The organism is Pseudomonas psychrophila (assembly GCF_001043005.1).
GTDB classification, from domain to species: domain Bacteria; phylum Pseudomonadota; class Gammaproteobacteria; order Pseudomonadales; family Pseudomonadaceae; genus Aquipseudomonas; species Aquipseudomonas psychrophila.
The window spans coordinates 341,863-431,228 of record NZ_JYKZ01000004.1 but is presented as its reverse complement, the minus strand read 5'-3'; the positions used below and the strand labels follow the sequence as shown (position 1 = coordinate 431,228).

Genomic DNA, 89,366 nt, shown 5'->3' with positions numbered 1-89,366 from the left:
TCGTCAGCGGCTTGTATGTTGGCGCTAAACCGTTTTTCGTAGGGTTCTGTGACGTCTGCGATGCATTTTGCTTTTGCTGGAGCCACACGAATGTCCAGACGACGCGAATGCCCATCACAGAAGGCCGAACGCAGGTGCTGTTATGGGGGTGGCGCGGCAGGACGCCGCGCCAGCCGCGATGGGCCATGGATGGCCCGTCGCGGCGTGCCCCCATGACAGTGCCGGAGTGAGGGAACCACCGAGCCTGGGCGAGGCGGCCGAATGGTAGGGCAAGCCTTTTTGGTTACTTTTTCGGCGTTTGGAAAAAGTGACCCGCCGTAAGGGCGGAACCCGTAGAAAGTCGTGACACATCGAATGGATATGGACTCGGCATCGCTGCGGGCGCATCGCAAAACAACGGGCACACGGGGTACATATCCGGCATTCGCGGTTAACTGAAATGATGGTTTCGCTTTTACAGCGAGGCACTTTTGTCAAACAGCCACAAAAGTACCCAAAAAGGCCTTGCCCCAGCGTACGGCCCTCGCTGCGCTCAGGTGTCCCTCACTCCGGTCCCGCTCCGTGGGCACGCCGTGACGGGCCATCCATGGCCCAACACGGCTCTCCCGGCATCCATGCCGGTCGACCCACTACGCAGAACCTGCGCTCGGCCTCCCGAAGGGCAGGCAGATCAAAAACCAGTGCAAAAACAAGATCAACGGCCCGCCGAGGCGGCCTACAGGCCGACCTGTTTAGCGAAGCACATTTCTCTAAACAGGCCGGTTGGCAACAGAGTATCTACAGGGTTTTGCGCAAGGTTCTGTGACGTCTGCGATGCATTTTGCTTTTGCTGTCGCCACGCGATTACCTGAACGCCACGAATGCCCATAACAGTGCCGGAGTGAGGGCGGAACCTTTATTCCAGTTACACAGGGCAGCTCAGACCATCGCCCCCAGTGGATCTGTTTGCGCCACTGGCGCTGTCACCACCCGCCGTATGGCCTCCTGGGCCCTGAACGCCAGCACGGCGCGCTCCTGCGCCTGGCTGGCAATGGGCTCAAGCAGGTGTATCTCGACCTCGGCCTGTTCATGGCTAAACAGGCGCAGTAGATGTGACAGCAAGTCATCGTCGCCAATAAACGGTGCGATCGTGTCGATCTCTCCATTGCGTAAATAGCGAATGGCCACAGGCTGCAGAGGTACATGGCTGTCTATTGCCGCCGATAACAGCCGACCATGAAAGGTACGTACCGAACGCCCGTCAGTGGTGGTGCCCTCGGGAAACATCAGAAGAGAGAGGGGGTGCTGCAAGTGGTGGGCCATTTGCTCACGAATCAACTGGCTGTCACCCGCGCCCCGGCGAATAAACAGGCTACCTGCCTTGGCCGCCAGCCAGCCGGCAACCGGCCAGCCGCGTACTTCGGATTTGGACAGGAATGAAAGCGGGGTGAGTTGCCCCAGCAGAGCAATGTCGGTCCATGACACGTGATTGCTGACCCACAGCATGGGCGTTGCAGGCAACTGGCCGACGACGGTGATGCGAAAGGGCAGGGCGTTGCTCAGGCGAGACATAAAAAATTGCGACCAGCGTTGGCGACGGTCCATCGCGTTGCTCAGGCGCAAGCGCTCAAGCACCCCGAACACTGCGGCCATGCCCAATCCCAGGCTGACTACCACCAACACACGAGCCACTCGGCCATATTGGCGCAAGCGGCTCATTACATGGCCGCCTTGAAGTGACGTGCATAACGCGGGCACAGTTCGTCGCGCTTGAGCAAAATAAACACGTCAGCCACCTGAAAGTCTTCATCCCAGCAAGGTTCACCGCAAATCTTGGCGCCCAGGCGCATGTAAGCCTTGAGCAACGGCGGCATTTCGGCGATGACGTTGGCAGGTACTTCTTGAGCCGGTAATGGCTTTTTTGGTTCGGCGCGCAAATGCTCGGTACACAAATAGCGTTCGCGCAGGCGCTGCATGATTGCCCGAGCCTGGATGCCTCCGTCCTGCATGGGGATGCTCGCGCAACCCATCAGGTAGCGGTAATTACCGTGGTTGAGCACTTCCGCCAGTTCGCCCCAGAGCACGGCGATGGTGCCGCCATTACGGTACGCAGGGTCGACACAGGTTCGTCCGATTTCCAGTACCGGCCCTTGAAGGTTGACCAGGCCGTGGAGGTTGAACTCTTCTTCGCTGTAAAAGTGGCCGATGCGTTGAGCGGCGCTGTGATCCAGCAAGCGAGTGGTGGCTACCAGTTGGCCGTTATTGAGGTCGCGCACCCCGATATGTTCGCAATACGCGTCGTAACCGTCCTCGTCCAGCCCGTGTTCGGCGCCTTTGAGTTTGGCCTTCATTTCGCCGCTGAACACACGAAAACGCAGGGCTTGAGCCTCGCGCAAAGCGCCGGATCCGATCAGGCGTTCTGCCTGCAGGCGGCGTTCTGGAGCGGTGTCGCGGATACGGGCGATCTGGGACATTGCGAATCTCCGTGCAGGCACTGTGCCCGCCTTGGGTTTCTGCCAATCGACTGAGGTGTGCAACTTCAGGCTAGGCAGGTGCAATGTCACCCCTGTGACGTTTGGGTGATGCTTGTATGACAGCCGCCCCGGAGGAACTGTCGGTCTCGGGAGGCGTCCTAACACTGTGTAAAAAAGTCCAGCCAAAACCGCTCGCCAGGTTTAATGTTCACCCACGTTTATTTGTCGATGAGTTTTTATGCTTAAAGCGTTGTTTTCTTCTGCCTGCGCCTTGTTGTTGACCGTTGGTGTGAGCCTGCCTGCCCAGGCCAACTGGTACCTGGACGGTGAGTCGTCACGGCTTTCATTTATCACCACGCAAAATGCCAATATCGCGAACGTGCATCGCTTTTTGGTCCTGCACGGCAAGGTCGACCGTAAAGGTCAGGCGCAATTGCGCATTGAAATGGACTCGGTCAACAGCGACGTACCATTGCGTGATGAGCGCATGCGCGACGTGCTGTTTGATTTCAAGCATTTCCCCGAAGCGCAGATCACTGCGCAGATAGACTTGCAGCCCATCAATGATCTTGCCCCCGGTGCGCAACTGGAGTTGCACTTACCCGTTACGGTCAGCTTGCGCGGTAAGCAACACACCTATGAGGCCGAGCTGTTGGCCACTCGCCTTGATGAGCGGCGCTTTCAGGTCGTGACCCTGGAACCGCTGATGCTGCAAGCCGAAGATTTTGGCCTGCAGCCGGAGCTCGAAACCTTGCGTAAATTGGCCGGGCTTTCGACCATCAGTTTTTCAGTGCCGGTGGGTGCGGTACTGATTTTCACGGCTCGCTAAGATGGCCGGCGCGGTGTTTGGCTGGCGCAGCGACAATCAGTTCGAGTTGCTGATCGATGGCTCCCGGTTTTTCCCACGAATTCTGGCTGCCATTGAGCAGGCTCAAGAGCAGATTGATCTGGAGTTATATCTGGTTGAGGCTGGAGGCTGCGCTGAAGCCATCGTGCAAGCCCTGGAGCAAGCGGCTTGGCGCGAGGTGCGAGTGCGCTGCCTGTTTGACGGTTATGGCAGTCTGGGCCTGGGTTTGGGCTTGCGTCGCAGGCTCACGGATGCCGGGGTTGAACTCAGGTTTTATAACCCGCTTAGCTGGCGGCGAGGCCTGAACAACCTGTATCGCGATCATCGCAAACTGTTGTTGGTGGATCAGCAACTGGCCGTGGTCGGGGGCACTGGCGTAACGGATGAGTTTTGGCGCCCCAGTGACGACATCTGCGAATGGCATGAAGTCATGGTCAACATTCAAGGCCCTTTGGTGATGGACTGGCAGATGCTGTTTGATCGTCAATGGCGCGCCAATATCAGCCGCAAGGCGTGGAAACCCGCGACTCACTTCGGTTTGGCACGCTTGCCGGGTCTACCCGAGAAGGGTGAAGGCATGGGCCGTGTCGCCTACGCAGACGCTCATCAACATCGCGATATCCTGCAATCGCTGGTGCGGGTGATCAACAGCTCCAAGCAGCGTATCTGGCTGGCCACGCCTTATTTCTTGCCCACCTGGAGTGTGCGCCGTTCTCTGCGCCGCGCGGCGGCCAGGGGCGTAGACGTGCGGTTGCTGCTGACTGGCCCCCGTACTGACCATCCTTCCGTGCGTTACGCCGGTCATCGTTATTACCCGCGCTTGCTGAAATCCGGTGTACAGATACTGGAATACCAGCCCTGCTTTCTGCACTTGAAAATGGTGCTGGCCGACGATTGGGTCAGCATTGGCTCGTGCAATTTCGACCACTGGAACCTGCGTTTCAACCTTGAAGCCAACCTTGAAGCGCTCGACCCGGCGCTGACTCAAGCGGTGGTTGCAAGTTTTATCACGGACTTCGCCCAAAGCCAGCCTGTCAGCTTGCAAGACTGGCAGTCACGACCACTCTGGAAACGGGTAAAACAACGTATTTGGGGTTGGGTCGATCGGCTGGTGGTCAATGTGCTGGGGCGTCGACACTAGATTCTGCCTGGCACGCGGTTACAGAATCGTTGAGAACGTGCAAAATCGAGCCACCTCACGGTAACGCAAGAGCGTGGGGCATGATTTCCTGGAGCTTTATTGCATGACACCTTCGTTGTTACTGGCCGTTCTGGCTTCTGGCTTTATCTATGGCATCACCCCGGGGCCAGGTGTGCTCGCTGTTTTCGGTATTGGCGCAGCCCGTGGCCGGCGCGCCGGAGCCGGGTTCCTGTGCGGGCACTTGCTGGGTGATGTGATCTGGTGCAGCACGGCGCTGATTGCCATTGTGGGCGCACGTGAGTTTGGCAGCACGGCGTTTAATGTGTTGGGCTTGATCAGCGGGCTTTACCTGTTTTGGCTGGGATTGCGCGCCGTTCGCGCTCAGCGTAGCAGCGTGGCCCAGCAAGGGCCGGCGCGACAGCCATTTGCTCATGGAATTTTCTTCGGCCTGACCAATCCCAAGGCGTACCCCGTAGCCGTCGCGACGTTCACGGCGCTGCTGTCCAGCCGTGCAGAACTGCTGACCTGGGAGATGCTGCCCTGGTTGATCGCTTTGAGCTTTGTGGGCGGGGCGCTGGCCTACGCGATTTTGGTGGGTATTGTCGGAGCCGGGCATGTCAGGGCACTCTATCAGCGTCATGAGCTGCTGATTACCCGGCTGTGCGGGGTCATGTTTATCGGTTTTGCCATCAGTGCTTTGATGCATGCACTGCCCGGGCTGTTACGAACTATCGTTTGAAGTAGGTGGCAGGGAATGCAGTGCGGTGGGCGAGTCAGGGATGAATGTTGACATTTAACCCTGAGGCATCGAGTTGCCCTATGGACATCAAGAACTACCTGCTTCAGGCAGGTTTTATTGACCTGTTGCTAGACGCAGTCTGTGTCGTGGACCGCAATGGTCGCTTTGTTTACGTCAGTGCAGCCTGCAAGCGAATTCTGGGCTATGAGCCCCACGAGCTTAAAGGCCAGTCGATGATCGATCTGGTGTTTCCCGCTGACCGTGAGCGAACCCTGCTCGCGGCCAATGAGATCATGGCGGGTGAACCCACGCTCAATTTCGAGAACCGCTATGTGCACAAGGCCGGGCATGTGGTGCATATCCAATGGTCTGCGTGCTGGTCTGAAACCCATGAAATGCGCGTTGCCGTGGCCCGTGATATCACCGAGCGCAAACTGGCGGAGTCACGGCAAGCGGCCCTGTTTGCGATTTCGGAGGCCGCCCATGGGGCCGAAGATTTGCTGGCGCTGTTCAGGTGTGTTCACCAGCTCATCGGGCAGTGGCTGCCTGCCGTGAGTTTTTCGGTCGCACTTCGGGAACAAGGTGCGCTGACTTTCCCCTACCACGTCGACGATCATCCGCTAGAGCAGCATTCCCCCGTTCGCCATCTGAGTGAGGAGGTCATTCTCAGTGGCCAGTGCGTGATGCGTGTTGCTGACCATGCGCCGTCATGGCTGGGTGTTCCGCTGACCACCCAGAACGGCAACATTGGTGCGCTGGTGGTCAAGAGCCTGCTGGGCGAAGAGCGCTACACCGAACAGCACAAAGACCTGCTGCAGTACGTGTCGACCCAAGTGGCAACGGCCATTGAACGCAAGCAGTTGCATGCCCGCTTGCAGTATCTGGCGCAGTACGACGCCTTGACTCATTTGCCCAATCGAGACCTGCTCTACGATCGCCTGCACCGCGCCCTGGCCTCTGCGAAGCGCGACAATGAATGCCTGGCCGTGCTGTATGTCGATCTGGACCACTTCAAACTCGTCAACGACAACTATGGGCATGCTGTCGGTGATGACCTGTTGCAGCAGACTGCGCGGCGCCTGACGCTGTGCGTGCGTGAAAGCGATACGGTCTCCAGGATGAGCGGGGATGAGTTTGTGCTGGTGCTGGAGAGGCTCAAGCTGCCAGAGCATGCGCTGATCGTGGCCGAAAAAATTCGCCTCAATCTCAGCCAGCCTGTCTTCGTTGGTAATCACACGCTCAACATCATCCCCAGCATTGGCATTGCGGTTTATCCCGAGCACGGCGAACAGGCCCAGCAATTGCTGCACCATGCGGATACGGCGATGTATCGAGTCAAAAAGAGGGGGCGTGGCTAAACAGCGTGTGCAAGCAGTAAAACGGGAAGGGGATTTTGTTGCTGTACAGGCCAGGCTTTCAGTGGGGTGAAAGCCTTAAAGAAGTGGAGCGGGTGGCGGGAATCGAACCCGCGTGATCAGCTTGGGAAGCTGGAGTAATACCATTATACGACACCCGCTCAGAGCGGCTGACTTTGTACCAGAAGTCGGCCTTGATGAGAAGTTTTATTCTTCAAATACGTCATTTCGCAGCGTTTTTTCAATGAGCTGTCAGCCTCCTGCGTCTCACCGAGAGTGTTGCCGGTGTTCTGTGTGTGCCGGTTGTAAAAAATTGAGCAGCGCAGTTTTACTGATGTGGCTGGCAGATTTGTGTTCCATGTCCAGAAAATGCCCGGTGTTTTCCAGGCTGATGAACTGGCTGTGTGCAATGGGTTGCGCAAAGTGCCTGGCGTCGCTGGCCACGGTGTACTCGTCCCATGCGCCATTGATAAACAGCACTGGAATCTCGATACCCCGGGTTGCACTGAGAAAGCACGGCTTGTCGCTGTTGAGGACGTGGTTTATGTGAAAGTGCATTTGTGCGTATTCGTGGTCGGCCAGGCTGCTGACATGGCGAAAATTGAAGCGCTTGAACAGGGGCGGCAAGTGTTTGCCTAGCGTGTCGTTGACCAGATTACCCACCTGGGTGCGATTGCAGGCTGCCAGGCAGCTGCGGCCACGTTCCAGGTAATCGCGCATGGCTTCGTTGATCAGCGGTGAAAACGAACTGATCACCGCTTTCTCGATACGCCGGGGTGTGCACGCCAGCGCGGTGAGTGCCGCAGTGCCGCCCCATGAGAATGACAGCAGATAATTGGCGTTAAAGTGTTCTATCAGCTCAAGAAGAACCTGTGCTTCCAGTTCTCTTGTCAGCATCTTTTGATGCGGGTTATGGGGTTTTGACTGACCCGCATACGGCTGGTCGTAAAGAACTACGTTCAGATGCGGGTGCAGGTTTTTCAGGGTTTGGCCAAACGATGCGGTCGTGGCCATCGAGCCATTGACCAGAATAATGGTGTTTTCTGCGGTGTCGCAGCGATAGAACTCGGTGTGAATTCGATAGTGACCTTGAATATCGAGCACAGCGATTTCGGGCTTTATCATGGCGTCAGACTCCAGTGAATCGAGCGTCGGTCTGACTGATGCTGCACCGCGATTGTTACAGGCAGGTGGCCTTGTGCCCAGCCGTGGCCTGGAACAGGTTGATTTCAAGGTCGAGCAAAGCCCGGTATTCCCCGGGAGCCAGTTGGGTGTCGAGCATCAGAGACCCGATGCTTTCGCGGTGCAGGCGTATGACCTTGTTGTTGAAGAAGCCAAACATGCGCTTTACCTGATGATAACGACCTTCAACGATGCTCAAGCGGGCAGAGCAAGGGCCGAGCAGTTCCAGTTCGGCGGGCAGTGTTGTCAGATCTTCGTAGGCGAAATAGACGCCTTCCTTGAATTTACTGACATATGCGGCGGTTATTTCCTGCTCGGTCTCGACGTAATACACCTTGGGCATTTTGGTCTGTGGCTGAGTGACATGGCGCGACCAGTGCCCATCGTTGGTGATCAGCATCAGCCCGCTGGTATTGAAGTCCAGCCGGCCCGCGATGTGCAGTTCGTCCATGTCCGGCTCATCGAGCAGGTCGAGCACCGTCGGGTGTTCCGGGTCCTGGGTGGCGCTGACACAGCCAGGCGGCTTGTGCAGCATGAAGTACCGCGCCGGTTTACCGGCCTGCAAGATTTTCCCGTCAAGTTCGATACGACTGAATGCGCGAACTTCGTGGTGTGGATCGCTGATGACCTGCCCATCAACCTGGATACGCTTCTCTATCAGGAGCAAGCGCACGTGTTGGCGGCTGAATTGGGGCAGGTTGCTTAGAAAACGGTCTACGCGCATAAGCGATCAATCACAAGGAAACAGCCGAGTATCTTACGTGAGGGATTCTGATTGCGCTGATTGCAATTGGTTTTGCACCTTCGCGCAGCGAGGGCAAAGGCAGGTCAGATCGCGCTGAGTAAGGGGCAGGGCCCGGATGATTTCGGGATCAATGGTGACGCCATAGCACCAGCAGGGTTGCTCCACCGTGTCAGGGTTTGCCATGGAGCAGTCGTTGCGGGCGCCGCAAGCGGGGCAAATGTCGGAGGTGGTCATGTCGATGCGTCCGTGGTGGGGCTGGTGTTCAATCGTTCTATGGTAACGCTGTTGGTGGCTCAGGTTTTTTTAGGTTGAGCGCGTCGATCTCTTGTATGCCAGCGAGGATTATCTATCTGCTGATCCGTCGGTCTGAAGCTTTGTGTCTACGGCACCGAATATCCTTTTTGTGGTCTTAACAGGTGTCGGGCAGCATTAGCTGTTTGTCGCCACCCAGCGTCGCTGGGTGTGCTCTTTCGCGGTCCAGGAGGCCGCCATGTATCGTCGCCTACTCTCTATCATTGCAATAGGCTTGTCCGTATCTGCTTGTGTGCCTTATTACTCGGGCAGCTCAGGCTATTACCGCTCCGAGGTCTATTCCGCGCCAGCGCCTGAGTACTATGGCGGTGGCTACCGTCCTTATTATGTCTACCCGCGGGCAGTCTATGCCCCGCCCCCTCGTTATTATCACGGCCCGCGCTACTACCCGTCTCAGCAGGCTTATCAGGGGCCGCGCTACTATCAGCCCCCACGAGGCTATCACCGGGATCGAGGTTACCGTCCCGATCACAGGCCCGGTTATGGTCCCGGTCCCGGAAACGGTTGGCGTGGCCGATAGGGAAGTTGACAACAGGGGCGGGCTTTCCTAGTGTCCGCCCCATTGTTTTTCAGGATGTAGCCATGACACCCGATGACCGTATAAAACTTGAACCTGTCTGGAAGCAGGCCTTGCGTGAGGAGTTCGATAAACCTTACATGGACTCCCTGCGCGAGTTCTTGCGCCAGGAGCATGCGGCCGGGAAAGAGATTTACCCGCCAGGCCCGCTTATCTTCAACGCGTTGAACCTGACTCCGCTGGACAAGATCAAGGTGGTGATTCTTGGCCAGGACCCTTATCACGGACCGGGGCAGGCCCATGGCTTGTGCTTCTCGGTACAGCCCGGCATCCCGACACCACCCTCGCTGGTCAATATTTACAAAGAGCTCAAGCGCGACCTGAATATCGACATTGCGCCCCACGGTTGCTTGCAACATTGGGCCGAGCAGGGCGTTTTGCTGCTCAATACGACGATGACGGTTGAGCGTGCGAATGCGGCATCCCATGCCAAAAAAGGCTGGGAACACTTTACCGACCGGATTATCGAGGTGGTGAGTGAGCAGCAACCCAAGCTCGTTTTCCTGCTGTGGGGCGCCCATGCACAGAGCAAGCAAAAACTGATCGATGCGACCAAGCATCTGGTGCTGACGTCGGTACACCCCTCACCGTTATCGGCCTATCGCGGGTTCATCGGTAACGGCCACTTCAGTCGAACCAACAAGTTTCTCGAGCAAAACGGTTTAACTCCGATCGACTGGAAACTGCCACCGGTTTAAGCGATTGATCAGGCACGCCGGGCAACGTTACTGGTGTGCCGGTCCCTATAAAGACGCGTCGGTTCGGTCCTGGCGAACCCAGTAACGAAACAGGGGCTCGGCCAAAAACAGCACGAAGATCAGGCGCATGACCTGCAAGGCCGTGACTAACGGTACGGAGAGTTGCAGCGTTTCTGCCGTGAGGCTCATTTCTGCAATGCCCCCTGGCATCATCCCCAGTGTCATGGAGCGCAAATCAAGTTGAGTGAGGGCGCTCAAGCCCAATGCGCACAGGCTGGCGATCAGCATGGTCAGGGCGGTACCCAGCAGTGTTTTGCCGATGAACGAAGGTGCCCGGCGAAAGAACGCACGATTGAAGTGACAACCCAGCCCGCTACCAATCAGCCACTGCCCCGTCTGGCTACTGCCGTCGGGCAGGCCAATGTGCAGATCCCAAACAATACTGACGCTGGCACTCACCAGCAGTGGCCCGAACAGCCATGGATTGGGCTGACGCAAGCGTTGCCAGATCCAGGCCAGCAAAGCGCCTGCCGGAAACAGCACCGCCAGCCAGTAAATGTTTATGGCGGCGGGGGGCAAGGCGGGTGTGCCTTCGCCCAGCAGGTACTTGAACGCTGCCGGAACGCATAACACAACCGTCAGTACCCGAAGGCTTTGACCTGCAGCGACGCGGCTCAACACGGCACCATTGCGTGCGCCGAGGTTAACCATCTCACCCGAGCCACCGGGCATGCTGGAGAAAAACGCAGTGGCGCGATCTTCCCCACTGCGGCGCATAAGCCACACGCCGATCACGCTCGACACACTGGTGAGCAGGGCGCCGGCCAGGATCAGCCAGAAGTGCGCCAGCACTTGCTCCATGACCACGGGCGTGAAGTGCAGGCCGATACCGATGCCCACAATCCACTGACCGCATTTACGTCCGCCAGGAATCTCGGCCAACTGCCAGGGTGTCAGGCAACGCACCAGGATGATGGCCAGCAATGAGCCGACCATCCACGGCAACGGCCAGCCGATCAGGCTGGCGAGGTAGCCACCGGCCAGACCGACCAGTGGCGTGCCCCACCATTGCCTGAGTCCTGAATCAAGCATCGGCCAAGGCGCGACGTTGAGCGCTACGCTTGCGCCAGATGCGCAGCACAGGCATCAGCAACATGATTGCCGTCAGTACCCAGACACCCAGGGTGATCGGGCTTGCCCACAGGATGTCCAGCGCGCCGTTGGAGATCGACAGTGCGCGGCGCAAGTTTTGCTCCATCAGCCCGCCCAGAATGAAGCCCAGGAGGACTGGCGAAAGCGGGAAGTCGAGCTTGCGCAGGATGTAGCCGAAGATGCCGATACCGATCATCAGGAACAGATCGAAAGTAGTGGCGTGCACGGCATAGACACCGATTGCGGTAATGATTGCGATCACCGGCACCAGCGCCCAGTTGGGTACCGACAGAATGCGGGTGAAGATGCGGATCATCGGGATATTGAGGATCACCAGCATGATGTTGGCGATAAACAGCGACGCAATCAGGCCCCAGACGATATCGGGTTGCTGTTGAAACAGCAGAGGACCTGGGGTGATGTTGTACAGCGACAGCGCGCCGATCATCACCGCTGTGGTGCCTGAGCCAGGTACGCCCAGTGTCAGCATGGGGACCAGTGCGCCGCAGGCCGATGCGCCGATGGCCGTTTCAGGTGCAGCCAGACCGCGCATGTCTCCCTGACCGAATTTGCCGGTCGTGCCTGCCAGACGTTTTTCCGTCATGTAGGCCACGGCGCTGGCCAATGTTGCGCCGGCACCCGGAAGTACGCCCATGATGAAACCGAGCAAGCCGCAACGGATGTTTACTACAAACACCGCAGACGCTTCCTTGAAGTTGAACATCATGCGGCCCGTGGCCTTCACGGCTTCCTGACCGCGGTGGGTTTTTTCCAGCAGCAGCAATATTTCGCTGATGGAGAACAGCCCAAGCACCAGCACGACGAACTGAATGCCGTCAGTCAGGTGGATGTTGTCCCCGGTGAATCGATAAACACCGCTGTTGGCATCAATCCCCACGCTGGAGAGAAACAGGCCGATAAGTGCTGCGATAAAGGTCTTGAGCGGACGATCCCCGGCCATGCCGCCCAGGCAAACGATGGCGAACACCATCAATACAAAATATTCCGCGGGGCCGAAGGCAATTGCCCACTTGGCCAGCAGCGGGGCGAACAGCACCATGCCGCAGGTGGCAATAAAGGCACCGATGAACGAACTCCAGGCGGACAGCGACAGCGCGACGCCTGCTAGGCCCTTGCGCGCCATAGGGTAGCCGTCGAGGGTGGTCATCACGGTCGAAGCTTCGCCCGGAATGTTCAGCAGGATAGAGCTGATACGGCCGCCGTATTCACAGCCCAGGTACACCGCCGCCAGCAGAATCAACGCAGACTCCGGTGGCAGGCCCAGGGCAAAGGCGATCGGAATCAGCAGTGCGACCCCGTTGATCGGGCCAAGCCCCGGCAGCAGGCCGACCACGGTGCCGATCAGTGTTCCGCACAAAGCAGTGATCAGGTTGTACGGGCTGAGCGCGACGCCGAAGCCCTGACCCAAATAGCCAAAAGTATCCATGTCAGTTCTCCAGAACTTCAAGCAAGCCAAGCGGCAGTGGAACGTCCATCGCTTTATCGAACAACAGATAAAGGCCGACGCTCATCAGGCTGACGATCACGCAACTGGGTAGCCAGCGTCCGCCATACAGACGTGCCATCGGGATACCGATCAGGATGCTGCTAAGGATGAAACCCAGGGGCTCGAACGTACCGGCGAAGATCAGCAGCAACACGATGCACAGCGCGATCTTGGTCAGGGTTTCGCGGTCCAGTTGTGGGTCTTCTTCACTGTGGACGACGGGCGTGGGACGAAAAATCATGTAGATCAGCCCCAGTCCCATCAGGCCGAGCATCAGCAGCGGGAAAGCTCGCGGGCCAACGGGTTCGTAGGAAAACTGTGCCTGATAGGGCCAGGCCATCAGCGCCAGTGCGGCGCACGCGAGCAGCAGCACTGAGGCAAAAATGCGTTGTAAGAGCATGGTTCACTCCTGAACCGGGCCTGCGAAGGTTCGTGGCCCGGTTGCCGGTCAGCAAGGATTACTGAATGAGGCCAAATTCCTGGGCCAGAATTTTGTAATCAGCCACCTGTTTTTTGACGTAGGTGTCCAGCTCCGGACCGGTCATGGCAAACGGGAAGAGCTCACGCTGGTCGCGCAATGTGTTGAACTCCTCGGAAATCAGCAGCTTGTCGAACGCCTCTTTCCACCATGCGTAATCTTCGTCGCTGACTTTCGGCCCCAGGTAGAAACCGCGCACCACTGGCCAGACAATGTCATAGCCCTGCTCTTTGGCGGTTGGAATGTCCTTCATCTCAGGCTCGTCCAGACGTTCGTTGGCGAACACCGCCAGGAGGCGCATGTCGCCACTCTGGATATGCGGCATGGAGTCGGAAATGTCTGTGCTGCCGACCTGAATATGACCACCCAGCAACGCCGTGGCGATCTCACCACCACCCTCAAGTGCTACGTAGCGCAGGTCACGGGGGTTGATGCCGGCGGCCTTGGCGATCAGTGCGGTTTGCATCCAGTCCTGGCTGCCCACAGTGCCGCCTGAGCCAATCACTACTTTGCTGGGGTCTTTTTTCAGCGCCTGAACCAGATCATCGAGGTTTTTGTAGGGCGAATCGCTCTTCACCGCAATGGCGCCATAGCTGGTGCCGACTGCAGCCAGCCAGCGCACGGCGCTTTCATCGAAACGACCGAACTTGCCTTGCGCCAGGTTTAGCAATGAACCACTGGACCAGGCTACCAGGGTGCCGCCATCGGCCGGGCGCTGGGCGACCACAGCGTTATAGGCAACGGCGCCAACGCCACCGGGCATGTAGGTCACTCGCATGGGTTTGCTGAGCAGCTTTTCGTTCACCAGCGCGCTTTGCACCAGTTTGCAGGTCAGGTCAAAACCACCGCCTGGGGAAGCTGGGGCAATACATTCCGGACGTTTTGGCTCAGCCATGAGTTGGCCAGTGAACAGCAGGCAGCCAGCAGCGAGTGCCAGGGTGCGCAGGGGAAGTTTCATGTCGTCTCCTCAGGAGTTTTTGTTTTTATAGGGCAGTTTTTGTTGCTCAAAATCGCTGGTGCGCAGCCGTGCTCAATCCGTATTACGTGCAACGTGCGCACAGCACATGGCTACTCGCAGGCGGCGCGAGGGAGTCATTGGACACGTAAGAAATACAGGGGCGAGGGGTCTTGGACTGATAAGTCAGCATGGGGGTGCTCCATTATTGTTCTTATTGGCGAAAACGCTTCAAGGCGTTTTTCGGGCCGTCGTGCTGTGCATAACGGCAACAGAGATTCCTGTCAGTCTCGCGATGCTAGCCCGCCAACCTTTCGCTAACCTTTCAATAGACGTTCCCTGTTTTTGGGCTTCACAGCACTTCTGTCGTCTGTACACTCCGGGCACAAAAGGCTGCGGCCCGGACAAAAAATATCGAGGTAAACACGATGCGTGTGCTTTTGGTCGAAGATCAGCTTCAGCTGGCCGAGAGTGTTGCCCAGGCCTTGAAAGGCACAGGCCTGACCGTGGATGTATTGCACGATGGCGTGGCCGCTGACCTGGCCTTGAGTTCTGAGGAGTATGCAGTGGCGATCCTGGATGTGGGATTGCCGCGCATGAATGGTTTTGAAGTGCTGGCGCGTTTGCGTGCCCGTGGCAAAACCTTGCCGGTGTTGATGCTGACGGCGCGCAGCGACGTAAAGGACCGGGTTCATGGGCTCAATCTTGGGGCCGATGATTACCTGGCCAAGCCCTTCGAGCTGACTGAGCTGGAGGCACGTGTCAAAGCACTGTTGCGCCGTAGCGTGTTGGGGGGTGAGCGCCAGCAGCAATGCGGATCCCTGGTGTACGACCTTGGCACCCGGCGCTTTACCCTGGGGGATGATTTGCTCACCTTGACCTCTCGCGAGCAGGCAGTGCTCGAAGCGCTGATTGCGCGGCCGGGCCGGGTCATGAGCAAGGAACAGTTGGCGGCTCAGGTGTTTGGCCTGGACGAAGAAGCGAGCCCTGACGCCATCGAAATTTATATTCACCGATTACGCAAAAAACTCGACGGCCAGGCGGTAGCGATTGTCACCTTCAGAGGCTTGGGGTACCTGCTGGAAGGCCGCGATGTTTAAGCTCGACAGCTTGCGCTGGAGCCTGCTCTGGCACCTGACGCTGTTAATGGTTGTCTTGATGCTGGCCAGCGGGCTGAGCGCCTATTTCAATGGTCGTGAGGCGGCCGACACGGCCTACGACCGTACCTTGCTGGCCTCGGCACGAACCATTTCCGCAGGCCTCTCTCAGCGTGATGGCAGTTTAAGTGCCGATGTGCCCTACGTTGCGCTTGATACGTTTGCCTACGACAGCGCCGGACGTATTTACTATCAGGTCAACGATATCCATCAGAAGCTGATTTCCGGCTATGAGAACTTGCCTGCACCGCCACCAGGCACGCCGCGGACCGATGATTACCCGGCGTTGGCGCGTTTCTATAACGGCACGTATCTGGGGCAGAACGTGCGGGTCGTGAGCTTGCTCAAAGCCGTGACCGAGCCCAGCATGAATGGCATGGCGGAAATCCGTGTGGCTGAAACCGATGAGGCGCGCGTAGCCATGGCCCGCAGCTTGATGGCTGACACGCTGTTGCGCCTGGGAATGTTGGGGCTGGGGGCATTGTTGGTCGTATGGTTTGCTGTCAGTGCCGCCTTGCGCCCGCTGGAGCGTTTGCGCACTGCTGTGGAGGAGCGTGAGCCGGATGACTTGCGACCCTTGCCACTGGTCTCCGTGCAGCGAGAGTTGCGGCCATTGGTTCAGGCGCTCAATCACTTCACCGAGCGCTTGCGTGGCCAGTTCAAGCGTCAGGCGCAGTTTATTGCAGATGCCGCCCATGAGCTGCGTACACCCTTGGCAGTACTCAAGGCCCAGCTTGAATTGGGTTTGCGCGCCAATGATCCGCAGATCTGGCGCAATACGCTTGAGCAGGCTACACAGGGCACTGACCGCTTGACCCACATGGCCAATCAGCTGCTATCGCTGGCGCGCATCGAAAATGGTGCGCGAGCGATCGCCGAAGGGGGCGCGCAGTTGCTCGACCTCAGTCAGTTGGCTCGCGAGCTGGGTATGGCCATGGCTCCATTGGCCCATGCCCGGGGTTTTGCGCTGGCGCTTGAGGCCGACCAACCTGTGTGGCTGTACGGTGAGCCGACGTTGCTGCATGAGTTGCTGAGCAATCTGGTGGACAACGCCATGGCTCACTCGCCAGCCGGTGGCAATATTATTTTGCGTGTCAATTGGCCCGCGATACTGGAAGTCGAAGACGATGGGCCGGGTATTCCCCATGAAGACCGTGAGCGGGTATTCGAGCGTTTCTATCGACGCAATTCACACGTAGCCGGGTCGGGGTTGGGCCTGGCGATCGTCGGTGACATCTGCCGCGCTCACCTTGCCCATATCAGCTTGCACGACGGTGCTCAAGGCGGGTTGAAAGTGCGGGTCAGCTTTGTGCCAGCCAATGGCGGGCGGGTGCAGTAGCTGTCTTGATGTCGGGCCGATTTTTGTGAGAGCGAGCCTGCTCGCGAAGATATCAGGAAGTGAAATTGCGTCGGCCCGACATCGCGACCTGGCTCGCTCCCACTAGGAATTCAGGGCCTTAGATAAACATCCCGCGTGCGTCATTGAGTTGCTGTTCGAATTTTGCATCGTCTGCATCCAGCCCCAGGTACCTGAAAGCGGGCAGGGCGTTCAGCTTCTCGATGTCCTGTTGCATGAACACGGTCGCGATTTGCACGAAGTCGATGTAGTCGATTTTTTTGGACTGACGAGAAAAGTCCTGATATTGCCCTGGGATCTTCAACAGCTTTTCCGGGAACTCCCATCCAGCCAGCAGTTTGTCGCCAATCAACGGATGAATGCTTTCAATGACGTGATTGAGTGAAACGGGATCGGAGAGCAGTTCATTGTTCTCTTCGGCGTAGGTCAGGATGGGCAGCACGCCAATCTGATGCACCAGACCGCCCAAAGCTGCCTGGTCGGGTTTGAGTGAAGTATGGCGGCGGCACAGGGTGTAGCAAATACCGGCCACTTCCAGGCTTTGACGCCATACATCGCGCATTTTCTGCTCAACGACTTCCGAGCGGGCATGGAAGATTTGCTCCATGACCAGCCCGATCGCCAGGTTACTGCTGTAGTTGACACCCAGGCGCGTGATAGCGGTATGCAGGTCGGTGACCTCCCGGGTGGCGCGCAGCATCGGGCTGTTGACCACTTTGATCAGGCGTGCAGACAGCGCGGTATCGCGACCGATGACCTTGCTCAAGTGACTGACGCTGATTTCAGGGTTTTCTGCTGCCTTGCGGATGTTTAACGCCACTTCAGGCAGCGTTGGTAAAACCAGATCATCTCTATCAATGGCCTTAATCAAGTCCATTTGGACTCTGTGCGCCAGCATGCTCATTTCTCTAGGGGGCGTTTCGATGTGTGGCAATCAACGCTGGATTTCGCGATCACGGTCCAGTTGATACGGCAGCTCAAGCAGCGAAAGGCTGGGGCCTTGCAAGTCGCCCACGTGAATATCGCCCGCTTGCGCGGCATCAGAGGTCAGGACGGCCAGCAACTCGATACCGTTCTCTGCTTTTGCGCCAAGCACGACTTCGCCTACGGAGCTGTTGTGGGTAGGGGAAAAAAGAGGGGTGCCGGGAGCCGGTACGTCATGACCCGCCTCCAGCGACAAACGGTAAAGATGGCGTTTGAGTTTGCCAAGGTATTGCATGCGGGCGACGATTTCCTGGCCGGTGTAGCAACCTTTTTTGAAGCTGACACCGCCCACGGCTTGCAGGTTGATCATCTGCGGGATGAACAGCTCGCGGGTCTGGGGCATGACCTGACCGATGCCTGCGCGTACCTGGCCCAGCAACCATTGATTGAGGTCGGCCTCAACCAATTGCGCTTTCAAATGCTGGACAAGGCTTTCGGTCTGCTCCACAGGAGCCCACAGTTCTGCACGGCCTTCAGAGGCGCGAACGGCGATCAAACCGCTGGCACGTGCAACGCTGTCGGTTTCGGCGGGCAGGTTCAGGCCCAGGCTTTGCAACACCGCGTCTGCCTGGTTCAGACCAAAGCGAACCCAGTTGGCGCTATCGTCTGTGAGGGTTGACTTGGAAAACACTGCGTATTTTTTCAGGTCTGCCAACTGTGGCTCAACCAGCTCGCGAGCCATCGCCAGCAGGCAGCCGTTGTCCTGCAGCACGATGCGAAAACTGGACTGCATGCGGCCTTTTTGCGTGCAGCGGGCACCCAGGCTCGAGCGGGTTTCACTCAGGTAGTTGAGGTTGCAGGTCAACTGGCCTTGCAGAAACTTGCTGGCGTCGTTGCCGATCACAGCAAGAATGCCTTCGTGTTTCAGGGTGCAGAAAAAAGCAGAGTCGGCCATGGGTCATCGCAGGTAAAAAATGTCTGGGACACATCATAGAGGTGCGCCCTGCAAATGGGTAGTTCCAGGGGCCGACCAAAGCCGACTGTTCTATGACGGATCGGCCTGTATACTTGCGCTCTATTTGAGGAGCGCTCCATGGTCGAAGATGTTGAACTCAATCGTCTCTACTGGCACAGCCGTCGCGGCATGCTTGAACTGGACGTGCTGCTGGTGCCGTTCGTCAAGGAGGTGTACGCCACCCTGAATGACGTGGACCGCGAATGCTATCGCAAGCTGCTGGAATGTGAAGACCAGGACATGTTTGGCTGGTTCATGGAGCGCGCCGAGTCTGAAGACCCTGAGCTGCAGCGCATGGTTCGCATGATTCTGGATCGTGTCCAGCCCAAGTAATTGCTTTGAATGCCGCTGGCATGCCTGCGGGCAATTGCTGGCGGCTTATCTTGCAGCCCAGGCTCTGGCGCTGATCTCAATCTGCTTTCTTTCAATTCCTGCCTGGGCACGTGTGCTTGGCGCTTTGTGGTGCCTGGCCCATGGGGCTTGGGCGCTGCCCCGTCATATTCGACTGACCCACGCCAGTGCGCTTACACGATTGCGCCATGATGCCGATGGCTGGCAGTTGTGGAGTCGTGACAAGGGTTGGCAGGCCGTGCAGCTGCGCCGTGACAGCCTGGCGCTGCCCTGGGTGGTGATCGTGCGTTTCAGTTTGCGCGGCGAATGGCGGGTGCGGGCGGTGTGCATCCTCGCAGGCGCGCTGGCGCCGGATCAGCACCGACGCTTGCGCGTGCGACTGAAGTTCAGTCGGCGTAGGTGGCTGGCACCCGAATAGTGTCCAGGGCCTAGAACAGTGAATCAATATCAAAGGTATAGGGCGCACCCACGGCGTGCCCGTTGATCGAGGCCAACAAATCATCATCAACGTCTGGGGCTGGGGTCATGGCCAGTTGTTCGGGCACCTTGTTTTCCGGATGAGCATCCCAGCGCAGCAGGCACTCAGATAGCAGGTCGGGTTGTGTTGAAAACGAGCCGTAAACACGGTTCTCGTTGATTGTGCTTTGCCGCAGGCGTTTCAAGCGCTCGAAGGTCATGTGTACCTTGTCGACCTCGCGATTGAGCGCATTGATGGTCAATTCGTGGGCCCGGCTGTAGGGGGTAGGGGAGTCGCCGAGCATGCGGCGCTTGAAGCGTAGTTGTTCAATGATTGTTGCCAGAGCACGGCTGATGTGCTCGAACTCCTCGTCGGTCACCAGAGAGTGTTTGAGTGTCAGCGCTTCTTGCCAACGCCGCAGGGCAGCCCAGCAACCGGGGATATAGCCACCGGTCATTGAATGGTTGTCCGCGTCAAAAATCTGGGCAATAAACCCCGCCCTTTCAGGTAGCCCATTGTTCTGATGAATGGCCAGGGTACAGGCCGCATGCTCGGTAATGGTGTCGCAGCCGGGTTCCCACATAATCGAGGACTTTTTGATTGCGCCGAACGCTACCGGCATAAAGTGTTGCAAGGTGCCGTGATGCTCGTAAGGCTCGCCGGTCAAGTTGGTAATGCCCGCAACAAACCCGGCGATGCCCAGGGGCGCGTTAAAGAAAGTGAGTGCCGCTCCCGGGAGGTACACCCTGGGCTTGGTGTTCATCCAGGTTGCCGGTACGCTGGGTACCGGGTCGTTATGGTTGACCATGCGGTAATGCACCAGGTCGGCAGCGCCTTTTACAAAAGTGCTGTCTGCTGCTCTTGGGGCGCCGTAGGTGTACAGCACGATCTTGTATTCGTAGCCAGTTCGACGACGCAGCATTTCCGATAGAAGCAAGGTGATCGCACCACCCAAGCTATGGCCACAAATAATCAGTTTCTGGCCGGTGTAGAATTTTTCGAGATAGTTGATCGAAAGCTCATAGACTTTCAGTGCAGCGTCATAGAACCCACGGTGGACCTTGCCCAGGCCTTCTTTTCCAAAAGGGGTTTGGAAAGCATCGGCGTCTCGAAGCGCATCTGCGAGTAATTCACTGGTGCCACGCACAGAAATCAGCACCAACTCGTCGTTATGGGTGATAAAAGCCTGGGTGTCGGTATCATTTTTCTGGCCGCGGTCATCCAGAAAATGAACCTTGGCAGGGGTTTCTTGCTCCTCACCTAAATCCGGGCTATTAGCCGGGTACAGGTCGGGATCGAAGGGTGCGATTTCCAGGCGCTTTGAATAGGGAACGTCTTCGTATAAGGGGTAGTAGGCACCGGTTTGTCCAGGGTCTACTTTCCAGATTTCATCAAACCTGGCCAGAGCGTCTCCAAACCAATTACCCATGCTCGGCTGTACAGGGAAACTTACAGTCTTCTCCCAGATTGGCGGCTTCTTAGGCTCCTGGCCAAACGGGTTGTAGCTCAAGGTGGCCATAAGGGCGAGCTGATACAGGTTCAGCGCACAGAACTGCGAGTCGGTGGAGAGCATCGGGCGCAGGGCCCGTAAAGGGCGCACTTCCAGTACGTTATGTTTATTTGGAAGTAGGCAGACGCCTTGTTTGCCATGCTCGCGCATCAGCTTGGCCCAGTGTTTGTTGGGCGGATAGTGAGCTTCGACCTCGGGCGGTAAGTGCGCGACATGTTTGACCAAATGACGAACTTCAACTTGGCAGAAATAATCGGCACAAGCTTGTGCTGGGTTGCTTTGAGTGCGTGAGCCATCGTTATGAACATAACGGGTTTGTTCGGCGCGAACTTGCAGCTCTGTTATGGGGAGAGGGTAGTGGTCCCGTTGTATTAAGTCCTTATAGGGTAGGGCCTTGCCGGTATATTTCTGTACAAGAATTATGGAGATTGGGCCGGAAAAATGGTTGTCTACTTTTCCTATACCTGAGCGGTCTAGCGTGCCTTTATATACTTGGCCTTCTGAATCAATAACGCTGTAGTTCAGCCCCGCATAAGACAGTCCCTCACCTAGTTCATCAACAAACTTGAAGCTGGTCCAATTTCCTTGGGCAGGGCAGGCGAACATACGACTGTTCAGCGGGTGTTTAACCTCTTCATCAAAAGTGGTCATTTTTTTAGTTTCCTTATTCAGTGCAGCCAGGATAAATAGAGCAGCTACGCCCGTCAGGCATCAAAAAACTGCTGAAGTCCGTATAATTTCCATGACAGTAACCGCGCTGATCTTCTAGGCCTTCCCCCATAAAGCGTTTCCAACCATTGGGAAACTTGACCCATGTATCTCCCCAGCCGGGTCTTTCCTCATCGGCCAGCTTGATCTTCAATATCACGGTTTTACCCGGCAGCTGATCCAAGGTGTAAGCCCCGACGGGACGTCCTTTAGTCACCGCCCCTTGATCGTCAATTTTTTTGCAGTCGAGCCCCTTGGATAATCGACGTTTTGGCCCTTGGGTGCGAAACAACCATTGGCATTGACCCTTTATGGCGCTTTCGCCATTAGTATCAAAAGTTCCTTTGTATTGAGTTTTTAGTTCCTCCCTGATAATAACTGCGGTTGTGTCTCCGCTGAAGTCTCCATAGTCAGTTCCATAAATGGCATTGATTTCCAGATCGATTTTATAGATGGCCAGTCGGCAGCCTTTGACGGTGCGGTAAATTGGTATTTCGGATTCTGGTTTGTATGCTGTTCGCCACTCTCTGTTGAAACCGAGGTATGGATTGTCATCAAGGGTGACCGTACAAGTTTCTCCCTTGGCGGGCGCATACTTGGCCACTGCGTAATAAGCAAAATTTGCAGGCAGATCAGCCGTAAAAATAAAACTGTCTGACTCGCCAGTAAAACACCCAGTCGTCGACAGTGCGCAGGCCCCCAGGAGCAGCGTTTTAACTATGACTTTCATAAAAGGCCATCGCCTTGCCAAAACTGCATTTCCTGAAAAACCCGCTGGAAATGAGCATCAGGACTTTCACCAGGGCGCGCCTGCCAGCGCTGTGCAAGTGGGTCAGTGGTAGCCTTTAAGCGTTGAACGAGCAAAAACTCCAACTGCTCAGCCGCCTGCCAACCCCAGGTGTTGGCTTGGGCTAATAGAGTGCTGAGCCATAGTTCCGGGTCTTGTTGTTCGGCCATTCGGGCATAGGCTTCAAGATGCCTGGCCAGCAGGTAGCGGTGGGCATTGGCCTCGCGCGTGCTAGCGCGCTGATCGGCCTCCATGGGAAAGTCATTCCAGATAGGGCTTTCAGGAACTGGATGGTTACCCGGTGCCGGGTTGCCGAGTGTTTCCCAGTGCTCCCCTTGCCAATAGCAGACGCTGATCGCGGGCCCTAAATACCCTGCAACCGTTACAGTGGTTAAGTGCTGCAGTGCGCGGGCCAGCACCCGGTTGTCATGGAAACGATAAATCCCGCGATGGGGCCGGACGCCGAAAATCATGCGGTCGCGCCAATGTTTGACCAGCGCCTGTAGCCCTGCCTCAGGTGCAACACTGGCAAGCCAGCCCCAGTTCCTTTCAGGCGCTTTGAGCAGCTCGCTCAAGTGCTCGTCTTCAGGGTTGTCGATAAGGAACAGAAAAGGCCCCTTGTCTGCCATATCGGCTGCCGGCGTTTCGCGGTAAATGCTGCAATACAGCTCAGGTGCCCTGTTGTTTAACAGGCCGTTACGGGCGGTGAGTTCGTCCAGTGAGTCCAGAATCAAACATACAGAGCACCCGAGGTGGCGTTGTTCGGCCATCCATTGTTGAGCCGCAACCAGGGTCATGCTGCGGTCCCTTCAATCAGGCAAACACCTTTTTTGCTGGCGAGGTCCTTTTCAAGAACCTGAGGTCGCGGGCTTTCGATAGTCAGATCAGGACGTCCGCTGACCTGTTCCAGATCAAAACAAGAGGGTGCGCTAAAGGATTTTTGGTGGGTGAAGGAAGGGGGCTTGAAGACACTTTCGGTCAGGTTGAAACGGGTTTGAGGGCGTGGGTTGAACATCCAGTGTTCCTTTTTCAGTTTTAGGGCGCGGACCACAGGCACTGAGCAGGCGAACGATTAGCCCGTAGTGCGCGTGGAAAGCTAAAACCGAAAAAGCTAGCAAGGTTTAGATGTTAAATATGTAGGACTTATCCTAGTTCTTGCCTGAATCGTCGCTGATTCAGGGAGCTGCTTGAGAGGGCGTTGCCAGACTGCTTGCGCTCTGGCGCGCTTGTGTTGCCTGCAGGTGGGACTGTTATTCACCGTGAAAAAAAACGCGGCAACGCTGTCTCAAGCGGTGCCGGGTTCTCGTACCTGACGTGCCTCACCGGGTTGGGGTCAGAATCGTATCCTTCGCCTCTGGCAGCATCTCTGGATAGTCCAGCGTGTAGTGCAGGCCGCGAGATTCCTTGCGTTCCATGGCAGACCTGATCATCAGTTCGGCAACTTGTGCCAGGTTGCGCAGTTCGATCAGGTCGCGGCTGACTTTATAGTTGCTATAAAACTCGTCAATTTCGTCCAGCAGCAGGCGCACGCGGTGTTGCGCGCGTTGCAGGCGCTTGTTGGTGCGCACGATTCCGACGTAGTCCCACATAAAACGCCGTAGCTCATCCCAGTTGTGAGCGATGATCACATCTTCATCGGAGTCGGTAACCTGGCTTGCATCCCAGCTCGGCAGGGCAGCAGGGGCGGCGATTTCGGGCAGTTGGGCGAGAATGTCGGCCGCAGCCGACTTGGCGTACACAAAGCACTCCAGCAATGAGTTGCTGGCCATGCGGTTGGCGCCGTGCAGGCCGGTGAAGCTGGTTTCGCCAATGGCGTACAGGCCTGGCACGTCAGTGTGGCCATGTTCGTCGACCATGACTCCGCCACAGGTGTAATGCGCTGCAGGCACCACCGGGATAGCCTGCTTGGTGATGTCGATGCCGAATGTCAGGCAGCGTTCATAAACCGTCGGGAAGTGAGCCTTGATAAAGGTTTCGGGCTCATGGCTGATATCCAGGTACACGCAATCGATACCCAGGCGCTTCATTTCATGGTCGATAGCGCGAGCCACGATATCTCGAGGGGCCAGTTCTCCCCGGGCGTCGAAGCGCTGCATGAAACGCTCACCGTTGGGCAGTTTCAAGTGAGCACCTTCACCGCGCAGCGCTTCAGTGATCAGAAAGCTTTTGGCCTGCGGGTGATACAGGCAGGTAGGGTGGAACTGATTGAACTCCAGGTTTGCCACGCGGCACCCTGAACGCCAGGCCATGGCGATGCCGTCACCGCAGGCGCCGTCCGGGTTGCTGGTGTAGAGATACACCTTGGCCGCGCCACCCGTGGCCAGAATCGTGAAGCGCGAGCCAAAGGTGTCGACTTCGCCCGTTGCGCGGTTCAGCACATAGGCGCCCAGGCAGCGATCGCCTTCCAGTCCCAATCGGCGCTCGGTAATCAGATCAACGGCAACGCGCTGTTCGAGCAGTTCGATATTGGGTCGCTGGCGCGCCTGTTCGAGCAACGTCTTGAAGATGGCGGCGCCGGTGGCATCTGCCGCATGGATGATGCGTCGGTGGCTGTGGCCGCCTTCACGGGTGAGGTGAAATTCAAAACCGGGCTGCTCAGGGTCAACGGCGTCATCGCGGGTGAAGGGAACGCCTTGATCGATTAACCACTGAATGGCTTCGCGGCTGTGCTCGACGGTAAAGCGCACGGCGTCTTCATGACATAGCCCGCCGCCAGCATTGAGGGTGTCTTCGACGTGAGACTGCACCGTGTCGGTATCATCCAGCACTGCGGCTACACCGCCTTGTGCCCAGAATGTCGAGCCATTGGCCAGGTCGCCTTTACTGAGGACCGCAATACGCATATGGCTGGGTAACGTGAGCGCAAGGCTCAAACCGGCAGCGCCGCTGCCAATCACCAGCACATCATGTTGAAAATGTTGGCTCATTCTTCTGACATCCGCAAAAAAGCGCCCACTAGTATATAGAGGGGGGGATCGGCACAATGGCCGGGCCTTTATGGCATTGTGAAATTACAGCGGGCGCAAAGTGTGCCTCAGACTTGAAGGGTCTGCATGTTGATTTGCACAATAAATCTGCAAAGGGGATCAGGGCTGGGGGCTTGCTCCAGGGCTGATGCGCTTGTGTGGTGCTATCGGTGGCGTACGAAGTTATTGAACTTTTCGTACGGTCCGGGGTTCCATAGAGGGCTGCCCTTGATGCAGGGGAACGGCGTCCAAATTGATGCGGGGTCTGTGTTTCGACCTGACAGCGGAATTTGACGACAAGATTATTGACGCAGCCGGCCAGGCCCGAGCTGCGTTTTCGTGTGTGCCAAATCCGAGCACGCAGGAAACTTGCCAGGGGGGAGAGAACTTTTGTGTAAAGCCCGAGTCTATGTTTGCAAGCCTGATCAATTAGCACAGCAATCTTCCTCCCGGTCTTATGAGGAGTATTCATGCTAGCCCAGGAAGAGGATCAGCAGCTGGTCGAGCGCGTACAGCGTGGCGATAAGCGCGCATTCGATCTGCTCGTGTTGAAGTATCAACACAAAATTCTCGGGTTGATCGTGCGTTTTGTGCACGACACCCATGAAGCCCAGGACGTCGCTCAGGAAGCCTTTATCAAGGCTTACCGGGCACTCGGTAATTTTCGCGGAGACAGCGCCTTTTACACATGGCTGTATCGCATCGCCATCAATACGGCGAAAAACTACCTGGTGTCACGCGGTCGACGTCCGCCTGATAGTGACGTGAGCTCGGAAGATGCCGAGTTTTACGATGGTGATCATGGTCTGAAGGATCTCGAGTCGCCGGAGCGTGCTTTGCTCCGCGACGAGATCGAAACCACCGTTCATCGCACTATTCAGTTACTGCCAGAAGATTTGCGTACGGCGTTAACTTTACGTGAATTTGATGGTCTGAGTTATGAGGACATTGCGAGCGTCATGCAGTGTCCAGTGGGTACCGTGCGCTCCCGGATTTTCCGCGCTCGGGAAGCCATTGATAAAGCCCTGCAGCCGTTGTTGCAGGAAAACTGAGACAGCGGCGACAGCCAAGAGAGGAACCGCCATGAGTCGTGAAGCCCTGCAGGAATCGCTGTCCGCGGTGATGGATAACGAAGCGGACGAACTGGAACTACGTCGGGTATTGAATGCCTTTGACGACACACATACACGTGACACCTGGTCCCGTTATCAGGTGGCCCGTGCTGTGATGCACAAGGACCTGTTGATTCCGCGCCTGGACATCGCATCTGCCGTTTCGGCCGCGCTGGCCGAAGAGCAAACCCCGGTCAAGGTCGTACGTGGCCCATGGCGCAGCATCGGCCGTCTGGCCGTTGCTGCATCGGTGACCGTTGCTGTTCTGGCGGGTGTCAGAATGTACAACCAGGATGACATCGTCGGTAATCAGCTTGCCCAGCAGAACGCTGCGCAGAGCCTGAGTGCACCGATGGCTAAAGGCCCGGCGGTACTGGCTAACTACAGCGAAAGCTCCGACAAGGCGACTGGTCCTATGGCCAACGGTGTTCTGCAAGGCCAGCCAGGCTGGCAGGATCAGCGTTTGCCAGGCTACCTGCGTCAGCATGCACAGCAAGCAGCGTTGAAAGGGGCAGAAAGCCCTCTGCCATACGCTCGTGCCGCGAGCCTTGAAAACCGTTAAGGACCACCATGCGCGTCCTACCTTTGCTACCTCTTCTGCTGAGTGGCTGGTTTGCAGTACCGGCCCACGCCGATGAAGCCCAGGACTGGCTAAAACGTCTTGGGCAGGCTGAGCAACAGCACAGCTATCAGGGCACATTCGTTTATGAGCGTAACGGTAGTTTTTCTACCCATAGCATCTGGCACCGCGTGCAAGATGGGAAAGTTCGTGAGCGTTTGATGCAATTGGATGGCTCTGCTCAAGAGGTCATTCGTACGGATGGGCGCACTGAATGCGTTACTGGAAAGTTGGCTTCGGGGTTAGGTGATGTCACCGCCGTTTCGGCAAGACAGTTCGATGCCCAGAAGCTCAATGACTGGTACTCGGTAACCAAGCAAGGTGACTCCAGGGTTGCAGGTCGACCGGTGGTGGTGATCTCACTTGCCCCTCGCGACCAGCACCGTTATGGGTTTGAACTGTATCTGGATCGTGAAACCGGATTGCCCCTCAAGTCATTGTTGCTCAATGACAAGGGTCAGTTGCTTGAGCGTTACCAGTTTACAAGCCTGGTCACCACGCCCCCTGATGAAAACCAGCTGACGCCTGCAGGCACATGCCGCCCGGTTACGGTGGCTGATACTGCAGCACCTGTCGCTGACACGGCTCATGCCTGGCACTCCGACTGGCTGCCGCCCGGTTTCGAGCAAGTCAGCAGCACCGTGCACCGTGATCCCCGGACCAAGTCTGAAGTCACCAGTCTCTTATATGACGATGGCCTGACGCGTTTCTCAGTGTTTCTCGAACCGTTGCAGGGGGCCGCAGTTCCTGATGCACGCGTTCAACTGGGGCCTACAGCTGCGGTTACACGGCACCTGAGTACCCCTCAGGGAGACATGATGGCCACTGTGGTGGGTGAAATCCCGTTGGGTACCGCAGAGCGTATAGCGCTCTCGATGCGTGTCGGTAAAGATGATGCGCAGGCCAAACCATAGGGTTGCTCCGACATGGCGGGTGACACATTTCGATTTGCCATTTTCTTGTCTTTTTATGAAGGTCAGGGCCCTAGCGGGCTCTGGCCTTGTTTGTTTTCCGGGGCCTAAAAAACGGTCTATGCTTTGGTCTTGTTTTTTGGTGCCTGTCGCTTAACTCTGCAGTTATTAACGGGAGCTGTATGTCGATGCCTCGATTGAAATCTTATCTACCCATTTTTGCAGCCGTGCTGATGCTCGGGCAGGCAGTGCCGGTCATGGCTGAAGCGCAGTTACCTGACTTCACGCAATTGGTTGAGCAGGCTTCGCCAGCTGTAGTGAATATCAGCACCACGCAAAAGCTCCCTGAGCGCCGCGCCTCAAGCTTGGGCCAAATGCCCGATCTGGAAGGTTTGCCACCTGGCCTGCGTGACTTTTTTGAGCGCAGCATTCCGCCCAGTGGCAAAGGCGGTCGTCAGCGCGAGGCCCAGTCACTGGGTTCGGGTTTCATCATCTCGCCCGATGGCTTCATCCTGACCAATAACCACGTGGTAGCAGACGCCGATGAAATCATCGTGCGCTTGTCTGATCGCAGTGAAATGAAAGCCAAGCTCGTAGGCACGGATCCACGTTCCGACGTTGCGTTGCTGAAAATCGAAGGCAAGAACCTGCCTGTCCTTAAGCTGGGCAAGTCCCAGGACCTCAAGGCCGGTCAGTGGGTAGTTGCCATAGGGTCACCGTTTGGGTTTGACCACACCGTAACCCAAGGCATTATCAGCGCCATCGGTCGCAGCCTTCCAAATGAAAGCTACGTGCCTTTTATCCAGACTGACGTACCGATCAACCCGGGCAACTCGGGTGGTCCGCTGTTCAACCTGGCGGGCGAAGTGGTGGGTATCAACTCGCAAATCTACACCCGCTCGGGCGGTTTCATGGGCGTGTCTTTCGCAATCCCTATCGATGTGGCGATGGACGTTGCCAATCAGCTCAAGGCTGGCGGCAAAGTCAGCCGTGGCTGGTTGGGTGTGGTGATTCAAGAGGTCAACAAAGACCTGGCCGAATCCTTTGGTCTGGAAAAACCGGCAGGTGCGCTGGTGGCCCAGGTACTTGATAACGGCCCGGCTGCCAAAGGCGGTCTGCAAGTCGGCGACGTGATTCTGAGCATGAATGGTCAGCCGATCGTCATGTCGGCAGATTTGCCGCATCTGGTTGGCGCACTCAAGGCTGGCAGCAAGGCAACGCTTGAAGTGATTCGTGACGGCAAGCGCAAAAATCTGGACCTGACGGTCGGTGCCATCCCTGATGACGCAAAAGACATTGCTTCTGGCGCAGGTGCTGAGCAAAGCAGCAACCGTCTTGGCGTGTCCGTGGCGGACCTGAGTGAAGAGCAGAAGAAAGCCAATGACATCAAGGGTGGCGTGATCATCACTGACGTTCAGGACGGTCCTGCTGCCCTGATCGGCCTGCAACCTGGTGACGTGATCACTCACCTGAACAATCAGGCCATTAACAACGGCAAGGAATTCACTGAAATTGCCAAGGCATTGCCGAAGAATCGTTCGGTGTCGATGCGGGTTTTGCGTCAAGGTCGCGCCAGCTTCATTACCTTCAAACTGGCCGAGTAAGCAGGTTGACCTGGGTGGGAGCGAGCCTGCTCGCTCCCACAAAGAGCTAACCGTCATCACCAAGCCCGTATCGTGAGATACGGGTTTTTTTTATTTTTTTGGTTTGGGGATGCGCACCAGTTGAGTATTGGAATACAGGTCATGCCAGGTACGTTTGTGTTTGTCGAATACAGACCAAATGAATCCCAGTCCCAGGCACAGCCATGAAGCGATGGAGACGATAAAGCGCAGCAACGCCTGCCACAGGCTGATTGCGGTGCCATCAGCGTTCTGTACGCGTATGCCCCAGACCTGCATGCCCAGGGTTTGCCCGGAGTGAGTCCAGAACTTGGCAAAAAAACCGAACAGGACAAAAAACAGAAGGGTGGAGAGCAGCGGATCACCATCCAGAGCGCCTGCCTCTGAAAGCGCCCTCATTTTGGCTTCACCGATAAAACTCATCATGATCAGCTTGTAGATAAAGGTCGTGACGATCAGCAGGGCGGTACACAGCAGAAAGTCATAGAACATGGCTGCCAGGCGGCGCCCCAGGCCAACGGCGGGAAAATCGCCTTGAGGTCTAAGTGGTTGTTTCGACATGGCAGGGTCTCGTGAAGGAAAAACGCCATCTTACGGAATAACAGCCATAAAAAAGCCTCTGATGTCACCATCAGAGGCTTTTGTGTACGAGATCAGCCTTCTGCTTGAACTTCGTCAGCCTGCAAGCCTTTTTGGCCTTGAACCGAGATGAAGGTCACTTTCTGGCCTTCTTTCAGGCTTTTAAAGCCGTTGCCTTGAATGGCACGGAAGTGCACAAACAGGTCAGGGCCACTTTCCGGGGTGATAAAGCCAAACCCTTTCTCGTCGTTGAACCACTTAACGGTACCGCTCTGACGTTGGGACATTTCTTAATTCCTTGACGCTAACAATTAATGACAGCCTCTTTCAAAGGAAAGAGTTCGGGTGCTGGGTTGCAGGAAAGTAAGAGACGCAGAACGGGTGTAGCAAACTTAGAGCTACTGCCCAGGTCACGATTCCAGCGACCCATGCAAACACAGTGGGCAAACTCTACGAAACTGGAATTGAAAAAACAAGCCCCTCGAATAAGCCCGTAAGGCCGGGTTATTAGCAGCGCTGAAGAAGTTATAAGTGCAGGTGTTTGATAGGTGTGTTCAATTGTTTTCGTGCTTAAAACAGTGTTTTCACTATCGAAAGTTAGAGGCTGTTGCAGCAGTTGCATGCCCTGTAAGTATCAGGAACATGCAACTGTCTTACGTGAGGGTTTAACCTCTGTAATAACGCTGCGCGACAAAAGGCATCTTCGACACTTTCATCGGTACACGCTTGCCTCGAACGATCGCCCAGACTTCAGTATCCACAGGCGTGAACGCGATATTCAGGTAACCCATTGCCAGAGGCGAGCCCAGGGTCGGACCGAAACCGCCGCTGCAAACGGTGCCGATTACTGTGCCGTCAGCATCGACAATTTCAGCACCTTCACGCACCGGTGTGCGCTCTTGAGGCAACAAGCCCACGCGTTTGCGCGCGACACCATTTTGCTGCTGGGCGAAGACAGTTTCGGCGCCGGGGAAGCCACCGGCACGCGGTCCGTCTGCACGACGGGCCTTGGAAATGGCCCAGAGCAGGCTGGCTTCAATCGGCGTGGTGGTGTCGTTCATGTCATGGCCGTACAGGCACAACCCGGCTTCAAGGCGCAGCGAATCTCGTGCGCCCAGGCCGATTGCCTGCACTTCGGGCTCAGCCAGCAGGCGACGTGCCAGCTCTTCGGCACGATCTGCGGGTACTGAAATCTCAAAGCCGTCTTCGCCGGTATATCCCGAGCGGCTGACGTAGCACTCCGCGCCCAGCAACGTCAGCGGGGCAAATTGCATAAAGGTCATTTTTGCCACTTCCGGTGCCAAGCGTTGCAACACGTTGACGGCGGCCGGGCCTTGCAGTGCGAGCAGGGCACGTTCTTCAAACAGCGGCTGGATCTGGCAGTGGGCGCTCAAGTGCTTGCGCAGATGGGCCAGGTCCTGATCCTTGCAGGCGGCGTTAACCACCAGAAACAGCTCGTCATTACCCAGATTGGCAACCATCAGGTCATCGAGGATGCCGCCCTGTTCATTGGTGAACATGGCATAGCGCTGCATGCCCACTGGCAGGTCGATGATATCGACCGGCACCAGGGCTTCCAGCGCCTTGGCCGCGTCAGCGCCGATCAGCCGAATCTGGCCCATGTGGGATACATCAAACAACCCGGCCTGTTCACGGGTGTGCTGGTGTTCTTTCATGACTCCCAGCGGGTACTGCACGGGCATGTCATAGCCGGCAAATGGCACCATGCGGGCACCGAGCTCAAGGTGCAGTGCGTGCAGCGGGGTGTGAAGCAGTTGTTCGGTGGACATTCGAGACTCCTTGAAAATCAGCACTCAATAATGTTGAAAGCCAGACCGCCGCGAGCGGTCTCCTTGTATTTGCTTTTCATGTCGGCGCCGGTCTGGCGCATGGTGCGGATCACCTTGTCCAGAGACACAAAGTGCTGCCCGTCGCCGCGCAGGGCCATACGTACGGCGTTGATCGCCTTGACCGAGCCCATCGCGTTGCGTTCGATGCAGGGCACTTGCACCAGGCCGCCAATCGGGTCACAGGTCAGGCCCAGGTTGTGTTCCATGCCGATTTCGGCGGCGTTCTCGACTTGTTGCACGGTGCCGCCCAGCACTTCACACAACGCGCCCGCTGCCATTGAGCAAGCCACGCCCACCTCTCCCTGACAGCCAACTTCGGCGCCGGAAATCGAGGCGTTTTCCTTGTACAAGATGCCAATGGCGGCGGCGGTCAGCAGAAAGCGCACCACGCCGTCTTCATTGGCCCCGCCGATAAAGCGCATGTAGTAATGCAAAACGGCTGGAATGATCCCGGCCGCGCCGTTGGTAGGGGCAGTGACCACGCGTCCGCCGTTGGCGTTTTCTTCATTGACGGCCAGTGCGTACAGATTGACCCAGTCGAGCACAGACAGCGCATCGCGCAAGGCGGCCTCAGGGTTGCTGCACAGTTGACGGTGCAGCGCAGCCGCCCGCCGCTTGACCTTCAAGCCGCCGGGTAAAATGCCTTCATTGCGACAGCCCGCACTCACGCAGTCCTGCATCACTTGCCAGATATTCAGCAAACCGGAACGGGTCTCTGCCTCGGGGCGCCATGCGCTTTCGTTGGCCATCATCACTTCACTGATCGAAAGAGTGTGAGTGACGCAATGGCGCAGCAAGTCCTTGGCGGTTTTGAACGGGTATTTCAGCGCGGTGCTGTCTTCGACGATACGGTCAGCGCCAGCGGCGCCTTCATCCACCACAAAGCCGCCGCCGACCGAGTAATACTCGCGGCTGCGGATCTGAATACCAGCGGCATCCAGAGCCCTGAAAATCATGCCGTTGGGGTGGTAGGGCAGGGGTTTGCGAATCATCGCCAAGTGCGATTTTTCGTTGAAATCGATGGGGTGTTCGCCCAGCAGGTTCAAGCGCCCGCTGCTGCGAATCGCGGCCAGACGTTCGGCCACGGTATCGGTGTTGACGGTGTCCGGGTGCTCGCCTTCAAGCCCCAGCAATACGGCTTTGTCGCTGCCGTGTCCTTTGCCGGTGGCACCGAGGGAGCCGTAGAGTTCAACTTTTACGCAGGCGGTATTTTGCAGCAGTTCATCACGGCGCAAACCTTCGACAAAACGCGCAGCCGCACGCATGGGGCCGACGGTATGGGAACTGGAGGGGCCGATGCCAATCTTGAACAGGTCGAACACGCTTAACGACATAGGGTTCTCCGGTTTCTTGTTGTGTGGCGAAACTAGCCATCCCTGTGGGAGCGGGCTCGCTCGCGATGGTATCAACCCGGTCTTGCATGAAAACCGCGCCGTTAGCATCGCGAGCAAGCCCGCTCCCACATTAAATCTCCATGATCTGGATGCTTACGCCTCCTGATAGCTCTCGATCGACGGGCACGCGCACACCAGGTTACGGTCGCCGAACACGTTGTCGACACGACCGACCGGTGGCCAGTACTTGCCTTCGATCAAGGATGCAACCGGGTACACCGCTTGCTCGCGGCTGTAAGGATGGGTCCATTCACCCACCATTTCAGCAGCCGTGTGCGGCGCGTTTTTCAGCGGGTTGTCTTCCTTGTCCAGACCGCCGCTTTCGACTTCGCGAATTTCTTCGCGAATGCAGATCATGGCGTTGCAGAAGCGGTCCAGTTCTTCCTTGGATTCGCTTTCGGTCGGCTCGATCATCAACGTGCCCGCAACCGGGAACGACATGGTCGGGGCGTGGAAGCCGAAATCGATCAGGCGCTTGGCCACGTCGTCGACGCTGATCCCGCTGGTTTCCTTGAGCGGGCGCAGGTCGAGGATGCATTCGTGAGCCACCAGGCCGTTGCTGCCCGAGTACAGCACCGGGTAATGCTCTTCGAGACGGCGGGCGATGTAGTTGGCGTTCAGGATCGCTAGCTGCGAAGCACGCTTGAGGCCTTCGCCGCCCATCATGCGGATGTACATCCAGGTGATGGGCAGAATGCTTGCGCTGCCAAATGGAGCCGCGCATACCGCGCCTTCCTTGCGCTCCATTGCCGCGTGACCCGGCAGAAACGGCGTAAGGTGCGATTTGACTCCAATCGGACCAACGCCTGGACCGCCACCGCCGTGGGGAATGCAGAAAGTCTTGTGCAGGTTGAGGTGGGACACGTCGCCGCCGAACTTGCCCGGTGCACACAGGCCCACCATCGCGTTCATGTTGGCGCCGTCGATGTACACCTGACCGCCGTTGTCATGAATGATGCCGCAGATTTCGCGAATGCCTTCTTCGAACACGCCGTGGGTCGACGGGTAGGTGATCATCAGCGCGGCGAGATGGTCGCGGTGCTCCAGGGCCTTGGCGCGCAGGTCTTCAATGTCGACGTTGCCTCGTGCGTCACAGGCGGTCACCACAACGCGCATGCCGGCCATGTTGGCGGTTGCCGGGTTGGTGCCGTGGGCCGAGGACGGGATCAGGCAGATATCGCGGCGCTCTTCGCCACGGCTCTGGTGGTAGGCACGAATGGCCAGCAACCCGGCGTACTCACCTTGGGAACCGGCGTTCGGTTGCAAGGAGATGGCGTCGTAACCGGTTGCCGCGCAGAGCATGGCTTCCAGTTCAGTGGTCAATTGCTGATAACCCTCGCTCTGCTCGGCAGGTGCAAACGGATGCAGGCTGCCGAACTCGGCCCAGGTGACCGGGATCATTTCGCTGGCAGCGTTGAGTTTCATGGTGCACGAGCCCAGCGGAATCATGGTGCGGTCCAGCGCCAGATCCTTGTCTGCCAACTTGCGCAGGTAACGCATCAGCTCTGTTTCGGAGTGGTAACGGTTGAACACCGGGTGGCTGAGGATTGGCGACTGGCGCAGCAGTGCAACTGGCAGGGTGCCCGTTACACTCGCGGCCAGAGCGTCGAAGTCAGGCAGGGTCTGGCCATCGGCGGCGAGCAGGGTCCAGAGAGCAATCACGTCGCACTGGCTGCTGGTTTCATCCAGCGACAGGCCCAGACGCTGGCCGTCGATCACGCGCAGGTTAATGCGCTGTGCGTGGGCTTTGGCGTGCAGGGCTGCGGTGGTGTTGCCGGTGTTGAGGGTCAGGGTGTCGAAGAACTGTTCTTGCTCGACAGTCAGCCCCAGCGCGCTCAGGCCCTGGGCCAGAATCGCGGTCAGTTGGTGAATGCGCTGAGCGATCTGAATCAGGCCTTTTGGGCCGTGGTACACGGCGTACATACTGGCAATGTTGGCCAGCAGTACTTGGGCGGTGCAGATGTTGCTCGTGGCCTTCTCGCGGCGGATGTGTTGCTCGCGGGTTTGCATGGCCAGACGCAATGCCGGTTTGCCGTGACGGTCAACCGAAACACCGACCAGACGACCCGGCATGTCGCGCTTGTAGGCGTCACGGGTGGCGAAGTAGGCAGCATGCGGGCCACCGAAGCCCAGTGGTACGCCAAAGCGTTGTGCGCTGCCGATGGCCACATCCGCGCCGAACTCGCCCGGAGGCGTCAGCAGGGTCAGGGCCAGCAGGTCGGCGGCAACAGCCACCAGTGCATTGGCGGTATGGAAGCGCTCAACCAGTTCGCGATAATCAAACACGTCGCCGTTGCTGGCTGGGTATTGCAACAGGGCACCGAAGAAAGCCGACACGTCTGTCAGTTCGCGCTCGTCGGCAACCACAACCTCAATGCCCAGCGGCTCGGCACGGGTGCGCAGCACGTCGAGGGTTTGGGGATGGCAGTGGCTGGAAGCAAAGAAACGGTGGCTGGTTTTGTTTTTGCTCAGGCGTTTGCAGAAGGTCATCGCTTCGGCAGCGGCGGTGGCTTCGTCGAGCAGCGAGGCGTTGGCAATCGGCAGGCCGCTAAGGTCGCTGATCAGGGTCTGGAAGTTCAGCAGGGCTTCGAGACGACCCTGGGAGATTTCAGGCTGATACGGTGTGTAGGCGGTGTACCAGGCCGGGTTTTCCAGCAGGTTGCGCAAGATTGGCGAAGGCGTGTGGCAGTTGTAATAGCCCTGGCCGATATAGGTTTTGCACAGTTGGTTCTTGGCGGCGATGGCCTTGATCGAGGCCAGTGCGTCGGCTTCGCTTTGACCGGCCGGCAAGTTGAGCACGCTGGTGCCCTTGATGCTTTCCGGGATTACGCTGGCGCTGAGGCCTTCAAGGGAATCAAAACCGAGGGTGGCGAGCATGGCCTGCTCATCGGCCTGGCGCGGGCCGATGTGGCGCGCGATAAATTCATTGGCAGTGCTGAGGTTGATGGTCATGGCAGGCTTCTCAGTTGTCGTCTTGGGCTTTGATCAGGCGGTCGTAGGCATCCTGATCGAGCAGTTGGCCTACAGCGTCGGCATCGGCGGGCTTGAAGCGGAAGAACCAGCCTTGACCCAGCGGGTCTTCGTTGACCAGTTCCGGGCTGCTGTCCAGGGCCGGGTTTACTTCGAGCACTTTACCGTCCAGCGGCATGTACACGCCGCTGGCAGCCTTGACCGACTCAACGGTAGCGGCTTCTGCGCCCTTGTCGTAGGACTGCAACTCAGGCAATTGCACAAACACCACATCACCCAGAGCGTTTTGCGCAAACGCGGTAATCCCCACAGTTACGCTGCCATCGGCTTCGGCGCGCAGCCATTCGTGGTCTTCAGTAAAACGCAATTCGCTCATGGAAACTCCTCAGGGCCAGACATGTCTGGTGGTCACAGGTAAATGCTCGTGCAGCTCGAGCTTATGGAGGAGTTCACTGCAAGATGGTTGCCAGTTTAAAAATATCGTTATTTATCAATTGCTTGGTAGTTATTTGGTGTTATTTGAGGAAAGGCGCTGTAGCGATATCGATACAGCCGCAAGACCCTAAAAAAATCCAAGGGGATCAAAGCCTTGCATAGCTGAGGTTTAGAGGGCGTGTATCGATATCGCTCCACTGGAGTGATATCAATACAGTCGATGGGGGCATTCGTGGGAGCGAGCCTGCTCGCGATGCAGGCGACGCGTTCTTTCAACGAAGCCGTGTCGATTCAATCGCGAGCAGGCTCGCTCCCACTAGCAGGGGCTGGGAATGCTCAGGCCTTACCCGGTATCCCGTATTTGCGCAGCCGGTGGGCAATGGCGGTGTGGCTGGTTTGCAAGCGGTTGGCCAGTTGTCGGGTCGAGGGGTAGCTGACGTAGAGCTTTTCCAGCAGCGCTTTTTCGAAGGTTTCGACGGCGTGCTCCAGGGTTTCTACCTCGCCGTCGCTTTGCCGTGCAACCGAGGTGCCGGCGATGTCCAGGTCGCCAATGTCGACGAGGTTGCTTTCACAAATGGCCGCTGCACGAAAGATCACGTTCTGCAGTTGGCGCACGTTGCCGGGCCAGCGATTGCCCAGCAGGGCCGGGTAGGTGCCCGGTGCCAGACGGCACACCGGACGCTGAATCTGGGTGCAGGCCTGCTGCATGAAGGTGCGCGCCAGCAGCAAAATATCCTGACCGCGCTCGCGCAGGGGCGGCACGTCAATGTTGAGCACGTTCAAGCGGTAAAACAGGTCTTCGCGAAACGTACCCTCGTTGACCATTTTTTCGAGGTTGCGGTGAGTGGCGCTGAGGATACGCACATTGACCTTGACCTCGCGCTCGCCGCCCACCCGGCGGAAGCTGCCGTCATTGAGAAAACGCAGCAACTTGGCTTGCAGGTAGGGTGACATTTCAGCGATTTCGTCGAGGAATACCGTGCCGTGGTTGGCCAGCTCCATCAGCCCGGGCTTGCCGCCACGCTGTGCGCCGGTGAAGGCACCGGGGGCATAGCCGAACAGTTCGCTTTCGGCCAGATTTTCTGGGAGTGCGGCACAGTTGAGGGCCAGGAACGGTGCGGCGAATCGATCACTGATGGCATGGCAGGCGCGGGCGACCAGTTCTTTGCCGGTGCCGGTTTCACCCTGGATCAACAAGGGCGCGTCCAGGGCCGCCACGCGTTGTGCCCGGGCCTTAAGCGTGCGAATGGCAGGTGAGTCGCCAAGCAGTGCATCAAAGCCTTCAGCGTGATCATGGTGCAGCGCTGCCAGGCGCTCGCCGATGCGACTGGGTTGATACAGGGTCAGCAGGGCACCCGCATCGGTGATGGGAGTGGCATCGAGCATCAACGGGTGGCCGTTAAGCGTGACTTCGCGCAATGGCAGGCGAAAGCCGTTTTCCAGCAACACGTCCAGCAACCCGGGGTCGGTGAACAGCTCGCCGATACTTTCGCCGGTGGGTTCATGGCCATACAGCGCCACCAGTGCCGGGTTGGCCAGCAGCACATGGCCCTCGCTGTCCAGTGCCAGTACCGGATCAGTCATGGCGGCGAGCAGGGCATCGAGTTGCAGGTGGCGGCGTTGGCCGGGAAGGATATCGACCACGGTCACGGTCTGCACACCCTTGACCCCGAACAGCGCTTCTCGCAGTTCGTCGAGCACTTGCGGACTCAGGGTCGGGGCGTCGATATATACGTTGGGCGGGACCATCTCCACCGCATCCAGATTGAGGTTACGCCCGCCCAGCAGTGCCAGGACTTCCTGGGTAATGCCGACACGGTCGATGAAACTGACATGGATACGCATGGGAACTACAGACACTTCTGGCCAGCGGGGATGGCCAGTATGCCTTGGTGGGGGAGATAGGTGAAATTCCGTGGGAGCGGGCTTGCCCGCGATGGCATCAGCGCGGTCTGGCGGTAAAACCCCGTTGGCTGCATCGCGAGCAAGCCCGCTCCCACAAAAGCGCAGCCACCATCAAGCGGCTGAATTACTCCAGATGTTCTGGTTTGATCGGGTCACCCGGCTTGTGGTTGAGCTGGGCCAATACGTCTGAAAACATCTTGTCGTAGTAACCGTGCATCGCTCGGATGTCTGCGGTTCTTGGAATGCCGTGCTTTACGGCAATCTGGAATGCGTCATGGGCAAAATTGAAAGCCATGTCCTTGGGCAGGGTGAACGACTCTTTGAAGTCCTTCTTGTTGATCTGGCCATGCATGTCGAACTGCATCGACTTGCCTTCCTTGGGATCCTGAACGACCTGGTAATCAATCTTGATGTCATACCCAAAGTCGCCCGGCTGCAGCGGTTCACGGTGGATATGCAGGTGACCGGGTTCGAACGAGGCCATAGGGTTACTCCTTGATGCTATGGGAAAGGGCAGGCCCAGGGCCTGCCCTGGGACTCAGTAGTAAGTGATACCCGATTTTTCCGTACTGACGCGAGTACCGGCCTTACCTTGAACGATTGCTTCGATATCCGCCAGTGCGCCAATCACTGCGGTCTTGCCGGTTTTGCGGGCGAACTCGCAAGCAGCTTCGACTTTGGGCCCCATTGAGCCCGATGCAAACCCGAGCTTTTCCAGTTCGTCGGGGTGAGCCTGGGCAATGCCCTTCTGGGTTGGCTTGCCCCAGTCGATAAAGGCCGCATTCACGTCGGTGGCGATCACCAGCAGGTCGCTGCCCAGCTGTTGGGCCAGCAGCGAGGACGCCAGGTCCTTGTCGATCACCGCCTCAATGCCCCGCAGCTTACCGTCTTCGCCGTACATGGTCGGGATACCGCCACCGCCGGCACAGATCACGATGGTGCCTTTTTCCAGCAGCCATTTGATCGGACGAATTTCGAAGATGCGCTTGGGTTTCGGGCTGGCGACCACGCGACGGAACTTGTCGCCGTCAGGAGCAATGCTCCAGCCTTTTTCAGCGGCCAGGCTCTTGGCTTCGGTTTCGCTATAGACCGGCCCGATCGGTTTGGTCGGATTCTGGAACGCAGGATCTTTAGGATCGACTTCAACCTGGGTCAGCAGCGTGGCGAAAGGCGCCTCTGGTGGCAGCAGGTTGCCCAGTTCTTGCTCGATCATGTAGCCGATCATGCCTTCGGTTTCAGCTCCCAACACATCTAGCGGATAAGGAGCGACGGCAGTGTAGGCGGCGGCTTGCAGCGATAGAAGGCCAACCTGGGGACCATTGCCGTGGGCCACTACCAGCTCGTTGCCGTGGGCAATGCGGGCGATTTGGGCGGTAGCGGTCTGGATGTTTTCGCGCTGGTTCTCTGCGGTCATGGGCTGGCCGCGACGCAAGAGGGCGTTACCGCCCAGTGCAACGACGATACGCATAAAAAATATCCTTATTGAAGTGTGAGAGGGCCTTGTGTGGGAGCGAGCCAGCTCGCGAAGCTCGTTCGCGAGCTGGCTCACTCCCACCGTAGTTATGCGTGCACATAACTACGGTGGGCCAGGCTTAGATATCAGCCAGTGCCGCTACCAGAATCGCCTTGATCGTGTGCATGCGGTTTTCAGCTTGCTCAAAGGCGATGTTGACGGGGGACTCAAACACTTCCTCGGTCACTTCAATGCCGTTTTTCAGGTTTGGATGGTGCTCGGCCACGTCCTTGCCGACTTTGGTTTCGCAGTTGTGGAACGCAGGCAGACAGTGCATGAACTTCACGCGCGGGTTTTCTGCAGCCTTGATCATGTCGCTGTTGACCTGATAAGGCAGCAGCAGTTTGATGCGATCGTTCCAGGCTTCGACCGGCTCGCCCATCGATACCCATACGTCGGTGTGGATAAAATCCACGCCTTTGACGGCAGCTTTAGGGTCTTCCGTCAGGGTGATTTTGGCACCGCTTTCCTTGGCGAATTCCTGGCACTGCTTCACGAACGACTCTTCTGGCCACAGGCTTTTGGGTGCCGCGATGCGCACGTCCATGCCCAGTTTGGCGCCGATCAGCAGCAGCGAGTTACCCATGTTGTTACGGGCGTCGCCCAGGTACGCGTAGCTGATGTTGTGCAGCGGTTTGTCGCTGTGTTCACGCATGGTCAATACGTCGGCGATCATTTGCGTCGGGTGGAATTCAGCGGTCAGGCCGTTGAAAACCGGTACACCAGCGTACTTGGCCAGTTCTTCAACAATGGCTTGTTCAAAACCACGGTACTCGATGGCATCAAACATGCGGCCCAGAACGCGGGCGGTGTCTTTCATGCTTTCTTTGTGACCGATTTGCGAGGAAACCGGGTCGATGTACGTCACGTGTGCGCCCTGGTCGTGGGCCGCCACTTCGAATGCGCAACGGGTGCGGGTCGAGGTTTTTTCGAAGATCAGCGCAATATTTTTGCCTTTCAAGTGCGGCTCTTCAGTACCGGTGTACTTGGCGCGCTTGAGATCGCGGGACAGATCCAGCAGAAAGTGCAGCTCACGTGGAGTGTGGTGCACAAGGCTCAGCAAGCTGCGGTTTTTCATGTTAAACGCCATGGGGATCTCCTGGGTTTTTCGATAACCGGCTTGCGCCGCCCCTTGTGGGGGCCGGCGCAAGCAATCATTTGAGTGAATTAATAGTCGATTGGGTCACGTACGATCGGGCAGGTCATGCAGTGACCGCCGCCACGGCCGCGTCCCAGCTCGGAAGCGCTGATGGTGATCACTTCAACGCCAGCCTTGCGCAGCAGGGTGTTGGTGTAGGTGTTGCGGTCGTAACCGATCACCACGCCAGGTTCCAGCGCCACCACGTTGTTGCCGTCGTCCCACTGCTCGCGTTCTGCCGCGAAGGAGTTGCCGCCGGTTTCGACGACACGCAGTTTTTTCAGGCCCAGGGCGTGCGCAACGACTTCGAGGAAGCTGCCTTCTTCGCGTCGCACGTCGATGCCGCCTTGTTTCTTGTCATCCGGGTAAAGGGAGAAGGCAACGATCTGCTTCACGACTTCAGGGAAGATGGTCACCAGGTCGCGGTCGCAGAAGCTGAACACGGTGTCCAGGTGCATCGCGGCGCGGGAGCGGGGCATGCCGGCCACGATGATGCGTTCTACGGCTTTGTTCTTGAACAGGTTCAGCGCCAGTTGGCCGATGGCCTGACGCGAAGTACGCTCGCCCATACCGATCAGTACCACACCGTTACCGACCGGCATTACGTCGCCGCCTTCAAGGCTGGCGTTGCCATGGTCGACAGTCGGGTCGCCGTACCAGATCTGGAATTCGGCGTTGGTGAACTCGGGGTGGAACTTGTAGATCGCGGTGGTCAACAGGGTTTCTTGACGACGCGCAGGCCAGTACATCGGGTTCAGCGTTACGCCACCGTAAATCCAGCAGGTGGTGTCACGGGTGAACTGGGTGTTGGGCAGTGGTGGCAGGATAAAACTCGTGTGCCCCAGGAAGTCCCGGAACATCTGGATGGTCTTGCCACCGAAGCTGTCCGGCAGATCGTCTGCCGACACGCCGCCGATCAGGTATTCGGCCGCCTGGCGTGGCTCAAGGCTCTTGATCCAGGATTTGACTTCGTTGACCAGGCCCACGCCCACCTGATTGGGGGTCACTTTGTGGTCCAGGATCCAGTCCAATGCTTCTGGAATGGCGACGATATCGGTCAGCAGGTTGTGCATTTCCAGCACATCAATGCCGCGGTCGCGCATCTTGGTGACGAAGTCGAAGTGGTCACGCTTGGCCTGGTTGACCCACAGCACGTCATCGAACAGCAGTTCATCGCAGTTGCTTGGGGTCAGGCGCTGGTGAGCCAGGCCTGGGGAACACACCATAACCTTATGCAGCTTACCGGCTTCGGAATGCACGCCGTACTTCACTTTTTCCGTGGTCATTACAGTCATCCTCCAAAGTACACAAACAGGTTGTTACAGGGTCAGGAAACCGTCGTAGAGACCATAGGCAGCCACCAGGGCGCCGATCACTACTGCGGCAAAAATCACTTTCTCGATGTTGGTGAAAACAGGTTGGCCGCTTTCTCGCTTGGCCTTGGCGAACAGAATGGCGCCAGGTGCGTACAGCAAGGCCGAGAGCAGCAGGTACTTGAGGCCGCCGGCATAGATCAGCCAGATGGCGTAGATCAGCGCGATGCCACCAATGATCAGGTCTTTCTTGCGTTCAGCCAGGGCGTTCTCGTAAGTCTCGGCGCGCACCGCCAGCAGGAAGCCGTAGGCCGCAGACCAGAGGTAAGGCACCAGGATCATCGAGGTCGCCAGGTAAATCAGCGACAGATAAGTACTGGCCGAGAACAGTGTGATGATCAGGAACAGTTGCACCATGGCGTTGGTCAGCCACAGGGCGTTGACCGGTACATGGTTGGCGTTTTCCTTTTTCAGGAAGGCCGGCATGGTGTGGTCTTTAGCGGCCGAGAACATGATCTCGGCGCACAGCAGCACCCAGGACAGCAGGGCACCCAGCAGAGAGATGATCAAACCGACGCTGATCAGCACTGCACCCCAGTGACCGACAACATGCTCAAGCACGGCCGCCATCGACGGGTTCTGCAGTTTTGCCAGCTCAGGCTGAGTCATGATGCCCAGCGAGAGCACGTTCACCAGTACGAGCAACAGCAGCACGGTGATAAAACCGATCACGGTTGCGCGGCCCACGTCGGAGCGTTTCTCGGCACGGGAAGAGAAGATGCTTGCGCCTTCGATGCCGATGAACACCCACACGGTGACCAGCATCATGTTGCGCACCTGGTCCATCACGCTGCCCAGGTCCGGGTTTTTTACGCCCCAGATGTCACTGGTGAAGATGTCCAGTTTGAACGCGAAGATGGCAATCAGGATAAACAGCACCAGCGGTACGATCTTGGCAACGGTCGTGACCAGGTTGATGAACGCAGCTTCCTTGATCCCGCGCAGTACCAGGAAATGCACGGCCCAGAGCAGGATTGACGCGCCGATGATGGCGGCGGGGGTGTTGCCTTCGCCGAAGATCGGGAAGAAGTAGCCCAAGGTACTGAACAGCAACACGAAGTAGCCGACGTTACCCAGCCAGGCACTGATCCAGTAGCCCCAGGCGGATGAGAAACCCATGTAATCGCCGAAGCCGGCCTTGGCGTAGGCGTAGACACCACCGTCCAGGTCAGGTTTGCGATTGGCGAGGGTTTGGAACACAAAAGCGAGGGTCAGCATACCGACTGCGGTGATTGCCCAGCCGATCAGGATTGCACCTACATCGGCACTGGCGGCCATGTTTTGCGGCAATGAAAAAATACCGCCGCCAATCATTGAGCCGACTACCAGAGCAACCAGCGCACCCAGTCGCAGTTTTCCAGGAGTATCAGACATTTGTAGTGACTCCAATCTAGGAGAAGTGAGGCTTCGAAGTTAAGTCCATTGATAATCAAGCCATTTGACATAGATCAGGGCATTACTACATTCCATTGTTAGTAGAGCGGGGAAGGTCGCGATGACGTATTTTTATGACGCTTCCTGAAAGCCTTACGCCAGAGGTGTTTTCAGGTATTAATAGGTCGGTTAATCGCGTTGTCGTGGAGATTGAAGCTAGCCAGTATTTTCAGATTTGCAAATGTCACGTCCATGTTTCATGAAACGGTCGATGAAATTAAATCGTCATCTATATGTGAACTGTTTTTTAGGCTTCAATAGAAAAGAACGTTATTAGTAACGGCTGGCTTATTGCGCAACCCTATTAAACGTTCGGCGGGTACCTATAATTAGTCGGTGAACGCTTTAATTCCGATAATGATGAGTTTAAATAAACAGCACACTCAGAGGTGGCGATGTCGCAACAGACGCAGAAGCTTCGGCTAAACGCCTTGATCGCATTGGTGGTGGGTTCGATGATCGGCGGCGGGATTTTTTCGCTGCCACAAAATATCGCCGAGCGTGCTGCGGGTGGTGCCGTATTGATCGGCTGGACGATCACTGCGGTAGGGATGCTGGCGCTGGCCTTCGTGTTTCAGACCCTTGCCAATCGCAAGCCGGAACTCGATTCGGGGGTGTATGCCTACGCCAAGGCCGGGTTTGGTGACTACATGGGCTTCTCATCCGCCTGGGGCTACTGGATCAGTGCCTGGATGGGGAATGTGGGCTACTTCGTGTTGCTGTTCAGCACCCTGGGGTATTTTTTTCCGGTGTTTGGTCAGGGCAACACGCCTGTTGCCATCGGCTGTGCGTCGCTGTTGCTGTGGGGCGTGCACTTTCTGGTGCTGCGCGGGATCAAGGAAGCAGCGTTTATCAACCAGCTGACCACAGTTGCCAAGATCGTGCCGATTGTCATGTTTATCGTGCTCACCGCCGTGGCCTTCAAGGCGGATATTTTTACCCGGGACTTTTGGGGCACTGAAACGCCCAGCCTGGGCAGCGTGATGGACCAGGTGCGCAACATGATGCTGGTCACGGTGTTTGTCTTTATCGGTATCGAAGGCGCCAGTGTCTACTCGGGTCGTGCGGAAAAACGCTCGGATGTCGGCAAGGCTACGGTAGTAGGTTTTCTTGGGGTACTGGCTTTGCTGGTACTGGTGAACGTGCTGTCGCTGGGGATCATGAGTCAGCCAGAGCTGGCGAACCTGCAGAATCCGTCGATGGCCGGTGTGCTCAAGCATGTGGTGGGGGAGTGGGGCGCGATCCTGATCAGCATCGGGCTGGCGATTTCGCTGCTGGGCGCGTTGTTGTCGTGGGCATTGTTGTGCGCTGAAATTCTGTATGCCACGGCCCGGGACAAAACCATGCCGGCGTTCCTGAAAAAAGAAAACGTCAACCATGTGCCGGTCAATGCCCTGTGGTTGACCAACTCCATGATCCAGATTTTTCTGGTGATTACCCTGGTGTCAGCGGGGACCTACACCAGCCTGATCTACCTCGCGTCGTCGATGATTCTGGTGCCTTATCTGTGGTCGGCAGCCTATGCGGTGCTGCTGTGCGTGCGGGGGGAGACTTACGAGCAGGCGAGCCGCCGGCGCATCAAGGACATGGTGGTGGGGGGGATAGCGCTGATCTATGCGATGTGGCTTCTGTATGCCGCCGGGCCCAAGTATCTGCTGCTCTCGGCATTGCTGTATGCGCCGGGGATCATCTTTTTTGCCAAGGCCAAGCGTGAGCAGGGCGAAGTGCTGTTCAAGTCCTGGGAAAAAGTCATTTTTGCGGCGGTGTTGATCGCAGCACTGGGGGCGGCGTATGCGCTCTACAGCGGAGCAATATCCTTATGATTTGTCTTTGGTAGCAGCTGCCGAAGGAACGAGGCTGCGTTCGGCGGTGTAGCCGTCGTAAAGTCAGGCAACTTCGTTGTGTCAGGTTAAAACGGGATTCTGGTTTTACGACGGCTTCGCCGCCGGACGCAGCCTCGCAGGCTCGGCAGCTGCTACGAAGTACTTGGCAAGCTTTCCGGCCTCGACCAGATCCACAGGTTACCCATGCTCATGCCGGCAATGGCAAGGAACACAGGCCAGTCGTGATCGAGCACGTACAGCATCAATCCTGCACAGAGCAGCATGCTGAGGGTGGCGCTCACTTTGGCTTTGCGCTGGATGATTTTACCGTTGCGCCAATGGGTCAGAATCGGGCCAAATAATCGATGGTTTTCTAACCAGGCACTCAGGCGTGGGGAGCTTTTGGTCGCGGCCCAGGCGGCGAGTAAAATGAATTCAGTGGTCGGCAGGCCGGGAATCACAATCGCGATCAAGCCAATGCCCAGGCTCACGTAGGCCAGCAAGCCGAACAGGATACGCGCGATTTTCGACGAGGATTGGGTTTGGCGGGTCATAAGCTCAAGACGCGTAAAGGACGCCCGGTCAGCGAGTGCTGGCCGGGCAACAAGCTTAAGCCAGTTCTGGCTGTTTCACGTAGGTCTGTTCCAGCAGGAAGGTAAAGCGGCTGAAAGCATCGTTGGCGGCTTGTTCCAGCTCGGCATCTTCCTCTGGGGTGAGTTCGACGCTGTCGAGCATTTCGATAAAGCTCTTCCAGTTACGACCACGGCCTTCGGCAGGTTCGCCCATGTGACGGGCACCGTGGGTTTCGCTGAGGCCCAGCAGACGGGCTTGCTTGATCAGTACGCCCGCGCCCAGTTTGGAGCCTTCGGACACAAACACCCAACCCAGTGCCTGTGCCTTGCTCGGTGCATTAACCGCGCCGGTAACAGGTGCCGGCAGTTCTACGCCCAGGTCGATCAGGTCTGCCTTGATTTGAGCTGCGCGGCAGCGCTCAGGCAAGTTAGGGATGTGCTGAGTGAGGCGTGGATCGGTATGCAGCGCTGCCAGCTCGGTCAGGAACAGATACTGGGCGGTCGCGAAGTGGGTGTAGTTTTCGAGGCTGCCAAAGGGATCGCGGCCCATGACCTTCTCGCCCAGGGTGTCGTGAGTCTCACGGGTGGCGAGGGTCAGGCGCTTGGAGCGCTCGGAAGGACGCGGTGCGGAATCTGGAGTGGTCATGCCAATATCCTTGAGAATGAGATGCACTTTGTAACTAGACGATCAGGAAGACGGATCACAGTAAAAAATCCTCACTGCGCAGTACAAAAGTCTGCGCAGTGAGGCGCGCGGTCAGATATCCCAGACCAGATTGATCGCGAAGTTGCGGCCCGGAGCGGTCAAGCGCTCCATATTGGCCGGGTTCAGCACACCGGCTTCACCCACACTGTCGTAACCACGTACGTCATCCCAGTTCCAGTATTTCTTGTCGGTCAGGTTGTACAGGCCAGCGTTGACGGTGACGTCCTGGGTGACCTTGTAGAAACCGGTCAGATCCAGCACGCCATAGCCCGGCGATTTGAACTGTTTGCTGGTGCCGTCCGGGGTAAAGAAGGTGCTGTCGTCGACCTGATTTTTGCTCTTGACCAGTGTCCAGCTCACCAGGCCACCGTAGTTCTGTTGCTCGTAGCCCAGACCCATGACGGCGGTCAGCGGGTTGACGCTGTTGATCGGTTGACCGGTGTCGTTATTACGACCGTGGGCATAAGCCATCGAACCGCGGGTGTAGAGACCCTGCGGCGCGCCGAAGGCGTCCAGATTCAAGCGGCCTTTGACTTCAGCCCCCTTGATGGTGGCGTGCTTGATGTTGTTGGTCTGGAACGCAAGTTCGTTGTAGCCGGGGGTGATGGCGTCTTCATTGATGAAATCACGGTATTTGTTATAGAAAACCGCGACGTCGAATGAGCCGGCATCAAAGTTGCCGCGCAGGCCAGTCTCGTAGCTTTTGCTTTTTTCCGGTTCCAGATCAGGGTTTGGCTCTACCGTGTAACCCGCCTGCAGGTTGTCATAGCGGCCATACAAGGCTTTGGCGCTTGGGGTGCGGAAGCCTTCGCTGTATTGGCCGTACCACGTGTAGTTGTCGTTGAACGCGTAGGTCACGCCAAATTTGGGCGACAGACGATGCCAGACTTTGTCGTCATCGTTCACAGTGCCTCGCTGGTCGCTGTTGACGGTATTGAGAAATTCCTGGGTGATGTGCGGCGTCAGCTTGGTGTAGTCGTAGCGCAGGCCCGGCATAAAGGTCCAGTCGTTCCAGCTGATCTGATCCTGGGCGAACAGGCTGTAGGTGTTGATGGTTGGATCGGGGAAGTCACTGGACTTGACCAGATAATCGCTCGGGCTATTGGCCCCGACAGCCGTGCACCCTCTGCCCACTGCCAGGCAAGTACCTGAGCCGCTGCGTGAACCGGTGACGTTCTGGTGCTTGACGGTGGCGCCGTAGGTCAGCAAGTGATCGGTGTCGGCAATCTGGAAAGCTTTATCCGCCTGGGCGTCCAGGACCCACATTTTTTCTTCATATTTGGTGTTGCGCGAGCGCATCACATTGCGGGTGAACGGGAAGTAATTTTCCAGGGTGTTTTGGTCGGTCTTGGCGATCTGGTAGTTCAGGCTCCACTTGAAGCGATCGGTCAGCACGGTATCCAGAACCATGCTGTTTTCCACACCGAAACGTTCGCGAGTAATGGTGTCCTGACCTGTTCGGGAGCGATACATGCCCAGGGGTTGGCCATTGTTGAACGGGCCGCCGACAGCACTTTTCAAATCGATATCCGAGCGGTCCTTGTACTTCTCGTAGGTAAAGGCCAGGCGATCGTCATCGTTATAGTTCCAGCCGGCCTTGGCCAGCACGTTGGTGGTTTTCACGTCTTCAGGGTTGGCCGCGGTACGGGACAGGCCGGTGCCGCCGTGATCGCCGTAGGACTTGGTTTCATGCCCGTCGCGCTGGCTCAGGTGCAGCAGGCCATCGAACTCACCCGAACGACCGGCCACGGTACCGGATTTGAGCCAGCTGCGATCGGCCGAGCTGTAGCCTGTTTTCAGGCGGGCACCGACATCCTGGCCCGGCTTGATAATGTCATCCGGGTCCAGGGTGAAGTAGCTGACGGCACCGCCGATGGCGTTGCTGCCGTACAGCACCGACGCCGGGCCACGCAGGATCTCGACGCGCTTGATGATCTCCGGGTCGACGTAGTTGCGCTGGGTCTTGGCATAAGGGCCGTTGAAGAACGAGCTGGGGATTTCAACGCCATCAATCTGGGTCAGGATCCGGTCGCCGTCGATGCCGCGGATGTTGAAGTTGCTGATGCCGCCGCGCTGACCGGCGCCACCTACCGACACACCCGGCTCATAACGCACCAGATCCTTGATGTTATTGACGTTATCGCGGTCCAGCTCCTGGCGGTCATGGACGGTGACGGTGCTGGGCACCGAGTTCACGTCCTGTTCCTGGCGAGTGGCGCTGATGGTCACTTGTTGCAAGGCCAGGGTGCCGGTGGAGCTGCTGCGCTTTTCCAGGACAATGTTGTTGCTGCCCAGTTTGCGGTAGCCCAGGTTGGTACCGATGAGCAGGCGTTCAAGGGCTTTTTCCGGAGGCAGGGAGCCGCGTACGCCGGGCGAGGACACATTCTGCGCCAGCTCTGCCGGCAAGCCGACCTGCCAGCCAGTGACGGCGCTGAAGTCGTTCAGGGCAGACGCCAGCGGCTGCTGGGAAATCGCAAATTTGTAATTGCCCACGGAGCGGGTGGCCGGCTGCTCATCGGTCGCTGCCATGACGGGAGTCGCCTGTACACCGGCCAGGAGCATGGCAGCGGTCAACAACGACAACGTGCACTGCTGCAAACCGCCCGTGCGGACGTTGGATGAGGACCGGCTGTTGAAACGAGTGGGCATTGATAGCGCTCCGTGGTGAACGAATCTTATAGTTGCGAAGCTGATTCAAAATGCGAATCAGTTGCATTGACTACAACGAGACGAACGACCTGTGGCTATCGCGTAAAAAAACTTACAACTAATTGAGAATGACCAGCGCGGGGAATTCCGAGATGTTGCTCGAGGTGATGTGGGCGAGTGAGCGCAGGATATCCAGCGGTTGATCGAGCCGGTAATTTCCGGTCACTGCAATGCTGGCGAGTTTGTCGTTGTTGCTCACGATCCATCCGGGGTAATAGCGTCGCACTTCATCCAGTACTTTGCCCATCGGGCAGTTTTCAAACACCAGACGCCCCTGAACCCAGGCCAGATCGGTCTGGGGGTTGAGCCTGGCGGTCTTGCTGAATCCGTTGGGGCCAATGCGCACGCTGTTACCGGCTGACAAGCGCATTTGCGTGCCAGCACTGCTTACCCGTAAATCAACATCGCCGCGTTGCACCCGCACTTGCGCTTCGCCATTGAGGTAGCTCACTGCAAAGTCGGTATCGCGCACGCTGACACGCACGGGGCCTGCATCGAGCACCATAGGGAGTTCCAGGTCGGCCGGGATTTCGAAGTACGCCTCGCCTTGGTACAGGCGGGCGCTGGCCTGGGCGTTGACCACTTTGCTGGAGAACGCAGAGTTGGTGTTAAGCAGCACTTTTGAACCGTCTTCGAGCTGCAGGCGCTGGCGCTCGCCGACCACGGTCAGATGATCGGCTTGCAGTCGCAAGGGCACGTTGCTGTAACTGCCGACACAGATAATCACCACCGCCGCTGTTGCCAGGTGTTTCCAGTGCCGCCCGATGCGACGCAAGAGGCTGGGGGCGCGCCGGGTTTGCAGGGTTTGCGCAGCAGCCAGCACCGGTTCTCCATTCCAGATTGCGTTGGCTTTGGCAAAGGCATGGGCGTGGGCAGGGTCGGCATTGAGCCAGTTATCGAAGGCGGCTTTTTGTTCGTTGCTCGCACACTCAAGGGTAATCAGCCAGTCCAGTGCCTGATCCATGGCGCTGTCTTGCAGCATGTTTTGCGCCTCTTCAGGCGCAGCTGATTGGTGAGTGTCCGTCACGGATGTTCCTTGGCAGTTTCAGAGCGTTCGTACAGGTGTCGCCAGTCAAGGTTAAGGGCGATTAAGTCTGTCGGCTACCCCGATGCAGATTGCCATGATTAATTTGAGTTCCTTTTGAACCGTGCTCAATGAAACGTCAAGCTCTTCGGCAATCTCTTGATAACTGCAGCCGTGGAGACGGCTCAGGATGAAAATCCGCTGTTGACGGGCGCTTAGCTGGCTCAGGCTCACACTCAAACGCTCCAGTAATTGCGCGGCTTGATGGGCTTCTTCCGGGGTGCTGAGAGGGGAGGCGACGCCTTCAATGACGTCCAGTGGCACATCTTCGACCACTGTGCGTGACTGAATGCGCCGGGCGCGCAGATGATCAAGCGCCAGGTTGCGTGCGGTCTGGAAAACAAAGGGTTCCAGGTGTTCGACGGAACGCTCGCTCAAGGCGCGCGTCACGCGCAGGTAGGTCTCTTGCAGCAGGTCTTCAGCGGTGCTGTGGTTATTGACCATCCGCTCCAGCGTGCGCAGCAAGGTGACCCGCTGGGTCAGGAAGACTTGATTGAAGTGGGACTGACTCACAGTGCTACCCGACCGGTTTTGAGCGAATGATAATGCTTATCATCTGTACTGTTGGTCAAGCGCTGTTTTGAAATGACGTGAAATCGTTCTGGTGGGAGCGAGCCAGCTCGCGAAGGTTGTAGACGATAGCGCGTCTTCGCGAGCAGGCTCGCTCCCACCAAAAACCTAAACTCGGCCCTTCAAGTACGCGTTGTAGTCCGGGATGCGGTGTTCATGGGGCTGGCTCATCAGCGGGCTGCTGAGCATGAAGTCGGCGCTGCATTCATTGCAGGCCACTGGAATGTTCCAAACCGCAGCCACCCGCAACAACGCCTTGATGTCCGGGTCGTGGGGCTGGGGTTCGAACGGGTCCCAGAAAAACACCAGCATGTCGACCCGCTGCTCGGCGATCTGGGCACCGACCTGCTGATCGCCGCCCAGCGGGCCGCTGATCATGCTTTCGATCGGCAGTCCAAGGCGCTGACTCAGTAACAGGCCCGTGGTGCCAGTGGCGCACAGGTTGTGCTGGCTGAGTTCCGAGGTGTGACGCTCGGCCCAGTCCAGCAAGAATCCCTTGCAATGATCATGAGCCACCAGGGCGATACGCTTGCGCGCTGCCAGGGTGGCTGTAGTGAAGCTGATACCGATCATCGCGTTACTCCGCGTTGCACAGCGCCAGGCAGTTATCGAGCATGCGGTTGGAGAAGCCCCACTCGTTGTCATACCAGGCCAGTACTTTCAGCAGTTTGCCGCTGACCTTGGTGTGATTGGCGTCGAAGATCGACGAAAGCGGGTTGTGGTTGAAGTCGCTCGATACCAGCGGCAGGGTGTTGTAACCCAGTACCTTGGAATGCTGGCTGGCTTCCTTGAACAGCGCGTTGACTTCAGCTGCGGTGGTTTCGCGCTTGAGTTCAATAGTCAGGTCAACCAGCGATACATTGATCACTGGAACCCGCACGGCCATGCCGGTCAACTTGCCGGCCAGCTCAGGCAATACCAGGCCAACCGCTTCGGCTGCACCGGTTTTGCTCGGGATCATGTTCTGGGTGGCCGAGCGCGCACGGTACGGGTCCGAGTGATAAACGTCGGTCAGGTTCTGGTCATTGGTGTAGGCGTGGATGGTGGTCATCAGGCCGTTTTCAATGCCGAACTCGCGGTGCAGGATTTGCGCCACAGGTGCCAGGCAGTTGGTGGTGCAGGAAGCATTGGAAATAATTTGGTGGGATTGGCGCAGAATGTCGTGGTTAACACCATAGACCACAGTCGCATCGGCATTTTTACCAGGCGCAGAGATAATCACCTTACGGGCACCAGCGCTAATATGCGCTTCAGCTTTGCTGCGATCTGTGAACAAACCTGTGCATTCAAACACCACATCGACTTTCAGTGCCGCCCATGGCAGTTCAGCCGGGTTGCGAATAGCGGTCACGCTAATGCGGTCGCCATTGACCGTCAGGCTCTCCTGGTCATGCTCGACCGTCGCGTCGAACGTGCCGTGAACCGTGTCGTACTTCAGCAGATGAGCATTGATCGAACTGTCACCCAGATCGTTGATAGCGACGATCTGCAGGTCCTGACGGTAGCCTTGGGTATACAGTGCGCGCAGGACGTTACGGCCGATTCGGCCAAAACCATTGATTGCGATTCGTAGAGTCATGGAAAGCGCCTGCCATCGATTTGTTGTTGGAATTACAAGATTATTCGCATAAAAATAGAAAACAAGCCATTTAAGTGGCAATATTTTGTTTTATCTACAACGAGTGACCTGAATCAACGGGTCCGAATGATTGAAGTCGCTCCTAAAAGCCCTTCGGTCAGCATAGGACACGTACAGGTCGCCACATCCGTTAGCCTGGAGTTCAACACATGCATCCCCGCGTTCTTGAAGTCACCGAGCGTCTTATTGCCCGCAGTCGCGCAACCCGTGAGGCGTATTTGACGCTTATTCGCGGCGCCGCCAGTGACGGCCCGCAACGCGGCAAGTTGCAATGTGCCAACTTCGCCCACGGCGTGGCAGGGTGTGGCACTGAAGATAAAAACAGCCTGCGGATGATGAACGCCGCCAACGTCGCAATTGTTTCGTCATATAACGACATGTTGTCGGCGCATCAGCCCTACGAGCACTTTCCTGAACAAATCAAAAAAGCGTTGCGCGAAATTGGCTCGGTGGGCCAGTTCGCAGGCGGCACGCCGGCCATGTGCGATGGCGTGACCCAGGGCGAGCCGGGCATGGAGCTCAGCCTGCTGAGCCGTGAAGTGATTGCGCTGTCGACGGCCGTGTCGCTGTCCCACAACATGTTCGATGCAGCAATGATGCTGGGGATCTGCGACAAGATTGTGCCGGGCCTGTTGATGGGCGCACTGCGCTTTGGTCATCTGCCTACCATCTTTGTGCCGGGCGGGCCGATGCCGTCGGGTATTTCCAACAAGGAAAAGGCCGACGTGCGTCAGCGTTACGCTGAAGGCAAGGCCAGCCGCGAAGAGCTGCTGGAGTCGGAGATGAAGTCCTATCACAGCCCGGGCACCTGTACGTTCTACGGCACCGCTAACACCAACCAGTTGCTGATGGAGGTCATGGGCCTGCACTTGCCGGGCGCTTCTTTCGTCAATCCCTACACGCCATTGCGTGATGCGCTGACCCGCGAAGCCGCTCATCAGGTCACTCGCCTGACCAAGCAAAATGGCGACTTCACCCCGTTGGGCGAAATCGTCGACGAGCGCTCCCTGGTGAACTCCATTGTTGCGCTGCATGCCACCGGCGGCTCGACCAACCACACCTTGCACATGCCGGCGATTGCGATGGCCGCAGGCATTCAGCTGACCTGGCAAGACATGGCGGACCTGTCCGAAGTGGTGCCGACCCTGTCCCACGTGTATCCAAACGGCAAGGCCGATATCAACCACTTCCAGGCCGCAGGCGGTATGGCGTTTCTGATTCGTGAACTGCTGGAAGCCGGTTTGCTCCACGAAAATGTCAACACGGTAGCGGGCTTCGGTCTGAGCCGTTACACCCGTGAACCGTTCCTGGTAGACGGTGAACTGGTCTGGCGCGAAGGCCCGATCGAAAGCCTCGACGAGACGATCCTGCGTCCGGTTGCACGTGCGTTCTCGGCCGAGGGTGGCTTGCGGGTGATGGAAGGCAATCTTGGCCGCGGCGTGATGAAAGTCTCGGCGGTAGCGCTTGAGCATCAAATCGTCGAAGCCCCGGCACGGGTGTTTCAGGATCAGCAACAACTGGCCGACGCGTTCAAGGCAGGTGAGCTGGAACACGACTTTGTGGCCGTGATGCGCTTTCAGGGCCCGCGTTCCAACGGCATGCCCGAGCTGCACAAGATGACGCCGTTCCTGGGTGTGTTGCAGGATCGGGGCTTTAAAGTGGCACTGATCACTGACGGACGCATGTCAGGCGCCTCGGGCAAGATCCCGGCAGCGATTCATGTCAGCCCGGAAGCTTCGATCGGCGGCGCTCTGGCCCGTGTTCAGGACGGCGACATGATTCGCGTGGACGGCGTAAAAGGAACATTGCAACTGTTGGTGGATGAGGCAGAATTCGCGGCGCGCACCCCGGCAATCGGCACTCTGGATAATGCCGTTGGGTCCGGGCGTGAGTTGTTTGCGTTCATGCGTCAGGCTTTCAGTTCGGCCGAGCAGGGCGCGAGTACCTTTACCTCGTCTCTGGAAAATCTGAAATGAAGCTTGCACTGGTCGGTGACATTGGCGGAACCAACGCACGGTTTGCGTTGTGGGATAACGACCAGCTGCGCTCGGTTCGTGTGCTGGCAACAGCCGATTTTGCCTGCCCGCAAGAGGCCATCAAGCTTTACCTGAGCGACCTGGATCTGGCCTTGGGTGCTGTAGGTTCGGTGTGCCTGTCAGTGGCAGGTCCCGTGAGTGGCGATGAGTTTCGCTTTACCAACAACCACTGGCGCTTGAGCCGGTCGGGGTTCTGTAAGGACCTGCAGGTCGACAATCTTCTGTTGATCAACGACTTCAGCGCGATGGCCCTGGGCATGACCCGGCTGCAACCTGAAGACGTACGCCAGGTGTGCCCTGGCATCCCGGACCCGACACGACCCGCCGTGGTTATCGGGCCGGGAACCGGGCTGGGCGTGGGCACCTTGCTGAACCTGGGTGAGGCACAGTGGATGGCCTTGCCGGGGGAGGGTGGTCACGTTGACCTGCCCATGAGCAACCCCCGTGAAGTGCAGTTGTGGCAGCACATCTACAACGAAATCGGGCATGTGAGTGCTGAAAGCATTTTGAGCGGCAGCGGTTTGCCGCGAGTCTATCGCGCGATTTGCGCGGTGGATGGCCATACTCCGCAGTTGGACAGCGACCGTGCAATTACCGCGGCAGCACTGGCCGGTGATCCGGTTGCCCTGCAGGTGCTGGAGCACTTCAGCTGCTGGCTGGGGCGTGTGGCGGGTAACAATGTGCTGACCATCGGTGGGCGTGGCGGGGTGTATATCGTGGGCGGTGTCATCCCGCGCTTTGCCGATATTTTCCTGGCCAGCGGCTTTGCCCGCAGCTTTGCCGACAAAGGGTGCATGAGCGACTACCTCAAGGGGATCCCGGTGTGGCTGGTGACAGCGCCGTATCCGGGATTGATCGGCGCGGGAGTGGCGTTGCAACAGGCATTTGGCTAAAAGCCATGCACACACTGTGGGAGCGGGCTTGCTCGCGATAGCGCAGGCATAGAGTCGCTTGAATCGCGAACAAGTCCACTCCCACAGACGTGATAAAAACAATAAGGAACATCACTGTGAGCACTCCCGGCAAATCCATTTTGCTGGTCGATGATGACCAGGAAATTCGAGAACTGCTTGATATCTATCTCACCCGCGCCGGTTTTCAGGTGCGTACCGTGGGCGATGGGGCGGGCTTTCGTGAAGCACTTGATGGGGACGCAAGTGACCTGCTGATCCTCGATGTCATGTTGCCCGACGAAGATGGCTTCAGCCTGTGCCGATGGGTGCGTCAGCATCCACGTTTTGCCCAGATCCCGATCATCATGCTCACCGCCAGTTCTGATGAAGCGGACCGCATCATTGGCCTTGAACTGGGCGCCGACGACTACCTGGGTAAACCCTTCAGCCCCCGCGAACTGCTGGCACGAATCAAGGCATTACTTCGTCGAGCGCAATTTGCCAATACAAGTTGGGGCAACGAAGTGCTCGCTTTTGAGGAGTGGCGATTGAACACCGTGACCCATCGACTGTTTCATACCGATGGCGAAGAGGTGATTTTGTCCGGGGCCGATTTCGCGTTGCTCAAGCTGTTTCTGGATAACCCGCAACAGATTCTTGATCGTGACACCATCGGCAATGCGACCCGGGGCCGAGACCTGATGCCCCTGGACCGAATTGTCGACATGGCTGTCAGTCGCTTGCGCCAGCGTCTGCGCGACACCGACAAACCCCCCCGGTTGATTCGCACCGTTCGTGGCAGCGGCTATCAATTGGCGGCTCAGGTTTCGTCCGGCAATGACCTTTAATTTTCTGCGCAAATTGCACATGCCCCGCTCGTTGCTGGGGCGCATGTTGCTGCTGACGTTGCTGGCCATTTTGCTGGCGCAAACCCTGTCGAGTGCGATCTGGTTGTCGCAGTTGCGCACCACCCAACTTGAAGGGCTGGTCAACAGTGCGCGCAGCATGGCGCACTCGATGAATGCGACCGTGACCTACCTGCGTTCCTTGCCGCTGGCCTATCGACCACTGGTACTGGATCAATTGCGCAGCATGGGCGGAACACGGTTTGTCGTGAGCCTCAATGACAAGCCCCTGGACATGCCGGTATTGCCACCGACCCAGCGCAAGCAGGCGGTGCTGGACGCTGTGGACAAAGTGCTGCGCGAGGCGGTGGGGCCCAATGTCGACATGTCGGTGACATTCGTCAGCCCCCAGGACCTGCGCATTTTCAATGCGGGCCTGAAGCTCGATGAGTTGCCCCGTTCTTGGGCGCATTTCGCCTTGACGCTTGAGCCGGTCAATCCACCGGTGCTGGTGACGCAAATCCAGATGGTGCCCGGCGAGTGGCTGTATATCGCTTCCCTGTTGCCGCAGCCCTACACCAGCCTTGAGGAAGAAGGGCTGCCGGCATTGCAGGTGTGGTTTATCGTGCTTAGCAGCGTTTTTTTATTGTTGTTCATCGGCTTGCTGGTGCACTGGCAAAGCCGGCCACTCAAGCGTCTGGCCAGAGCGGCGCGAGATATGTCTCTGGGTGAAGAAGAGGTCAAACCGGTCGAGATCGGGGGTGGCAGTGAGGTGGTCGAGGTGGGGCGTGCCTTCAATAGCATGCGTGCTCGCATCAGCCGTTACCTGACCGAGCGCAGTCAATTGTTCAGCGCCATTTCCCATGACTTGCGCACGCCGATTACCCGCTTGCGCCTGCGGGTCGAACTGTTGGAAGACGAGCAATTGCAGCACAAGTTCGGCCGCGATCTGGATGAGCTGGAGATGCTGGTCAAAGGCGCTCTGCAATGCGTGAAAGATACAGATATTCACGAAAACATCGAGGCGGTGGACTTGAATCATCTGCTCGATTGTTTGATCGAACCCTATTTGCTCCCCCAGGGTAACGGTCGTGTAACGCTGCAGGGGCGGGCCCTCAGGCCTTACCCGGGCAAGCCACTGGCGCTGCGCCGCTGTATGGGCAACCTGATCGACAACGCGCTCAAATACGGCAACAACGCCCACTTGCGTATCGATGACAATGACCAGGCCTTTGTGCTCACCGTCGATGACGAGGGGCCGGGCGTACCTGAACAGCGTCTGGAGCAAGTGTTTGAGCCTCACTTCCGCCTGGCCGGGCAGCAGCAGGGTTACGGGCTGGGGCTTGGAATTGCCCGCAGCATTGCCCATAGCCACGGCGGTGAAGTGAGCTTGCAAAACCTGCGTGTAGGCGGTCTGCGGGTCACTTTGTACTTGCCGCGAAATGGCGACTGATCGACTGGCTCGCCTGTTCGGCACTGATGGGCAGCAAGGGTTCCAAAGGGCGCTCGGGTGTCTCTTCAATCAGGGGTTTGGGCAGTCGGTGACTGCTCATCGCAGCGTTAATACGGTTTTCGCGCACCCGCCTGCTGGTCTGGCTGAAGTGCTGCTGCAGTTTTTCCATGGCGATGTCATAAGGCTCGTTGCACAGGGTTAACTGCCTCTCGCGCTCTTGCAGCGCCAACCGCTTGGCTTCGTCATCGCCATACCGATCAACACGAAAACTCTTGCTCAGGTTGTAACCGTGAATGCGGGATGTCGCGCGCCAGTAATGGATATGGTTGGCGTGCACCCGATAGACCCCGGGGTGCCCGCTGGTGTTGTGGGAAGTCAGGCGCTGGCGATTTTCATAGGTGATGGCCTGGGGCATTGTCAGCACCAACTGGTCGCGCACGTTTTCGGCCGCCTTCAATGCAGCAGCCTCGCCGCCATACTCCGCGAAGTCGAAGTGGTGGACATGTACCTTGCCTGAGCGCCGGATATCCAGCTTCCAGGCGTAGCGGCAGCCGTCCGGGTATTCAAGCACGCAAATGAAGCAGTGGTTCTGGGCCGTTTTGCGATATTTTTGCATGAGTCTCATCTCCTGATGGGGGCCGGCATCCGTTCTTGAATCGTGGCGATGTGTTGCAGACTCGCTGAAGTTTTTTACAGGTTCAACGTGGGAAAACGACTTCGGGATGCGTCCTACAAGCAACGCGGAAAATACCTTACTTGTCTGTAAGGCCCTGTTTAGGGCTTACAGGAAAGCAGAGTCAGACATAGTTGAAAAATCGTCGGCACCAACGATCCTTCCGGTCCAATGTCACCAGGCTGTGACATTTGAGCGTCTCTTCGTTACGTGCGAGCAGGCGGTGATGGATACACTCTTTAGCAGCGCAAGCAAAAAGACTTGCACAGCTATAACAACAAGAAAGGTCTAGACATGAATTCATTCAATCGCCTCGCCGTTGTCATTTCTCTGGCTACATTATTCCCCCTGGGTGCTTATGCCGCCGCCCCTGCCGATTCCAAAGGCACGGTTGAAGTGGTGCATTGGTGGACCTCCGGTGGTGAGGCCAAAGCGGTTGATGTGCTTAAAAAGCTGATTGAAAAAGACGGTTACACCTGGCAGGACAGTGCCGTGGCAGGCGGTGGCGGTGCCGCCGCCATGACCGTGCTTAAAACCCGAGCCGTCTCCGGCAACTCGCCTTCCGCAGCACAAATCAAAGGCCCTGACTTGCAAGAGTGGGGCGCACTCGGTTTGTTGACTAACCTCGATGAGGTTTCCAAGGCCAATCACTGGGACACCCTGCTGTCAAAAACCGTGTCCGACACCATGAAATATGACGGTCATTACGTGGCTGTACCGGTGAACATTCACCGGGTTAACTGGTTGTGGATCAACCCCGAAGTGTTCAAAAAGGCAGGCATCGACAAAGCGCCAACCACCCTTGATGAACTCTACGCGGCAGGCGACAAACTCAAGGCCGCGGGCTTTATCCCTCTGGCCCACGGTGGTCAGCCGTGGCAGGACAGCACGGTCTTTGAAGACCTGGTGCTCAGCGTCATGGGGCCAGAAGGCTACAAGAAAGCCTTCGTCGATCTTGACGAGAAAACCCTGACCGGCCCGCAATTGGCTGAAGTCTTTACTCACCTGAAAAAACTGCAGGGCTACATGGACCCGGATGGCACCGGTCAGGACTGGAACCTGGAAGCCGCCAAGGTGATCAGCGGCAAGGCCGGTATGCAGATCATGGGTGACTGGGCGAAAAGCGAATGGGCTGCTGCGGGCAAAAAGGCGGGCACTGATTTCGAGTGCGTGCCGTTCCCGGGCACCAAGGGCAGTTTTACCTACAACATCGACTCGCTGGCGATGTTCAAGCTGTCCGCCAAAAACAACACACCTGGCAACATCGCCGCGCAAAACGACGTGGCCAAAGTCGCGCTTGAGCCTGAGTTCCAGTACGTGTTCAACCAGAACAAAGGCTCGATCCCGGTACGCAGTGACCTGGACATGAGCAAGTTCGATAGTTGTGGCCAGGCGTCTGCCAAAGACTTCGCCGACGCGGGCAAGGCCAACAGCCAACTGCCAAGCATGGCGCACAACATGGCCACTTCTCTGGCCGTACAAGGCGCGATTTTCGACACGGTCAGCAACTTCATGAGCGACAAGAATGCTGATCCGGCCACAGCCGGTAAAAAACTTTACTCGGCCATCAAGTCCGCACAGTAATTCGTTGATCTGACCTGCCACGCTCACGCGTGGCTCCCCCTTGCCCCTGGTTGTGCGGCATCTGCGTTTGCAGATGCCGGCATACCCTATCGGGAGTATTTCGATGAGTTCCGTGGCTGTGTTCAGCAAGGCCTCGCCGTTTGATGCGCTGCAACGCTGGTTGCCCAAGCTGGTCCTGGCACCGAGCATGCTGATCGTATTGGTTGGCTTTTATGGCTACATTTTTTGGACGTTTCTGCTCTCGTTCACCAACTCGAGTTTTATGCCCAGCTACAAATGGGTTGGTTTGCAGCAATACGCACGACTGATGGACAACGACCGCTGGTGGGTCGCCAGCAAAAACCTGGCGGTTTTTGGCGGGATGTTCATTGTCATCAGCCTGGTGATCGGCGTGTTCCTGGCCATCCTGCTCGACCAGCGGATTCGTAAGGAAGGCTTCATCCGCACGATTTATCTGTACCCGATGGCGCTGTCGATGATCGTTACCGGTACGGCCTGGAAATGGCTGCTCAACCCGGGCCTGGGTCTGGACAAAATGCTCCGTGACTGGGGCTGGGAAGGCTTTCGCTTTGACTGGCTGCTGGATCAGGATCGGGTGGTGTACTGCCTGGTGATCGCAGCGGTGTGGCAGGCTTCGGGGTTTGTGATGGCGATGTTTCTGGCCGGATTGCGCGGGGTCGACCAGTCGATCATTCGTGCTGCCCAGGTGGACGGTGCGAGCTTGCCGACCATCTACCTGCGCATCGTGTTGCCGAGCCTGCGTCCAGTGTTTTTCAGCGCCTTCATGATCCTTGCGCACATTGCCATCAAGAGCTTCGATCTGGTGTCGGCAATGACCGCCGGTGGCCCGGGATATTCCTCCGACTTGCCAGCCATGTTCATGTATTCCTTCACCTTCAGTCGTGGGCAAATGGGCATTGGTTCTGCCAGTGCGATCATGATGCTGGGAGCGATTCTGGCCATCCTCGTGCCGTATCTGTATTCCGAGCTGAGGAATAAACGCCATGACTAATATGACAAGCGGCATCGGCGCGTCCCGATTCACCTTCAGCCGCGTGGCCATTTACGCCACCTTGATTCTCGCTGCAGCGGTCTACTTGATCCCTTTGGTGGTGATGCTGCTCACCAGCTTTAAAAGCCCGGAAGACATCCGCACCGGCAACCTGTTGAGCTGGCCGCAAGTGATTGACGGCATTGGCTGGATCAAGGCCTGGGACACTGTGGGCGGGTATTTCTGGAACTCGGTCAAGATCACCGTGCCTGCGGTTTTGATCTCGACCTTTATCGGGGCCATGAACGGATACGTGCTGTCGATGTGGCGTTTTCGCGGCTCACAGCTGTTTTTTGGCTTACTGCTGTTCGGCTGCTTCCTGCCGTTCCAAACGGTGTTGCTCCCTGCCTCGTTCACCATCGGCAAGCTTGGGCTGGCGAACACCACCACCGGCCTGGTGTTGGTGCACGTGGTTTATGGCCTGGCCTTCACCACGCTGTTTTTCCGCAACTATTACGTGAGCATCCCGGATGCGCTGGTCAAGGCAGCACGGCTGGATGGCGCGGGTTTCTTCACTATTTTCGGGCGGATTCTGCTGCCGATGTCGGTGCCGATCGTGATGGTCTGCCTGATCTGGCAGTTCACTCAGATCTGGAACGACTTTCTGTTTGGTGTGGTGTTTGCCAGTGGTGATGCGCAGCCGATTACGGTGGCGCTCAACAACCTGGTCAATACCAGCACCGGCGCCAAGGAATACAACGTTGATATGGCTGCGGCCATGATCGCGGGGCTGCCGACGCTGCTGGTTTACATCTTTGCGGGCAAGTATTTTCTGCGCGGGCTGACGTCCGGCGCGGTCAAGGGGTAAGGCATGGCTACTCTCGAATTACGCAACGTTAACAAGTCCTACGGCAAAGGTTTGCCCGACACGCTGAAAAACATCGAGCTGAAAATCGATGATGGCGAGTTCCTGATTTTGGTGGGGCCTTCGGGCTGCGGTAAATCGACCTTGATGAATTGCATCGCCGGTCTTGAAACCATCAGCGGCGGGGCGATTCTGGTGGACGATGCCGACATCAGCGGCATGAGCCCCAAGGACCGTGATATCGCCATGGTGTTTCAGTCCTACGCGCTGTACCCGACGATGAATGTGCGGGACAACATCGCCTTCGGCCTCAAGATCCGCAAAATGAGCGCTGCGGCGATCGATGAAGAAGTGGCGCGGGTGTCCAAGCTGCTGCAAATCGAACACTTGCTGACCCGCAAGCCCGGGCAGTTGTCCGGTGGTCAGCAACAGCGCGTGGCCATGGGCCGGGCACTGGCGCGTCGGCCCAAGATCTACCTGTTTGACGAGCCGCTGTCCAACCTCGATGCCAAGCTGCGAGTCGAGATGCGCACCGAAATGAAACTGATGCACCAGCGTCTGAAAACCACCACCGTCTACGTCACCCATGACCAGATCGAAGCCATGACCCTGGGCGACAAAGTGGCCGTGATGAAAGACGGGATCATTCAGCAGTTCGGTACGCCCAAGCAGATCTACAACGACCCGGCCAACCTGTTCGTGGCCAGCTTTATTGGCTCGCCGCCGATGAACTTTATCCCCCTGCGGTTGCAGCGCAACGAAGGTCGCTTGTCGGCCTTGCTCGACAGCGGCCAGGCGCGCTGCGAGTTGCCGCTGAGCATGCAGGACGCGGGGCTTGAGGATCGTGACGTGATTGTGGGCATTCGCGCCGAGCAGATTGTACTGGCACCCTCGGAACCCAATGGCCTGCCGGTCATTCGTGCCGAAGTGCAAGTCATTGAGCCTACCGGCCCGGACACCCTGGTTTTTGTGAACCTGAACGGGAGCAAGGTCTGCTGCCGAATGGCCCCTGATGATGCGCCTCAGGTCGGCCAGAGCCTCAATTTGCAGTTCGATCCAGCCAAAGTGCTACTGTTTGATGCGAACACGGGCGAGCGTCTGGGTGCGATGAGTTCGCCCCAGGCCCATGGCCGGGCTGATAACGTGGCGCAATTCAAGGGTCGTTAAGTCAACAGGGAGCCTGTTACCGGGCCTCCTTGAGTGGTGCCGCGTTAAACAAAGCCAATAAGAAAACAACGAGGATTAAAGGGATGACTAACAGAATGACCCGTACCCGTCTGGCCTGCCAGCTGTCGGCTATTGTGGCGCTCAGCCTGGGTGCAAGCAGCGTCTACGCTGACGAAGCGTTCAGCGCTGACTCGAAATGGATGACCGGCGACTGGGGCGGTGAGCGGACCAAACTGATCGAGCAGGGTATCGACATCAAGGCCGATTACGTCGGTGAAGTCGGCGCCAACCTGCATGGCGGTTACAACGACAGCAAGACGGCGCGCTACAGCGACCAGTTTGGCCTGGGCGTAGCGCTGGATCTGCAAAAGCTGTGGGGCTGGGACAACACCCAGGCCAAGATCCAGCTCACCAACCGTAATGGCCAGAACATCTCCAATGACCGTATCGGCGACCCGCGTGCCGGTACCTTGAGTTCCTCGCAGGAAGTCTATGGCCGTGGCCACATGGTGCGTTTGACCCAATTGTGGATTCAGCACCAGTTCCTCGACGGCAAGCTGGACGTCAAGGCCGGTTACTTCGGTGAAGGCGAAGACTTCAACACCTTCCCGTGCGAATTCCAGAACCTGGCGTTCTGTGGCTCCCAGGTGGGTAACTGGGCCACCAACGTCTGGTACAACTGGCCGGTCAGTCAGGCTGCATTGCGGGTGAAATACAACATCACTCCTGAACTGTATGCCCAGATCGGCGCGTACAACCAGAACCCGTCGCAACTGGAGCACGGCAACGGCTTCAAACTCAGCGGCAGTGGCACCAAGGGTACCGTGCTGCCGGTTGAACTGGTCTGGTCGCCGAAGCTTAACAACCTGCCGGGTGAATACCGTGTCGGTTACTACAAGAGCACGGCGCCTGCCGATGACGTGAAGGTCAATATCACCAATGATGGTGAAGACTACCGCGTACGCGACAGCAAGCACGGTTACTGGTTTGTCGTGCAACAGCAGCTCACCAGCCACAACGGAGACGCTTCGCGCGGTTTGAATATTGCGGCCAACGCTACTTTTCATGACAAGGCCACCAACATCGTCGACAACTACCAGTCGCTGATGTTTGTGTACAAGGGCCCATTCGATGCTCGTCCCAAGGATGACATCGGTATTGGCGCCGCCCGTATCCACGTCAACGATGACGTGAAGAAAAGCGCCGAGCAGATTAATGCTTCGCTGGGTGTCACCGATTACAACGATCCGCTGTACTCGCCGCTGCGCACCACCGAGTACAACTATGAAATCAACTACGGTTTCCACGTGACCAACTGGCTTACTGTGCGTCCTAACTTGCAATACATCACTCACCCGGGTGGTGTGGACCAGGTAGACAACGCATTGGTAGCCGGGCTGAAAATTCAGTCTGTGTTTTAGTCCTCTTGCGCTAAGCTCCTTGCTTTTCTAGCGGATAGCCTTGGCTATCCGCTTTTTTTCGGGGCTGCACACCCCGGCGCATGATTTTCAGGACTGCGGCACATGCATGAGCATCCGCTTCACCGTTTTTTCAAATCCAAACGCGAACAGCCGATTTTCCAGTGGGAGCGCTTTCAACTGCGCGATGTGCTGGTGATCGATCACCCCCATTGCCAGGCGGTGTTCAGTCGTCAGGGTGCGCAACTGCTGCACTTTCAGCCGACCGGGCAAAAGCCGTGGCTGTGGTGCGCAGCCAAATGGCCGCAGGTGGGCGCGATACGCGGCGGGGTACCGATTTGCTGGCCGTGGTATGGCCGCCATCCCAGTGAAAACGCGTGGCCATCCCATGGTTGGGCGCGGTTGATTGACTGGAAACTGCTCGACAGCAGCACTGACGAAGACGGTGTGACCCTGCACTGGCGTTTGCAATTGTGCGACTGGCAGGTCGATTTGCATGCGCGGTTGGGCGAAGACATGGAATTGCGCTTGAGCACCGAACATCAGGACGACGAGCCTTGCCAGGTCAGCCAGGCTTTACGGGCTTACTGGCGTATCGGAGATGTCGCGGAGGTAGCGCTGTCCGGTCTGGATGGTGTTCACGGCTACGATCAGTTGAACCGTAAGGTTTGCCAGCAGAAGGGTGAATTGCGGGTGGAGGGTGGTTGTCAGCGGGTGTTTCAGCATGACGGCGAAATGCAGCTCAATGACCACGCCTGGCAAAGGGCGTTAAGCATTGATACGGGTGATCAGGCCAACACGGTGGTTTGGCATCCGGGCAAGCGGCCGTTGCTGGGTGTGAGCTGGAGTGAGGTCATGGGCTTTGTGTGCGTGGAGTCCACCAGCGGAGGCATCCACAACCAAACCCTGGCGCCGGGCGAACAGGCGCATTTGAGTTTGCAGGCGCGGGCGAGGCTGGTGGGGGCTTGAGTAGGCAGAGCACCTTGGGTGAAGGGTCGGTTGAACAAGCGCACATGTCATTTCCCAGACTTTGACTTTGCGCTCGACGGTACGTTGTTTCGGAGTGGGCGCCCTGACAGGGGCTAAGCTAAATCGGTTACACGCTTAAAGAACTGCATCGCTGGCTATTAACTTTCTATGTCAAACATAGGAGATAAACCATGTTCAGTATCACTGGCGCCTTGTACCGAAATACACCGCAACTAACGGTTAATGATAATCGTGGTTTGGTTATCCGTAACGTCCACTACCATCGTCACCCCGATACGCTGACGCAGACAGATGAGCGTATTACCCGCCATGATTACACTGCCCGTGGAGTGCTTGTGCAAAGCACTGACCCGCGGCTGTTTGGCTTGCAACAGGTCGATAGCACAGTTAACCCTAACTTTTCCTATCAATCGTCACTGACCGGTGAGGTTCTGCGCACTGACAGTGTGGATGCTGGCACCACACTCACGTTTAGCGACGCTGCTGGGCGTCCCTTATTTAATGTTTCAGCTACGGGGCTTCGCCGTACCTTCCGCTATGAGAGCAATGGTCAGCCTGGCCGCCTGCTTGAAATAGCTGAGCAGGCCAATGACCAAGCGGCCCGGGTGACTGAGCGTTTTTTCTGGGCAAACAACGTTCAGGCGCAACAGGATCGCAACCTCACCGGACAATGTGTGCGTCATTACGATACCGCCGGGCTTGAACAGACCCACTGCATCGCCCTGACAGGCATGTCGACATCGGTTAGCCGGCAGTTGTTGCGAGAGCATAAGGAAGCTGACTGGCAAGGCGCTGACGAACTCGCTTGGCAAAGCCTGCTGGCTACGACTTTGTTCACGTCCTTGAACACCCCTGATGCAACCGGTACAACCCTGTCCCAGACGGACGCTTATGGCAATGTTCAACGTGTGGCCTACGACATTGCCGGGCAACTCAAGGGCAGTTGGCTGACGCTCAAGGGGCAAGCCGAACAAGTGATCGTGGCCTCCCTGGCGTACTCGGGCCAAGGTAAAAAACTGCGTGAAGAACACGGCAATGGCGTGGTGACTACTTACAGCTATGACGCAGCGAGCGTGCGGCTGGTTGGCATCAAGACCGAACGCCCCGCCGGGCACTCAAGCGGTGCCCGCCTTCTGCAAGATCTGCGTTATGACTACGACCCGGTGGGCAATGTAGTGCTGGTACACAACGATGCCCAAGCCACCCAGTTCTGGCGCAATCAAAAAGTTGTGCCACAAGGCACTTACCGCTATGACAGTCTGTATCAACTAGTACAAGCGACCGGACGTCAGATGGCAAGTATCGGTCAACAAAGCAGCACACTTGTTTCCCCGCTTATCCCGCTTCCCGCCGATGACAGTGCTTACACCAATTACACCCGCACCTATACCTATGACCGTGGCAACAACCTCATGCGCATCCGCCACAGTGCACCGGCCACGGGCAATAACTACACCAGCGAAATAACCGTCTCTTCGCGCAGCAACCGTGCAGTGCTGGACTCGCTGACGTCAGCCACCGGGGCAGTCGACGCGTTGTTCGACAGTGGAGGGCATCAATTGCAACTGTTCCAGGGGCAGCACCTGAACTGGAATGCCCGGGGGCAGTTGCAACAGGTCAACCCGGTGGTACGAGAGGGCGCGGGATCGGACAGCGAGCAATATCGTTACGCCAGTGATGGTCTGCGGATCGAAAAGCTCAGCACCCAACTCAGTGGTAATAACACTCAAGTGCAGCGTGTGATCTATCTGCCTGGGTTGGAGCAGCGCACGTCCCACAGCGGCGACAGCTTGAGAGAGGACTTGCACACTATCGTGCTGGGTGAGGCGGGTCGGGCACAGGTACGGGTACTGCACTGGGAGGTCGGGCTTGTGAACACCAATAATCAGGTGTGCTACAGCTACAGCGGCCTGATCGGGAGCAGCGCACTGGAACTGGATGCAAGCGGTGAGATCATCAGCCTGGAAGAATATTACCCGTTCGCAGGGACGGCGGTTTGGACTGCTCGCAGTCAGGTCGAAGCAGACTACAAGACCATCCGTTATTCGGGTAGGGAGCGTGATGCAACGGGGCTGTACTACTACGGGCATCGCTATTACCAGAGTTGGGCAGGCCGATGGCTGAGTGCCGACCCGGCCGGAACTGTGGATGGCCTGTACCTGATGGTCAGGAACAATCCCATTACCTTTAAGGACACATTGGGGTTGGTACTGGAAAATGAAAATGAAGGGGCTGGCGCCGCGCCCAAGACATTGAGCAACGTGTTCACGCCTGAAGTTTTTAAAGTGCCTTTTGATTTGATAGAGATATTGGCTAAAAAGTTGATCTCACCAAAGATCAACCCAAGAAAAACATCTTGTAAATCAGTGCCAAAATCAGTCCGTTCTCAATCGATAGGGATGAGAAAGCAACGGCTGAGTTTTCCAGTAAAAAAATGAGTTACCTGACGCATAAAGGTCATCAGGTCACCGGTGCTTATGCCAGTTCAGTGAAGGAACTGACGGACACCTGGAATGCAATCGGTACGGGGCAACTGGCGGGTATCGACAAGGTGATTCTTGATTATCACGGTTCCATCAGCCCTAAACGAGGGCAGCAGAGCGTGGTCACTCTGGGAAGTACCAGTGAGCTTTTGGTTAAAGATGCCATTGCCAAGTTGCAGAGCAAGGACACGGTCAAAACGGTGTCTCTGTATACCTGCTTTAGCGGGTTTATGGACTCGTTCAATCCTGCTGTCGGCTTTTTGGACAAACTGACGGATGTCGATACCCATACCGTTGGCTTTGATGCCCAAGGTGACAATGACATGAGGTCGATGAAGGTCAATCGCCATTATCAGTCAGGTCCTTCATTCGATAATGCTTTAACGGCATTGGGCATGACGCGTACTCAGGTTGGGCGCGTCAAGTATGTAAAAAGCTCGGCTACAGAAGTAGAGCTTCAGTATCAACGTGCGCGAGATCAGATTAAGACACCGGTTGAGCTACGCAAGTACTTTGGCTGACAGGGGCGCAGGGGCGGTGTGATGCAGCAGATTGATTGCGCCGCCTCTATATTTGTAACGTTAGGGTAGTGATCAGGATAAAGCGGTCGATGACTTTAACGTTTAGAGTTTTGTGTTTTTCAAACGTGACTTTAATTGCACCGTGTATAAGGATCTACTGGCAGTGGCTGTGCAAGTGAAGATTGCCAAAGTCACTGTCAGAATGTTCGATCTGACAGTGACTTTTGGGGTGTCTATTTTGTGAACCCTGCGGCTTTCAATAACACCTCTCGATTTTTGTCATTCGCGCTTCTCATGTTTTGAAATAACTGGTTTCTGGCATCATGACTGATAGGCGAATCCTCGATATGTTCTTTGATCTTCTCATTAGTGTCATTGACTGTTTTGCCAACGGAAGACGCGGTCCAAAGTATCTGGCCTAATGTTATAGGGATTGCAGCACCTGGAACAATTACTTTGGCTGCGCCCAGCGCAGCATTGCCCATTGCCCCTATAGATAGGCCCACCACAACGGTGTCGGCAATGTCTTCTTTGATAATTTGTGCAGTATCTCTAAGTTCATCAATCCCCTCGGAAGAGACAGTCGAAACCGTGTATAAGTTCTTGACCGCTTGGTATATTCGTTGGGGTACGTTATGTGCTATGTCTGAGGCCGTGGCCTTCAGTAATGCGCCCTTGTCCAAGTCCGATAGGCTGCCCGTCTGAGAGAATTCCACTATGGTGGCAAGGTTTTCTGACTGGTTTTTAATAGACTCGGCGGCTGGAAGTTCTCCTTTTGTTAAGAAGTTTGTAATGACACTTCCTCTGCCAGACAAGTTATTTTCAATTTTATCTATCGTGGTGCTTTCGTTTTTGGTTTGTAATGCTTTTTCATGCATTTGGTGAATCTTGTCATTTGCCATTGAAGGCTTAGATATTCTTGCTGGTACAGCTTGTTCAATCCTGTCTTTATAGGCTTGATAACCCAGTGCAGCAGTAGACGCGGCGGCCACTGCAACATTTTTGAACATCAGCCCCTGTAAGTCATACGCTGAAGAGGGTTTGTTTCTTACCATCCGGTAGCGATTAAGACCATCAGTGGTGCCTGTCGGATCAGGACTTATCCATCGACACAGGAAGGGCGCATAGTATCTGTAACCGTAGTAATACAGCCCCGTGGCATCCCGCTCTTTGCCGGAATAACGCAGGGTCTTGTACCTGGCCTGCACGGCACTGCGTGCGGCCCACCAGGATGTGCCGCCGTACGGATAGTAAGTTTCCTGGCTGATCAGTTCGCCTGCCTGATCCAGCTCCAGGGTGCTGCTGCCCAGATGATCCCCCAGGCTGTAGCGCCACTGATCCTGATCGATTTCGTCGGGTCGCCCGGCCTCCCAATGCAACACCTGTACGTTGTTGCGTCCCGCCTGGGTTGTCATCACATGCAGTCGCTCACCCGAGGTGGATTCACGCACTTCGAGCCCCGGTAAATACAGGGTCTGACTGATCTGCTCGCCACCCCCCGTCTTGGCTCGTCGTACCTTGCGCACGCGCTGACCTTCGCCATCGTAGAGATAGGTTTCAAGATCGTTGTCCTGGCCGTCAGGTTGCGCGCGCAACACCTGCGTCACCTGATGCAGTTGGTTGCGCGCATTCCAGTGCATCATTTGGCCCGGCGCCAATGCCAGGTGATTGCCGTTGGCATCGAAACGGGTCGTGAAGTCAGCGGGGTTCTCTTCCTTGAGCAGGCTGCGGTTACTGTGTGCGTCCACCACCATCTGGCGCAAATAGGTGTGACCGGCCCCCGCGTCATGCTTGAGTTGGGTCAGGTTGTTGCCGCTGTCGTAGGTGTAGGTCTGGGTGTAGTTGCGCCAGCGACTGTCGTCCGGCATGCCGAAGGTTTCCAGCCCCGGCAGATCGGGCCCGATCATTTGGTTGATGCTTTCCCGGCCCGTGGCTTCGACCAGTTGGTACAGGGTGTCGTAACGATAGGTACTGAGCGCTTCAACCCGTTGCTGGGCAAACCATTGAACGGGTTGGGCCATATCTTCGATTTGTTCGACATTGCCCACCGGGTCGTACTGGTAGTGCAGGTCTTGCAGTAGATGCCCGGCCTGAGTGCTGGCCTTGAGGCTCAGCAACCGGCCATTTGCCGCTGAGTAGCTGGCGATGGTCAGTACATTGTTGCCAGCTTGTTCGGTTTCCACCTGATTGAAAGCGTTGTATTCGCAGTTTTTGAGCAGGGGCATACCATCCAGTTGCGAGGCACGAGGGTGGCTGGCAATGTCGAGGTTAAACGTCTCGATGTGGCCTGCAGCATCGGTTTGCGCCTTCACCGCGCCCAGTGCGTCGTATTGCCAGCGGGTGCTGTAACTGGCGGTCTGGAGCGGGGCATCCGGCCAGTGAGGAGCGCTCAGTGAGACGCAAAAACGCCGGGTCTCAATCAGTGGCTGGCCGGTTACGGCGAACGCTTCATGCCACAAACTGCCAGCTGGATCGTCGTGACGCAGCATGCGGCCACACCGGTTGCGCTGAGCATCTTCAGTATTATTTGCGGCATAGAGAAAGCGTTCGACGCACTGCTCTACGTTTTCGTCAGCCCCTTTTTCAAACAGTGCGACAGGGCGCTGTTGCTCATCGTAGTCCAGGCGCATAAAGCTTTCACGCCCGTCCCAACTGTGTACGAACTGTGCGGCCGCGTTGAAGAAACTGACGCGCCAGCCTTCATCCACCGAATCACTGCGCAACTCCTGCCCCGACAGGCTGAAACGAGTTTGCTGATTGGCCATCGACAGTCGTGGATCCCATTGTTCGGTGAGATGACCCAGCGCGTTATACCGTTGCCGCGTGGTGTGGGCCGATGGTGTCTGACTGATCTCCAGACGATGGTAGGTCACGGTGCGCAGCAGGGCTGCGCGCGGGTCTATCGAGATCAGTAGTGGCGTTTTTTGGTGCAATAGATAAGTCATCGTTGCCATGCCTCATTGTTGCGTTGGCAATGGAGACTCGTCGTCCATTACGAGGCATTGGTACTGTTAAGAATGATCAATGTTTTCACGGGGAACGCTAACGCCTGTGTTTCATCGCTACCCGTGAATGCGACTTTGAAAATCACCTTGAACGCACTGCCGTCAGCCAGTTGCATCAGGTAGCTGGCTGGGGCGACTTTGCGCAAATAACCCTGAGTTACTTCATAGGTATTCACGGTTGCCGCTTCCCAGAGCGTGAGTATGTGTAATGAACCGTCAGCCTTCTGGCCTTCCAGACGTAGCCAGACCCTCTGCCCGACCGCCACAAAAGGGCAGGTTCGGGTATCAATATTCACGCCATTGGGTGCGCGGTTTACATCCAGTTTACCGTTGCTCTCTTTTTCAACAGTAATCATGTTGGTGATTTGCGACGCGGGGAGGGTGGCAATGGTCAGGTCAAGCACTTCTGAATGCAGCACTCCGGTTGTCCGTGTCACCGTATAAGTCACCAGGACCGTTCTGCCGAGGTTGGCCCCCACGGCTGTCGCTGGAATATCAAACAGCACCCGACCTTTCAGGTCGCCCTGTTTTGCTGCCAACGAAGGTGTACCGATACCGGCTACACCACTCCAGCTCACCGTAATGCTGTCGGTGGCCAGCATGCCCGGGTATTCAACCCGCACCGTTGCGCCTTCAAGGGCTTGCATGGGATCGAGCCGGTTACCATTCGCCTGCAATACGCTGGCGACTCTCGGGTGTTCCAGTGCCTCCTGATACAGATCGTTCTCATCCTCGGCGATGGTGTACCAGTCCATATACGTCTGGCGGCGCCAATAGCCACTGGCGGTGATGGTTTTGGTGGGGCGCCCCAGCGGGTCATAGAATTGCTGGTCGCTGTAGCCGAACTGGCGGAATGATTCATCGTTGATGTAACGGTGTTTGTTCGCGAAATAAGGCCGGTAGACCCGAACGGCCAACCCCTTGTTGTTGTATTCCACGCGCTCACTGACGCACCAGCGCTCGTCGGCCTGCACCTGTACCGGCTCACCGCCCAGGGTTATCAAGTTGCCCTTGTCGTCGACGGCGAAGGCCAGGCCCGGTTCGACTTTCTGTTTGCTTTGCAAGGCACGGCCAAAACCATCCGAGGCGCTCAGCGACATTCTCACCTGTTTATCGGGATCGCCCGGGTAGCGGTCAGCTTGCAAAACGGCGCTGTGTGCCGGTTCGCGAGGCAGGGCCAGCAAGGCTGAACAGGTCTGGGCCGGAATCTGGTTTACAGGGTAATCACCCTTGGCCAGGCGTTTGCGCGCGCTGGCGCGCAAATGTCCGGTGGGCATCAGCACCCCCAATTCCACTCCATTGGGTAGCAGGCCCGGCGGGGCTTGGCCCATCCAGCTACTGCTTTCGTAGAAGAGTGCGGTTGCCAGATCGCCCATGACCGAGCTGTCGGCAATGGCTTGGGCGGCACTTGCCGGCACCCACGCGTGACTGTCCATGTTTCCAAAGCCGACATTTTTAACGGCTTGGGTGCCTTCGTCCCACTCGGTGCCCCAGAAGGTGGTCAGCACCACTCGGCCCATTCCGTCGTAACGGGCCTGGCTGACATTCTGATTGGGGTCGCGAATCCATTTGACCTGCAACGTGCTGTAGTCATGAACCGCTTCGGTAACACCGTCGTCAGGTGCCGTGAATGTGACAGGCAATAGCCAGAGGCTGTCATAGCTGACCTTCGATGGCTTGACCCATGCGACCGCTTTTTGCTCAAGCACCGTGTTGAAATGCTCGACCCCGGCAAAGGTTGTGTATCCCGTGCGCGCTGCCCAAAGGCTGGTGGACGTGTCAACGGTATTGCTGGTTGGCCGCCACAGTCCGACATCGACATAGCCCGCTGATTCGAGTCGGGCTTTCACCTCGCCAGGGGTGCTGCCCAGCAGGTTTTTGTCTGCGCCCTGATCATCTTTCACGACGTAGGCTTGCAGGGCAGCGGCATCCAGTTGGCCCTGTTCGCTGTATTCAGGCAGCGCATCGAAGTTCACCGTGCCGTCCGTGCAGCCCTGGTATTGCACGCGGCTCTGGCCCGCCAGCATGCGCTGGCCGGTGGCCGGGTCTTTGCCCAATGGCGATTGCGGGCCAAGAAAGGCTTCGTAACCGATGACGTCGACCGACGGATCGTCAGCGGGCACAACATAGGCGCTCGCCTGGCTGCGGTAGGGCAGGCCCAATCGCAGGTAATCGGTCTGTTGGATATGCAAGACCCGTTCGCGCATCTCGCTCAGGTAGAAGCACTGTTGGGCGTCATCCTTGGCATCCATCCACCAGCGCCGCAAATGGGCGTGCTCTTCATCGTCGGGATAGGGCGGTTGTGCGTCGGCGCGTCGAGCGTATGCGACACCGACACCATGGCTGACGGTGCCATAGTCATCGATGGCCAGATTGAGTTGGTGCTGGCAGAGCGGATCATTGATCTGACGCTCGTATTGCAGGCTGCGTTGCTCAATGACAAAAGGCAGCATGACGCTGTAGGGGCTGACATTGGAGCGCGCTTGCAGCAGACGCACGCCATAGCGGCTTTGGGTGACGCTGTAAGGCACGGCATTGCCATCGACGCCCAGGGTTTCGGCGCGCAACACCGAGCCGCTCAAGGTGCGGGCCGCGTCGCGCAGTGTCGGGGCATCCCAGTCAGTGTGCGTTTGTTCGGTGCCATCAATGTGTTGGGTACACAGGGTGTTGCCCAGCGGCGCCAGTTGGATATCACCGGCCCAAGCATCAGGCACGTCCATATGCAGGGTTTTGCCGGTGTGGAACCAGGTCTTGCTCATTACGGGGGCGCTAAAACCCTGGGTATCGCTGTTGTCAGCCTCGGTGTCGGTTTGCAGCAGCAGTCCAAAGCCGCGAAATTCCCGTTCCACGCCATCGTAATAGCCGTGGCGATAGGTAAAGAACTGGGACAAATGATTGCCGGTAATCTGATCCAACTGGCGCTGCTCGCTGACCACATGCATCGCGAAGGGCATTTCAGACACGGCCTGCGACGGGTCTGGCAGCAGGTTTTTCTCGTCCAGCCATTCCTGTGCCGAAGAGCGATACACCACCTCGCCTGCAGCCCCCCTATTGTTGTCCGTGGCGCACAGCAAATACGGTTTGTTGTCGGTAACAAAGTCGCAGCGCCAATGAGCGGGCACGAGTGCAGGGGTGTTCGTATGGCTGGTCACTACCAGGCTTGTGCAGCCCAGCCCTTGCAGGTCGGCCACGCTGACTCGGGTCAGCGAGTCGTACCTCAGCCCTTCAGGCAGCGTGATCGTGATGGGGGCGGCGAAACCGTGACCGCTGAGGTTCATGAAAATCTGCACCGAACTGCTTTGCCAGTACAGGATGTCCACCGCGCCTGACCCGTCCAGGTCAGCTAGGCGGATATGGGCAGGGTTGAATTCACCCGCAAAGTCCAGCCTGCCAAAGTTGACCGGCTCGCCAAATCGACCCCGGCCCAGGTTCGGAAAGCAGCGTACGGCCTGCCCGGTGATGTGGACTAAATGCTGCTGCCCGGACCCCAGCAGGTCACTGAACGCAACCAGTTCGCAGCGTTCGTCAATGACCGCTGGCAAGGCAGTTTCAGTGCCCAGGCGGTGGACCTCGACAGGCGTGTCGAAGCCCTGGTTTTTCAAATTGACATACAACCGCACGCTGCGGGTCCCGATCATAGCCAGGTCCGACAAGCCGTTACCCATCAGGCTGGCCAACTGCGCTCGGGGATGAAAAAACTCCGAGGGGAAGGCCGCGTAGGGCGTGAAGTGGCTCCATTGCTGGTCAGTGTTCAGGGTGAAAAAACCTGCAATCGAAGGTTGGGCCACCAGCCAGTCGAGCTTGCCGTCGCCATTGACGTCCGTGAGGACTTGCAGCGTTGGCGAGTTGTTGTTGGCGACAGGAATCTGTTTGAGCAGCTCCTGCGCCGCGTAACCCACCGCATTTTTATTCAGGCCGGGCATCGGATGACGAATGGGCCGTCGGTAGTACCAGGCGTTTTGCAGGCGATAGAGAATCCCGGCCAACCCATCGCCGAACAGATCCACCAATTGGTAGTTGTCGGCATCGATACCCGGGCTTTGCACGGGCGTCTGCTCTGTAAAAAATGGTGAGAACCTTGCGGATTCCGGGGTGAACGTGAACGGGGTGTAGTCGAATTCCTGTGGCGGGTTGAATTGCGCTTTTTGCCCCACATAGCCGATGACGTGCGCGGCGGTCAGCAAGGACACGGCCGGTTGCTGGCTGTACTCCAGTTGCAGGCGCTGTACCAGCGCCGGCTCGCCCTGGAGCAGCACGGGGCCGCTATTGTCCGGGCCATCGGCGCACCAATGGAACATCAGTACCTGGTGGCACAGCCGCAGCGTGCGCTCCTCGAACCCGTAGCGGTAACTGCTGACCGGATCGGCGCGCAGGGGCCACTGTGTGCCTGGCGTCTTGGGGTACTGGGGGCAAGCCACCAGTCGGGCATCAGCTTCGCCATAGTCGAAAACCAGATCAAATAGCCAGGTGCGCACCGCCGGATCTTGCATCACGAACGGCACCCGATCGCCTGTCAGATTGCCGTAGCGCACGCGTTGCAGGTAACGATGAGTGCTGGTGTCGCGGTCTCGCCAGGCATCTGCTGCAGGCCCGGTCAGTGTGTTCAGTGAGGCATCATTCTCAGGCACATATTCGTACAGCACATGCTCGCCATTGGCAGCGACCGACTCCTCAAGGAGCCACTCGGCCACCCAGGTCGAGGTACTCCGCACGTGTTGCAGGCGGGCGTTGTCACTGTGGCCGTACACATGGACACTGCCGTCCGCAATCTGGATCAGCCAGAACGAATCGGTGGTGCCGACATAGTGTTGGTAAGTGCTGAAGTCGCCTTCTACCCGTGGTTGGTAGGCGGTCACTCGATAGAGTTCAGACAGCTGCCGGTCGCGAAAAAACGAGGTGTCACGGGTGTTGATCTGGCCGCTGGCGTCGCGTTGCGCCAGCAACACATCGCCACTGGGGGAGAGGTAGACCGGCTCGGCCAGCTGGCCATTGGAATCGGGTTCGAACTGAGGTGTTTGCAGGCTGGTTTGCCGGCTGATGGAGGGGCGGTTGATTGACCAGCCCTGACCGAACTCGGTACGACCTGCGCCACTGCTGTAGCTCAGGCCCAGTGCGGGGGCATAGCCGCGGCCAGGCGTAATGGGCAGCGGAATTGCCAGTGACGCAGCACCGGTCAAGCCTACAGCTCCCCAGCCCTCGCCAATGCTCTGAATGGCGCCACCGCCTTTTGGCAATGAAGGTGCAGAAATACTGAGCGGTTCTTGGGCCATGATCATGAGCTCCTGCCACAGGGCTTTTTCAGATAGACCGATCTGAAGATTTAGGGGCAGGAGCAGCAGGCGTAAAAGGCCTGAACCCCGTTGCAAAAAATAACCCCGAGGTATTCACGTTATGACTGTTTTCGACAGCTGTAACCTGTCACATCTGACAGTTAAACGTCATGGGGGCTACAGCTTTAAAGGCGGTAAGAGAGCGATTGCCTTAGAAAACAGGGGCTGGGCAGGAGAGGGGGGGAGCGGCATGGTTCAGCCGCTTGTCGGGCAGGGTCAGCGGTGCTGACGCCATCTGCTACGGGTACGGGTTGTGGTGCAAGACGATCAGTTGAATTCATCGCCTACCGGGTACCGGCTGGCGTTGAGGCTTTCCTTGATTTTGCGCAGGTGCGGCTGGAAGTCCACCCCCCGGCGTAGGGTCATACCGGTGGCGAGTACGTCGAGCACGGTGAGCTGGATGATGCGCGAGGTCATCGGCATATAGATGTCGGTGTCTTCAGGCAGCGGAATATTCAGGCTCAAGGTGCTGGCTTTGGCCAGTGGCGAGTTTTCTGCTGTCAGGCCCAGTACCGAGGCACCGTTGGCTCGCGCAATACGAGCCACTTCCACCAGCTCACGGGTGCGACCTGTATAGGAAATAATGACGAACAACTCACCGGTGTGGGCCACGGACGCGATCATGCGTTGCATTAATACGTCGGCATGGGCGGTGACCGCCAGGTTGAAACGGAAGAACTTGTGTTGCGCATCCAGCGCCACTGGAGCCGAAGCGCCCAGGCCGAAAAAGTGGATTTGCCGAGCCTGGATCAGCAAGTCGACGGCGCGGCTGATAAGGTTCGGGTCCAATGCCTGGCAAGCGCTGTCCAGGGAGGCAATGGCGCTGCCGAAAATCTTTTGGGTGTAGGCTTCGGGATTATCGTCGGCCTCGACCGCACGGCTGACATACGCGGCACCACTGGCCAGGCTCTGTGCCAGTTGCAGCTTTAATTCCGGATAACCGCTGACGCCAAATGAACGGCAGAAACGGTTGACTGTAGGCTCGCTGACCGAGGCCGCCTGAGCCAGGGCCGCGATGCTGAAGCGGGTCGCTTGCTGCGGGTTCTGCAAAATGATTTCAGCCACTTTGCGCTCGGCCTTGTTCAGGTCTTCGAGGCGGCCCTTGATCTGTTCGAGTAAATTTCGCACGCGGTCCATTTATGATCCTTGGGTCAGCGATGCAAGAACCGCTCAAAAGCGGTTCTGGAAGGTGGCCTATCCTACTGGTGGCCTGAGATGACCACTAGCAGGAATCTGTATTTTGAGAAAATGTTGTGTTTATTACTACATTTTTCCTTGAGTGATGCCTTGAAAAAAGGTATTTGTAGCTTAACTTGATAAAAGAACAAACATCATGTCTTCGATTACGGTTGAACCGTGCACCTTTGCCTTGTTCGGCGCCCTTGGCGATTTGGCCTTGCGCAAGCTGTTTCCTGCGTTATATCAACTGGACCGCGCCGGTCTGCTTCACGCAGATACGCGCATTCTCGCGCTGGCTCGTGAACCGGGTGACGCCACTACGCATTTGGCGCATATCGACAGCCAGTTGCGCCAGTATCTGGGCGAGAAGGAAATTGAAGTAGAGGCGTTAACACGCTTCCTGGCTCGATTGAGCTATCTGCATGTGGATTTTTTCAAGACTGAAGATTACGTGTCTCTGGCAGAACTTGCCGGAACAGAACAGCGCCTGATTGCCTACTTCGCCACACCGGCTGCGGTGTACGGCGCTATTTGCGAGAACCTGTCGAAAGTCGGTCTGGCTGAAAATACCCGCGTGGTGCTGGAAAAACCCATCGGCTCGGACCTCGAATCGTCGCGCAAGGTAAACGACTCCGTCGCGCAGTACTTCCCCGAGAACCGCACCTACCGGATCGACCACTACCTGGGCAAAGAAACCGTACAAAACCTGATCGCGTTGCGCTTCGCCAACAGCCTGTTCGAAACCCAGTGGAACCAGCGCTATATCTCCCACGTTGAAATCACCGTGGCCGAGAAAGTGGGTATCGAAGGTCGTTGGGGCTATTTCGACAAGGCCGGTCAGCTGCGCGACATGATTCAAAACCACTTGTTGCAGTTGCTGTGTCTGATTGCGATGGACCCGCCTGCGGACCTGTCGGCTGACAGCATTCGCGACGAGAAGGTAAAAGTGCTCAAGGCACTGGCCCCTATCAGTGCCGAAGGCCTGACCACCCAAGTGGTGCGCGGCCAGTACATCGCCGGTTACAGCGAAGGCCAGTCGGTGCCGGGTTATCTGGAGGAGGAAAACTCCAACACCCAGAGCGACACCGAAACATTTGTTGCCCTGCGTGCCGACATCCGCAACTGGCGTTGGGCGGGTGTGCCGTTTTACCTGCGCACCGGTAAACGCATGCCACAAAAGCTGTCGCAGATCGTGATCCACTTCAAGGAACCGTCGCACTACATATTCGCTCCGGAGCAGCGTCTGCAAATCGGCAACAAGCTGATCATTCGCCTGCAGCCGGACGAAGGTATTTCCTTGCGTGTGATGACCAAGGAGCAGGGGCTGGACAAGGGCATGCAACTGCGCAGCGGTCCGTTGCAATTGAATTTTTCCGACACTTATCGCAGTGCACGGATTCCGGATGCCTACGAGCGTCTGTTACTCGAAGTCATGCGTGGCAACCAGAATCTGTTTGTACGCAAAGATGAAATTGAAGCTGCATGGAAATGGTGCGACCAGTTGATCGCGGGCTGGAAAAAGTCTGGTGATGCGCCCAAGCCGTACGCGGCGGGCTCCTGGGGACCGATGAGTTCCATTGCATTGATTACGCGGGACGGGAGGTCTTGGTATGGCGATATCTGATTTGAAACTGCCTGAGGGTGTCAACGCGCACACCTTCAAGAACTCGGCAACAATGGCCGAGGGGCTGGCAGCAAACGTTGCCGGGCAATTGAACCAGGCCATTGCCAGTCAGGGCGTTGCGACGCTGGTGGTGTCTGGCGGTCGTAGCCCGGTGGTGTTTTTCGAGAGCCTGATCAAACAGCCGATCGACTGGTCGAAAGTGGTCGTCAGCCTTGCCGATGAACGCTGGGTGCCGGTTGAACACGCTGACAGCAACGCTGGCCTGCTCAAGAAACACTTGCTGCAAGGCCCGGCTGCCAAGGCCCGTTTTGTCGGTTTGTACAATGCTGCTTCGACAGTTGAAAAGGCTGCACTGGAAGCGGATCAGGGCCTGGCCGAGTTGCCGCCGATTGATGTGCTGATTCTGGGCATGGGCGATGACGGGCATACCGCCTCGTTGTTCCCCAACAGCCCGAACCTGAGCGAAGCCCTGCAACTGGATAACCCGCGCCGTTGCTGGGCGATGCTGGCGCCTACCGTGCCGCATCAGCGCCTGAGCATGAGCCGCAGCCTGTTGGCGAGCGCAAAGCACAAGGTGCTGTCGATTCAGGGGCAGTCCAAATTGAACACCCTCAACGAAGCGCTGGGGGGTAACGATGTTGCCGCCTTGCCGATTCGTGCCTTTCTGCAACCTACGTTAGAGATTTACTGGTGCCCATGAGCCAAGGATCAGCTGCCATGACAACAACAATTGCGAACGTATCGATGGCGGATAAAGTCGCCCTGATCGACAGCCTCTGTGACCGTGCCCGAATTCTGCCGGTGATTACCATCGCCCGCGAACAAGACATCCTGCCGTTGGCAGATGCGCTGGCGGCAGGTGGTCTGACTGCCCTTGAGGTGACTCTGCGCTCCTCGTTCGGTCTTAAGGCGATCCGCATTCTGCGTGATCAGCGCCCTGAGCTGGTAACAGGTGCCGGTACCGTACTGGATCGGCACATGCTGGCGGCGGCTGAAGAAGCCGGTTCGCAATTTATTGTCACGCCTGGTATCACCCGTGACTTGCTCCAGGCCAGCGTTGCCAGCGATATTCCGCTGCTGCCGGGTATCAGCAATGCATCCGGGATCATGGAAGGTTACGGGTTGGGCTACCGTCGTTTCAAACTGTTCCCGGCTGAGGTCAGTGGTGGTGTGGCCGCGATCAAGGCATTGGGCGGTCCGTTCGGTGAAGTGAAATTCTGCCCGACTGGCGGTGTAGGCCCGGCCAATATCCGCAACTACATGGCGTTGAAAAACGTGATGTGTGTAGGTGGGAGCTGGATGCTGGACAGCGAGTGGATCAAAAACGGCGATTGGGCCCGGATCCAGGAATGTACCGCTGAGGCGCTTGCGCTGCTGGATTGATGTTTTAGTTCCGAATTTGTTGTGTGTTCTACGGTTTTTTGGTGCGCTTGGTCGGCGCACCTTTTTTTTGCCTGAAAAACACATGGTCGGTGGTGTGGGAGCGGGCTTGCTCGCGATGATATCGCTGCGCTCTATTTGAAAAGCCGCGTCGTCAGCATCGCGAGCAAGCCCGCTCCCACAGGATCGACTAATTACCCTGAGACAGCTCGCGCAACGCGTTGACCAGCTGATTGATGTCATCCAGGGTGGTAGTGAACCCAACAGTTATCCGGATGCAACTGCCACACGCCGAGCCATCGCGCGCGACGGTGAACAGGTTGTAGTCCTTGAGCAGGCGCTCAACCATCGGTTGCTGGTCCTGCAGATGGGTAAAGCGCAACGAGGTAATCGCGCATCGCAGTCGCGGATCATCCTCGATCAGCACTTCAATCCCCGGCATTTTTCGCGCTTCACTTACCCACAGATCCCGCAGGTAGTTCAGCCGTGCCCCCTTGGCCTGTGTGCCGCCCATGTCCAGATGCTCTTGCAATACTCTGGGCAGGGTCAGCCATGCCGGTATGTTGGTCGTGCCATAGGGCGCGCGGTTGCGAATATCCGGCTCGGGATAATGCTGGTTGCCCATGTCGGGATCAATATCGGTCAGGCGCTGCGGGTCGATGTACATAAAACCCAGAGTCAGCGGTCCGCCGATCCATTTGTGCAGGTTGTATCCCGCAAAAGCGACGCCCAGTGCCTGCAGGTCGAATTCGATCTGGCCCAGCGCGTGAGCACCGTCAAGGATCACATCGACCCCGTGTTCTTTGGCCGCTGCAACAATGTCCTGCACGGGCAATACCAGTCCGGTGCGGTGGGTGACATGGGTGAGCGCCATCAGTTTGAGGCGTGGGTAACGCTCAAAGGCCTCGCGATAGCGGGTCACCACGCTTTCATGGGTGGCGGGGTGCTTATGGGATATTTCGATAACCTCAAGCCCGCGCTGCTGGGCAACCCAGCGCATCGCGTATGCGACGCTGTGGTATTCCAGGTCGCAGATCAGCAATTGATCGCCGGGTTGCAGGCCGTTGTAGTTACGAATCAACGATTGCAGGGCGTCGGACGCCCGCGAAGTCAGTGCAACACTGGCCGGGGCAACGCCCAGCAGGCCCGCAACCCGGTCGCGGATCTCAATGCTCTGAATCTCATCGAAGTGCTGGCGCACCGGCAGCGAGTTGTTGCGGTTAATAAAGTCGATATTGCGCTGGTAGTCCTGCGCCACGTCGCGGGTCATGCGACCGAAGTAGCCATTTTCCAGATTGATCGGGCCGGGTGCCACGTCGTAGCGCTCGGCGATGGCGTGCCAGAAGTGTTCGTCACGGGCGTTATCTTCAATCCTTGGCATGGGCAACTCGATTAGTGGCGAGGTTTGGGTTTTGAGTGTTTTGCGCGTAGCGGGTCGAGCAGATCTGACAGGCCGTTGTGATCGATCTCTTGCATCAGGGCCAGCAAGCCGCCCAGTTCGCCATGGGGGAAGCCCTGGCGGGCAAACCAGTTCAGGTATTGGCCGGGCAGGTCTGCGATGATTCGGCCCTTGTATTTTCCGAAAGGCATCTCGCGAGTGATCAGGAGTTCAAGTTTTTCGGGGTTCATGCAGCGGCCTTCAGGTGCGTAATGCTATGGGGGGAAAATACAGGCAATTTGCATGAAGGCCAATTGACAGATCATGCATATAAACCGGATACAGATTTCTCTTGTTTTGATAACTTATTGATATTTATAGTTTTTTTTTAATTCAAAAACTGGCACGAGCCCTGCAATCTCTATTGCACGATCCTCAACCTTGTAAGGAATTGAACAATGACTGACCTCAATAAAGAAGCCATTAGCGTCCTGAACGATTTGATCGAAACCAGCAAAGACGGTCAGGAAGGGTTTAAAACCTGCGCCGAAGATATCAAACACCCGGAACTCAAAGCGCTGTTTGCCAAGCGTTCGGCTGAATGTGCCGCTGCTGCGGCCGAGTTGCAGGCTCAGGTACGCGCCCTGGGTGGCGATCCTGAAACCAGCACCAGCGTGTCCGGTGACTTGCATCGCCGCTGGGTAGACGTTAAATCCGTGTTTACAGGCAAGGATGAAGAAGCGGTGCTCAACGAAGCTGAGCGCGGCGAAGACCATGCCCTGAAAGCCTACAAGGAAGCGCTGGAGAAAATCAGCAAGCATAACCTGGTAGGTATCCGTGATCTGGTAGAGCGTCAGTTGCATGGCGTGCAACGCAACCACGATCAGGTCAAGGCTTTGCGCAACGAGGCACGTGCCCGGGCTTGATTAGCCCAGGGCGGGTAGATCGACTTTAGATCTACAGTGAGAGCGGGCTTGCTCGCGATAGCAGTAACCCGGTATGTGACCTGTACCGAGTGAACTGCATCGCCAGCAAGCCCGCTTTTGCATGCATGCGTTTAACCGATGCTGATCGCCGGGAGTACTGGCAAGGTCACGGTTTGTTGCTTGCGCGGCGCGATGATCTCGGCTTCGCCATCAACGACGATTTCATCGCGCTGATTGAATACTCGGGTGGCAATGCGCACGCGAAATTTTGGCAGCTTTTCCAGAATTTCCAGACGCACGGTGAGGGTGTCACCGATTTTTACCGGTTTCTGAAAGCTCATTTGCTGGCCGACATAAATGGTGCCCGGCCCTGGGAGTTCACAGGCCACGGCAGCACTGATCAAAGCGCCGCTGAACATGCCATGGGCAATGCGCTCTTTAAACATGGTAGCGGCCGCGAATTCAGGATCGAGGTGCACGGGGTTGTGGTCGCCGGACATGGCCGCAAAAAGCTGAATATCGCGCTCTCCGACGGTTTTGCTGTAGCTGGCAGTCTGGCCGACTTCGAGGGCTTCGTACGGGGTGTTGGTAACCTGGGTCATCTAGCGCATGTCCTGTGACAAGTGTTCGGTTTTAAGATATTGATTTTAAAATACTTTTTTACAAAAAAGGTGTTACTCATTCGCTGCGCTGGGGGCGGGCGTGGCTCAATGCCTGATTGAGCCAATCGATCACATCCGCCATCACTTCGTCGCGATTTGTTTCGTTGAAAAGTTCGTGTCGCGCTTGCGGATACAAATTCAGTTGCAACTGACGATTTCCGGCCGTTCTCAAAGCCTTGGCCAGATCAGTGAGACGCTTGCCTTCACTTACCGGATCACATGCACCGCCCATTATCAGCAAAGGCAGGCCCGGATCGATCTGAGCGAGATTGGACGCTTTGCTGATTTGCTGCAACCCGCCAAGCAGATCGATCCACAGCTGGTTGGTGCAACGAAAGCCGCATAAAGGGTCGCTGGCATAGGCATCGACTTGCGCCGGGTCACGACTGAGCCAGTCATATGGCGTGCGATTGGGCTTGAAGGCTTTATTGAACGAGCCGAAAGACAGCCACTCGATCAGCGCACTCCGGCCCTTGGGGCCCTGGCGTAAACGCTCGAGGCGGGCGATCAGGCTGGCGGCACGATAAAGCGCTACCGGCTGGAAATTTGAGGCACTGAGAATGGCACCTTGCAGACTGGCACCGTGATGCATCATGTAGGCCTGGGCGATATAACTACCCATGCTGTGGCCGAGCAGGAAAATCGGCACCCCTGGATGAGTCTGGCCGATGTGCTGAGCAAGGCTGGCGACATCGCTGACGACTGCGCACCAGCCATCGTTGTCGGCGAAATACCCCAGAGTCCCATGTTCGGCCGTTTTGCCATGACCGCGCTGGTCGTGGGCATACAGTCCAAAGCCGGCATCACACAGGGTTTTGCCCAGGTGGGCATAGCGGCCGCTGTGTTCAGCCATGCCATGAGCCAGCAGGACTATGGCCTTGGGCGTGCCTGCAGGCAGCCACTGGTTAACGAAAAGACCACTGCGGTCATTCGCGCCAAGCCAAAAAGTCTCAGGGATCATGGCGTTTCCTTTATTTGTTGTCGTAGCAGTGTATAGCGCATTTGCACTGCAGCCACTTATCAAGGCGTCGTGTTGTAATAAGATTCAAGATGTAAATGGCGAAGATCGCTGTATTTGCCTACAACTTGATAACTGATACCGTCCGCAGGTTCCGCTTTTCATCAAGTGAAAATTGCGGCCAGACACGCTCAGGTACGAGGATAAAAATAATGCAACCTGATTTCTGGAATGACAAACGTCCAACCGGTGTTCCGCTGGATATCGACATGACGACCTACAAGTCGGTCGTTGACGTGTTTGAGCGCTCCTGCAAAAAATTCGCGGATCGCCCTGCCTTCAGCAATTTGGGTGTGACCATCAGCTACGCCGAGCTTGAGCGCTACAGTGCCGCCTTTGCCGGTTATCTGCAGGAACACACCGATCTCAAGCCCGGTGATCGTATCGCCGTACAAATGCCCAATACCCTGCAGTACCCGATTGCCGTCTTTGGTGCCATGCGGGCTGGGCTGGTGGTGGTCAACACCAACCCGCTCTACACCTCGCGCGAGATGCACCATCAGTTCAAGAGCGCGGGCATTCGTGCGCTGGTGTACTTGAACATGTTCGGCAAGCGCGTTCAGGAAGTACTGCAAGAGATCGAGATCGACTACCTGATCGAAGCCAAAATGGGCGACATGATGCCCGCCGTAAAAGGCTGGATCACAAACCTGGTGGTCGACAAGGTTAAAAAGCTGGTGCCGGCTTATCAGTTACCTCAGGCGATCCCTTTTAAAAGTGTTTTGCGCCGTGGTGCTGGCCAGGTTATCCGGCCACTGACCGTAACGCTGGATGACACCGCAGTGCTGCAATACACCGGCGGTACAACCGGTCTGCCCAAGGGGGCAATGCTGACCCATGGCAATCTGATCGCCAATATGCAGCAATTGCGTGCCTGCCTCTCCCAGCATGATGCTGACGGGCAGCCGATGCTCAAGGACGGTCGCGAGATCATGATTGGCCCGCTGCCGCTCTACCATATCTATGCATTCACCGTTAACTGCATGGGCATGATGGTCACCGGCAACCACAACGTCCTGATCACCAATCCGCGTGACATAAAAGGTTTTATCAAGGAACTCAAGAACTGGAAATTCACCGGTTTTCTGGGTCTCAACACCTTGTTTGTCGCGCTCATGGATCACCCTGATTTCAAGACGGTGGATTTCTCCGCGCTTAAAATCACCAACTCGGGCGGTACGGCGCTGGTCAAGGCCACCGCTGAACGTTGGGAAAAACTCACTGGGTGCCGCATTGTCGAAGGTTACGGCCTGACTGAAACCTCGCCCGTGGCCAGTGCCAACCCCTGCGGGTCACTGGCAAGGCTGGGGACGGTGGGGATGCCGGTTCCCGGTACAGCCATGAAAGTAATCAGCGACGAAGGTGTCGACTTGGGCCTGGGCGAGAGAGGCGAACTCTGCGTCAAAGGTCCGCAAGTGATGAAAGGCTACTGGCAAAACCCAGAAGCCACAGCCGAAGTACTGGATGCCGAGGGCTGGTTCAAGACCGGTGATATTGCGGTGATTGATCCGGATGGCTTTGTCCGTATTGTCGATCGCAAAAAAGACCTGATCATCGTCTCCGGTTTCAACGTGTACCCCAACGAAATTGAAGACATCGTGATGGCCCATCCAAAAGTGGCCAATTGCGCGGTCATTGGCGTACCGGACGAGCGCACCGGGGAGGCGGTCAAACTGTTTGTTGTTCCTCGCGCTGGCGGGGTGACCGTTGAAGAGCTCAAGGCCTACTGCAAGGACAACTTCACCGGTTACAAGGTGCCCAAGCAAATCGTTTTGCGCGATTCTTTGCCCATGACACCGGTGGGCAAAATCCTGCGTCGCGAGTTACGTGATATCGCCTGATTCGTTCAGCCTGGCGACAGACGCCCGCTTGCCTTGAGGGAGTGGGCGTTTTTTTTCATCCGTGAAAATGACCTGTCGTTACTGAAGGTGTCAGATGATTGATCCAAAAGGCCCGGTATAGAGGGGTTTTGTCAGTAATAGAGTTTTTGCACTAATGATGACTTAGGATTGTCCTACAGTCAGGTTGGTGACTCTCAACCCTGTTTTTGGCTCTAGGCGGCCTTTGGCAAAGCTGCTACTCTCGGCGCGCTTTGTGACTTCTAGGTAACTAAAAGCCAGAACTGTCCATTATAAAAATCAAACAAATAAGAACCGCACCCGATGCGGTGAAGAATTCGCGACGCTGAGGAGTGGGCTTCCATGATTGAAGGCTTTTGGAAGGATAAGTACCCAACTGGGATTGCTGCTGAAATCAATCCAGATGAATACCCAAATATTCAGACGGTACTGCGGGAGTCTTGCCAGCGTTTCGCTGATAAACCGGCGTTCAGTAACCTCGGCAAAACCATCACTTACGGTGAGCTATACGAGCAGTCCGGCGCATTTGCTGCCTGGTTGCAGCAGCACACCGACCTGCAACCCGGCGATCGCATCGCCGTGCAGTTGCCCAACCTGTTGCAGTACCCGATCGCTGTGTTCGGAGCCATCCGCGCCGGCTTGATCGTGGTCAACACCAACCCGCTGTACACCGCGCGGGAAATGGAACACCAGTTCAAGGATTCCGGTGCCAAAGCGCTGGTATGCCTGGCAAACATGGCGCATCTGGCCGAAAAGGTCGTTCCACAGACCTCGGTCAAGTATGTGATCGTCACCGAAGTGGCTGACATGCTGTCACCCTTCAAGCGTGTGCTGATCAATGCGGTCATCAAGTATGTGAAAAAGATGGTGCCGGCCTATTACTTGCCTCAGGCCATCAAGTTCAATGACGTACTGAGCAAAGGGCGGGGCCAGCCGGTCAAGGAAGCAAGCCCGGTGAACAGTGAAGTTGCCGTGTTGCAATACACTGGTGGCACCACCGGTGTGGCCAAGGGCGCGATGCTCAGCCATCGCAACTTGATCGCCAACATGTTGCAGTGCAAGGCGTTGATGGCTTCCAACCTCAATGAGGGCAGTGAAATCCTGATTACGCCATTGCCGCTGTATCACATCTATGCCTTTACCTTTCACTGCATGGCAATGATGTTGCTTGGCAACCACAACGTGCTGATCAGCAACCCCCGTGACTTGCCGGCGATGGTTAAAGAGCTTTCCAAGTGGAAGTTCACCGGGTTTGTCGGTCTTAACACCCTGTTTGTAGCGTTGTGCAATAACGAGGCGTTCCGCAAGCTGGACTTTTCAGCGCTCAAGATGACGTTGTCGGGCGGCATGGCCTTGCAACTGTCGGTAGCCGAACGCTGGAAAACCGTGACGGGCAGCCCGATCTGCGAAGGTTATGGCATGACTGAAACCAGCCCAGTGGCTTCGGTGAACCCGATCCAGAACATCCAGATTGGCACTATCGGCATTCCGATGCCTTCGACCCTGTGCAAAGTGATCAACGATGCCGGTGAAGAACTGCCGCTGGGCGAAATTGGCGAGCTGTGCATCAAGGGCCCGCAGGTCATGAAAGGTTATTGGCTGCGCCCTGACGCGACCGCCGAGATCATGGACAGCGACGGTTGGTTGAAGTCCGGTGATATCGCGATCATTCAGCCTGATGGTTACATGCGTATTGTCGATCGTAAGAAGGACATGATCCTTGTATCGGGGTTCAATGTTTACCCGAACGAACTG

Annotated in this window: 76 protein-coding genes and 1 tRNA gene (1 of these 77 running past the window's edge); 32 read left to right on the top strand and 45 right to left on the bottom strand. The window is 57.1% G+C overall.

Translation table 11 applies throughout. The annotated features are described in order from the left end of the window. The 3 genes from TU76_RS25490 to olsB all read right to left on the bottom strand — a co-directional run. On the bottom strand, window positions 1-187 hold a 187-nt coding region (locus tag TU76_RS25490; protein WP_204369340.1), incomplete at its 3' end, for a hypothetical protein. 731 nt (window positions 188-918) lie between these two features. After that, entirely contained in the window at window positions 919-1,698 is a 780-nt protein-coding gene (locus TU76_RS13310; RefSeq protein ID WP_019822243.1) for a lysophospholipid acyltransferase family protein, read from the bottom strand. Continuing rightward, the gene (gene olsB, locus TU76_RS13305; RefSeq protein ID WP_019822245.1) at window positions 1,698-2,453 is read right to left on the bottom strand and encodes an L-ornithine N(alpha)-acyltransferase; all 756 of its coding nucleotides are present in this window, start codon (window positions 2,451-2,453) and stop codon (window positions 1,698-1,700) included. The genes TU76_RS13310 and olsB overlap by 1 nt, the downstream gene beginning before the upstream one ends. 238 nt (window positions 2,454-2,691) lie before the next feature. On the opposite strand from olsB, the gene TU76_RS13300 reads away from it, so the two are divergent. The 4 genes from TU76_RS13300 (at window position 2,692) to TU76_RS13285 (ending at window position 6,538) form a co-directional block, all read left to right on the top strand. Beyond that, window positions 2,692-3,282 (top strand): YceI family protein, encoded by a 591-nt coding sequence (locus TU76_RS13300; protein WP_019822247.1) that lies wholly within the window; start codon window positions 2,692-2,694, stop codon window positions 3,280-3,282. 1 nt (window position 3,283) lies between these two features. After that, complete coding sequence (locus TU76_RS13295; RefSeq protein ID WP_046810672.1) at window positions 3,284-4,441, top strand: phospholipase D-like domain-containing protein; 1,158 nt, start codon at window positions 3,284-3,286, stop codon at window positions 4,439-4,441. Between the two features lie 103 nt (window positions 4,442-4,544). Further along, window positions 4,545-5,180: a LysE family translocator gene (locus TU76_RS13290; protein WP_019822251.1), complete on the top strand. Its 636-nt coding sequence runs from the start codon at window positions 4,545-4,547 to the stop codon at window positions 5,178-5,180. An 80-nt stretch (window positions 5,181-5,260) separates the two neighbouring features. Continuing rightward, a complete protein-coding gene (locus TU76_RS13285; protein ID WP_019822252.1) occupies window positions 5,261-6,538 on the top strand; it encodes a GGDEF domain-containing protein in 1,278 nt (425 codons plus the stop codon). Window positions 6,539-6,622: 84 nt separating this feature from the next. Here TU76_RS13285 and TU76_RS13280 read toward each other — a convergent pair. From TU76_RS13280 to TU76_RS24770, 4 genes are all read right to left on the bottom strand, one after another. Continuing rightward, window positions 6,623-6,696 (bottom strand) — tRNA-Gly (locus TU76_RS13280). A gap of 106 nt (window positions 6,697-6,802) precedes the next feature. After that, the gene (locus tag TU76_RS13275; RefSeq protein ID WP_046808679.1) at window positions 6,803-7,660 is read right to left on the bottom strand and encodes an alpha/beta fold hydrolase; all 858 of its coding nucleotides are present in this window, start codon (window positions 7,658-7,660) and stop codon (window positions 6,803-6,805) included. Between the two features lie 55 nt (window positions 7,661-7,715). Then, window positions 7,716-8,441, bottom strand: a complete 726-nt coding sequence (locus TU76_RS13270) for a pseudouridine synthase (RefSeq protein ID WP_048351803.1) — start codon at window positions 8,439-8,441, stop codon at window positions 7,716-7,718. Between the two features lie 33 nt (window positions 8,442-8,474). Beyond that, a complete protein-coding gene (locus TU76_RS24770) occupies window positions 8,475-8,696 on the bottom strand; it encodes a cysteine-rich CWC family protein (RefSeq protein WP_046808678.1) in 222 nt (73 codons plus the stop codon). A 660-nt stretch (window positions 8,697-9,356) separates the two neighbouring features. On the opposite strand from TU76_RS24770, the gene ung reads away from it, so the two are divergent. Beyond that, complete coding sequence (gene ung / locus TU76_RS13260) at window positions 9,357-10,049, top strand: uracil-DNA glycosylase (RefSeq protein WP_019822260.1); 693 nt, start codon at window positions 9,357-9,359, stop codon at window positions 10,047-10,049. Between the two features lie 45 nt (window positions 10,050-10,094). On the opposite strand, the gene TU76_RS13255 is transcribed toward ung, so the two are convergent. The 4 genes from TU76_RS13255 to TU76_RS13240 are packed head-to-tail and all read right to left on the bottom strand — an operon-like array spanning window position 10,095 to window position 14,144. Beyond that, window positions 10,095-11,141, bottom strand: coding sequence for an AbrB family transcriptional regulator (locus tag TU76_RS13255; RefSeq protein ID WP_048351801.1), 1,047 nt, complete (start codon window positions 11,139-11,141; stop codon window positions 10,095-10,097). Next, the gene (locus tag TU76_RS13250) at window positions 11,134-12,648 is read right to left on the bottom strand and encodes a tripartite tricarboxylate transporter permease (RefSeq protein ID WP_019822262.1); all 1,515 of its coding nucleotides are present in this window, start codon (window positions 12,646-12,648) and stop codon (window positions 11,134-11,136) included. Before TU76_RS13250 ends, TU76_RS13255 begins: the two co-directional genes overlap by 8 nt. Before the next feature lies 1 nt (window position 12,649). Next, the gene (locus tag TU76_RS13245; RefSeq protein ID WP_019822264.1) at window positions 12,650-13,108 is read right to left on the bottom strand and encodes a tripartite tricarboxylate transporter TctB family protein; all 459 of its coding nucleotides are present in this window, start codon (window positions 13,106-13,108) and stop codon (window positions 12,650-12,652) included. 58 nt (window positions 13,109-13,166) lie between these two features. Then, window positions 13,167-14,144 carry a Bug family tripartite tricarboxylate transporter substrate binding protein gene (locus tag TU76_RS13240; protein ID WP_019822265.1) on the bottom strand — a complete coding sequence of 326 codons (978 nt, stop codon included), beginning with the start codon at window positions 14,142-14,144 and terminating at the stop codon, window positions 13,167-13,169. A gap of 425 nt (window positions 14,145-14,569) precedes the next feature. Between TU76_RS13240 and TU76_RS13235 the strand changes: the two genes are divergently transcribed. Then, on the top strand, window positions 14,570-15,241 hold the full coding sequence (locus TU76_RS13235; RefSeq protein WP_019822267.1) for a response regulator: 672 nt from the start codon (window positions 14,570-14,572) through the stop codon (window positions 15,239-15,241). Next, window positions 15,234-16,637 carry a sensor histidine kinase gene (locus TU76_RS13230; protein WP_019822268.1) on the top strand — a complete coding sequence of 468 codons (1,404 nt, stop codon included), beginning with the start codon at window positions 15,234-15,236 and terminating at the stop codon, window positions 16,635-16,637. The genes TU76_RS13235 and TU76_RS13230 overlap by 8 nt, the downstream gene beginning before the upstream one ends. 118 nt (window positions 16,638-16,755) lie before the next feature. Here the strand turns inward: TU76_RS13230 and TU76_RS13225 are convergent, their stop codons facing one another. Further along, on the bottom strand, window positions 16,756-17,559 hold the full coding sequence (locus tag TU76_RS13225; RefSeq protein WP_048351800.1) for an HDOD domain-containing protein: 804 nt from the start codon (window positions 17,557-17,559) through the stop codon (window positions 16,756-16,758). Between the two features lie 30 nt (window positions 17,560-17,589). Further along, a complete protein-coding gene (ygfZ, locus tag TU76_RS13220) occupies window positions 17,590-18,534 on the bottom strand; it encodes a CAF17-like 4Fe-4S cluster assembly/insertion protein YgfZ (protein ID WP_048351799.1) in 945 nt (314 codons plus the stop codon). 138 nt (window positions 18,535-18,672) lie between these two features. Between ygfZ and TU76_RS13215 the strand changes: the two genes are divergently transcribed. Together TU76_RS13215 and TU76_RS13210 are read left to right on the top strand one after the other, a co-directional pair. After that, window positions 18,673-18,927 (top strand): FAD assembly factor SdhE, encoded by a 255-nt coding sequence (locus TU76_RS13215; protein WP_003440597.1) that lies wholly within the window; start codon window positions 18,673-18,675, stop codon window positions 18,925-18,927. Continuing rightward, a complete protein-coding gene (locus TU76_RS13210) occupies window positions 18,911-19,363 on the top strand; it encodes a protein YgfX (RefSeq protein WP_048351798.1) in 453 nt (150 codons plus the stop codon). The genes TU76_RS13215 and TU76_RS13210 overlap by 17 nt, the downstream gene beginning before the upstream one ends. Before the next feature lie 10 nt (window positions 19,364-19,373). On the opposite strand, the gene TU76_RS13205 is transcribed toward TU76_RS13210, so the two are convergent. The 5 genes from TU76_RS13205 to nadB all read right to left on the bottom strand — a co-directional run bounded on the left by TU76_RS13205 (window position 19,374) and on the right by nadB (window position 25,334). Next, window positions 19,374-21,563, bottom strand: coding sequence for a lipase family protein (locus tag TU76_RS13205; RefSeq protein ID WP_048351797.1), 2,190 nt, complete (start codon window positions 21,561-21,563; stop codon window positions 19,374-19,376). Window positions 21,564-21,576: 13 nt separating this feature from the next. Further along, on the bottom strand, window positions 21,577-22,350 hold the full coding sequence (locus TU76_RS13200) for a hypothetical protein (RefSeq protein ID WP_048351796.1): 774 nt from the start codon (window positions 22,348-22,350) through the stop codon (window positions 21,577-21,579). Beyond that, window positions 22,347-23,204 carry a DUF4123 domain-containing protein gene (locus TU76_RS13195; RefSeq protein ID WP_048351795.1) on the bottom strand — a complete coding sequence of 286 codons (858 nt, stop codon included), beginning with the start codon at window positions 23,202-23,204 and terminating at the stop codon, window positions 22,347-22,349. Before TU76_RS13195 ends, TU76_RS13200 begins: the two co-directional genes overlap by 4 nt. Then, window positions 23,201-23,422, bottom strand: a complete 222-nt coding sequence (locus TU76_RS13190; protein WP_048351794.1) for a hypothetical protein — start codon at window positions 23,420-23,422, stop codon at window positions 23,201-23,203. The genes TU76_RS13195 and TU76_RS13190 overlap by 4 nt, the downstream gene beginning before the upstream one ends. Window positions 23,423-23,726: 304 nt before the next feature. After that, window positions 23,727-25,334, bottom strand: a complete 1,608-nt coding sequence (gene nadB / locus TU76_RS13185) for an L-aspartate oxidase (protein ID WP_019822284.1) — start codon at window positions 25,332-25,334, stop codon at window positions 23,727-23,729. A 509-nt stretch (window positions 25,335-25,843) separates the two neighbouring features. Here nadB and rpoE point away from each other — a divergent pair. From rpoE to TU76_RS13165, 4 genes are all read left to right on the top strand, one after another. Next, window positions 25,844-26,425: an RNA polymerase sigma factor RpoE/AlgU gene (gene rpoE, locus TU76_RS13180; RefSeq protein WP_019822285.1), complete on the top strand. Its 582-nt coding sequence runs from the start codon at window positions 25,844-25,846 to the stop codon at window positions 26,423-26,425. Window positions 26,426-26,456: 31 nt separating this feature from the next. Continuing rightward, complete coding sequence (locus tag TU76_RS13175; protein ID WP_019822286.1) at window positions 26,457-27,047, top strand: sigma-E factor negative regulatory protein; 591 nt, start codon at window positions 26,457-26,459, stop codon at window positions 27,045-27,047. Between the two features lie 8 nt (window positions 27,048-27,055). Beyond that, entirely contained in the window at window positions 27,056-28,018 is a 963-nt protein-coding gene (locus tag TU76_RS13170; RefSeq protein WP_019822287.1) for a MucB/RseB C-terminal domain-containing protein, read from the top strand. 185 nt (window positions 28,019-28,203) lie between these two features. Beyond that, a complete protein-coding gene (locus tag TU76_RS13165) occupies window positions 28,204-29,619 on the top strand; it encodes a DegQ family serine endoprotease (protein WP_019822289.1) in 1,416 nt (471 codons plus the stop codon). 90 nt (window positions 29,620-29,709) lie between these two features. Here the strand turns inward: TU76_RS13165 and TU76_RS13160 are convergent, their stop codons facing one another. From TU76_RS13160 to arcD (TU76_RS13105), 12 genes are all read right to left on the bottom strand, one after another. Further along, window positions 29,710-30,198, bottom strand: a complete 489-nt coding sequence (locus TU76_RS13160; RefSeq protein ID WP_019822291.1) for an RDD family protein — start codon at window positions 30,196-30,198, stop codon at window positions 29,710-29,712. 92 nt (window positions 30,199-30,290) lie between these two features. After that, window positions 30,291-30,503, bottom strand: a complete 213-nt coding sequence (locus TU76_RS13155; RefSeq protein WP_019822293.1) for a cold-shock protein — start codon at window positions 30,501-30,503, stop codon at window positions 30,291-30,293. Window positions 30,504-30,881: 378 nt separating this feature from the next. Then, entirely contained in the window at window positions 30,882-32,006 is a 1,125-nt protein-coding gene (gene gcvT / locus TU76_RS13150) for a glycine cleavage system aminomethyltransferase GcvT (protein WP_048351793.1), read from the bottom strand. Between the two features lie 17 nt (window positions 32,007-32,023). Then, complete coding sequence (locus TU76_RS13145) at window positions 32,024-33,400, bottom strand: L-serine ammonia-lyase (RefSeq protein ID WP_048351792.1); 1,377 nt, start codon at window positions 33,398-33,400, stop codon at window positions 32,024-32,026. A gap of 153 nt (window positions 33,401-33,553) precedes the next feature. Further along, window positions 33,554-36,412, bottom strand: coding sequence for an aminomethyl-transferring glycine dehydrogenase (gcvP, locus tag TU76_RS13140; protein WP_048351791.1), 2,859 nt, complete (start codon window positions 36,410-36,412; stop codon window positions 33,554-33,556). Between the two features lie 10 nt (window positions 36,413-36,422). Then, window positions 36,423-36,806 (bottom strand): glycine cleavage system protein GcvH, encoded by a 384-nt coding sequence (gene gcvH, locus TU76_RS13135; protein ID WP_019822299.1) that lies wholly within the window; start codon window positions 36,804-36,806, stop codon window positions 36,423-36,425. Window positions 36,807-37,201: 395 nt separating this feature from the next. Next, window positions 37,202-38,710 (bottom strand): sigma-54-dependent transcriptional regulator, encoded by a 1,509-nt coding sequence (locus TU76_RS13130; RefSeq protein ID WP_048351790.1) that lies wholly within the window; start codon window positions 38,708-38,710, stop codon window positions 37,202-37,204. A gap of 184 nt (window positions 38,711-38,894) precedes the next feature. Continuing rightward, window positions 38,895-39,254, bottom strand: coding sequence for a DUF5064 family protein (locus TU76_RS13125; RefSeq protein WP_019822301.1), 360 nt, complete (start codon window positions 39,252-39,254; stop codon window positions 38,895-38,897). A gap of 54 nt (window positions 39,255-39,308) precedes the next feature. Continuing rightward, on the bottom strand, window positions 39,309-40,238 hold the full coding sequence (gene arcC, locus TU76_RS13120; protein WP_019822303.1) for a carbamate kinase: 930 nt from the start codon (window positions 40,236-40,238) through the stop codon (window positions 39,309-39,311). Between the two features lie 124 nt (window positions 40,239-40,362). Beyond that, window positions 40,363-41,373 (bottom strand): ornithine carbamoyltransferase, encoded by a 1,011-nt coding sequence (locus TU76_RS13115; protein ID WP_019822306.1) that lies wholly within the window; start codon window positions 41,371-41,373, stop codon window positions 40,363-40,365. A 77-nt stretch (window positions 41,374-41,450) separates the two neighbouring features. Then, window positions 41,451-42,707, bottom strand: coding sequence for an arginine deiminase (arcA, locus tag TU76_RS13110; RefSeq protein ID WP_019822308.1), 1,257 nt, complete (start codon window positions 42,705-42,707; stop codon window positions 41,451-41,453). Between the two features lie 33 nt (window positions 42,708-42,740). Continuing rightward, window positions 42,741-44,168 (bottom strand): arginine-ornithine antiporter, encoded by a 1,428-nt coding sequence (arcD, locus tag TU76_RS13105; protein WP_019822310.1) that lies wholly within the window; start codon window positions 44,166-44,168, stop codon window positions 42,741-42,743. 455 nt (window positions 44,169-44,623) lie between these two features. Here arcD (TU76_RS13105) and arcD (TU76_RS13100) point away from each other — a divergent pair, with 455 nt between their 5' ends. Further along, the gene (gene arcD / locus TU76_RS13100) at window positions 44,624-46,051 is read left to right on the top strand and encodes an arginine-ornithine antiporter (RefSeq protein WP_019822311.1); all 1,428 of its coding nucleotides are present in this window, start codon (window positions 44,624-44,626) and stop codon (window positions 46,049-46,051) included. 152 nt (window positions 46,052-46,203) lie between these two features. Here the strand turns inward: arcD (TU76_RS13100) and TU76_RS13095 are convergent, their stop codons facing one another. The 7 genes from TU76_RS13095 to gap form a co-directional block, all read right to left on the bottom strand. After that, the gene (locus TU76_RS13095) at window positions 46,204-46,605 is read right to left on the bottom strand and encodes a YbaN family protein (protein ID WP_019822312.1); all 402 of its coding nucleotides are present in this window, start codon (window positions 46,603-46,605) and stop codon (window positions 46,204-46,206) included. Window positions 46,606-46,660: 55 nt separating this feature from the next. Next, the gene (locus tag TU76_RS13090) at window positions 46,661-47,269 is read right to left on the bottom strand and encodes a biliverdin-producing heme oxygenase (RefSeq protein ID WP_019822313.1); all 609 of its coding nucleotides are present in this window, start codon (window positions 47,267-47,269) and stop codon (window positions 46,661-46,663) included. 111 nt (window positions 47,270-47,380) lie between these two features. After that, complete coding sequence (locus TU76_RS13085; protein ID WP_048351789.1) at window positions 47,381-49,978, bottom strand: TonB-dependent receptor; 2,598 nt, start codon at window positions 49,976-49,978, stop codon at window positions 47,381-47,383. 118 nt (window positions 49,979-50,096) lie between these two features. Continuing rightward, on the bottom strand, window positions 50,097-51,065 hold the full coding sequence (locus tag TU76_RS13080) for a FecR family protein (RefSeq protein WP_037031625.1): 969 nt from the start codon (window positions 51,063-51,065) through the stop codon (window positions 50,097-50,099). A gap of 51 nt (window positions 51,066-51,116) precedes the next feature. Further along, window positions 51,117-51,635: an RNA polymerase sigma factor gene (locus tag TU76_RS13075; protein WP_048351788.1), complete on the bottom strand. Its 519-nt coding sequence runs from the start codon at window positions 51,633-51,635 to the stop codon at window positions 51,117-51,119. Window positions 51,636-51,800: 165 nt separating this feature from the next. Continuing rightward, window positions 51,801-52,265 (bottom strand): methylglyoxal synthase, encoded by a 465-nt coding sequence (locus TU76_RS13070; RefSeq protein WP_046808866.1) that lies wholly within the window; start codon window positions 52,263-52,265, stop codon window positions 51,801-51,803. A gap of 4 nt (window positions 52,266-52,269) precedes the next feature. Further along, window positions 52,270-53,271: a type I glyceraldehyde-3-phosphate dehydrogenase gene (gap, locus tag TU76_RS13065; RefSeq protein WP_019822319.1), complete on the bottom strand. Its 1,002-nt coding sequence runs from the start codon at window positions 53,269-53,271 to the stop codon at window positions 52,270-52,272. Between the two features lie 209 nt (window positions 53,272-53,480). Between gap and edd the strand changes: the two genes are divergently transcribed. From edd to TU76_RS13045, 4 genes are all read left to right on the top strand, one after another. After that, window positions 53,481-55,307, top strand: a complete 1,827-nt coding sequence (gene edd, locus TU76_RS13060; protein ID WP_019822320.1) for a phosphogluconate dehydratase — start codon at window positions 53,481-53,483, stop codon at window positions 55,305-55,307. Continuing rightward, a complete protein-coding gene (locus tag TU76_RS13055; RefSeq protein WP_048351787.1) occupies window positions 55,304-56,260 on the top strand; it encodes a glucokinase in 957 nt (318 codons plus the stop codon). Before edd ends, TU76_RS13055 begins: the two co-directional genes overlap by 4 nt. 116 nt (window positions 56,261-56,376) lie before the next feature. Continuing rightward, complete coding sequence (locus tag TU76_RS13050; protein WP_019822322.1) at window positions 56,377-57,108, top strand: response regulator; 732 nt, start codon at window positions 56,377-56,379, stop codon at window positions 57,106-57,108. Next, entirely contained in the window at window positions 57,098-58,558 is a 1,461-nt protein-coding gene (locus tag TU76_RS13045; RefSeq protein WP_019822324.1) for an ATP-binding protein, read from the top strand. Before TU76_RS13050 ends, TU76_RS13045 begins: the two co-directional genes overlap by 11 nt. On the opposite strand, the gene TU76_RS13040 is transcribed toward TU76_RS13045, so the two are convergent. Continuing rightward, window positions 58,527-59,174 (bottom strand): AP2 domain-containing protein, encoded by a 648-nt coding sequence (locus tag TU76_RS13040; RefSeq protein ID WP_019822326.1) that lies wholly within the window; start codon window positions 59,172-59,174, stop codon window positions 58,527-58,529. The two genes, TU76_RS13045 and TU76_RS13040, sit on opposite strands and share 32 nt — an antisense overlap. Before the next feature lie 351 nt (window positions 59,175-59,525). Between TU76_RS13040 and TU76_RS13035 the strand changes: the two genes are divergently transcribed. The 8 genes from TU76_RS13035 to TU76_RS13000 all read left to right on the top strand — a co-directional run bounded on the left by TU76_RS13035 (window position 59,526) and on the right by TU76_RS13000 (window position 69,250). After that, the gene (locus TU76_RS13035) at window positions 59,526-60,815 is read left to right on the top strand and encodes an ABC transporter substrate-binding protein (RefSeq protein WP_048351786.1); all 1,290 of its coding nucleotides are present in this window, start codon (window positions 59,526-59,528) and stop codon (window positions 60,813-60,815) included. Between the two features lie 103 nt (window positions 60,816-60,918). Then, the gene (locus tag TU76_RS13030) at window positions 60,919-61,827 is read left to right on the top strand and encodes a carbohydrate ABC transporter permease (protein WP_019822330.1); all 909 of its coding nucleotides are present in this window, start codon (window positions 60,919-60,921) and stop codon (window positions 61,825-61,827) included. Between the two features lies 1 nt (window position 61,828). Next, window positions 61,829-62,674, top strand: coding sequence for a carbohydrate ABC transporter permease (locus TU76_RS13025; protein ID WP_019822332.1), 846 nt, complete (start codon window positions 61,829-61,831; stop codon window positions 62,672-62,674). A gap of 3 nt (window positions 62,675-62,677) precedes the next feature. After that, a complete protein-coding gene (locus TU76_RS13020) occupies window positions 62,678-63,838 on the top strand; it encodes an ABC transporter ATP-binding protein (RefSeq protein ID WP_019822334.1) in 1,161 nt (386 codons plus the stop codon). A gap of 83 nt (window positions 63,839-63,921) precedes the next feature. Continuing rightward, window positions 63,922-65,259: a carbohydrate porin gene (locus TU76_RS13015; RefSeq protein WP_037031629.1), complete on the top strand. Its 1,338-nt coding sequence runs from the start codon at window positions 63,922-63,924 to the stop codon at window positions 65,257-65,259. A gap of 102 nt (window positions 65,260-65,361) precedes the next feature. Continuing rightward, on the top strand, window positions 65,362-66,225 hold the full coding sequence (locus TU76_RS13010; protein WP_019822337.1) for a D-hexose-6-phosphate mutarotase: 864 nt from the start codon (window positions 65,362-65,364) through the stop codon (window positions 66,223-66,225). 191 nt (window positions 66,226-66,416) lie between these two features. Continuing rightward, window positions 66,417-68,684 carry an RHS repeat-associated core domain-containing protein gene (locus TU76_RS13005; RefSeq protein WP_053070217.1) on the top strand — a complete coding sequence of 756 codons (2,268 nt, stop codon included), beginning with the start codon at window positions 66,417-66,419 and terminating at the stop codon, window positions 68,682-68,684. Then, the gene (locus TU76_RS13000; protein WP_048351785.1) at window positions 68,681-69,250 is read left to right on the top strand and encodes a hypothetical protein; all 570 of its coding nucleotides are present in this window, start codon (window positions 68,681-68,683) and stop codon (window positions 69,248-69,250) included. The genes TU76_RS13005 and TU76_RS13000 overlap by 4 nt, the downstream gene beginning before the upstream one ends. Before the next feature lie 233 nt (window positions 69,251-69,483). On the opposite strand, the gene TU76_RS12995 is transcribed toward TU76_RS13000, so the two are convergent. The 3 genes from TU76_RS12995 to TU76_RS12985 all read right to left on the bottom strand — a co-directional run bounded on the left by TU76_RS12995 (window position 69,484) and on the right by TU76_RS12985 (window position 78,713). After that, window positions 69,484-72,195 (bottom strand): RHS repeat domain-containing protein, encoded by a 2,712-nt coding sequence (locus TU76_RS12995; RefSeq protein WP_053070216.1) that lies wholly within the window; start codon window positions 72,193-72,195, stop codon window positions 69,484-69,486. 47 nt (window positions 72,196-72,242) lie between these two features. Continuing rightward, entirely contained in the window at window positions 72,243-77,525 is a 5,283-nt protein-coding gene (locus TU76_RS12990; protein WP_048351814.1) for a SpvB/TcaC N-terminal domain-containing protein, read from the bottom strand. Window positions 77,526-77,852: 327 nt separating this feature from the next. Next, the gene (locus TU76_RS12985) at window positions 77,853-78,713 is read right to left on the bottom strand and encodes a MurR/RpiR family transcriptional regulator (protein WP_173667433.1); all 861 of its coding nucleotides are present in this window, start codon (window positions 78,711-78,713) and stop codon (window positions 77,853-77,855) included. A 205-nt stretch (window positions 78,714-78,918) separates the two neighbouring features. On the opposite strand from TU76_RS12985, the gene zwf reads away from it, so the two are divergent. Genes zwf through TU76_RS12970 form a run of 3 tightly spaced genes read left to right on the top strand, consistent with a single transcriptional unit; the run spans window position 78,919 to window position 81,771 of the window. Continuing rightward, window positions 78,919-80,388: a glucose-6-phosphate dehydrogenase gene (zwf, locus tag TU76_RS12980; protein WP_019829138.1), complete on the top strand. Its 1,470-nt coding sequence runs from the start codon at window positions 78,919-78,921 to the stop codon at window positions 80,386-80,388. After that, window positions 80,375-81,088: a 6-phosphogluconolactonase gene (pgl, locus tag TU76_RS12975; RefSeq protein ID WP_019829140.1), complete on the top strand. Its 714-nt coding sequence runs from the start codon at window positions 80,375-80,377 to the stop codon at window positions 81,086-81,088. Before zwf ends, pgl begins: the two co-directional genes overlap by 14 nt. A 17-nt stretch (window positions 81,089-81,105) precedes the next feature. Next, window positions 81,106-81,771, top strand: coding sequence for a bifunctional 4-hydroxy-2-oxoglutarate aldolase/2-dehydro-3-deoxy-phosphogluconate aldolase (locus tag TU76_RS12970; RefSeq protein WP_019829141.1), 666 nt, complete (start codon window positions 81,106-81,108; stop codon window positions 81,769-81,771). A gap of 187 nt (window positions 81,772-81,958) precedes the next feature. On the opposite strand, the gene TU76_RS12965 is transcribed toward TU76_RS12970, so the two are convergent. Next, window positions 81,959-83,149 (bottom strand): aminotransferase class V-fold PLP-dependent enzyme, encoded by a 1,191-nt coding sequence (locus tag TU76_RS12965; RefSeq protein WP_048351783.1) that lies wholly within the window; start codon window positions 83,147-83,149, stop codon window positions 81,959-81,961. Window positions 83,150-83,160: 11 nt separating this feature from the next. Then, window positions 83,161-83,397, bottom strand: coding sequence for a DUF3820 family protein (locus TU76_RS12960; protein ID WP_019829144.1), 237 nt, complete (start codon window positions 83,395-83,397; stop codon window positions 83,161-83,163). 207 nt (window positions 83,398-83,604) lie between these two features. Between TU76_RS12960 and TU76_RS12955 the strand changes: the two genes are divergently transcribed. Then, entirely contained in the window at window positions 83,605-84,072 is a 468-nt protein-coding gene (locus tag TU76_RS12955) for a PA2169 family four-helix-bundle protein (protein ID WP_019829145.1), read from the top strand. A gap of 131 nt (window positions 84,073-84,203) precedes the next feature. On the opposite strand, the gene TU76_RS12950 is transcribed toward TU76_RS12955, so the two are convergent. Both TU76_RS12950 and TU76_RS12945 read right to left on the bottom strand, forming a co-directional pair. Further along, the gene (locus tag TU76_RS12950; RefSeq protein WP_019829146.1) at window positions 84,204-84,674 is read right to left on the bottom strand and encodes a MaoC family dehydratase; all 471 of its coding nucleotides are present in this window, start codon (window positions 84,672-84,674) and stop codon (window positions 84,204-84,206) included. Between the two features lie 76 nt (window positions 84,675-84,750). Continuing rightward, window positions 84,751-85,695, bottom strand: a complete 945-nt coding sequence (locus tag TU76_RS12945) for an alpha/beta hydrolase (RefSeq protein WP_019829147.1) — start codon at window positions 85,693-85,695, stop codon at window positions 84,751-84,753. Window positions 85,696-85,904: 209 nt separating this feature from the next. On the opposite strand from TU76_RS12945, the gene fadD2 reads away from it, so the two are divergent. After that, window positions 85,905-87,593, top strand: a complete 1,689-nt coding sequence (fadD2, locus tag TU76_RS12940) for a long-chain-fatty-acid--CoA ligase FadD2 (RefSeq protein WP_019829148.1) — start codon at window positions 85,905-85,907, stop codon at window positions 87,591-87,593. 360 nt (window positions 87,594-87,953) lie between these two features. After that, on the top strand, window positions 87,954-89,366 hold the 5' portion of the coding sequence (gene fadD1, locus TU76_RS12935) for a long-chain-fatty-acid--CoA ligase FadD1 (protein ID WP_046808857.1). It continues 279 nt past the right edge of the window; the window shows 1,413 of its 1,692 coding nt (coding positions 1-1,413); it begins with the start codon at window positions 87,954-87,956; the stop codon falls past the right edge of the window.

Coding starts and splice junctions, on each gene's coding strand:
- TU76_RS13310 (WP_019822243.1), bottom strand. CDS start 1,698: ATGAGCCGCTTGCGCCAATATGGCCGAGTGGCTCGTGTGTTGGTGGTA.
- olsB (WP_019822245.1), bottom strand. CDS start 2,453: ATGTCCCAGATCGCCCGTATCCGCGACACCGCTCCAGAACGCCGCCTG.
- TU76_RS13300 (WP_019822247.1), top strand. CDS start 2,692: ATGCTTAAAGCGTTGTTTTCTTCTGCCTGCGCCTTGTTGTTGACCGTT.
- TU76_RS13295 (WP_046810672.1), top strand. CDS start 3,284: ATGGCCGGCGCGGTGTTTGGCTGGCGCAGCGACAATCAGTTCGAGTTG.
- TU76_RS13290 (WP_019822251.1), top strand. CDS start 4,545: ATGACACCTTCGTTGTTACTGGCCGTTCTGGCTTCTGGCTTTATCTAT.
- TU76_RS13285 (WP_019822252.1), top strand. CDS start 5,261: ATGGACATCAAGAACTACCTGCTTCAGGCAGGTTTTATTGACCTGTTG.
- TU76_RS13275 (WP_046808679.1), bottom strand. CDS start 7,660: ATGATAAAGCCCGAAATCGCTGTGCTCGATATTCAAGGTCACTATCGA.
- TU76_RS13270 (WP_048351803.1), bottom strand. CDS start 8,441: ATGCGCGTAGACCGTTTTCTAAGCAACCTGCCCCAATTCAGCCGCCAA.
- TU76_RS24770 (WP_046808678.1), bottom strand. CDS start 8,696: ATGACCACCTCCGACATTTGCCCCGCTTGCGGCGCCCGCAACGACTGC.
- ung (WP_019822260.1), top strand. CDS start 9,357: ATGACACCCGATGACCGTATAAAACTTGAACCTGTCTGGAAGCAGGCC.
- TU76_RS13255 (WP_048351801.1), bottom strand. CDS start 11,141: ATGCTTGATTCAGGACTCAGGCAATGGTGGGGCACGCCACTGGTCGGT.
- TU76_RS13250 (WP_019822262.1), bottom strand. CDS start 12,648: ATGGATACTTTTGGCTATTTGGGTCAGGGCTTCGGCGTCGCGCTCAGC.
- TU76_RS13245 (WP_019822264.1), bottom strand. CDS start 13,108: ATGCTCTTACAACGCATTTTTGCCTCAGTGCTGCTGCTCGCGTGCGCC.
- TU76_RS13240 (WP_019822265.1), bottom strand. CDS start 14,144: ATGAAACTTCCCCTGCGCACCCTGGCACTCGCTGCTGGCTGCCTGCTG.
- TU76_RS13235 (WP_019822267.1), top strand. CDS start 14,570: ATGCGTGTGCTTTTGGTCGAAGATCAGCTTCAGCTGGCCGAGAGTGTT.
- TU76_RS13230 (WP_019822268.1), top strand. CDS start 15,234: ATGTTTAAGCTCGACAGCTTGCGCTGGAGCCTGCTCTGGCACCTGACG.
- TU76_RS13225 (WP_048351800.1), bottom strand. CDS start 17,559: ATGAGCATGCTGGCGCACAGAGTCCAAATGGACTTGATTAAGGCCATT.
- ygfZ (WP_048351799.1), bottom strand. CDS start 18,534: ATGGCCGACTCTGCTTTTTTCTGCACCCTGAAACACGAAGGCATTCTT.
- TU76_RS13215 (WP_003440597.1), top strand. CDS start 18,673: ATGGTCGAAGATGTTGAACTCAATCGTCTCTACTGGCACAGCCGTCGC.
- TU76_RS13205 (WP_048351797.1), bottom strand. CDS start 21,563: ATGACCACTTTTGATGAAGAGGTTAAACACCCGCTGAACAGTCGTATG.
- TU76_RS13200 (WP_048351796.1), bottom strand. CDS start 22,350: ATGAAAGTCATAGTTAAAACGCTGCTCCTGGGGGCCTGCGCACTGTCG.
- TU76_RS13195 (WP_048351795.1), bottom strand. CDS start 23,204: ATGACCCTGGTTGCGGCTCAACAATGGATGGCCGAACAACGCCACCTC.
- TU76_RS13190 (WP_048351794.1), bottom strand. CDS start 23,422: ATGTTCAACCCACGCCCTCAAACCCGTTTCAACCTGACCGAAAGTGTC.
- nadB (WP_019822284.1), bottom strand. CDS start 25,334: ATGAGCCAACATTTTCAACATGATGTGCTGGTGATTGGCAGCGGCGCT.
- rpoE (WP_019822285.1), top strand. CDS start 25,844: ATGCTAGCCCAGGAAGAGGATCAGCAGCTGGTCGAGCGCGTACAGCGT.
- TU76_RS13175 (WP_019822286.1), top strand. CDS start 26,457: ATGAGTCGTGAAGCCCTGCAGGAATCGCTGTCCGCGGTGATGGATAAC.
- TU76_RS13170 (WP_019822287.1), top strand. CDS start 27,056: ATGCGCGTCCTACCTTTGCTACCTCTTCTGCTGAGTGGCTGGTTTGCA.
- TU76_RS13165 (WP_019822289.1), top strand. CDS start 28,204: ATGCCTCGATTGAAATCTTATCTACCCATTTTTGCAGCCGTGCTGATG.
- TU76_RS13160 (WP_019822291.1), bottom strand. CDS start 30,198: ATGTCGAAACAACCACTTAGACCTCAAGGCGATTTTCCCGCCGTTGGC.
- TU76_RS13155 (WP_019822293.1), bottom strand. CDS start 30,503: ATGTCCCAACGTCAGAGCGGTACCGTTAAGTGGTTCAACGACGAGAAA.
- gcvT (WP_048351793.1), bottom strand. CDS start 32,006: ATGTCCACCGAACAACTGCTTCACACCCCGCTGCACGCACTGCACCTT.
- TU76_RS13145 (WP_048351792.1), bottom strand. CDS start 33,400: ATGTCGTTAAGCGTGTTCGACCTGTTCAAGATTGGCATCGGCCCCTCC.
- gcvP (WP_048351791.1), bottom strand. CDS start 36,412: ATGACCATCAACCTCAGCACTGCCAATGAATTTATCGCGCGCCACATC.
- gcvH (WP_019822299.1), bottom strand. CDS start 36,806: ATGAGCGAATTGCGTTTTACTGAAGACCACGAATGGCTGCGCGCCGAA.
- TU76_RS13130 (WP_048351790.1), bottom strand. CDS start 38,710: ATGCGTATCCATGTCAGTTTCATCGACCGTGTCGGCATTACCCAGGAA.
- TU76_RS13125 (WP_019822301.1), bottom strand. CDS start 39,254: ATGGCCTCGTTCGAACCCGGTCACCTGCATATCCACCGTGAACCGCTG.
- arcC (WP_019822303.1), bottom strand. CDS start 40,238: ATGCGTATCGTCGTTGCACTGGGCGGTAACGCCCTCTTGCGTCGCGGC.
- TU76_RS13115 (WP_019822306.1), bottom strand. CDS start 41,373: ATGGCGTTTAACATGAAAAACCGCAGCTTGCTGAGCCTTGTGCACCAC.
- arcA (WP_019822308.1), bottom strand. CDS start 42,707: ATGACCACGGAAAAAGTGAAGTACGGCGTGCATTCCGAAGCCGGTAAG.
- arcD (WP_019822310.1), bottom strand. CDS start 44,168: ATGTCTGATACTCCTGGAAAACTGCGACTGGGTGCGCTGGTTGCTCTG.
- arcD (WP_019822311.1), top strand. CDS start 44,624: ATGTCGCAACAGACGCAGAAGCTTCGGCTAAACGCCTTGATCGCATTG.
- TU76_RS13095 (WP_019822312.1), bottom strand. CDS start 46,605: ATGACCCGCCAAACCCAATCCTCGTCGAAAATCGCGCGTATCCTGTTC.
- TU76_RS13090 (WP_019822313.1), bottom strand. CDS start 47,269: ATGACCACTCCAGATTCCGCACCGCGTCCTTCCGAGCGCTCCAAGCGC.
- TU76_RS13085 (WP_048351789.1), bottom strand. CDS start 49,978: ATGCCCACTCGTTTCAACAGCCGGTCCTCATCCAACGTCCGCACGGGC.
- TU76_RS13070 (WP_046808866.1), bottom strand. CDS start 52,265: ATGATCGGTATCAGCTTCACTACAGCCACCCTGGCAGCGCGCAAGCGT.
- gap (WP_019822319.1), bottom strand. CDS start 53,271: ATGACTCTACGAATCGCAATCAATGGTTTTGGCCGAATCGGCCGTAAC.
- edd (WP_019822320.1), top strand. CDS start 53,481: ATGCATCCCCGCGTTCTTGAAGTCACCGAGCGTCTTATTGCCCGCAGT.
- TU76_RS13055 (WP_048351787.1), top strand. CDS start 55,304: ATGAAGCTTGCACTGGTCGGTGACATTGGCGGAACCAACGCACGGTTT.
- TU76_RS13045 (WP_019822324.1), top strand. CDS start 57,098: ATGACCTTTAATTTTCTGCGCAAATTGCACATGCCCCGCTCGTTGCTG.
- TU76_RS13040 (WP_019822326.1), bottom strand. CDS start 59,174: ATGCAAAAATATCGCAAAACGGCCCAGAACCACTGCTTCATTTGCGTG.
- TU76_RS13035 (WP_048351786.1), top strand. CDS start 59,526: ATGAATTCATTCAATCGCCTCGCCGTTGTCATTTCTCTGGCTACATTA.
- TU76_RS13030 (WP_019822330.1), top strand. CDS start 60,919: ATGAGTTCCGTGGCTGTGTTCAGCAAGGCCTCGCCGTTTGATGCGCTG.
- TU76_RS13025 (WP_019822332.1), top strand. CDS start 61,829: ATGACAAGCGGCATCGGCGCGTCCCGATTCACCTTCAGCCGCGTGGCC.
- TU76_RS13020 (WP_019822334.1), top strand. CDS start 62,678: ATGGCTACTCTCGAATTACGCAACGTTAACAAGTCCTACGGCAAAGGT.
- TU76_RS13015 (WP_037031629.1), top strand. CDS start 63,922: ATGACTAACAGAATGACCCGTACCCGTCTGGCCTGCCAGCTGTCGGCT.
- TU76_RS13010 (WP_019822337.1), top strand. CDS start 65,362: ATGCATGAGCATCCGCTTCACCGTTTTTTCAAATCCAAACGCGAACAG.
- TU76_RS13005 (WP_053070217.1), top strand. CDS start 66,417: ATGTTCAGTATCACTGGCGCCTTGTACCGAAATACACCGCAACTAACG.
- TU76_RS13000 (WP_048351785.1), top strand. CDS start 68,681: ATGAGTTACCTGACGCATAAAGGTCATCAGGTCACCGGTGCTTATGCC.
- TU76_RS12995 (WP_053070216.1), bottom strand. CDS start 72,195: ATGACTTATCTATTGCACCAAAAAACGCCACTACTGATCTCGATAGAC.
- TU76_RS12990 (WP_048351814.1), bottom strand. CDS start 77,525: ATGGCCCAAGAACCGCTCAGTATTTCTGCACCTTCATTGCCAAAAGGC.
- zwf (WP_019829138.1), top strand. CDS start 78,919: ATGTCTTCGATTACGGTTGAACCGTGCACCTTTGCCTTGTTCGGCGCC.
- pgl (WP_019829140.1), top strand. CDS start 80,375: ATGGCGATATCTGATTTGAAACTGCCTGAGGGTGTCAACGCGCACACC.
- TU76_RS12970 (WP_019829141.1), top strand. CDS start 81,106: ATGACAACAACAATTGCGAACGTATCGATGGCGGATAAAGTCGCCCTG.
- TU76_RS12965 (WP_048351783.1), bottom strand. CDS start 83,149: ATGCCAAGGATTGAAGATAACGCCCGTGACGAACACTTCTGGCACGCC.
- TU76_RS12960 (WP_019829144.1), bottom strand. CDS start 83,397: ATGAACCCCGAAAAACTTGAACTCCTGATCACTCGCGAGATGCCTTTC.
- TU76_RS12955 (WP_019829145.1), top strand. CDS start 83,605: ATGACTGACCTCAATAAAGAAGCCATTAGCGTCCTGAACGATTTGATC.
- TU76_RS12950 (WP_019829146.1), bottom strand. CDS start 84,674: ATGACCCAGGTTACCAACACCCCGTACGAAGCCCTCGAAGTCGGCCAG.
- TU76_RS12945 (WP_019829147.1), bottom strand. CDS start 85,695: ATGATCCCTGAGACTTTTTGGCTTGGCGCGAATGACCGCAGTGGTCTT.
- fadD2 (WP_019829148.1), top strand. CDS start 85,905: ATGCAACCTGATTTCTGGAATGACAAACGTCCAACCGGTGTTCCGCTG.